Genomic DNA, 113,002 nt, shown 5'->3' with positions numbered 1-113,002 from the left:
AGCGGACATTTGTTTTATACTGATAACATCAAGTGATTGTAATATGTTACGATAATAATCGGGTGTAAATATGTATAATTAGTTATTTTGAATATTGATTCACAGTTGGCATTTTTACTTATCGGTTAATAAAAGGATTTTATAATATGAATTTACAGCTAAATGAGAAGCTGGGTGTTTTATTAAATGAAGTTTGTGATGATGAACCGGGTGTCGTTCTCATGGCCAGATTTGATGACGGCAATGAGTATTATCTGGGGCGCGGTAAGGCTGATGTAGAAAAAGGTATTGATGTTAGTAAAAAAACGGTGTTTAACATCGCCTCACTTTCAAAGCAATTCACTGCTTTTTGTATTCACTTATTAGAAAGCGAAGGTCGAATTTCTTTAAATGATACTATAAAAAAATTCATACCGGAACTTCCTGACTATGCCAGCCTTATAAAAATCGACAATCTAATTCACCATAAAAGTGGATTAAAAGATTATATCGACATAGCGGAAGAAAGAGGTATTTCACTATCTGGAAGCTTGTCTCCAACAGAAAGTTTGAAAGACGTCTGCGATTGCAGTAAGCCAGATTTTATCGCAGGGCATAAATTCGCTTACTCCAATACGAACTATTTTCTCCTTTCGATTATAATTGAAAGAGTTACAGGCAGAAAAATATCACAATTTGCGCGTGATATGATTTTCACACCCCTCAATATGAATGATACGTTTTATAACGAATCGTACCCTATCGAAATAGAAACAGCTAAAGGATATAGCCCTTCTGAGTTGACAGGATGTTATGAACATAATGAAAGTTTATGGACACAAACTGGCGATGGGGCTGTTTACTCTACACCAGAAGATTTGATGAAATGGGGTGGGAATTTCTCAACTGTTAAATCAGGAAATAGCAAGATAATAGACATGATTTCTGATCCTTTCAATGAACTGATAGCTGATGTTAATTGTAGGGTTGCGAGTTATCAGGCTTATGGGTCTGGTTTATTTGTTCAGCATGATTTTAAAGAAAAAAGCCTGTTGCACTCAGGAAGTTGGATAGGCTACGCTTCATTTTTCGTTAGACATGTTAATTCAAAGTTAACAGTAGTTGTGCTTTCAAATAGAGATGATTTTAACGCTGGGAAAGCCGCTTATCATGCATCAGAATTGCTACTCAATATAGACCTGAATGACTATGATTCTCAAAGTGACTTTGGATATTAATTAACTATTTCTGAACACCATCATAACGTCCGCTTCTGGCACAAAACGGACAGTGTGACTCTTGCAAAGGTCCACTATGAGCAAGAAGCGGAAGTACGCAGTTGTTCTGCAACAGATAAAAATTTTGTTAATGTCGCCGCCTGTTCATTAATCGGGAGCAGGTCAAAAAATGTCCACTTGACCTGCTCCAGGAACAAAACGCCGCAGTCAGATGCGATTCTGTGTGGGTTCCTTTTAAGGTATCTCATCCGAAAATCGTGCGTTGATCGCATCACGTTCATAGCCCTGTGGTTGGGTCAGTATCTGGTATAGATCAGGACGTCGCCCGTGGATCCAGCGACGCCCGGTACTCATGGCAAGCAGGCTTAAATCCAGTTCAGCGCTAACCATTAAATCTTCAGCAGCCCAGGTTTCATTAATGACTCTGCCATAAGGATCAAGGATCATGGCATTGCCTGTGCGGACCTCGTCGTCATCTGCGCCGACACCGTTACTAAAGATAAGAAATAACCCGTTGTCGTGCGCACGGGCAGGAAGCCAGCGCATCAGCCATTCCCGACCGCTTGCCCCTTTGAATGCAGCAGTAATCTCTTCCTTTCGGGTTTCCCGCTCCGCCCAGAGTGTTAGCGGAATGGGTTTCATCGCATGAGGGCTGCGGGAATCGGTACCGCCTGTCTGATGTGGCGCGAGAAGAATATCTGCACCCAGCAATGCCGTAGCACGCACGTTTTCCACGAGATTATTGTCCCAGCAAATCAGGATCCCTGCCTTTACTCCCCAGGGAGTATCAAAAACGGTAAACCTGTCACCGCTGCTGATAGCCGGATGCTCAAAGGCATGAAGTTTACGGTGCGTCTGCATTGAACCGTCCGGCATACAGGCAACGTATGCATTATAAAGGCGGCCATCTTCAGCTTGCTCAATTAGCCCGGCACCAATAATCATTTGATGTTTTAGCGCCAGAGTGCGAATTAATTTCAGGGAGGTACTGGTTGCAATCTGTTCTGCAAGCGCATGAACCTCCGCGGTGGTGAGTTTTGGTACATGCCAGTAGCCGGTGATGCACATTTCCGGAAACGCGAGGATCTTCACCTGCTGAACAGCCGCCTGCTCAATAAATTTCTCCATTATCAGAAGATTATATCTTTTGTCATTTGCCTGATGCTGAAACTGTACGGTTGCAACTTTTAAAGACTTAAGCTCGTGCATGATGTTTCTCCAGTTGTTGTTGAAACTGGATTACATAACAGTTTCCAATAACTGTATAATCAAAATATTTCCATTTTCGATAACCTTCTGGAATGAAAAAGTGAATATCCGATTGCTTCAGGCCTTTTCGATACTGGCTGAAAAAGGAAATTATGCCGACGCTGCACGGGAACTTTGTATTTCACAACCCGCTTTGACCAAACAGATCAATCTTCTTGAGTCAATGGTGAAGGTGTCACTTTTTTCACGGGGCCGTCATGGCGCAACACTGACCGCCGGGGGCAAACGTCTGTTGCCAGAGGCTAAAAAAGTGCTCAGGCAAACCCAGTTATTTATGCAGCAGGCAGGGCGGGTATCAGCTGGTATTGAGGGGCATATAGACGTAGGGTTTGGCCTTTCAAGCTTCTATCTGGCACCACGCTGTATTGCTGAATTTCGCAAAGAGTATCCGGGAATTGAGATGTCATTGACGGATCTTCCCTCCTTCCTGCAATACGAACTTCTGCAAAAAGATGAGCTTCAGGTAGGCTTTGTCAGGGTACCGCCACCGATAGCGCTTGATTACCTGCCATTATTTACCGATCGGCTGGTTCTGATTGCACCCGCAACACCGTTGTTATCATCGTCTGCTGCTGACTGGCTAAAAAAATTCCCTTTGTTACGTCTTCATACTGAACGAGGCCAGGGTTTAAATATGCAGATTGATCGTTTCCTGCATGATAACGGCCTTTTTATATCATCCACCCAGCTGGCTGATGATATACAAACTATTGTCGCGTTGGTGATCGCGGGTGCGGGTGTTGCCATTCTCCCTTATAGCGTTGTTCATATCGCCCCACCGGAACGGACTATTATTCCGCTAACAGGTAAGTCAGTAAGCTGGGAAATGGGTGTCGCCTGGAACGGAGATAGGGAGGATGTCACGCGGGATAATTTTATTGCCAGTATAAGAAAGAGTATTGCGGCAGAAAATAAGTGAGCGGTCTGACATTTTCTCTCGGCCTGACGCTGGGCAATGCTAATAATGGGCTGCAGGGAAAGACTGATACGCATTTTATTATGTCCGCTTCTGCCACAAAGCGGACATGCGCGCTAGCACTCTGTCTGCTGTGAGACTGGAATTTAATGGGTCACAAACGCTATTCTTAAAGAAGTTTGGATGTCGCTATGAAACGAAGAACGCAAATTGACTCCCTGTGCCAGGTGGATCGTTTTCCGGTTTAGCTTAACAGGCGCGGGGTCAGATAATACGTAAGCGTTCTTCTGAAGAGCCCACATTGCGTATCAGCATAGATGGCATAGATAGTGGGCTCATCGTTACGAACCGTTTGCAAAAGTGATGCATTCCTGAGTGTAAAAGCACATGCACGATCGGGCGCCGCTTCGCATTGAGGGCGCATGCGGCAAAGCTGCCCGTTCATGGAACCGCATTGCTGGCAGTTGCTAAGCCGGCAGAGGTCCGAACGCGCGGTATGAGTCGACCAGTGCATCGTAAAGCGAGATATCTGAGCGACTTCTGGCAAAAAGCTGGGCACCAACAATAGCTGCGAAAATTGCGCGTGCTCTGGATTCACTCTCATTTGATTCGCACACCTCCGCAGCCAGCAGAAGCTTGTTTAGCCACGCAATATTGACATCAGCAAAGGTCTGGATTTCTTTGGTCAATTCAACAGGTAAATTATCTTTTTCAGCGCCCATGAAACTGCCCAGACAGAGACGATTGTCGGCCTCAAGCGATCTTCGGAAGATTTCAGGAAAGCGATGCAGAGCGTCAAGCGGAGAGGGACTTTCTGATTCGATCATCTCAAGTGCAAGCGCGCCATCCTCCCAATATCGTCTGGCAACGGCAACACCCAGCTCGGCTTTGCTTGGGAAATGGTAGTAAATACTCGCCGCTTTGATACCAACCTCTTGCGCGAGGTCGCGGAAATTCAAACCATTGTAGCCCTGAGATTGGGCAATTTTCCTGGCCGCCAACAAAATGGCTTCCTTTGAGTTCGTGCTCATCCTGGTGCCTCCCGACCTGGTAGGATCTTTTAAAGTGGTAAGCTTATTTTATAGCAAACCCCTAACGGTTGACAGGTAGATTATCAGTTAGCGCAATGAGTTCACTCCTTCCAGAGGGTTCATGCAGATGTCGTTCCATCATAATCGGGCAAGCGGCATCGACAAATGACGCTATCAGGCACAAGGCGGTGACCGGGAAAGTCAGGGAATGGCGATCCCGGCGTACCGGAGTGTTGATTGAGAAGCGCTTACTGGGCTGGCGAATCCAGCTCAGGAATGCCGCTGTTGCGATCAGAGTAGGCCGCCTGGAAAGCGGGACGTTTTGTCCAGCGCTGCCAGTACGCATCTAAGAACTCAAAACGCTCGTCCAGTGGAGTGGCATTGACCGGGAATTTCGAGAAGGCGATCGCGGTTGCCAGCGTTATGTCCGAAAAGGTCGGTTCATTGCCGCCAAGCAGCCATTCGCGGCCGTCTGAAAGGTGGCGATTGACCAGTGCGGCGTGAGCCAAAGCTTCCTTACGGCAGTGTTCGCCCCACGCCTCATTTTTGGTCAGTTCCAGCTTAAAGCCGAGACCGGTGTGCAACACGTGAAACGCAGTAACGATGCGATACAGAATATGCACCCACACCCGGTTATCCCACATGTTATCCAGACCCTGTTCCAGTGCTGTCTCCCCCATGATTCTGCGACCAGGATAAACCTGGTCCAGATAACGGACGATGGCAGCCGTTTCGGAAATGTAACTACCATCTGTCAGTTGAAGGGTGGGCGTTTCGCCCCACGGGTTCATATTCAGGTGACGCCAGCCACGCTGTTCTCCTACAGGAGACATGTCATAGATGGTCTCATTAAATTGGTCAGCGATGCCCTTTTCGTGCAGGAACAGGCGTAGACGCTGAGGGTTCGGAAAAGCTGAAGGCGAGGTGAAAAGGTTAAGTTTAGCAGTCATGGTCAATCCTTTAAGTGAGTGGCTGGGATACCTAACTAACGCTAGGTAAACAAACCTTAGCGGGCAACCTGACGTACGTCAATACCTATCTAACATTTGTTAGGTAAATCGTTTTGTGTGTCTTTCCGGTTGATACGATATCTCACCGCGTGCATCGCTGAAGGCAGGGAATAGGATGAGTCCAGAGGGTAGGGCGAATACCAAGACTGGTAAGGTCTGATACATACAGGTGTAAGGGTGCAATGCAATTTCGCGATTGCTGTCGGCAGTTCAGGGTCCGCTAAGAGCGAAAAGCGGACCTGGGATTGAGGCCGATTACGCATTAGTAACCGGACTCCAGAAGAGTTAACTTTGCTTGTTCTGGTAAAGATCCCAGCTGTTGCCGTAGATGTCTTCAAACACAACGACCATCCCGTACTCCTCCTCTCGCGGCTCCTGGCAGAAATGGACGCCTTTCGCCTTCATAGCGTTATAGTCGCGCCAGAAGTCGTCAGTCTGCAGGAACAGGAATACCCGTCCGCCGCATTGGTTGCCGATAAAGCCTTCCTGCCGTTCGTTTGAAGCACGGGCCAGGAGAAGATTACAGTCGCTTTCCGGATTCGGCGTCACAACGACCCAGCGCTTACCCGGCTGCGGCGTGTCTTCTACCAGCGTAAAGCCCAGCTTGTCGGTGTAGTACTCAATCGCGCGGTCATAGTCGTCGACCACGATGGCCACATAACCCATGCATCTTTTTTGCGTTCTCATTTCTGCTCCATCAGGTTTCAGACACAGCTGTCTTGAAACAACTTTTTAACACAGCCGAACGCTACTAGTTGCATTGATAAGTCCAAAATAATAACGTCCGCTTCTGGCACAGAGCGGACTTCCTGTGCCTTGAAATGATTCGCGGTTAACTTAATGTCGTGTAGAGGCTTCATGAAAAGCACAGGTCTCAGTAACCTGAGACCAACCCGTGGCCCGCCTTACATCAGCTATTTCCCTGTCCGAAAACAGCGAGCAGCAAATGAAAATAAAGAGGTAATGTCTTTCTGACAACAACGGGAGGCAGATATGGGTTTTAAAATTTCAGGGCTTAATGCTGAACCCTTTATTCATCTTTTTAAGCAGGACGAAGACTACTTAAAACGTCACGGCGCTTTAAGAATAAAGGTAGACAGCCATCCCGGTTATCCTGACAGAATTTCACTGCGAGATATTCCTGTCGGTGAAACAGCGATTTTGCTCAATCATACTTATCAGCCAGCCTACACTCCTTACCACGGCTCCCATGCAATTTACCTGTGGGAGGGATGTAATGATCAAGGTATATACATCAATAAAATACCAGAATCGATAGTTGCCAGGCTCCTTTCATTAAGGGCCTTCGGTGAAAACCATCTGATGTTACAGGCAGATATCTGTGAAGGTGCGGATACGGAAATGCTGCTGAAGCTTTTTTTCGACGACCCGTCAGTGAGCTATATCCATATTCATAACGCAAAACAAGGATGTTACGCCTGTCTTGCCGAGCGTTTATAGATAAGCCTGCAATCCGGACTCTTGAGGGAAAAGTAAAATGAAGATTACTGACGTTGTAAAACCTGCCCAGAAGTCCGCTTCTGACACGAGGTGGACGGAATCAGATGAACGTCAGCTAAGAGCGAAAAGCGCACCCTGACCTGCAGGATGGTTATCAGCCAGTGTAGTTTCTGAAGTTTAAACTGCACATAAGATGACGGCAGATAACGATGATTCGATATGTCCCTCTGAAAGGCAGGAGTACTATAAACGAAGTATACCTACTTACCGGTTTTGCTCGCTTCGTTATGGACATTCTGCCCGATTGTGGCTGTTAATTTGGACCCGTCTTAAGCTTCCCATATCCTGACAGCATTACGGTTGCTTCATCCATCCGCTGACGGTCGAGTTTATAGAACACCCAGTTCTTGATACGTTTCGAGGTCACTATTCCGGCCTTGGCCAGGATCTGAAGATGGCCTGTCACGGTAGGCTGACTGAGACCAATCTTTTCGGTGATAAACCCGACACACACCCCATCCTCGACCAGATCGCCATCCTGCTGTTCCGGAAAATATGACCTGGGATCGGAAAGCCACTCCACCACCACGAGCCGGTGCTCATTGCCGAGAGCGCGGAAAAGGTCTGCCATTGATGTTTCAGGATTGTTCATATAGCCAACCTCCTATATAGTTATTTTCCTATATAAACTCTGAGGTCATATTATGACAAACCACACCCAAAGACCAATGGACAGTGTCACGCTGAAGGCGATTTATGCTGCTTCCGCGCGCATCAAAACAACGGTTTGCAGAACCCCGCTGCAGCTTTCGCAGGCGCTGTCTTCTCTTGCAGGAGCAGAGGTCAGGCTCAAGATGGAGAGTCTTCAGCATACGGGTAGCTTTAAACTGAGGGGGGCTGCAAACGTCATTGCCAGTCTTAATGCAGACCAGCGCATTGCCGGCGTCATTGCCCCGACGGCGGGAAATCATGGACTGGGGCTTGCCTGCGCGGGTCACGCAGCAGGTGTACCGGTGTCCATATTTCTGCCCTATTCAGCAGACCCGATTAAGGTCTCAGCAATGAAAAGCTATGGTGCTCAGGTTACGTTCTTTGAAAATATTGAAGAGGCGAGACAGGCCGCGATTGTGGCTGCGCAGGAGTCCGGCGCGACGTTTGTCTCCGCCTACGATAATGAGCAGATGATAGCCGGAGCCGGCACCGTCGGTCTGGAAATAATGGAAGACTGGGCAGACGCTGACGTCATTCTCGTAAATATTGGCGGCGGCGGGCTGGCGTCAGGTATTGCGACGGCCGTCAAAGCTATCAACCCTGCAGCCGAAGTGTGGGCAATTCAAAGTGAAGCCAGCCCGACTTTTGCACACTGGAAAGAGGCTGGCCGAACGATCCCGGTTGAATTATCCCCGTCAATCGCCGAAGGCATCAGTGGCTATATTGAGCCTGAAGCAATAACCTGGCCCCTTGTACGCGACCGCGTTGATCGTGTTCTTATTGTTTCAGAAGCCGGGATCAAAGCAGCGATGCTGTTAATGCTGAATCAGCACAGCCATGTTATTGAACCTTCGGGAGCACCTGCAATTGCGGCAGTCCTTCGTTATGCAAAAGAACTGAGTGGACGTAAGGTCGTCTGCGTGGTTAGCGGCAGAAATATATCGGGTTACCGTTATCTGAAATTAATGAATGAGGCCACACTCTGACGACACGCAGCAAAGGTGCAGGCAGGAAACAGAATAGCACGCAGCCGGTGTGAGAGTGAGAATTGATAAAATATCACGCCCCCTTCTTTACTTAGATCGATATGCGAACTTGCCCTAAAAAGCGAGGTCTGCCCCGATTATGTTACTCTGTGCAGAAGACCGGGCCTCATCTGAACGCAGTCTGTCAAAATAATTACATTGTCCGTACCTTCTCTCCGAAGCTAAATAAAATGAGAATAATATGAATAAAAGCAGTCTTAAAACCTTTCACCTGTTACGTATTCTGATGCTGACGTGCGTACCCATGTTTTTACTGGGTTGTGCCAGTGCATTATGCCCTTTTGGCAGCTTTGAAGGCACGGTTCCGGACTTTAAAAATAGTTACTGGAGATCCACTGAAAAACATCCGGCTAAGTCTGATGAACAAGTCCAGGAAGAATGCACTCATGCTGCCGACGCTGAGGAGCAACGCCTTTCGCAGGTCTATCTGCAGTTGTGTAAAACCGGCCAGTTAACCGCCGAAAATCAACGATTTGCACAGAAATTACTGGTCAATCCACTCTATTCTGGCTTGAAATCAGCAAAAGCCGTACCACAGGATAAGTCCGTTAATACAGTTGAAGCCCAGCTGAGACGGTCGATTTCTGGGAGCGATAACGCTAAGTATTTCAAAGAAAATTGTGGCTATTACATTGAAAAAAACGCAGCCGAACGGACCAGCACCCTGCTGGGTTTACAGGCAGGGGATTACAAAAAGGAGGTTTTTAAACAGTGCATGGCAGAAAATCATATGGCGCTCATTGTTCCACAGACTGAATTCAGCCGGTGCAAGTCGATAGGATGGTAAACAACCCAGGCCTGACCTCTACTTCAGGTGAACAGGTAAAATGATGACATTGGCCATTTACGCTCCTTACCCCAGACAAACAGTGCTATGCAGGCAGATATAAAATTAAATGCGGGCTTTGCTATAGAATGCATGAGCCCGGAACAACATTAAATATGCTGAACAGCGTTCATGCCAGGCGGCGCGTTCGCCGTTTACCTTCGGTCTGCACTATCTGATGTATACGCATCATTCCCAGTAAACCAGGTAAGCAAGTGCAGCAGCTGAACAGAAAGCATAGGGGCTTAAAAGCAAAATATCCGAATAAGACGCCTCACATATCCTGATAACAGGCCATGCCAGTATAAACAGCCACATGAAGAGCACAGAGTACACAATACAAAAGCTCCCCTTCAGGGCGGCATCAGGATAAAATCGCTTCGAAATCATCGCTAATGGCATGCCGATTATCATTGTTCCCATCGTGGTCCCAATAATACTCATCGTAACGATGAAAAAATAAATAAATATGAGGCCCATTACCGGTGCACTGTCTTTCCCCAGGGAAAGATAGATTAAAACCAGTAATGAACCCACGAGACTACTAAATGTTGCTGATATCACAGATATCCTAATCCAGTTATCGTCAATAATGTTCGCCATAACTCTCTCTTTGTCTGAGCAGCTTTATTGATGCACCGTACCCGCTAAAATTTTCGGCACGAGGCTTGACTGCAAAACAGGCTTCAGGCACAGCATCCTCATGACGACCTGCGACGGGCATCCTGACAATAAGGACATAACGCCGCCAGTCAGTTTTTTTGGAGCAGGCCAGCATGATTGTCATCCCTTTTCCTGGTGAGTTTTATTCTACGAGCCTTTTGCATGTGCCATAAAAATTTTTAAGCATAACTATCTAATTCGAGTAAGGCGACAACATCTGCTTATGGCACAAAGCAGACCTACGTACTGCAAGGTCCGCTATGAGCAAAAAACGAAAGATCGCAGGACCTCTCTGATTGATAAAAACTTGCAACGCAGTCCCGTAATTTTCCTCAGGGATTAATAAATATGCATAGCTCTCACGCTGGATAATCAGAAATATTTCAGTCAGGTCAGCCTTAACTATATGTTTTAATGAGTAAACTAACTTCGCACTTATCGTGAAGTACTACAGCAGAGATTTCAGATAGTTTGGTGCTTAATTTTTAAACTCAGCAGGTAACTTCATGATAAGAAGAGTGGATCACGTCGGTTTTTCAGTTAAAAACATTGATGAGTCATTATTCTTCTGGACTCATATTCTCGGAGGGGAGTTATTACGCGAAGGGAAAATGTCTGGGCCCATCATTGATGAAGTTACAGGCGCAAGGGGGGCTGATGTACGAATGGCGTTGCTTGAGCTGGCTGGCATCAAAATTGAATTACTCCAATACGATAACATTAAACAGCCAGCAGAACCCTCAGCACCCTACATCCCCGGCTATGCTCACCTTGCGTTTATAGTTGAGGAGCTGGATACGCTCTTGCGCAAAGTATCGGAGTATGGCTGGAAAACACCAGGTAAACCTCAGACAGTCTTATCAGGTCCCATGCAGGGAACCAGAGTAATTTATTTACAAAGCCCCGATGGACAGACGCTGGAGTTGATGGAGCACGGTCAATGAAGTCCACCTGGCATAGCCCGTTATCGGCTTATTTGAAACATTGATCTTTGCAATGTCCGCTTCTGGCACAATACGGGCTCACATCAGGACCGGCGGGTTGCCCTGGCGCAAACCCTCTTCTTATTAAGTGTGAGTGTTCGCCAGGCCTCTTTCTGTCGGCCTACATTCCCAGACTGGCCAGCAGGTCATCCACATCATCCTGACTGGCAGGCGTTTCTGATGCGGAAGCGGGTTTAGAAGGCGCATTACGTTCGGCGCTGCTATGTGAGCCTGCGTTATCACGGATGACCTGTATCAGTTGCTGCTCCGCCTGGTTCAGCACGGCCATCATCGCCTGCACAATTTGTCCTGTGAGATCCTGGAACCCCTGCGACATCATTATCGCGTGCAGTTGCTGTTGTGTCAGACCCGTGACACGAGGGACGTCATTCAGCAAGGCAACGGTATCTGTAGCTAATGCCTGGGTCTGTTCTTTGTCTGACAGCGTCCCGGAAGTGGCATCCCAGCGTTGTGTGAGTTTCTCCGCTTTTTCTCCCAGCTCAGTTTGCAGCGGCTGCGTGATTTCCACGCTGTTGATTACGCCCTCTGCTGCTTCGCGGGTCATTGTGACGACATAACCCAGCCTTTCACGGGCGTTCGGAATGCTTCCCGCCACATCGGCAATGGTTTTATCAAGCCCCAGCTGTTGCAGACTGTCGCGAAGCTGCCGCAGGATGTGGCCAGCACGCGCCGTAATTTCGCCAATTTCCTGATGCTTACTATAAATGTCGGATGGTGACATGGATGTTGTTTCCTGCGTACAGAGTGTCGATACCTGAGGTTATCGGCAGCTCTCGGCAGATTTTTAAATTTCCCAGGAATTTTTCCTCAGGTAAAAAGTGACATGATGACAATGAGGCGGCATTGGCTGAACGTCATCAGGCTGGTGGAAGCGAGAAATAACCCTGATTAAATCGTCAATGGGTAACATATCGTCCAGTTATAGTTGACCCTCGCCAATTTTAAATCCCCGGTAACATCGCCAAAATTAACGGCCTGGCGTTCAAAAATATACTGACGCAGAGAGGTGGGTAGAAAATCGGCGCCGTAGCGCAGAAGGGTGCTGTGCCAGAAAGGGGCGGGTAATGGGCTGCCACTGTGACGCAGCTGCAATTCATTCTTCCATTGAGAATTCAAAACGCTTTCGCAGAAGGACTGGCGCATAGCGATTGCAGTACTGTCAGGGATTCCCGCCAGCAACAACTGGCTGGGCAACGCAACCAAGCGAAGGTCTCGTATAACGATTCGCTTTGCATCAAATCCAGTCCAGATCTTCGTCAATTCTGCCACTTTTCCTGGCAGTGGCTCGTTTTCGTTCATGAACGGCAGAGTCAGGGGCAGGAAGGTAAAATGGAAACCCTCCGGGGGAAGAACATCAGCAAGTGGGTCATCTTTTGTGAGCTGCTGCAATTCACCAATAAGACGCGAGGCATCCAGAGAAACAGGGGGCTGTATACCCGAGGCAAGAGCCAGCCTGACGGGATCGTAATAGTTTCCCTGTTTAATATCCCCAACTCCTGCATTTTTCGCCCAGATGGCGGTGGTGTTTTCGTTTGTTGAACGATAGAGGTTTTGCAGACTCATCGATGACAGACCTTTTGGAATTAGAATGAATACAGGCTTTACCCTGCTATTTCTGCCCGGTATTTTACGCTATTCAATTAATTATTTAGTGTTCACCTGCCCTTAAACAGACAACGATGGGACAGATCAGGACAACATAAAGCGGACGCATAGAATCCATCCACTCTCTCTGATATTGATGACGCTAAAGCACGTCTGTTGAGGGAGAAAAGATGAATTTTTTTAGCAGTAAAGAATTTACTGGCTCAAGAGCATGGGACTCACTGCATATTGCCAGCATTGATAATGTCAGTGTGAAACTTCACTGGACCGATCAGCCTTACAAGTGGCACATCAACGACGGACAGGAAGTTTTTGCTGTCATGGATGGATGTGTTGAAATGCAATATAAGGAACAGGGCGAAGTTAAAAGCCGTGTTCTCAACGCCGGTGATATCTTTTACGCCAGTGAAGGAACCGAGCATATCGCGCGCCCACAGGGCATCGCACGCGTGCTGGTTATTGAAAAAGAGGGCTCGGTTTAATCAGAGTGTTTCTTTATCGGGTCAGGCCTGATAATCCGTGACGAAACGGGATATCTCCTCTCCCAGACTGAGCAGAAATGATTCGCGTGAAGGATGGGTATCTATTATGTGCGGCGGCAGCGTGTTCATAAAAGTAAAATGGCCCGCATCCTTAACCACGTAAACATCAATTACCGTTTCTGATTCTGATTGCATAAACAGCGCTTGCGACGGCGGTGTCAGAGTGTCCTTTTCGCCTGTCCAGATCTTCACCGGCACATTGAGGGATGCGAGTGCCGAGGGGGCTTTAAAAAAGTCCGCCGCAGGCGCTAACAGGAACAGTTGATTTAAAACCTGACTGCCTGCAAACGTCACCTTCTCTCCGGCTCGGGTCCACGCCTCCGCGCCGACTTGCATCAACAGAATCACGGCGCCGAGGGAGTGCCCGACACCGGCAATCGATTCATAATCATGACCAAAATTATCCAGAGCGAGGGCAAGCCTCTGGCTACGATCCAGCAGGTCAATCTTTGAGGGTGTGGGTGAGGTCAACCGATCAAAATGCGGTGCGACCACCGCAATACCATTCCGGTTAAAGGTCTGCAAGAGCGCCAGATGACGCAATGGACTTCCTCCAGCACCGGCTGCGAAAAGGATGCATTGCCTGGCCTCTTTCGCTCTTAATAGCGTGACCTCAAAATCCTTAACGGCATGCCGGATGACAGCGGTTTCCACCTTCTCGCTATAAATCATAAAGCCGACTCCCTGCTGAAACATGAGTCCCGTGATACTAACCCATCGCGTGTGAAACGATAGTTTTTGCCCACTCCGGAACCCGGCCTTGCAGCTTTGCTGCGCTTACTGCGACGCCTCTGCCAGTAATGCCGCCTGCACAGCAGGGCGCGCGCTGATCCTCGTCCGATAAGCCACCAGCGCTGGCCAGCGCGCCAGTTCAATGTTGAAGAATTTGCACCAGCCCAGCACGGTGTACAGATAGGCATCAGCAACGCAGAACGACGCTCCCATCAGAAAGGCTTTATCGGCCAGCGAAGTCTGCAGATAGTCGAACCGCCGGAACAGCTTCTCGCGAAAAATCGTCAGAACATTGTCGGGCAGGGACGTGTTAAACAGCAGCGCAGACCCCGCATGAATTTCACTGGTAATAAAGTTAAGCCACTCCTGCAGGCGAACCCTCTCCCAGCTTCCTGCTGGCGGTGCCAGCTTGCTTTCTGGTTTCAGGTCAGCGAGATACTGCACAATCGCTGGCCCTTCCGTCAGTATCTGCCCGTCATCCAGTTCCAGCGCAGCGACATAGCCTTTGGGATTGATAGAGCGAAAGTCATGCCCGTCAGCGGTGAGCTTGCTCCTGTTGTCCACTTTAACCAGCTCAAACGCTATTGCCAGTTCGCGCAGCACGATGTGGGGCGAAAGCGAACAGGTATCCGGGGCGTAGTAGAGTTTCATCTTTTCTCCGATAACATTGAAAGCGGGTAGCGTGTGTTGTGTCTGAATACACTGTGCTCAGTCTGACTGTTGCTGTAAAATTAATGTTTAATAAATTAACTATAAGCCTGGCTACTGATGACTGTGATGAATCTTCAACACTGGCGCCTGCTGGTGGCGGTGGCTGATGCCAGTAACATCTCGCGCGGCGCTGAAGCGACGGGCATGACCCAATCTGCTGCCAGTCAGGCGATTGCCCAGTTAGAGTCCTCGCTGGGGTTCCCGTTGTTCGTGCGGGAGCGTCGTCACATCGGTATAACCGCCCTGGGTGAGCAGGTGATTGAACATGCCCGAACGATGGTGGCGCAGCTCAATGCTATTCGCGAACTGGCTGATGCGCACAGGGGTTTAAAAGGCGAACGTATACGGCTTGCCAGCTTCCCCTCGGTCACTTCTACACTTTTGCCTGGCTTGCTGCGGAGCTTTAAGCGTCTGCATCCGGACATGGATGTGGTGGTGCTTGAAGGGACTGATGAGGAAGTGGAGGCGTGGCTGGCAGCAGACACCGTTGAGCTTGGGGTGGTGATGAACCCCGCGCCCGGACGTGCTGACGTGATATTAGGACAGGACGCCTGGGTTGCGGTGATGCCTGCCAGCTCTTCGCAGGCTAGCGCGAACGGCATCACCCTGCAGGAACTGGCAGACCAGCCCTTTGTGCTTGCGACAGGCGGCTGCGTGGTGAATGGGAGAAGCCTGATCGAACAGGCGGGCCATCAGCTTACCGACGTGCGGGTAAAAGTCCGCGACTGGATCAGTGCCTGCCTGCTGGTGCGAGAAGGGATGGGGGTTGCACTGGTGCCGGAATCTGCCCTGCCAGCGGAGCTGCGCGGCCTGACCGTGCTGCCGGTAATCCCTGCGGTACACCGTGAGTTCGGGCTGGTCTGTTCACGCGCAGGAAAAGCTTCTGATGCCACGCAGATACTCCTGAAAGGCGTGCGAAAAGGGCAGGGACACCAGGCGGCATGCTGATCAGGCGGAACAATTGTCATCGCTCAGAATTCGCGTAACGGGTCGAAAAGCGGGTAAAGCCAGGGCTGATTCACAAGTAAAGCGCCTTGGTCGCCCAGCGTCTGCTTGCTTTAAGCGCTATGTGATCCCCCGTACTGTAAGGTGTTTTATCGCGGACCCGACGCATGCGATCTTTGCAGTCTTTCAGGAAGGTTTCAGCACTCTCCTGGAAGATGGAGCAGGTTAATGGCTTGCCCGCTTCGCTGGCCGTTGCCTTTTCTGCCTCATTCAGCAGTGTACTGTAAGCATCAATCGCTTTTGTCATTCCGGCCACGTCGGGATGGGGTGAGGTAAACAGGATAGCCAGGCAGCACAAGGGCAGTCACCGTCATCGCGGGCATGCTGGCACTGCTTGCGCTTTTAAACACGATCGTTCCCTTCTTTATGTGGTCAGAAATACAGACTGGAAATGGATATTCGCATTGGCTCCCTTATCAGCTGCGATGAGGGAGCCGATGACAAACGGCTTATGCGCTTTGCGACGCTTCGGCCGATTCTTCTTTCATTAATGCCCTGACCGTCTGATGGCGATGCCAGTAAAGGCCGAGAGTATTTTTAAAGGCTTCAATCTCTTTCTTCAGACCGGGTAAGGGGATCTCACTGCGCTTTTTACCTTTAGCGTTCGGCTGCTCATGCTGTAGGTAGAGCTTATCCCGGCCGAAATTACGAATGACATTGATGTTTTTTACGTTATCCCACTCCAGCAGTTCGGCGGTTTTCGGTGACACGATGCCCTGCCAGGTGATGACAATCTGCGAGCCATCTTTAAGCGTGTAAGGCACATTGGGGAAATGCTTCAGCACCAGCGCGGTTTCCATCTCACCCTCAGGCTGATAACGCCAGGCCAGGCTTTCCTCATGCACTGAAGAGAAGTCGCGTTCATATTTCTGCCACAACTGCTGTTCGATCTCGTTGGCAACCGGCATCAGATCAACCCAGCTCTCGGCCGGGAAATCGGCGGCGACCGCTGCATAGTCGGCTTCGTCAATGTTGTATCCAACGTTGCGCATCCTTTCTGCCAGCGGCGGGTGTGAGTCAAAGGGGTGCGGCACATTCTGTTCGCGGACAACGCTGATAAAGTCCGGAGACGCGACATGCTCAGGCAGACCGGCAGCGATAGCTTTACTGATCCCCAGTTCATTTTCATGCAGCGTCCGGTTATTAAAGAAGTTTCGCTCAACTTCACTGCGGTAACTGGCATAGGCGGATACTTTGATCAGCGATTCGATAATCGCGGCGGGGGAGACCAGCGTTGAGGCATTGCGATCCGCCACAAACTCACGTTCACGGCTGTTGCGCTGCCATGCCAGTTCAAACAGCATGCGATAGAGGTAGAGCGGATAGTACACGATCAGTGTTGCCAGATTCTGACCCATCAATTGCATGTAGAGGTCAAAGCGATGCAGCTTCGGTCCCAGCAGTGCGCCGGAAGCGGTGTCACCTTCATGCAGGTGTGTCAGCTCATGGACCATCACGCCATCAGCCTGCGCAACGGTGAGCTGACGCAGCAGCGGAATGCTGACATAGAGTTTACGACCGGTAAGCGGGTGTCCGTTTACGCTGAGTGGGGCTTCCGTCACGTAAAAGTTGGTATCGATGCCCGCAACGATATGATCGGGGGGCGTGGTGCCGACTCTGGCGGCCAGCATATCAATCTGTGACCAGAGTGCCGGAGCGGCTTCGCGGGTCACGACTTCACCTTCAATACTCTCTTCCGGCGGGAGTTTTTTGAAGATGCCTTTAATCATGTAATACATGCCGGCCAGCACCAGCAGGCCTACGGCCATCACCAGCTTTGGATAGTAGGTTTGCGTGAAGAAAGCGGTACCCCAGAATGAGAGCCAGACCAGCATGCCGCCCTGAACCATAACTTCCAGTGAACAGGCCAGCATCAGGAATTTGCGGGCCAGCGCCAGACTGATCACCTGTCCCTTGCGGCTTTTAAAAGCCAGCGCACTGAACAATAGCACCATTAGCAGGACAACGCCGCTGCCGATCAGCGTCCAGAAAGCCACTTTATCCATCATGTAGAACTGCCACAACTCGGATTGCGGTGCGCAGACGGCGTTTTTGTAATCCTGCAGATTTTCATCTACCGGGCCGCAGACGCTGGACGGCGGGTTCTGCTGCAAAAATGTCTGCAGTTTGCCGGTATCCTGATGTTGCTCCTGCGCATCGTTCATAAAGAACTGGGTGTACTGCTGATCGAGTTGCGCATTGCCGTATTCAGCAAAAACCAGAGTAATAACAGGTACCAGAAACAGTGTGAACAGCAGCCAGAGAAATACCTTCAGATAACCCTTTTTCAATTCCGTTAATGATTTCAAAATAATAACATCCTATATGTCAGTGAAAGGGAGAAGCTGCTGACATCAGGAAGTTCTCAACAAGAATATCCTGGCCCCGACTATGCCGTGCGGGGCACGTAAGCGCTTCAGAGAGAGTGTAATGAGTGCAATGAGATTATAATCCAGTCTGAACTCATTTTGAAAAGCCCGGAAAATATTTCTGGATGTTTTTCATTGCCCGTTCGCTATTCTTCGGGCGGCTCACGTTGCTCAGGCATAACACCGATAATTTGAGTTAAAGTTTATTATTTATTTTGGTCAGCCTCCGCCATGAAGTTTAAAAAGCTGCCTTCCTGCTGACCCTATACCAGATTTTATATTTTGCCAGTTGCGCTGAAAAAAATTACCAGCGCATCCCTTTAAAGGGGTTCCAGCCGTTATCGCCTTTTCGCGCTTTCAGGTAATAATTGTAATTCGTACTCATGCCGTACAGTGCATTAAAGCCATAGGCCAGGCCGCCCTGAAGATACCGTGGGAACTCCATGCCCGCTATCGCTAAAGCGATGATCAAAATAACATAAACAGCCATCATAATTAAAATCAGCATGATGTTCTTTTTCCACAGGCCGAGTACAAACAGATAAATCGGGCCAAAAATGAAGGCAATTAAATTCATGTTCACTCTGAATTTTTGCCTGAAAGGCAGTTGCTTCAGTGCCTGTCTGAAGCCGGGTGAACTGGGAGCACCATAACGGTCGAAAAAATCAAAGCGGGCCTGCCACCTCGCACTGTATTCTTTAGATCTGTTCTCTTTACCATTATTTTCAGTGAGTTGTTCCATATCAACCTCCATGCTTTACACGAAATCTGACGATCACCATACTGTTTCATCCGGATGACAGCGGCATAAATGTCTCCCACCTAAACAGCCGATGCAAATGTTAAAAACAGCGATATCACAGCCGCGATTCATTCAAACTAAAATAATAGCGCAGTGCAACAAACAGCAGTGCCGCATCCGGCGAGCAATATTAATGGCACACTGGATCCGGGATAAGCAACAACCTCAGGAAATAATCCTGGCGGCATCAGGCGTTTTATAACGAATCGGGCTGATATGCCCTGAACGGGGCAGGGAGAATATTAGCACCAAAGAAAATATCGCTACAATGATAAAAATATGTTAATTTCAAGAAAATAATTTCTCGTTCCTCACCCATCTATAGGATATAAATATGATCGCCTGGAGCGGAGTCGGGTTTTTTGTCGCACTATTAATTTGTGCTGCTTATCTGCTGTGTAAATGGGTGCTGGATTTTTATTACTACGATGGTTTTTTTGTCGCGCATTTATGGGCGACAGGCGCAACGCTCATCGTTGCTGCCCTCTTTTGTGCGCTCTTCGTCTGGGCGCTCCGGCAGGAAAAATGGCTGGACTCCATCGCAACGGCGACCAAAAGTGAGCCGATGATGGCCCCCGAAAAAACCCACAACTTCTTTTTTATCCCCGTTCTTTACTGGCCGATAATTTTGTTATTGCTCGGTTCAGGGATCTGTATTTACGACCTGACCCGATAACGCCTCTGCCTCGCCGACACCCGATTCGGTGTCAGTGAAATGGAAATAGCCACTACACGAAGGAGTTCACGGTGAAATTACGTCAATCATTAAACATTATGGGTGCGCTCTGCCTGACGGCTGCACTTGGCAGCGCCCCGATGATCGCATCAGCAGCCGAAGCGAAAACAGCACAGGCTGCAAACACGCAGAATCAGACGATCTCGTTGCTGGATGGCAAACAGACTTTCAACCTGCAGGGTTATGAAAAGCAGCCTGTTCCGGGCGGTGGACCTGGAACCATGTATGTAAACAAGCAGGAAAAACGCGTCTTGATCATTGGCGAAGAAGAGATCCCGTTGATTGCGCGCGGTGGCAGTGACGCTGATTTTCTTGAAGGCGGGAAGTCTATCAAAGACAAGCAGAAGCAGGCGTCACCTTCTTATACGGTGATCAGTGAGAAAACTGAGAATGACAATGGTCTGCCCGTTTATCACGTTGAAGCCACTGACAAAATGGGGGGTAATGATGTTCAACAGGCGACGCTGCTGGCGGTTGCCAACAAGAAATTCTCCGTTATTCAGGTGGTTTCAAATCACAAAGATAAAGCTGGCCACCTGAAAGCGGTTAATAACATTCTTGGTAAATAAGCCGGGACAGCGGGTCAGTAAGAGAAGGGATTGTGGGTGAGTCATGCGTTTACTCAGCCGGTAATGCCTTCTCTGTCCCCGGTTTTTTCCAGGCCTTAAAACATAAAAGGCCGTTTCCGGCCTCTCGTTATCTCCCCCAGATACTCACTTCAGGCCGCACGCACCTGAGGCATTTCAATATCCGTACTGATGCGTGCGCCCTCGGCATCAAATACCATGCAGTGATGCGGATGGAAAGACGGACGCAGCGTCTGGTAAGGGCGGAAATGCACATCACCCGGCAGCAGCATTTTGAAGCCGTCGTGGCCGTGGCTCTGACCAAACAGATAGGTGTTGTTGCCGAGTCGCTCAACCACCTCACAGTGGAAGTCGATGTTCAGTGGCGCATCGCCGTTGATCTGTAACTGTTCCGGCCGGATACCCAGCGTGATCTCATCACCGGGCTGCAGCTGACGGATTGGTGAGGGGAGTTGCAGCCGGTGTTCGCCGTCATTTATCAGGGCGACCAGCCCGGAGGGGCCACACTGCTCCACGCGCGCGGGCAGGAAATTCATCTTAGGTGATCCGATAAAGCCCGCGACAAAGCGGTTAATCGGGTTGTAGTAGAGTTCCATGGGCGAACCGACCTGTTCCACCTTGCCGTAATTCATCACCACAATCTTATCGGCCAGCGTCATCGCCTCCGTCTGATCATGTGTCACATAGACCATGGTGGTTTTCAGCTCCTGATGCAGCTTAGCAATGTGCAGCCGCATATCGACACGCAGTTCCGCATCCAGGTTCGACAAGGGCTCATCAAACATAAACACCCGAGGATTACGCACAATCGCGCGGCCAATCGCAACACGCTGACGCTGCCCGCCAGAAAGTTGTTTAGGTTTACGATCCAGCAGATGCGCCAGCTGCAGCGTCTTCGCCACCATCTCCACCTGATGCTGAATCTGCGCTTTTGGCAGACCGTTTACTTTCAGACCGTAACCGATATTCTCCGCCACCGTCATATGGGGATAGAGCGCGTAACTCTGAAACACCATCGCCACGCCGCGGTGCGAGGGTGCGACATCATTCATCACCTCATCCCCAATCAAAATCTCGCCTTCACTGATCTCTTCCAGACCGGCAATCAGCCTCAGCAGCGTGGATTTACCGCAGCCTGATGGACCGACAAAGACGGCAAATTCACCGGCCTCAATATCGAGCGCAATATTTTTCAGCGTTTCTGTTTTACCAAAGCGTTTGGTGACGTTTCTCAATCTGATACTGGACATGCTAATCCTCACAACAAGATGTCTGGCGGCTAAAATGTATGACGTATAACAGTTGATCATTTTTCACGTCAGCCCTGATGGTGCCTGTGTTGACTATAACGTTCAGCCAGAGTGCACCCTATCGCTGTTTTTGATTTCTGTAATACCGATCACACATTGGTGCAAACGGGCTGGAGCGCAGCACCTGTTCCGCGTAGCTTATGGCTCAAATGCGATACGTTATTCACTCTTCACATGCCTGATAAATCCTTATTCAGCGTGTGTCTGAAAAAAGAACAACAGCAAATGACAGCTAAAAATGTCATACCTTCACACGAGGCCAGCAATGAAAATTAAAATCAGCGTTACGCTACTCCTGTCAGCATTGATGCTTAATCAATCCGTCTGGGCCGCTCAGCAACTTACCGTCTGGGAAGACATTAAAAAGTCAGACGGCATTAAAACGGCGATCGCCGATTTTCAGAAACAGTTTGGCGTTGAAGTGAAAGTACAGGAGATGCCGTTTGCACAGCAGATCGAAAAGCTGCGCCTGGATGGTCCGGCAGGCATCGGACCCGATGTGCTGGTGATCCCCAACGACCAGCTTGGCAGCGCAGTCGTGCAGGGCCTGCTGGCACCACTGAAAATCGACACGGCAGAACAGAGCGCCTACACCCCGTCAGCGATGGCGGCTTTTACTCAGAACAACGTGGTCTATGGTGTCCCCAAGGCGGTTGAAACGCTGGTGCTGATCTACAACAAAGATCTTTTGCCTGCGCCGCTGAAAACCCTGGATGAGTATCGCGTGTTCTCGCAGAAGCAGCGCGAGGCAAAACAGTATGGCTTGCTCGCGAAGTTTGACCAGATTTACTACAGCTGGGGCGTGATGGCGCCAATGGGGTCTTACATCTTTGGCAAAGACGCTAAAGGCGCGGTTAACACCAAAGATATCGGGCTGAACACGCCAGGCAGCGTGGAGGCGGTGACTTACCTCAAGCGCTTCTTCAGCGAAGGATTGCTGCCAGGCGGCATCATGGGCGACAACGGCCTGAACGCTATCGACTCCCTGTTTACCGAGAAGAAAGCGGCGGCGGTGATTAACGGGCCATGGGCGTTCCAGCCCTATCAGGCTGCCGGTATCAACTATGGCGTGGCACCGCTGCCACTACTGCCCAACGGCAAGCCAATGAGCTCCTTCCTGGGTGTAAAAGGCTATGTGGTGTCCACCTGGAGTAAAGATCAGGCGCTGGCGCAGAAATTCCTCACCTTTATTAACCAGCCGCAGTATGTGAAAGAGCGCTATCAGAAAACGCAGGAGATCCCGCCCGTTACAGCATTGATGAACGATCCGATTATTAAAAATGATGAGAAGGCCAATGCGGTCGCAGTGCAGGCGGCACGTGCGTCAGCCATGCCAGGCGTACCAGAGATGCAGGAAGTGTGGGGGCCGGCCAATGCGGCGCTGGAGCTGAGCGTTTCAGGCAAGCAGGAGCCAAAAGCGGCGCTGGATAACGCGGTGAAGCAGATCACCATGCAGATTGAAGCGATGCAGGCCAGCAACCAGTAATGCGGGTTCGCGGGATAACCGTACAGGATAAGGATCAGAGTGTGGCTATATCTTCCGATGAACATCTGGTGACGGCTAAGCCGCCGCGTCGTCATGCGACCACCGGTGCGCTGCTGGCACTGCTGCCTGGCTTTGGCCAGTTTTACCACCGCCAGTGGGCGAAAGGGTTGTGCTTTCTGATTCTGCTCAGCAGCTTTACCGGCGTCTTCCACGATTTTCTGCGTGAAGGATTCTGGGGGCTGTATACGCTGGGTGAATCAGTTCCGCGCGATAACTCCATTTTCCTGCTGGCTGAGGGGATTATCAGCGTGCTGATTGCCGCTTTCGGCGTCGCGGTATGGGGCGTGTCTGTGCGCGATGCGTGGGTCAATGGCGCCAGGCGCGACAGGGGCCAGCAGCTTAACAGCGTGCGACAGCAGTACCAGTTACTGCTGCGCGACGGCTTCCCGTATCTGATGATTTCGCCGGGCTTTATTCTGCTGGTATTCGTGGTGGTGTTTCCGATTCTGTTTGGTTTCGCCATCGCCTTCACCAACTACAACCTCTATCACACGCCCCCGGCGAAGCTGGTGGACTGGGTGGGGTTCAAAAACTTCATCAACATTTTCACGCTGTCGATCTGGCGCTCCACGTTCTTTGACGTGCTGCAATGGACGGTGGTCTGGACGTTGCTGGCGACGACGCTGCAGTGCACCGTGGGCGTGATGCTGGCGATTCTGGTGAATCAGAAAGACCTGCGCTTTAAGCCGCTGATCCGCACCATCTTTATCCTGCCGTGGGCGGTGCCGGGCTTTGTCACCATTCTGGTGTTTGCCGGGATGTTCAACGACAGCTTTGGGGTGATCAACAACGCGATTCTCGACTTCTTTGGTATCGCGCCTAAAGCCTGGATGACCGATCCGTTCTGGACCAAAACGGCGCTGATCATGATGCAGACCTGGCTGGGCTTCCCGTTTGTGTTTGCGATGACAACCGGCGTCCTGCAGGCGATCCCGGATGACCTTTATGAGGCCGCCATCATGGACGGCGCCAGTGCCTGGACGCGGCTGAAAACTATCACGCTGCCGCTGGTGCTCTACGCCATTGCGCCGATCATCATCACGCAATACACCTTCAACTTTAATAATTTCAACATCATCTATCTGTTTAACAACGGCGGTCCGGCCGTGGCGGGGTCGAATGCCGGCGGAACCGATATCCTGGTGTCATGGATTTACAAGCTCACCATGTCGTCGTCGCAATATGCGATTGCCGCCACTATCACCATTTTGCTGTCGATTTTCGTGGTAGGTCTGGCGCTGTGGCAGTTCCGCGCGACCCGGTCATTCAAACAAGATGAGATGGCGTAAGGAAGCAAGTATGGCGAAGTCCGGCAGTATTAAACGCGAAAGGTGGATACGCCTGTCGCTGACCTGGCTGGTGGTGCTGGCCGTCTCGACCATCATTATTTATCCGCTGGTCTGGACGGTAGGCGCATCACTGAATGCAGGTAACAGCCTGCTCAGCAGTTCAATCATTCCGGAGAATGCGTCGCTGCAGCACTACCGCGACCTGTTCAATGGCACGGTGCCGTATATGACGTGGTACTGGAACTCGATGAAAATCAGTTTTCTGACCATGGTGCTGACGTTGATCAGCGTCAGCTGTACCGCCTACGCCTTTTCCCGTTTTCGGTTTAAGGGGCGGCAGAACGGCCTGATGCTGTTTCTGCTGCTGCAGATGATCCCGCAGTTTTCGGCGCTCATCGCCATTTTCGTCTTGTCGCAGCTGCTGGGATTAATCAACAGCCATCTGGCGCTGGTGTTGATCTATGTCGGCGGGATGATCCCGATGAACACCTATCTGATGAAGGGCTATCTCGACTCGATTCCCAAAGATCTGGATGAGTCGGCGCGCATGGACGGGGCAGGTAATTTCCGCATCTTCGTGGAGATCATCATGCCACTGTCGAAGCCGATTCTGGCGGTGGTGGCGCTGTTCTCTTTCACCGGGCCGCTGGGTGATTTTATTCTCTCCAGCACCATTCTGCGAACGCCGGAGCAGTTCACGCTGCCCATTGGACTCTATAACCTGGTGTCACAAAAAATGGGTGCCAGTTACACCACTTATGCAGCGGGCGCGGTGCTGATCGCCGTGCCGGTCGCGGTGTTCTATCTGGCCCTGCAGAAATACTTCGTTTCCGGCCTCGCCTCAGGCAGTACTAAAGGATAAATCATGACGCCAAAAACATTGATTCTCGCCCTGGCACTGGCCTGGGCGACACCGCTGCTCGCCGCCGATCAGCCTGTCATCGCCTCTGCCGGGCCGTGGCCAGCCGATTTTATCAAGGGAGCAGATATCTCATCGCTGGCTGAGCTGGAGAAGCAGGGCGCGAAATTTTACAACGCGAACAACCAGCAACAGGACGCCATCGCCATTCTGAAAGCCAGTGGTATCAACACCATCCGGTTGCGACTGTGGGTCGATCCCACTGACGGCAGCGGTCATACCTACGGCGGTGGCGGCAACGATCTGGCGACCACGCTGGCGCTGGCGAAGCGGGTCAAAGCAGCGGGACTGAAGCTGCTGCTTGATATTCACTACAGTGATTTCTGGACCGATCCCGGCAAGCAGTTCAAGCCCAAAGCCTGGCAATCGCTGACCTTTCCGCAGCTGGAAACCCAGGTGCATGACTACACGCGCGACACCATCGCCCGCTTTAAAGCGGAAGGTGTAATGCCGGATATCGTGCAGATTGGTAACGAACTTAACGGCGGCATGCTCTGGCCAGAAGGTAAGAGCTGGGGCCAGAACGGCGGCGAGTTTGATCGGCTGGCGGGTTTGCTGAAGGCCGGTATCAGCGGTTTGCGCGAGAACCTCAGCGATCCGCATCAGGTGAAGATCATGCTGCATCTGGCCGAGGGCACGAAGAATGACACTTTCCGCTGGTGGTTCGATGAAATCGTTAAGCGTGATGTCCCGTTCGATGTGATTGGTCTGTCGATGTACACCTACTGGAACGGTCCTGTCAGCGCTCTGAAAGCCAACATGGATGATATCTCACGACGCTATAACAAGGATGTCATGGTGGTGGAGGCCGCTTACGGCTACACGCTGGAAAACTGTGACAATGCTGAAAACAGCTTCCAGGCCAAAGAGGAGAAAGCGGGTGGCTATCCTGGCACGGTCGCGGGTCAGGCGGCATACCTGCATGACCTGATTAAGGCGGTGCTGGCGGTGCCGGACCATCGCGGCAAGGGCGTGGTCTATTGGGAGCCCGCGTGGATCCCCGCACCAGGCAATACCTGGGCGACACCGGCTGGCATGAAATATATCCACGACGAATGGAAACAGGGAAACGCCCGCGAAAACCAGGCGCTGTTTGACTGTCACGGCAAGGCGCTGCCTTCGCTGCAGGTTTTTCATTAACGCTTAGCGCTAACGCTAATGTCTTCCTCTGAGGAACAGGTATGAATAAATTTCCCCCGCTCAGCGCCCGGGTTAACCGGCTGCTGCATGGTGCTGACTACAATCCGGAACAGTGGGCGCATCAGCCGGGTATCATTAATGACGACGTTGAAATGATGAAGCAGGCGAACTGTAACGTCATGTCGGTGGGTATTTTCAGTTGGGCGAAGCTGGAGCCGGAAGAAGGCCGCTATGAATTTGGCTGGCTGGATGAGGTCATCGACACGCTGTGGCTGCAAGGCATTTCGGTATTTCTTGCAACACCCAGCGGGGCACGTCCGGCCTGGATGTCGCAGGCCTATCCTGAGGTGCTGCGCACAGGGCGCGATCGCGTTCCGGCGTTGCATGGCGGCCGCCATAACCATTGCATGACCTCGCCGGTTTATCGTCAGAAAGTGCAGGCGATGAACAGCAGGCTGGCGGCGCGTTATGCGCACCATCCGGCGGTGATCGGCTGGCACATTTCCAATGAATATGGTGGTGAATGTCACTGCGATCGTTGTCAGGAGGCCTTTCGCGGCTGGCTGCAGCGCCGTTATGAGACGCTGGAGGCGCTGAATCTGGCCTGGTGGAGCGACTTCTGGAGTCACACGTATAGCGACTGGTCACAGATTGTGTCACCTGCGCCACAGGGTGAGATGTCTATTCATGGTCTGAATCTGGACTGGCGGCGGTTTATGACCGATCAGGTGACTGACTTCTGCCGTGAGGAGATTAAACCACTGAAGCAGGCCAATCCCGATCTGCCTGCTACCACCAATTTTATGGAATATTTCTACGACTACGATTACTGGAAGCTGGCACCGGCGCTCGATTTTATCTCGTGGGATAGCTACCCGATGTGGCACAACGAGAAGGATGAGACCACGCTCGCCTGTTATACCGCGATGTATCACGATTTGATGCGCACCCTCAAGCAGGGCAAGCCGTTTGTGCTGATGGAGTCGACGCCGGGTGCGACCAACTGGCAGCCGACCAGCAAGTTAAAGAAGCCGGGTATGCATATTCTCTCTTCACTGCAGGCGGTCGCCCACGGTGCGGACGCGGTGCAATATTTCCAGTGGCGCAAGAGCCGGGGTTCGGTCGAGAAGTTTCATGGCGCAGTCATCGATCATGTCGGTCATCTGGATACGCGCACCGGTCGTGAAGTGAGTGAACTGGGCCGGATGCTGGCCGCTATGACGCCCGTAATGGGCAGCCGGGTCGAGGCGCGTGTTGCCATTATTTTCGACTGGGAAAGTCGCTGGGCGATGGACAACGCTCAGGGGCCGCGCAATCTGGGTCTGCATTACGAGCGCACGGTAAACGAGCATTATCGGGCGTTCTGGGAGCAGGGTGTTGCGGTAGATGTGATTAATGGCGACAGCGATTTCAGTGGTTACGATCTGGTGATTGCACCAATGCTCTATATGGTGCGCGACGGTTTCGCGGCGCGTGCAGAGCAGCATGTTGAACGGGGCGGGCATTTCGTGGCCAGTTACTGGAGTGGCATCGTCAATGAGAGTGACCTTTGTTATCCCGGCGGTTTCCCGGGTCCATTGCGGCCGCTGCTCGGTATCTGGTCAGAAGAGATCGACAGCCTGACCGACGAGGAGTTTAACGGCGTGCGCGGTGTGCGCGGCAATGAACTGGGGTTGAGCGGCCCTTATCAGGCCAGAGAGCTTTGTGAACATATTCATCTGGAGGGTGCGACTGCGCTGGCCAGTTACGAGAGTGATTTTTATGCCGGCACCCCGGCGGTGACGATGAATCGCGTCGGTCAGGGCAAAGCCTGGTATATCGCATCGCGTAACGACCTGTCATTCCATCGGGATTTTTATGGCGCATTGATTAAGCAACTGGGTTTACCGCGTGCACTGGCGGGCGAGTTGCCGCCGGGCGTGGTGGTTCAGCGCCAAACTGACGGTGAGCAGGCGTTTCTGTTTGTGCAGAACTTTACCGCTCAGACGCAGCAGCTGTCGTTGCCCGCCGGGCTGAGTGATTTGGTGGATGGCATGAGTGTTGGGGGATCGCTGACGCTGGGGCCGTGGGGGTGCAGAGTTTTGAGCGGACCTATGGCGCAGGGAGCGGTATAACCGGAGGCAGTAAGCGGTCAGGGGCAAATTTAGTGGCGGTGGCAGGCCGTTTGAGCACAGGCGCAGAGGACCAGCGCCCTGGGCAAAGACACAAAAGATGCCGCCCCTGTCCGCTCAACACAGGCTATTACGCACCTCATTCCTGAGGTGCGTCCGTTACCGCTCCAACGCGTTGCGTTGTTCAGAAACGCTCCCGGCGTTATTCTCCATGGCCCGTGATGCTTTGCTACAGGCACTGGCTCCCATCGCTTATGGTTTTGGCCTTGCCTGTACTAAGGTCTGAATTTAACTGTTTATAGGGAGCCGGTTTTTTAGAGGCTGCTAACAGGATAGATGCAGGAAGCGTGTATATTCAGTGAGCGTTCCCAGGCATGTCCCCCGCGTTTTCATTAATCAGTCGTGAGTGGCGGGCCATTGCCCGCCTTTTTTATTATCTGAAGGAGAACAACATGTTGAGTCTGAAATCGTTTAAGCAATATTTCAGTCGGCAGCCGCTGACGGTGGAAGAGCTTGAGGTAGACAGCGCACTACTGGAGCGTCTGGTGAACTGTTTTGGCGGGCGTGAGAATATTCAGCAGGTTGACGCCTGTTTAACCCGGCTACGGGTAAAAGTAACGTCGCTGAAGGCAGTTGATACGGCGGGATTACAGAAAGCGGGGGCGATTGGCGTGGTGATCCTGGGGCATGAGGTACATGCAATCTTTGGTAAGCAGTCTGACCAGTTGCGTCAGTTGCTGGAAGAACGTTTCTTTAAGCCAGAGCGATAAACCGCTGTAAAAATATGATGCAAAAAAATGGATAACCGTCGCCGGTTATCCAAATAAGCCCCTGCATAAGAGCTTAACAATGATCACAATGAGGAGACTGCTCTGTTACCACCAGGCTTCGACCTGTACGCCGAAGTTCCAGGTGTTGTTACTGGTGTTGTCTTTGAAGCTGTGTCCGTCTTCTGAATCATTCAGGTAAGAAGCAAACAGACGCAGTTCCGGACGAGACATAAATTCGGGACCGGCTGCCAGGCCCAGCGCCAGCGTATATTTCTGTCCCGCCGCTTTATAGTCGCTGCCCACTTTATTCTCATCTTTCTGCCAGAAACTGCCGACTTCGCCGATACCACGGACATACTGTGTAAACTGATACTGTCCACGGCCCACCAGCGACAGCAGCGTACTTTTGCTTGTCTGCGCGGTGATATCATCGGCTGAGCCCCAGGTGAAGACCTGATTCAGGGAGAATTTATCGGTTATCGGCAGCAGGCCGGTATTGATCACGCGATAGCCGGTGGCATTGCTGGTATCGTTCCACATGTCATACCAGCCGCCGCCCTGCGAGATCATGTTTTGTGCCAGGCCTTTGTTGGCATACTGGAACACCAGTTTCTGATAGCCACCCCACATATCCTGACTGATCTCACTGGTGAGCATAACGCCGTTATCCGCGTCATACAGGCCACCATATTCTTTCTGTTTGTTCGTGGTGTTCGGCATGGCGTAGTCAACACCAAACTCGGTCCAGGCACCGCTCCAGGGTTTCCAGCCGGCATAGCGAAGGTCGAGGTAGTTAATGTTGACGTCGTTATCGCCATCCACGCGGTAATCCACATCATTGGCGTCGCCACGAATCCACGCAAACGAGATAGCGCCCGGACCCAGGGTGTAGTTTTCGATACCGGCACCTGAACCGGAAATATTCCAGTATTTGGTATCAATGATATGCAGATCGTGACGCTGGTAGTAGCGTTTGCCGCCCCAGATCACGGCATCTTTGTCTCCCGGCACCAGTCCTTTTATCTGCAGGTTCAGCTGACGTAAACCAAACTGCGCATCATCGCCGAAGGTGGTTTCGTTATCGTTTGAGCCGTCGGAGAACATGCTGACCATGGTGTCGACATAGAAACTCACGTCGTCCTTTTTGTAGACCTCGCTGCCCAGCTCAACCTCGCCATAGGTGTCGGCTTCGTTGCCAAGACGGCCGACCTTGTTTTTTTGATACTCTTCAATACCGCCATCCTGCGATACGCCCACGCCACCACGCAGATAGCCATGGAAATCAATGTTGTCGATAGCGGCATAGAGTGTCGGGGAGGTCAGGGCCGCAGCAAGCGCCACAGCAGCAGTACGTAACCTTGTTTCCATGTTATCCTCAATTTTTATTTGTAATACGTTCACATGACAGCGGCAGTAAACGTCTTTTGTCAGATGAGTGACAAATAAAATCGCGATAATGTGTGACGTACTGCAAATAAAGCGGCGCTATTTGTAACGATTAGTGAATTGGATCACCAAATTTTACTATGTGAAGGTATTACTTTTAATTTTTATTTCCGCAATGTGACTGCGGCAGCCTGGCTGTCACTGCGGCTGTGATACCATGCCGACTTCGGTCATCAGGGATGCGAATTATGAAATCAAAAAATGCCACCTTAGAGGATGTCGCCCGTCATGCTGGCGTGTCGTATCAGACGGTTTCACGGGTTTTGAATAAGTCGGCAAATGTCTCGGAATCAACGCGGCGCAAGGTGGAGCACTCAATTGAGACCCTGCGTTACGTGCCTAACAGACTGGCGCAGCAGCTGGTGGGTAAGCAGAGCACCACGCTTGGTCTGGTGACAACATCGCTCGCCCTGCATGCGCCTTCTCAGGTGGCCGCCGCCGTTAAACGTTATGCCAATGCTGCGGACTATCAGGTACTGATTGCGATGATAGATGAGAACGTCAACCAAAGCCTGCAGGACTGTATCAATGAACTGAAGTCTCAGCGGGTGGATAAAGTCATTATCAACGTCCCGCTGGAGAGTGCTGACGCAGAACAGGTCGTGGAGGAGAATCAGGACATACTCTGTCTGTTCCTGGATGTTGATCCCTACAGTTCGGTGTTTAACGTTTCGTTTAACCCGGCTGACGGCACTCGCGCCAGCGTCAAATATTTGTATGAGCAGGGGCATCGCGAATTCGCGCTGCTGGCCGGGCCTGAGCAGTCGGTCTCTGCCAATCTGCGGTTGAAGAGCTGGCTGGATACGCTGGAAAGTTATCGTCTGAAGCCGGTCAGTGTCAGCCACGGCAATTGGGATGCGCAGAGTGGTTATAACGGTGTATTGCAACTGTTGCGGGAAGCGCCGGAATTCAGCGCGCTGCTCGTGGGCAATGACCAGATGGCGCTGGGTGTGCTGAGCGCACTGCATCAGCGCGGCGTGGCGGTGCCGGGGCAAATTTCGGTGATTGGCTACGACGACACCTATGAAAGCGCCTTCTTCCATCCGGCGTTAACCACGGTATCGCTGGATCTGGATTTACAGGGTAAAGAAGCGGTGTCGCGTCTGTTGTTAGCCAGTGAAGAGGATGATCAGCGTTCCTCTTCCATTCTGCCAGCAAAACTGGTGGTGCGCAGTTCAACCGGTAGCGCCGGGCAGCAGCAGCGGGATTTAAAGCAGATTGCCGAACAGTTGCGGCTGATCGCCAGCCGGCTTGAGTAACCCGACAATTCCTGAAGATAAAAAAGCACAAGAACGCACCGCTGCTATGCTCAGATCAGGATAATTATTCTGAATGTCGGACAGATTGCCCGATTATCTGATGCTGTCGTGACGTGCATTCTGATTCGCGCTAAGGCACTCCGATACATTCAGCCCGATTTCATTGGCTTCAGGGAGTGACATTATGCTGTGGCTCGAACAGGGACTTTACCTTCGGATTGAGGAGTTAGCGCATGGCCCCAGGCCGCTGCCGCTTTCGAGTGGTTTTACGCCCCAGACGGCTTATCGGGCGCTGGGCTGTTTTAACCCCTCCGAAACTTCAGATGCTTACTACATTCTTTCAAATGACCGCGATGAAATATGGTTTATCTGTAATCGTCATCTGAGAACCGTTTTTCTTGATGCCAGTAACACCGCATTTCGGGTAAAGATGCAGGAGCCAGCAGAGAGTCTGCCGGTGCCCTCCGCCGCGCCCGAGGGTCATAACATCTCTTTTGAGCGCTCAGTCTGATTTCGCTGTCTGCGAACCATGACGCACCAGAAATATAAAAGCCGCCATTGCTGGCGGCCCTGATGACATCTGTAAAAGCGTGACCTGTAAGTCTAAGGGTCGCGCTTTTTAATTTTCGGTTGCCGTCTTTATCGCCGGTCGCTGTGGCAGTACGACCATACAGGTGATAATGATCAGTGCCAGCGTCAGCGAGGCACCGTATCGACTCAGCGCCAGTCCACCTGCGGCAAGGGGTTTATCCAGAAAGTCGCCGACAACGGCACCTAAAGGTCGGGTCAGAATAAAGGCTGCCCAGAAAAGCGCTGTGCGGGAAAGTGACGTAAAGCGACTGGCAGCCCAGATAATAGCAAGTGCCCCAACAAACAGCAGGATCCCGCCATCGTAACCCAACCCTTCGGTGTCTGCCGTCCAGTCACCCAATGCTGTGCCCAGTGTTTGAGAGAACATAATGGTGACCCAGTAAAAACACTCCGTGACCCCATTGTTGACTGAGCTTACTGCGACTGTGCCGCAGGTGATTTTCCACAGGAACAGAGAGAGAACCAGTAGTGTGCTCAGTAGCAGCGTGCCCCCTGGATAGCCAATGTTCAGCGAGCGATCGGCAAAGTCTGCCATCGTCGTGCCAACTGTGGTTGTGGCGACCACGGTGAACCAGTAAATCCATTTATTGAAGTTGTGACGGTTAATCTGCACCACCACCGCGACCAGGAAGATGATGGCAAATATCAGTGTCCCGGTCAGATAACCCAGATTCATCGACATGGTCACTGCATCACCACCGGTTTCACCCAGGGTTGTCGCTGCAATTTTGATTAACCAGAAAGCCGCGGTGACGGCCGGAACTTTGCTTAGGGAGTGAGAGGCTGTGTTGTTATTTTGCATGAGGTCGTGCTCCGGAAAAGCCCAACATGGGCTAATATCGCAGCGATTCTATGAGATTAATCTTAAGAAAATGTTAAGCTGAAGGAATGAAAAAGATTTCCCTAACAGGATTTTTAACGTGGCGTGAATCGGGAAGGGCGTTTTGAAATGAGACCTGAATTTCAGATGAAGTGCCCACATCACAATGTAATCACATGTTATTTTTTATCCGGACGGAAAGCTGGTTTTCGTGATTGGATGCGGGTAGCCAGACAGGCGCAAATAAAACTCTCTGACAAACATCCATCTATAAGCAATAAAATTAAAGAATCACAGCGCGCCAGCACAGTGTCTCAGATTACCGTCAATCTCCTGTTGTGAATGCCGTAAGGGCCAGCCAGAGTGACTAATCCCTGTTACAGGAGGAAAGGGACGGCGCTGGCGGCGTAAAGGTTTTCAGATAAGCTGTCCCTCCAGCGTTTCACATCCCTGATATATCAGGGATGTGACTAAAGATTCTGTCCCGATGCGCCGATATACTCAGGCTGATACTTCTGACACTGCATACTGTCATGGACGTTTTGCGCAGACTCATAGGGAAAGGGTGACTCAAAAACGGTAGCCGCAGTGGCGCCGGTTTAAGCCAGTGTTTATGGCGGGTATTTTTGCAATGATAAACCTGTGCCCAGGCCTGTTTTAGATGCAGGCGGGGACTTACGGTTATAATCAGGTGTGTAGCGACGAGTATTGCGCACAGTTAATATCGTCAGCAACATCGGAGTCGGCCACCATGAACACAATGATCAAACCCTCTTTTACCGCTGTTTGGTCTACTGACGCCCAGGGTATCTGCATTACCAGTCAGGCAAGCCCGGCGGGTATGATGCCTGAACTGAAAGGCGTGACGCTGAGTTCATGGCTGAGGCTGGCGCAGGCTGACGACGATGCGAAAGTTGCGCAGAAACTGACTGCAGCGCTGGAAGAACTCACGCCTTTTCATATCGAAGTGCCTATTCACTGTCTGGACGGTAAGACGCGCCGTGTCCTTTTGTCTGGCCTGCCGGATTCCCTGCCCGGGCGATCTCATCTGCAATATAACGGCTTCATTCTTGATGTCACCGGACAGCGTAAAGCGCTGGAGGATGCGCTGCGCACGGCGGCAGAATATCGTCTGTTAATTGAAAACAGCACCGATCTTATTGCCCATTGCGATGCGGAAGGCCGCTACGTGTCGATCTCACCCTCTTATAGCGAAATGATTGGCTGGACCGCCGAAGAGGTGGTGGGCAGGTTAGTACTGGATTTCCTGCATCCCGACGATCATGACGCTGCCACTGAAACACTCTCATGCATCTTTAGCGGGGGAGTATGGCCGGATGTGGTGGAAGTGCGCAAACTGCATCGTGACGGTCACTACATCAATCTGGGCACCAAAGCCTGTGGCGTCACCAATCCTAATACGGGAAAAAACATTGGTGCCGTACTGGTGTCGCGCGACATCACGCGAGACAAAGAGCGGATGCGTGATCTTGAGAAGCTGGCGACCCTGGACACGCTGACCGGCCTGCATAACCGCGCCTGGATCATTGAGAAAGTGGGCGGCATGCTGTCTCAGGTGGAGGATCAGGCCTACACCACAGTGATGTTTATTGATCTTAACGGCTTTAAGGCGGTAAATGATCTGATGGGGCACGCGACGGGCGATGCGCTATTGCAACAGGTGAGTCAACGGCTGCAACGCTGCATGCGTCCCGGAGATTCCGTAGCGCGACTGGGCGGCGATGAGTTTGTCGTGGCAGCAAAGTGTCATAATCGCGAAACCGCATCTGCTATTGCTCAGCGTATTATTGACAGTCTTCAGGCGCCATTTGCTATTAATAATATGGATGTGCGCATCGGCGCAGCGATCGGTATCAGTCTTGCCCGCTTCGGCACGGTATCGGCCAAAATGTTATTCGAAAATGCGGATAAGGCGATGTATCAGGCCAAAGCACGGCGTGATGGTTCTTACCAGTTTTTTGAGTCAGCAGCGCCTTAGCCAATCATCAAGCTGGCGGGAAACGCTCTCTGAATACTCTATTTCTCCTGCTCCGGCGAACAATCAGCTTACGGTGTCATCACAGTGGTCATAACGCCGTCAAGCCTGGCTGATTAATCCCATTCCTGTCAGACACTATGCCCGTCCTGTTATCCGGGAGAAGGCCAGAACGATATCATGCCCGTCGTGTGCTATCGAATCTGCCTGCCGGATTCGCGTCACGGGTATGCTGCCGTGAACGGCTTTCATTGAAGCTATACACTCCTCCCTATCCAGCCACTCTTCTCAACAGTGTAATAATCAAGCTTTTAGCCGTGAATGTTTCCAGGTTATTTCATTTTCCTGTCATTTTCATTCTTCACGCTGTGCGTTTCCCTTCATGGATTTTAGAAATATGAAAATAAAAGCGATATCTCTGGTTACCAGTTGTGTGCTCTCTTTATCCACATTCGCGGCGCAGCCGCAGGTGGAACGCTACATCGTCAGTTTTCCGGAAGGAACGCGTGTCAGTTACAACGGCGCGTTCGCCAGTGCATTTCCTCAGGGGTTGCCAGTGGGCATTGGCTCCGGTTTGTTATTTACAGGCAAGGAAGGGGATGCGCTGACATTTGAAACGGTCACCGATCGCGGACCGAATGCTGATTCGCCTGATGTGGGTAAGAAAGAGTCAAAAATCTTTGTCACGCCAGACTTCGCGCCACTGCTGATGAGAATTCGGGTTCAGAACGGCAAAGCTCAGGCCACGGATGCCCGACCGTTGCATGACAATAAAGGGAGTATTAATGGATTGCCGTTACAGAATGACGTCATCGGGTCAACTAATGAAATCGCGCTAAGCGATACGTTGAAAGTGCTGCATGGCGATAATCGCGGTCTGGATACAGAAGGCATTACGCCCGATGGAAAGGGCGGGTATTGGCTCTGTGATGAATATGGCCCGTTCCTGATTAACGTTGATGAGCGTGGCACTATTCTGGCCATTCACGGACCGCAGGCCGCAGAGGGAGAGAAAGCTCTGGCGGGCGGTCTGCCGAATATTCTCAAATGGCGTCAGCCAAATCGCGGCTTTGAAGGGATCACCCGCATGCCGGATGGGCGCATCATCGCCGCAGTACAAAGCACGCTGGATATTGACGGTAAAAGTAAAAAGCAGGCGCGATTTACGCGTCTGGTGAGCTTTGATCCGGCGACCGGGAAAACCGCGATGTATGGCTACCCCATCGACAGTGGGGTTTACAGTAAAAACAATGACGCAAAAATTGGCGATATTGTGGCGATAGACAATCAGCATATCCTGTTGATTGAGCAAGGCAGCGACAAAAACGACACAATGCGCAACCTTATCTACAAGGTCGATCTCAGCCCGGCTACCGATCTTACAGCCTTTGATAAGCCGGGCGACTATCCGGAATTTAATGACGAGAAAGCGCTGGCGCAGCGCGGTATTAAGCTGGCCGATAAAACCCTGGTGGCCGATTTACGTCAACTCGGCTGGCAGCAGGAGAAGGCTGAAGGACTGGCGCTTATCGACAGGAAAACGCTCGCGATCGCCAATGACAATGACTTCGGCGTGAAAGCGGTCATGCAAAATCCGGTTAAAGGTAAGAAGCGTAAAGATTATCAGGTGACCGGGCAGGGGACGCTCACGATTGATGATAAGCCCGTGGCAACGACCATTGGCCTGAAACCCTTAGAGAAACCTGAATCGGACAGCGAGTTGTGGATTATTACGCTGGCAGAGCCGCTGCAATAAACGCTTTGCTCACTCAGGGCTGCATGCCTTTAATGCAGCCCCTTAAAGGGCAGCAATAATGGCGGCTTCCATTTTCCCGGGCGTGGTGGTTGGGGCAAATCGTTTGATCGGTTTGCCGTCGCGCCCGATAAGGAACTTAGTAAAGTTCCATTTAATACGCCCACCCAGCACGCCGGGCAATTCCTCTTTCAGGTACCGAAAAATCGGATGGGCTGCGGCGCCATTAACCTCTACCTTGCCGAACATCGGGAAACTCGCACCATAGTTGATGTGGCATGTCTGCGCGATCTCGTCGGCTCCGCCGGGCTCCTGTTTACCGAACTGATTGCAGGGGAATCCCAACACCACCAGTCCCTGAGCAGCATACTTTTTATAGAGGTCTGCAAGACCTGCGTATTGGGGCGTGAATCCACAATGGCTGGCGGTATTCACCACCAGAACCACTTTGCCTGCGAAGTCGTTCATTGAGATAAGCTCACCATTGAGGCTGGCGGCCTTAAATTGATAAAAGGGAGACATGTCACCCTCCTCTGAGCAAAACCCGGTATGGGTCAACAGTAGCACAGCACGAACAGCGGAGGGAGATGGTGCCCGGCAGAGAGTGCGCTCACAGACCCGTAATCCTGATGCCAATCTCTGCCGCCAGCGTACAGAATGATCTTTCGCTCCCGATGAGAGTCGGGGGCTATTCCTGCTGAACCTTAACCACAACTTTACCTTTTGCACGCCCTTGTTGAAGCCAGTCAAGCGCCTCCTGAGTTTTAGTGAAAGGGAAAACTCTGTCGATCACCGGCTTAATGTGTTCCGCTTCAATCAGGCTGGCTATATGGCTGAGCTGATTGCCATCGGGACGCACAAAATGAAAGGAATAATGCAGGCCACGTTTTTTTGTAAGCCGCACAATCTTTCGGCTCATCAGGCCCAATATTAGCCGCAGAACGATGTTCAGGTGTCTGGCTCGCGCGAAATCAGCGTCTAAAGGTCCAATCAGAGAGACTATTTTTCCACCGGGTTTTAGGATCTGCGTGGATTTCTCAATGGCATCCCCACGGAGCGTGCCGAGAACAACATCATAATCCTTCAGCACCTGTTCGAATTCCTGTTTTTTATAGTCAACCACTTCATCTGCACCCAGCCGACTGACCCATTCCACATTAGCCGTACTGGTCGTCGTTCCTGTCTTTGCGCCAAGATGTTTCGCCAGTTGAATCGCAAAGCTGCCGATGCCTCCTGAACCTGCCGGAATAAAGACCTTCTGTCCTGGCTGCAGAGAGGTTCTCTCTGTGAATGCCTGCCATGACGTCAGACTCACCATCGGAAGCGAAGCCGCCTGAACGAAATCCAGATTCTTTGGCTTTATTGCGGCGTGACTTTCATGAACCCGCGCATACTCAGCCAGAGAACCCGTACCGGTGTCGAAAATGCTGGCGTAAACCTCATCACCCGGCTTAAAGCGCGTCACGCGACTCCCCGTTGCGACAACCACACCCGCCAGATCGCTGCCGAGCGTAGCGGGCAGCTTAAAATGCAAAACCGGCTTGAACGTTCCCGCAGGGATCATGTTATCGATGGGATTCAGACCTACGGCATACACCTTCACCAGAATGTCTTCAGCGCCGTGAGAAGGATAATCGCTCTCTTCAAACCCCATTTCAGGTGATTTTCCGTAGCGTTTAAACGTAAAAGCTTTCATCGTTCGGGTTTTCATCATTCATTTCTCGCATCAAGCTGAAGGCTGTTTCGCACAACTTTGTCGAGCAATGAAGCGGGCGCAAAACGGCGGATAAAATTGAGTTTTGCAGCCAGCGTTCCTGCTGTATAGCGTACTTTTGGCCGTGCGCTCTGCGCCGCGTTAACCACGACCTCTGCCACCACCTCAGCGCTTTCTGCTGTAGCCATTGCCTTACTGACCACCTTCGTTAACTTAGCCCGAATGAGTTCGTACGCTTCAAGCTTTGCGTCTGGTTCTATATTGTGAGCTTCAAACTGCGTTTTTATGTATGCCGGTTCGATGACGGAGACCCTGATACCCTGTGTGCGCAGTTCATGATCGAGTGCCCCCGAGTATCCCTCTACGGCATGTTTACTGGCGGCATACAGGGCGACATAGGGCAATGGCACGATGCCGAGAATCGAACCGATGTTAATAATGCGCCCACTGCCCTGATGGCGCATGTGGGGCAGCACGACCCGTGTCACTCTTACAATACCCATAAAATTGGTGTCGAAGATCTGCCGCGCCTGCTCAATAGAACTCTCTTCTGCGGCTGCCGGAGAAACCCCGAAGCCCGCGTTGTTCACGAGAAGGTCGATTCGGCCCTCCCGCTGGATTAACGCCTCAATGGCAGCCTTAACCGACGCGTCATCCGTCACATCCAGTGGCAGTAAGGGAAAAGCGTGTTCACCTGCCGCCGGACCACGCCGGCTTGTGCCATAGACCCGATAACCCGCCGCAAGAAGTTTATTAGCAGAGGCTTCGCCAATTCCTGAAGATGCGCCAGTCACAAGTGCTACACGTATTGGTGTCATGATGAGTATGACCTTAAGTTTGCGTTTGGATTTTTCTGCAGGAAAAGAGACGCAGCCGCAGATTAATCATTGGCTTCACTCTCAGCAGAACCCCGATGGAGGGTTCCGCTGAAATGACTTTTATTACAACGTTTTGTAGCGATCTGCTGCTTCATCCTGTCTGATGTCTGACAGCAGCCCCTGACGGGCGGTATCCAGCACATCCCAGCGCTCAGCATGGTGCAAAGGCGGAATCGTCACGAGCTCGCGGCGGTCAAAGCCTGCCAGAGCGGCGTCAACCAGTTCGCTGACTTCCATCATTTTCGGCGCGTTAGTGATGTCGATACCGGCGCGATTCCATATTTCGGTGTAAGTCCCCGCCGGAAGTACCGCCTGGATATAAATCCCTTTTGATGACAGCTCTACGTTCATTCCCTGAGACAGGAACAGAACAAAGGCTTTGGTTGCGCCGTAGACCGTCATAGCAAATTCCGGGGCGAGTCCAACGATTGAACTGATATTGACGATTGAACCTTCTCCGGCGTCGGCAAAACGGGTAGCCGCAACACTGGCAAGTCGCGTCAGGGCGGTTACGTTTAAGGCGATAAGCTTTTCCATGGAATCCGGTGTTTGCTCGGTAAAACTGCCGGACTGAGCGATACCTGCGTTATTGATAAGAATACCTATCCCCGCATCTTCACGCAGGCGCGCTTCTACTGTGGTTAAATCACCCGCTTGAGTCAGATCGGCAGGCAGAACATCCACGGAAATGGTGTGTTCCTCTCGCAGTCGTTTCGCAAGGGCTTCCAGTTTTGTTTTATCGCGAGCAACCAGAACAAGGTCATGTCCACGGCGGGCAAACCGTTCTGCATAGACCGCACCAATACCTGCGGATGCCCCGGTGATAAGAACTGAAGGTTTTTTCATCATTTTATCTTCTTTGTTAGTGGGTAAGAATCGCCGTCGGCGAAGTATGTTAAGCACACCCAGGAATTTATTCGCTGGTATCGTTTAGTGACGGATAATCGGTATAGCCTTGTGCTCCACCGCCATACAGTGTTTCAGGATTGAGAGGGGCCAGAGGCGCGCCCGTTTTTAGTCTTTCGACTAAATCAGGGTTAGAAATGAAGGGGCGGCCGAACGCGAATAAATCGGCTTTATCCTGTGCAAGATGCTCAGATGCCAGTGCCAGGTCATAGCCATTATTAGCGATATAGGTGTTTCTGAAGCGGCGACGCAGCGACGTGTAATCGAACGGCGTTGCATCACGGGGACCGCCCGTTACGCCTTCAACGACGTGCAGATAGGCGATACCTGAAGCATTAAGCTGGTCTGCCACATAGTCATATTGTGGCTGTGGATCGCTGCATGAAATCGCATTGGCGGGAGAGACAGGTGAGATGCGAACGCCCGTACGCTCTGCGCCGATCTCATCTTTGACGGCCTGCACGACTTCCAGCAGCAGGCGCGCACGATTCTCTACAGAACCGCCATATTCATCGGTCCGCTGGTTGGCACCATCCTTCAGGAACTGTTCCAGCAGGTAGCCATTTGCGCCATGTATTTCTACGCCATCAAAACCGGCGGCAATGGCATTAGCCGACGCCTGTCTGAAGTCAGCGACAATCTCGTTTATTTCATGCAGTTCAAGGGCGCGGGGTTCAGAGACGTCAGCGAATCCGTTGTTCACAAAGGTTTTAGTTTCAGCGCGGATGGCCGAGGGTGCGACTGGTGCAGCGCCGCCGGGCTGTAAATCGACGTGTGAAATCCGACCCACGTGCCATAGCTGTACAAATATGCGCCCACCTTTCGCATGCACTGCGTCAGTCACTTTCCGCCAGCCGTCAATCTGCGCCTGGGTGTAGATGCCAGGCGTATCCTGATAGCCCTGCGCCTGCTCAGAAATCTGCGTGGCTTCGGTTATCAGTAATCCTGCCGTGGCACGTTGCGCGTAGTAAGTCGCTGCCAATTCGCCCGGCACCAGTCCTGCTTCGGCCCGGTTACGGGTCAGCGGAGCCATCACTATGCGATTTGCCAGCGTGATGGACCCCAGTTCATAAGTTTGAAATAGCGCGTCATTGGTCATGATCATTCCTCGGTGAAGTAAGGGCAAAAGTAATTTTTTAATGATGATGATCGTAATCATTAATGTCAACTGGTTTGATTATGATCATAATCAATGTATAATCAGGCTCTGTGTCAGGAGGTAAAATATGAAAGTGTCCAAAGAGCAGGTTCGTGAAAACCGGTTGCGGGTCGTTGAAACCGCGTCAGCGCTTTTTCGCGAGCGTGGTTATGATGGAGTAGGCGTTGCAGAACTGATGTCAGCCGCAGGATTAACACATGGCGGGTTTTATAAGCATTTCGGGTCTAAAGCTGATCTGTTAGCCGAAGCGATGCGCTGCGGTTTTGCGCAATCCGCAGAAAAAACCCAGGGTGTGAGTCGCGAAACGTTTATCGAATACTATCTTTCCAGACAGCATCGCGATGATAGAGGAAAGGGATGTGTCATGTCGGCTCTGGGGACTGATGCAGCCCGTCAGTCTGAATCCATTCAGGAGACATTTGCGGCCGGGCTTGAACGGCAACTGTCTATACTGGAATCAGAAAAAGCAACGCGCGCAGAACTGATCAATACCCTTGCGCATCTTGTGGGTGCGATAATGCTTTCGCGGGCCTGTCCGGACAACTCCGGGCTCGCTGATGAAATTCTGGACGTATGCCGGACGCGTTTGCTTACGCCGGATGAAGATGAACATTGAGTCCCTATTTTTCCGCTCCACTGGTATGAAGCCACGGCGCAGTGACGGGAGTGTTCAGCTTGCTGGCGTGTAATTTATAGCAGCGGGCGTGCGAAATCCGGACCTCCTGTTCCGGATTTCGTACTGGCTGATGGATATAAACCCGCCGTCCATCTCCTGCACCAGCGACTCACGGTCACCCGTTGTCGCGAAATCCAGGGTACAGGCTCATACCGCCATCGATAAATAGCGTTGTCCCATGAACGTAGTCAGATAAATCGCTGGCAAGCCATACGACGGCGTTCGCCACGTCTTCAGCTGCACCGATGCGCCCGTAAGGAATGAGTTTCAATAACTCTTTGCCTGCCTCGCCCTGCGTCGCTTCCTCGTTGATGGCCGTGGCAATAGCGCCGGGGGCCACGGAGTTAACGCGTATGCGATCTTCACCCACTTCCTGTGCCAGGCTTTTCATCAGCAAATCAACCCCGCCTTTTGACGCGGCATAGTTGACGTGTCCGGCCCAGGGAATAAGCTGATGAACCGAACTCATATGAATAATTTTTCCCACCGCGCGGCTGAGGTGAGGGCGGTGCTCCTGGCTGCGGAACTGTCGCAACGCAGCGCGCGCGCACAGGAACTGGCCGGTGAGGTTGACGTTAATAACGGTGTTCCAGTCCTCAAGCGTCATCTCAATGGAAGGCGCATCCTTCTGAAGCCCTGAGTTTGCGACCAGGATATCCAGTCTGCCAAATTCAGCAATCGTCTGGTCGAAAAGGTTCTGCACGTCCGCTTCTTTCGATACATCTCCTTTAACTGCGATGGCACGTCCACCGTCTGCACGGATGTTTTCAACCAGTTTCTCTGCCGGTTCCGCCTGACTGTGGTAGTTAACCACCACACAGGCACCTTCTCTGGCGAGAGCTTCAGCACAGGCATAGCCGAGACCTGAGCTGGCGCCGGTGACCAGCGCAACCTGATTTTTGAGAGAAAAGATCATGAGGCTTCCTTAATTCAGTCAGTAATGGGCATCGTTAACCTGGCAGGCATCGTGCAGGATGGAATGGCGTTTGTTCGCTGACACGTTGACGTTCAGGCACTCAAACGCGGCTTAGCGGGTCAGCCGGATGCGATGCCTGGGCCTGAGTCACTGAATTATAGATGCGAAATTTAGGATTAGCAGCGATGACGGGCTTGACTGACGGGATCTTCGTTGCACAGGCTTTGCAGGAGCAGTGCCTGCGGGCAGGAAATGTGGATTCACCCTGGCAGGTTTTCTGGCGGGCAGGTCAATTGACTGCCCGATGCTCAGCTGAGTAACCGGGAGGCAATGCCCTGATGCCGCAGACAGCGGACGCCCGCTTAACCGGCGATGGCCGACCGGCAAAAGGGCCCGGCCTGAAACCGCCATCCTCAGCGAGGCCAGTGTCATCATCTATTCAGGCATTTTCTTAATAGGATAAGTCACGAGTGGTTTGATCTCCTTCAGCACAAACATGCTCTGCATCTCTTTGATGCCGGGTAACCGGCGTACCACGGACATGGCAAAATCGGCGTAGGAGTCGAGATCTGACGCCACCACCTGCAGGAGGAAGTCAGCATCGCCACCGATACTGTAGCAGGCCACCACATCCTCCAGCGCAGTCACTTCCTCTTCAAATTTTCGGGCCTCGGCTTCGCTGTGACTGTCAATGACGACCCGGATGAAAACCATCACGCCCAGACCAATTTTTTTGCGGTCAAGTACAGCACGGTAGCCCTGAATGACTTCATCTTCTTCCAGCTTGCGGACTTTGCGCCAGCACGGCGAGGCTGAAAGGCTTATTTTCTCTGCCAGCACCTGGTTCGTCACGCGCGCATCATCCTGCAGGATTTCAAGTATTTTCATATCTGTCGGGCTAAGGGCCATGCGGGAAAACTCCTTTCTACAGAGAGGCTTTAGAGGGTTATTTTTACCTAATTATCCGCATCGGGTAAATGATATAGGTAACAATTTTCTGCCCCGCTACGGCATAATACATTCATCTTTCTAATGAATATTATCAACGGAACAAGGAATGAACGGATCCTATGTTAATGCACATCGTCATGTTTACGCTGAAAAGTCCGTGGAGTTGGTCATCCCTGGAGACTATTGATGCAGAGAGAGCCACGCGTGCTCACCCGGATCATATTAATGAAATAAAAGGTTGGAGCTGTGGCAGGAATATCACCCGACGCGACATCGCAGCGGATTTTGTCGTAATTGGCCTGTTTGAGAACCGCGAAGATTTGAACGCCTATATTATCCACCCTGACCATCAGAAAGGCGTCGCCAAATGGAAATATATTGCGGACTGGAAGGTGGTTGATATTGAATTTCCCGGCGACTTTACATTAAACCGTGGTTTGCTCTCTGTACTGAATACGCTTTCGCACGCACATTAAGATCCATTCCAGAGAAGTGAGGAATTACGATGAAGTTCGACGCCAGTCAGCATCGCTGTACGATTATTATTGATAAAGATCTCCCGGCCGGTCTTGCCATGAACGCAGCAAGCGTTATCGGAATCAGTTTTGGACGCACGGTCGATAATCTCGTTGGACCTGATATGCAAAGCCTCGATGAAGTCAATTACCCCGGTGTTATTTACGCGCCTCTCCCGGTACTGCTGGCTTCAGGTGATTATCTGCATGAATTACAGGCCAGTGCTGAAAGTGATGATGAGATGTATGTCATGCCATTCAGCGCACTGGCACAGTCGTGTAAAACCTATGAAGAGTATGGCGAAAGAATTTCGTCTGTGAAAAGCGAGAATATTGAGCTGGTCGCCATTGGCATTATCGGGCCTAAAAAGAAGCTGACCCGAATGACAGGGAATCTGCCGCTCTACAAATAAATCATCTTAAAGCGCGTTAAGCAGCCGATCGCATAGCGATCTCACCCTGCATGCCTGCCTGTTTTTATTTTAATTTATCCTGACTAAGGAAGAGAAGATGTACGCTATTTTTAAAGAACGAGTCATCGCGCAGGCGAAGGAGGTTTATTATCTGCATAGCGCCTTCCATGCGGGTAATATCAGCCTGAATGAGCTTGGTCTTCATCAGAATAATAAACTGCGAGAAGTGGTGAAATATGTTGCAGAGCATTCACCCTTTTATCGCGAGCATTTTAAAGGTTTAACGTCTTCCGATATTGAATCATTAACTACCGCTGGTCTCACGTCTCTTCCGTTCACGACTAAAGATGATCTGAGAATGCAAGGCGCAGCGCTGGCATCTGCCCCCCTTCATCAGAGCTGGATTTATTACGAAACGACAGGCACAACGGGGAAGCCGACGCCGTGCCCGCGTAATGAAACCGATTCGGTGCATAATAATACGCCTCTGATTATTCATTACCGTAATATCTTTGAGCAAATTGCGCCCCATCATGTAGTGGGCGTCATGGGGCCAACAGAACTTCATTCGACCGGGGATACCTTCGAGGATGTATTCCGCAGTCTGGGTTACAGCGTCGTCAAAATGTGGCCGCGTTCGCCCGTCGTGGGAATGAAGCGGGTAATGGCATTAATTAATGAACTGCAGATAACCGCACTGGTCTGTACGCCCGCCGTGGCGATTGCTGTAGCGCGTTTCATTAAAGATTCGGGCGGGGACCCATCGGCAACCAGCGTGAAGCTGATTCTTACCGTGGGTGAATTGACCACGCCACCTCTGTTAAGAAACATAGGTGAGATCTGGGGGGCAAAAGTCTATAGCTGTATGTATGCCTCACAGGAGTCTTCTATTCTTGCCGTGTGCGCACAGGATAGTCACCTCTACACCGTCCCGCTGAACAACTACTACGAGATTATCAACCCTTTCAGTGGCGCAGCCTGTGACATCACCACGGGACAGGGGGTAGGTGAGTTAGTCATCACGCATCTCTATAAGGGCCAGAAACCGCTAATCCGTTACCGTACCGGTGACATGGTACGGTCAACCTTGATGCCGGATGGCAGCCAGAAAATTGTGCCGATTGGTCGTGTTCGCGATGTCCTGACGCTCAACGGGCAGGCTTACTGTGCCTGGGACCTTGAAGCCGCGCTTCTTGAAAAACTGGAAGGCTGTCTGGATTACGCTATCCAGATTGACAACCGCGAAGGGAGAGATGTGCTCAACATCACGGTGGAGATGTTTAACCGGCAAGCCGATGTTTCTTCGTTACTCAGCAACGTCAAACGGCATATTGAACAGAACATTGCCGGTGTCAGCATTCACCTGATTGATGGCGAAACCAGTCGCGTAACCGGCACCTCTGCAATGGTGAGCTGGAAAGCGGCACGTATTCATGACCTGCGTCCGGCGGCAGATAACAGCGATCGTGACGCGGCACTTGCGCTGATTAATCGGGGATTTGAATGATGACAATCAGTGACGCTGATAAACGTGATGAAACCCGGTCGCCTCACCATCTATGGAGCTACCTCAACGGCGAGTTTATTACCGCCGATAGCGCGCTGTTACCGGTTACCACCCAGGCCTTAAATTATGGCACCGCTGTGTTCGAAGGTATTCGTGGTTACGCGCATCATGCTGATAACACCGTTAATGTGTTCCGTCTGGACGATCATATTAACCGGCTGATTCAGTCAGCCTTATTACTGCTGATTGATGATCTACCCGAACCTCAGGCGTTAAAGGCGTTAACGCTGGCGCTTCTGAAAAAAAATGATGTCGAAGACGACTGCTATATCCGACCGATAGCATATAAACGTCATCTTTTACCTGGCACCGGATTTGGCGTAAAGCTCTCCGGCGTCAGTAGCGGGCTTTCGGTTAATAGTCTGAATATGCGCGCCTATATAAAGCAGGGGGGGGTGAAGTGCACGGTTTCAGGCTGGCGTCGCATTGCCGATAATTCTATTCCCGCGCGGGCTAAAATTACCGGCAGCTACGTCAATTCGGCTCTGGCAATGGAGGCGGCTCATCGTGGCGGATATGATGACGCCATAATGCTTAACCACCACGGTTACGTTGCCGAAGCGACCACATCCAACGTGTTTATTGTGAAAAACAGGACGCTCATTACTCCGCCGGTTACCGCTCATATTCTGGAGGGTATTACCCGCAGCACCGTCATTGAACTGGCTACAACCTGCCTTGATCTGCGTGTCGAGCAACGGGATATATTGCCTTCAGAACTCCTGACGGCGGACGAATGTTTTTTAACAGGCACGGGCGTCGAAATATCGCCTGTCATTCAGATCGACCATCGCAAGCTGAATAGCATGGATGAGAAAAGTATTTCCCTGTCTGTTAAAGGTCTGTATGAAAAGTTAGTCCGCGGTCAGTTAACTGCCTTTAATCACTGGCTGACCCCTGTCTGTTAATTCATTAATTTAGGTGAAAAGATGCGCCATCATTTTATGGATATGGGCTTAACGCATGTTGTGAATTATCCCATTCATACTTTAGGCCCTTCAGGAACAAGCAGCGAATATGCCTCACAATTTTTCCATCGCTGGATGGGTGATCATTATTCTGACAGCTCTCATACGATTCATCTTGATGACTCCTATGAACTGGCAAGAAAAAATATTGATGAAGAGAACGGGTTATTAATTGTCGCCAATGCGTACCCTAAAATTAACGATTTTTATATGGACACCCGTCTGAAACTCTTAGCAACATTCCTTTATGACACGCCTCTTTATGGGCTGGTTGCTAACAGGGTTTTACCGGACAGGCCTTTGACGGTTGCCTCTCATCCGGCGCCTGTTCCATTGATTGCCGAATTACTCCCGGCCGGATTACGTATTGCAAAGATTGTTGAGATGTCTTCTACCAGCGCGGCAGCACAGGCGGTGGCCTGCGGTGAAGTGGATATTGCGTTAACAACAGAAATTGCCGCCAGACTGCATAACCTTAATTTTATTTCGCGCACCCGCCCGATACATATGCTCTGGTCTGTTTTCGCCTCAACGATTCGTAAAGGATAAAAAATGACAATGTTTAAAATGCACACACTTGAAAGTGCACCCGCTGCCAGCCGCCCTTTGCTGCAAAGCTCCATTGACGGTTTCGGCTGGATTCCCTGGCAAAGTGCGTTCATGGCAGAGTCGCCCGCACTGCTCGCTTCTTACCAGTTCGCCCATGACGCCTTCTCTCAGTGCTCGCTGACAGAAGAGGAGCGGGCCGTTGTCTGGATCACCACAGGGCTGCTCAATCAGTGCGCCTATACGGTTCAGGCGCATAGCTGGATTGCGCAGCATAAAGGTGTATCGGCCGACATCCTGAGCAGGCTGACTGAGCAACCTGAAGCCCTGCCGGCGAAGCTGGCTGCGTTATACCACTTTACCCGCGACGTTGCTCTGGCTCAGGGTCAGATATCGCACAACGCGGTTAAGGCGCTTCTGGCTGCAGGGTACAGCCAGCAAAATGCGCTGGATGTGGTGCTTGGGGTCGCCCAGAAAACCATGTCAACACTGCTTAACAGCATGGCAGATACCCAAATCGAACCGCATTTTCAGACCTTTTCGTCGCGATAACCACGGACATTCACCATGCAATTTATCCATCGTGAGCAGGTTGAGCAGATTTTATCGTCTGCGACATGCCTGCAGTTGAGCCGGGAGGCGTTTACCCTGATGAGCAGGGGCAAAGTTAAACAGACTTTGCGGAGTGTTATCGCTTCTGAGCAGGGTTCCCTGATGGGCACCATGCCCGCTTACATTGAGGATGGCCCCTATGCGGGATTCGGGCTCAAAACAGTCAGAGTCGATTTCAATCATCACAATCAGTCTACGTCCCATGAGGGGTGTATCCTGCTTTACGATGCCACTGATGAGGGCGATATCGTGCTGGTTGATGCCGCGTCTGTGACAGAATTACGCACAGCCGCCGCATCTGCACTGGCTACGGACCTGCTTGCTCACCAGAACGCAAGCCATCTGGCAATCCTGGGAACAGGGGTTCAGGCGCGAAAACATGTTCAGATGATCATGGCCGTTCGTGCAATCACGTATATCTCAGTCTGGGGAAGAAGCCGGGCTGGCGCGGCGCAGTTTGCAGCGTGGTGTCAGCACTATTCCGGGCTGCCCGTTACGGTTGCGGAAACGCCTGCTCAGGCCATCGCTCAGGCGGATATCATTTGTACGGTGACAGCGGCAAAAGCACCGTTTCTTCGCGCCAGCGATCTGCCTGCGCGCTGTCATATCAATGCCGTGGGGGCGTCTGCCCCCGGCTTTCAGGAAGTGGCGCCAGATATCTACACGGCGGTCAATCTGTATTTGGATTCCAGAGAGGCCGTCTGGAACGCCTCCTCCTGCCTACTTAAGGCAAAACAGCAAGGATTATTACTTCAGGACGCTTCAGGCACGGAAATAGGCACCCTGCTGACCTCAGGCGATCGTCCTGACCTCCCTGTGTCACAGAGAACGCTGTTTAAGTCCGTGGGGCTTGCCGTGCAGGATCTGGTTTTTGCCCGGGCTATCGTCGCCGGAAGCCGGTCCGCTATGAACAATACGCTGAAATAACTTTTCGCCCTCTCTTTCGACAGGAATCACTATGTCAGGAACTGCTCAGATACTCTCTTACATGGCTGCATTGGGACTCGCGGCCGCCATTCCGGGGCCGGGGATGACCGCATTAGTCGCCCGTAGCGTCAGTGGCGGTCTGATGACCGGCTTTACGATGCTGGCTGGCCTCATTCTTGGGGATTTGATCTATTTATCGATTGCCGTCTTTGGTCTGGCGGTAATCGCGCACAACTACACCTCCATTTTTACGCTGATTAATTGGGCTGCTTCACTCTATTTATGCGTGCTGGCATGGCAGTTCTGGTGCCACCAGCCGCAGGCGATAAACATCAATCAGAAAGCGACAAAACGGGAACTGGCATCGGCGTGGTTTTCCGGGCTGACGATTACGCTGGGCAATCCGAAGACCATCGCTTTCTATATGGCGATATTACCTCTGGTGATCTCGCTGGATAATGTCTCGTTGCAGATGTGGGGGGGAATGCTGGTGCCACTAACCGTATTTGTCCTGCTCTGTATTGGCGCAGTTTTCATTCTGGCGGCGCTCAGAATACGCCACCTCCTCACCAGCGAAAAAGCGCAACGACGCCTTTTCCGATCGGCCGGTTTCATTATGATGCTGGCCGCGGCAGGCATGGTCATTAAGACGCTGTAAAATCCGGTGGCTCCGCCTGCCGGCAGGGGCGGACTGGCACGTCTGTCCGGGATTGGCGGCAGTTGCGAACCCGACGGTCAGCGGCAGGGGCGGTAAGACGTGCGGCTGACCTGTCGCCTTGATATCAGCTTGATCGCTTAACGCCACGCCGGTGGCCGTCAGGCTGCAGGGGGGCTAGGCTGCACAGCCTGAATGCTGCGGGAAACGGACAGCAGCTTGCGGCTGCGGGATAACACATAGTTAACGCTGCACGGTTTCTCTGGCCGCTGCCAGCGCAGCAGCTGGAGGGTGATAAGCCCCGCAGCAGTTCACCGACTCACCCTCATGGAAGTTAACCGTCCTCCGCAGGCCTGCGTTACTTAACCTCTGCTTCCCTTTCGCGACGATCAGCGTCCCTCCTGACGATTACCGTTAATCAGCGCCAGAGATTCCCCGCTGCCTGCTCATTTACGGCATGCCCGTCACATAAACTAAAACTGCCTCATACTTTTCTGTGACAAATAACACAACCTGATTACATCTTCCGGCGGAGATGATTTTTTATCGTGATAATAGTTTTACTGAGTACATTGATGTTGTACTGAGTACAACAAGGCACTTTGCGCTTAGCGCGTTAAGTGATGAAAAAATTGTGAGGATCATCATGTCTGAAAAACAGCACATCACGACTTTCTCTGCCGATATTGAGCAGCAGACCGTTAAGAAGGTGGTCTGGCGCATTTTGCCCTTCCTGATTATTTGTTATCTGATTGCCATTATCGATCGCGGCAACATTGGTATGGCTTCGTTACAGATGAACGAAGATTTAGGACTGTCGAAAGCGGTATTTGGTTTTGCGAGCAGTCTGTTTTTCGTCGGTTACTTCCTGTTCGAGGTTCCCAGCAACCTCGCCATGCAGAAAATAGGCGCAAAAATCTGGATCTCCCGCATCATGGTGTCGTGGGGCATCATCTCGGTTTGTACCGCCTTTGTAGAGAGCGCCAATACCCTCTATGTACTGCGCTTTCTACTGGGGGCCGCGGAGGCAGGATTTTTCCCGGGCGTGATTCTGTATCTGACATACTGGATCCCCGGTAAGTACCGTGCCCGCGTGATTGCGACTTTCATGGTGGCTATTCCTGCAGCGAATTTTGTTGGATCGCCAATTTCTGGTCTGATTCTGTCACTGGATGGCTGGCTGGGCATGCGTGGCTGGCACTGGCTATTCATCCTGGAAGGCATTCCTGCGGTGATTCTGGGGATTGCGGCCTTCTTCGTATTAAGCAATCGTCCCACCAGTGCCAGCTGGTTAAATGAGGAACAAAAAGCGTGGCTGAACAGCACCCTTGAAGCTGAAAATGCGAAGAAGAAAGCCATTGGTCACATCTCTCTCTGGCAATTGCTGCGTCACAAACATATCTGGGTAATGGCGCTGATCTATGCAGGTGCGTCTGCGGCGGGCTCAACGCTAAGCGTCTGGTCTCCGCAACTGCTTAAATCGTTTGGTCTGGATAACCTGACCACCGGTTTGGTCAATGCAATTCCATATGGTCTGGCATCGGTTCTTATGATTGTCTGGGGCAGAAGTTCTGACCGCAGCGGCGAGCGTCGCTGGCACACCGCGTTAACGCTGTTTCTGATTGCGGGTGGTTTGCTGTCCGCCTTCATCACCAATAGTCTGACCGGCAGCGTTGTCATCCTGTCGCTGGTTCTGATCGGGGCGTATTCGATGAAAGGGCCTTTCTGGGCACTGGCATCGGGGTGGATGTCATCCACTACCGCTGCTGCGGGCCTTGCTGCAATCGGCGCGGTGGCCAATCTGATTGGGGGAGGACTGATGGTTAACGTTTACGGCATTATTAATCAGGCGACCGGCAGTCATACTATTGCCATGGTGCCACTGGCTATCCTCTGCGGTGCTGGAGGTATCGCTGTGCTGGTCATGGGCCGTAAAAAAGAGTCGGCGATTAACGTTGAGAATAACGCTTCGCCAGTCGGCAAATAATCTCACCAGGCCAGCAGACATTAATCAAAATGTCTGCTGGTCACACCGCCCGGCTTTTTATCCCCGTAACTAACGCGCCGCTTGGTGCAGGCACCTCAACCAGTGAGAACTGCCTGATAGCCTCAACGCTAAAGTGCATGATGAAACCAGCAACACAATACTGCTGCACATCCTTCTGGCGGGTTTTAAAAAGTCTGAGAGAAGTGCACATGAACCTGCGCTGAAACGACTACAAAACGATCTGACACTCATCCTCGTCCAGAAAGAGATCAGTAACAATCTGACAAGAAAATTCCTTTCCTCATCACTACTGACTTAAACAATCTCAGGCTAGTTTATCCAATTAAAATGGATATACGGAGCCGCTAAACGTGTTTACATCCTCTCTGAATCATTCAGCATGCGAGCTTATAGTTATATTGACGTTAGGGCTGGCAGTTTCCATACCCAATGCGAACGCGGTTAACGCTGAAGAAAACCAGCAGATTAACGGTCTTGTCAGAGAGCCACTCATGCTACCTGTGACTTTACCAGAGGGTAAGCCAGCACTCCTGGAAGCTTTCGTGACGCGACCCGCCGGAGATAAACGCTGGCCTGTTGCCCTTATCACCCACGGCACGGCGGAGACGGCTGAGTTCGATCGGCTGGAAATGAACCCGAACTGGATGTCAGGAATGGCACTGGCATTCGCCCGGCACGGCTATGCGGCGGTGGTCGTTATGCGTGAAGGTTACGGGTATTCAAGCGGCGGTGCTGAATATACCGGCAGTACCTGTGTTGAGCCGCGGCATGATCTTGCCGGAAAACGGGATGCTGAAGACCTGCTGGGAGCGCTCAACGCTATCAGGCATGAGCCCTGGGCATCCCATCATTCAGCCATTCTCGCCGGGATGTCAGCGGGGGGTTTTGGCGTCCTGGCCACGGGGGCCCGCCAGCCAAAAGGGGTTCAGGCAATCATCAACTTTGACGGCGGGCGGGGTGCCGGAAAGGGTGGGTCGTTGTGTGACAGAGCCGGGTTACTTAAAAGCTTTGCTTCCATGGGCGCCACTTCGCGCATTCCTTCGCTTTGGCTCTATTCGCAAAACGACACATTATTCCCGCCTTTCACCGGCATCTCTTTTTTCCATTCTTATACTTCAGCAGGTGGTCTCGCCAGCTTTATCGTGATGCCACCTTATGATACTAACGGTCATACTTTTATAGAATCCGCACCTGAAGATTTCTGGTGGCATCCTGTCGCTGAATTTCTTCAGAAACAGCGGTTGGCATACAAGGCGATAGTGGCGACACGCATTGAAAGACTGCCTCTGCCGCAGACTCTCAATAGCGCCTCAGGAACCTTAGCATTCAGAAAATATGAATCTGCACAGCTTTATGAAAAAGCATTTGCTACCGATGTCAGAGGTGTTTGGGGAGTGTCTTACCGGGCGCGCACAACGAAAGATGCTGCTGCGAGGGCGCTTAGCAACTGTCAGATGTATGAGCATACCGCGAATGTGAAGTGCAGGATTTATGCTGTCAATAACACCCTCATGCCGTGATAAAATTAAATGGGTCAGTAACGTGATTCCTCGGGTGGAATGAACGTCTCTGCATATTGCGGATGTATTCTCATTAATCAGGTTTACGGGAAGGGTGTACGGCTTAATAAGGACACGGTCCCATGACCGGGATGTTTAATTGTTAAAAAGGAATAGGTGTGGAAGTAACTGCAGAACTGTGTCCTCCAGAGGAATGGGAATCAATGGTGAACATTTTTACTGAAATGGAAGAATATTATTACGGTAAAGGAATTATTCATGAGTCACTGTTGAAAAACTATCTTCATACTCAACTGTTCAGCACACTCTCTGGCACACAGGTTATCAGGGCGCGCTGTGGTACCCACATCGTTGGGCTGGCCTGTTGCACTATTCTTTATCCTTCTCCACGGTATAGCGGTGAGTTTCACATCAAAGAACTTTTCGTCTCTCAACATGAGAGAGGCAAAGGGATTGGTAAATCACTCATGCAGTTTATGGCGCAACTTGCCCTTAAGCAGGCGTGTCTCAGCCTGAGCTGGAACGCGGAAAAATCCAACCATCGGGCAAACCGTTTTTACCAGTCACTCGGCGGAAAGATCAACGACAGTATCGTGAGTTATTCTCTGCAGGGTGACTCCCTGAGAACACTGGCTACTGAAGATTAATCAGATCCTCACAACGCTGACCTGAAGAGAAGATAATCGATAGCACGCTTTCATGAGTTGTCAGCCGTTTTCAGGGAGGTCAGCACGATCGCCACGGGTTGATGGATGCGAAATCACAAGAAATTCCACCGGGAACCCGGTGTCATTTCTGGCCTGATGCTTTGCTCCCGGCGGGATTTCGAGTCCTTGCTGAGCCTTGATGTCATGTTTCTCACCCTCTGACTCCATGGTAAGAACACCACTGAGTACAAAGAAAAATTGTCTTGAGACGGCGTGCCAGTGGCGTTTTTCAGACGTGCCTGGCGGCATCTTTTCATGAATCACCAGCATGTCCTGGCGATTTAACAGATACCAGCCGTCGCATTCTTCACCCCATACATAGTGCTCTGCGTTTTCCTTAGAAATCATCCTTATCGTCCTTTTAGCTGAATCTAATGAGTGCCTTCAGGATGAGATACAGCACTGAGTGAGTCATGTCTAATCTTTAACACTCAGAATTACGCTGCTGGACTTCCTTCCTTAAGCGTTACCGCCAGAACATCCAGAACGTTACGTGCTGCAACAGTGCCCATCTTCACGTAAGAGTTATCACTGACGCCGCCGATGTGCGGCGACAGAATTACGTTCTCAACATTCTGCCAGATATGTGGGGCCGTGAGGGGTTCTGAGTGGAAACTGTCCAGTGCGGCCCAGGCCACGGTGCCATTCTTCAGCGCCGCGCTCAGCGCGTCATCATCAATGAGTCCACCGCGTGCGGTGTTCACCAGAATGGCGCCTTTTTTAAACAACGCCAGTTTCTCTGCGTTAATCATCTGGCGCGTCTGTTCGGTGAGCGGGCAGTGCAGCGAAATGACATCAGACTGTTGCAGCAGATCGTCAAGTGAGGAGGACTCGCACTCATCAGGGAAGGTTTTGGCAAAGGGATCATAGGCGAGCACCTTCATGCCAAAAGCCCGGCCAATGCGGGCAACGCGACCACCAATTGCGCCCAGCCCCACCAGTCCCAGTGTTCTGCCTTCCAGCTCAATGGACTTATGGGTGGATTTATCCCAGTATCCCTGACGCATACGCTGATCCAGCGTTATCACCGATTTGGCGCAGGCCAGAATCAGCGCCCAGGTATGCTCGGCCACGGCCGCTGCGTTGGCACCCGGCGCGGACTGGACACTGATATGGCGTTCTGCCGCTGCTTTTTGATCAATAACGTCAATACCGCTGCCATGTTTGGAAACCACCCGCAGGGCAGGTGCGGCGTCCATGATGCGGGCGTTGATTTTACCGTAGCGGACGATAATCCCCACCGGGTTGTGCTGCTGGCAGAGCTGGAATAGCGTGTCTTCGTCAGGTTGCTTGCCAGCATAAACGATGCGGAATTCAGTCAGCAGATTCAGCGCCTGCGGTGCCAGATCGTTGCCGGTCACCAGAATGACGGAAGATGATGTTGTCATCACAGTGTCTCCCCCTCGTGCAGCATGCCTGCGATTTGAAGCGATTTCTCTAACCAGGGTGCGCGCAGGTCGCCATCACGAATGGCTGCAATGCGGCCGGTCTCAAAATCCAGTTTTTTCTGTGCCAGTTCGAGCAGCACCGGAACGGCTTCACGCGGCAGAACCACCACGCCATCAATATCACCAATGACAAGATCGCCTGGCTGAATGGCTGCGCCCGCCACAGAAACAGGGAAGTTAACGCGTCCCGCAACAGATTTAGTCGGGCCGCAGGGATTCAAGCCTGCAGAGAAAACCGGGAATCCGTTTGCGCTCAGTGAATCGGCATCACGCACCGCACCATCAATAATGATTCCGGCGATACCAGACGCTTCAGCCTGAGTGGACATAATTTCCCCGATTAAGGCACAGCTGATATCGCCTTTGCCATCGACAACAATCACATCACCTGGCTGAGCAATTGCCAGTGCGGCGTGAATGGCGAGGTTATCGCCTGGCCTGACTTCAACGGTAATTGCCGGTCCGGCGACTTTCATCGTCGGGGAGACAGGTTTAACGCGACCATGCAGCGTTCCACGTCGTCCGGCAACATCAGCGAGTATCGCTGCCTGATACTGCGCAGCCTGTTTTACGAGCTCTGGCGCGACACGGATGATGTCGCGATTGATAAAGGTATTCTCTGCATTAGGCATAAATCATTCCTCGTTTGTTTTACCAGGTACAATCATGTTGTACAATATAAAACAACTATATCTATGTTAATTCCGATCGCACCAGTGTTAAGCGTTCATTTGTGATGTAAATACGATGTGAATCACAAATTGCGCGGTAAACTGCCTGCCGTCGCACACAGGAGGACGTACCGATGGGGAATGAAGGCGTAATTGCCGTAGAAAAAGCGCTGGCGCTGCTGGATTGTTTCAAACCTGGCGAGGAGTCGCTGACGCTTACCGCCCTGGCGCAGCTGTCGGGCTACCATAAAACGACGGTTTATCGCCTGATGAACTCACTTGAGCGCATGAACTATGTGATTCGCCGCGACAATGGCGTTTACACTCTGGGGCCCAGACTGCTTTATCTGGGCAAGCTCTATGAGCAGTCCTTCCATCTGGCGAGTATTGTTCAGCCTGAACTGCATGCACTGGCGACCGCGACGGGCGAAAGTGCCTCATGGTATGTGATGGAAAATGAGCAACGACTCTGCCTTTTCAGAGCCGAGTCGTCGGAAGGATTACGCGAAACGCGTCTGCCGGGCACCTTTCTGCCGCTGGATAATTCTGCTATCGGACAGGTGCTTCGCTACTGGGGTCTGAATGAACCTCTGTTTGACACTGCGCCTATGCTTCCCCTGTTCACGTCAGGTATACGCGATCCGCATATCGCGGCGTTCTCAGTACCGGTGTTTGGCGAAGGTGACAAACTGATTGCGGCGCTGGCACTGACCGGGCCCGCATCACGCCTGACGCAGACAACGTGTGACGGAGGATTGGGTAAACTGATGAAAGAGGTGGCCAGCAGGCTTTCGATTAAATCAGGCGCGCACAAAGTGATGTGCGATAACTTTTATAAAATTTAGCGGTCAGCTTAACCCGCCTGCAGCGAGGCTTTTATACACGGATTTAACCCGCCGGCGTTAAAAGCCTCGCTCTTCTCATGAAAAAATCCCCACTTCCCCACCTCAACATGAATTTCCTTCATGTTCGTTGAAATTTAATCACTTTTTTTCAACCCGGCGTTGAGGCATAAAGTAAGAATTGTTAATAACTTTGAGTCATATGAATGCTTGTAAAGGGATAGCAACGCTGGATAAACCCTTAAAACAACCATTCATCTCAGCGACCAGGATACCCGATAGCGATGAACAATTTAGCCTTTACCCTCAAGCGCATTCGTTTCGACGAAAACTATAATCCTTCGAAAAATACGCGGGCGACGACTAACTTCGCTAATTTAGCGCGCGGCGAAAAACGTCAGGAAAATCTGCACAACGCCCTGGCGATGATCGACAATCGTTTTAACGCGCTGGCGCACTGGGACAATCCTAAAAGCGATCGCTATTCTGTTGAACTTGAGATTATTTCTGCTGAGCTGAATCTTCGCCCGGAAAGTTCCGACGAGCTGTTCCCGGCGATTGAAATTCTTAAAACGCACATCGTGGATCATCAAACCGGTCAGCGCATTGAAGGGATTGTCGGCAATAACTTCTCATCCTATGTGCGTGATTATGATTTCAGTGTCGTGCTTGCAGAGCACAATAAAGGCCAGTCAGAATTCAGTCTGCCGGATGATTTTGGTCAGCTGCACGGCAATATTTTTAAAAGCTTTGTCAACTCAGCGGCCTATAAAGAGAGCTTCAGTAAATCGCCGGTTATCTGCCTGAGCGTGTCGAGCAAAAACACCTACGTGCGCAACGGTAACCATCATCCGGTACTGGGCATCGAATATCAGCAGGATGCGCCTTCCCTGACTGACGTTTACTTCGGAAAAATGGGTCTGAAAGTGCGCTTCTTCATGCCGCAGGGCAGTGTTGCGCCGCTGGCCTTCTACTTCCATGGTGACCTGCTTAGCGATTACACCAATCTTGAGCTGATCAGCACCATCAGTACGATGGAAACGTTCCAGAAAATCTATCGCCCGGAAATTTATAACGCCAATTCTGCAGCCGGACAGTGCTATCAGCCCACGCTGCAGCATCAGGATTATTCATTAACCCGCATTGTTTACGATCGCGAAGAGCGCAGCCGACTGGCCGTCGAGCAGGGCAGGTTTACTGAGGCGCATTTCATCAAGCCTAATCAGACACTTCTTGCACAATGGTCTGCTGAATTCGTTCTTTGATTAATTAAAACCAGAAGGTCACCTGCTATGAAAACCTTATTACCGACATCCACCGCGGGCAGCCTGCCTAAACCTTCATGGATTGCGCAGCCAGAGGTGCTCTGGTCACCCTGGAAATTGCAGGATGATGAGTTAGTTGACGGCAAAAGAGATGCGCTGCGTCTGTGTCTGGACGATCAGGTTCGTGCCGGTATTGATATCGTCAGTGATGGCGAGCAAACCCGTCAGCACTTCGTGACGACGTTTATTGAGCACCTCAGCGGTGTGGATTTTGAAAAGCGCGAAGTGGTCCGCATCCGTAATCGTTACGACGCGAGCGTCCCGACCGTGGTGGGTGAAGTCTCACGTCAGAAGCCTGTGTTTGTTGAAGATGCGAAAATCCTGCGCAAACTGACCGATCGTCCTATTAAGTGGGCGTTGCCGGGGCCGATGACGATGATCGATACCCTGTATGACAATCACTACAAAAGTCGTGAAAAGCTGGCCTGGGAATTCGCAAAAATCCTGAATCAGGAAGCCAAAGAGTTAGAAGCAGCAGGCGTGGATATCATTCAGTTTGATGAGCCTGCGTTTAACGTCTTCTTCGATGAGGTGAATGACTGGGGTATTGCTGCGTTAGAGCGTGCCATCGAAGGTCTGAAATGCGAAACCGCCGTTCATATCTGTTATGGCTACGGCATTAAGGCGAATACCGACTGGAAGAAAACGCTGGGTACAGAGTGGCGTCAGTATGAAGAGGTATTCCCAAAACTTCAGCGTTCGGCTATCGATATCGTTTCACTGGAGTGTCAGAACTCGCGCGTTCCGATGGACCTGATCGAGCTGATTCGCGGTAAAAAAGTCATGGTCGGTGCTATCGACGTGGCAACCCATGAAATTGAGACACCTGAAGCAGTGGCAAACACGCTGCGCAAGGCGCTGCAGTTTGTGGATGCTGAAAATCTCTATCCTTCTACCAACTGCGGCATGATCCCGCTGCCGCGTCAGGTGGCCAATGGCAAACTGCATGCGTTGAGTGCCGGCGCAGAGATTGTCCGCAGAGAGATTCTGGGAAAATAAACTTTTCCTGAGCAGGCTCAGTCCGGCTGGCGATTCGCTAGTGAGAAACCAAAAGCCGGACTGAGTAGTATTCCCTGTGCTGGGAGTGGGTTTGCACAGGGATACGTGTCAGCATTAAAATTACGCTACTACCTATCTTCTGCACCTTCTCTTTTCCCGCCAGCCTCATCGTTAAAATATCTTCTGCCCTGATCCCTTACTCATATCGTCATGTTATATCTGTTGTTAAAGCTGATATTGTCAGTCAATCATCAGGTAAAAGGATCGAAGATGAATACAATATTTGAGTGGCGCCATAACCATTATCTGATCAGTACCGACAAGAAAAAAATCAGACCAAAAGGCTAACCGGGAGAACTATATCTGGACGATGACGCGGCCTGATATCTATGCCGGGAATAATCGTTAAATAACCACGGCTAAACAGCGATAATCCGTTCAGATACAGCGCGGTGTAAATCCATCATCAAGCATGGATGTCTGCCAATAAACGGATCAGACTGGCCGCAGGACGATCACAGCGTATCGACACGCCTTGCTGGTGCTATTTCTGAAGACACAATCAGCTGGATCGCCCAGTTCCAGACAGTCGCCAGACGCCATTTCATACGTGCTGGAGCCGGCTTCGAAGGTCAATGACCCTTCCAGTACCCATATAAGCTGACGTCTCGAAATATACGAGATAGCGGGCATCGGCACAGCGGTATTGGCCGGCAGTTCGACACTGACCAGATCGACCGGCATCTCACCCGGTGAAACGTGCCGACGCAAGTAGCCGGTTTCAGGATCCTGCCATATCGGCTGATTTTCGTGCCTGACCAGCGTTCCTGTCTGAACTTCGGTCTGGGCCAGAAGCTGCGAGATGCTCATGTCAAAAGAGCCCGAAAGCCGCGCTAACAGCACTGCCGTCGGGCTGCTCTCTCCACGCTCAATTTTGTGGATCATCGCCCGCGATACACCGGAGTGACCTGCCAGTTCAGTCAGTGACCAGCCGCGTTTTTCTCTTTCCTCTTTAACCTTTAATCCGATCCGGATATTCAGGCTATCTTCTTTGATGGACATTTCATCTAACATAATGGATAACTATCATTGTGTACAATTCATCTACTTTAGTGAATGAGTAAAGGGGTGTCTACCATGATTATTCGTGCGGCTATTGAAAGTGATGCTGATGTGATTGCTGAGATTTATAACGATGCGGTGCTTAACACCACGGCCATCTGGAATGAAAGCAGGGTAGATGTCGCGAACCGCATCGCATGGATACACAGTCGTCAGCAGGCGGGTTTTCCTGTGATAGTGGCAGCGGATAACGATGAAAGCGTGCTGGGATATGCCTCATTCGGTGACTGGCGGCCCTGGGATGGATATCGCCACACCGTTGAACACTCTGTTTATGTTCATAATCACGCGCGGGGACAAGGCATAGGTGATGCCCTGATGCGGACGTTAATTCAGCTTGCCTGTAAGAGCAAAAAGCACGTGATGGTGGCGGGCATTGAATCGGAAAATGTAGCGTCAATCACGCTGCATAAAAAGCTGGGCTTCACGGAGGCGGGCACCATGAAAGAAGTCGGCAATAAATTCGGGCGCTGGCTGGATCTGACATTTATGCAGTTGCGTCTGGATGACCGCAAACATCCATGACTATCACTGCCTGAACGTTAACGCGCGCATGCGGTGGCGGACATCCTTTGGAGGCTGGTCGACATCGTGTGAATGAATTGTAAATTCACACACCAGCCGATATAACAGACGGATAACCACGCATCACCGAGGCAATGATGGCGCTTTTACACGAGTTAGTCCTGATCTTCACCACCTATCTTGTCGCCACGGCCAGTCCCGGGCCGAGCAATATGGCCATAATGGGCACGGCAATGAAAAAGGGCAGAGGTGCCGCACTGGCGCTGGCGGCGGGTGTCGTGAGTGGTTCAATGATCTGGGCGCTGCTTGCCGCCTGCGGTGTGCTGACCGTGCTGGCAACCTTCGCCCAGTTACTGATTGTGTTAAAAATCGGCGGTGGCTTGTATCTGCTCTGGCTGGCCTTTAAAGCGGGCAAATCAGCATTACGTCGTACGGAAGCCAGTGACTTTACCGCCAGCGATGATCGTGTAGCTTATGGCAGGCTTTTCCGGCAGGGGATCCTGATGCATATCGGTAATCCTAAAGCGATTCTCACCTGGGTAGCCATTATGTCATTTGCACTGAAGCCAGAGGGGATGGCGTCAACGCTACCTATTGTTATCTGCGGCTGTGCGGCCATTTGTATGCTTGTCTTCGGTGGATATGCTCTGCTGTTCTCAACTGCCGTCATGAGCGCCTTTTACCGTCGGATTCGTCGGGAACTCGATGCGCTGTTAGCCTGCTGCTTTGGTCTGGCAGGGTTAAAACTGATATTCAGCCGCAACTCGTGACCTTTAATGATGAGTGATAGAATTTTGCTTCTGGCTTAAAACCTGAAATGATCGGGCAATTTCAGAATCCCCACTTACAAGGCAAAAAAATGCAAGGCGCATGTCTCTGCGGAACCGTGACTTTTGAACTATCCGTTACACCCAGCCACTTTTATCGGTGCCACTGTTCACTCTGCAGAAAGCAAAGCGGAACCGGATACAATCTTGCAACGCTGGTGAATGAGACAGACTTTAGCTGGCTATCCGGTGAAAGCCAGCTCGCTTCCTGGCGTAAACCGACCGGTTATCGCAACGATTTTTGTTCCAGCTGTGGTTCGACCGTACCTAACGCGCTGGGTGACAGGCCCTATATCTGGATCCCGGTTGGTTTACTCAATGAACCTGCCGATATGCAGTGCATCGGAGACTACTGTACCGAGGACGCGATGCCCTGGGATTCTACCCGTTCAGAGACAAATCATGCCGGGCCTGTTGAGTCGCTGAATGCACTATTGGCGAGCTTAACGTTACTGGATTAATAACAGCAGCCATGGTCAGTTATTCGTAAACGTTAAGCCCCAGTATTTCAGACAGGCATTCACATCAGTTGAAGAATGCAGCAGAAGCTTAGGCAGTCTGACATGGTCATAAAGTTTCTTATGGCGCTTTCTGTTCTTTGGGGCAGTAAGGATAATATATTTCAGCATATCCAGGGTTACATGCTCTTTGCGTATTCCGAGACCGCCAACTCGCGGCGTGAATGAGTAGCATCTGCGAATATACCGAAACAGCGCCACTGGCACTTTTACATCCAGAAGAATGAATCCGGTGGCGCGCGCGAGACGTTCTTCAATACATTTTGTGTAATTCCCATCCATAACCCATTTTTCCTGACTCACCGCGGCAGCGTGCACGCGGAGAAATTCAGCCGGTGCTCTTGGAATCCATTGGCTTCCCGGAAGATGGTGAAGTTGATCCAGATGAATGGCAGGTAATGCTGTTTTGTGGGAGATAGCGTCCGCTAAAGTCGATTTTCCGCTGTTCGACGGGCCCATAATACAAATGCGCGGTCCGAGCGCGTCTAAAGAAAGTAATGTGGTCACAATATTTTCCGGGATTATGCTGTCAGGAAAAAGATAAATGAGTACAGCTCTGATAGCCATCCGCATACCGCAATGATGAGATTCAACGGGTAAAAAGCGTGTAAAAACGCCACCAACGGTAAAGGTCCGGGAACAAAAAGCACAGATTACACATTTACAAATTTAAATGTGTAAATATAATGGCGCCTCTTCACACATCAGAGGACTTTTTGTTATGCCGTCACTTTTTACCCCCCTGAACCTGGGCGATCTCAAACTCCGTAACCGCATTGTCCTGCCGCCGCTGACGCGTTGCCGCAGTGAACAGCCGGGCAATATTCCCGGCGATATGATGGTGGAATACTACCGTCAGCGTGCCGGTGCGGGACTGATGGTCACTGAAGGCACCCAGATTGAGCCTCGCGGGCAGGGCTATGCATGGACGCCGGGGATCCATAGCGACGCGCAAATCGCGGGCTGGAAAAAGGTTACAGAGGCGGTACATCAGGAAGGTGCCACCATTTTCTGCCAGCTCTGGCATGTTGGCCGCGTGTCACACAATGAACTTCAGCCAGGTAAACAGCCACCGGTAGCGCCTTCAGCCATCGCAGCCGATAACGTCCGGGTATTTATTGAAACCGGGCCAGGCGCGGGGATACTGACCGCACCCAGCGAGCCACGGGCACTGACCACAGAGGAAGTTAAAGAGATCGTTGCGCTTTACCGACAGGCAGCGGAGAACGCCAAAGCAGCCGGTTTCGACGGCGTGGAACTGCATTCCGCTAACGGCTATCTGATTAACCAGTTTATTTCAGAGCATACTAATCTGCGTACGGATGAATATGGTGGCTCAGCGGAGAATCGTCTGCGCTTCCTGCGTGAAGTCGTTGAGGCCGTCAGCTCGGTCTTTGGCAGCCATCGCGTGGGCGTTCGGTTTGCCCCTCTGTTTTCGAGTACTGACGAAGAGCGCGTTTATCTCGGTCTGGTTGAAAGCGATCCCCATGCCACCTACATCCGTGCCGCTAAACTGTTGAATGAACTTGAAGTCGGTTATCTCTCCATTGCCGAAGCGGACTGGGATAATAGCCCGGACATGCCTGAAAGTTTCCGCGTTGCGCTGCGGGAAACATTCCGCTCTCCGATCATCTATTCCGGTCGTTACACGGCTGAAAAAGCGCAGCATGTACTGGAAAAAGGCTGGGGCGATCTGTTTGGTTTTGGTCGTTCATTTATCGCTAATCCTGATTTGCCTGCACGCATTAAATCAGGTCATCCGCTGAATGAGGTCGACCACGCTTCTCTGTATGGCGGCACGGAGAAGGGTTATACTGACTATCCTGTTTTTCAATCCTGATACTCTGTGAGGCGGCATGTCCCCCGAAAATGCCCTGAAGTTACTGTCCAATCCAACCCGAGTGGCAGTGCTGAAGTGGCTTAAGCATCCTGAAGAAGCGTTTGCGGGCTATACCCAGCTCTATCCCTTCGATCAGTATGGCGTCTGTGCCAGCCTCATACAGGACAAGGCGGGCTTATCACAGCCCGCCACGTCGTTATGCCTGAAAGCACTTCACAGTGCCGGGCTGGTCGAAGCCAGCAAAGTGGGCAAATGGACCTATTATCGTCGTGCTGAACCGCGTATTCGTGAAATCACCGACGTGCTGACACAATCACTGCAGGCGCTGTAAGGCGACTGCAGTTTAAACACCCTCTCATTGCCTACTGCTAACGCATTGCATTTGACTCTGGCGCAAAACCTTGCCTGTCCCCTAAAATTCTTAGCAGCCATCCTGTGCGCGCTTGACGAAGCTGCCCGCTTCACTTACAACTAAACCCGTCAGGGGAGTCTCGCCAGAGAGACTGAGAGGCTAATAGCGCATCGCGCGGCTTAGCGACCCTTAGAACCTGACCCAGTTGATACTGGCGTAGGAAGACGGGTATCGCATCAGATACTTGCCGCAGGGGCGCATGCACGACGCCTCTGCCTTTTCCCTCCGTATCACGGGTCTTCGTTAACGTATAACGAGGCCAAAGTGAAATATCTCATCCAGAATCTCTCTCTTCCTCGCCGGTGGACATCATGAGCCGCTGGTCGGTGCTTGGCAGTGGCGTGGCCGGGCTGTGCGTCGCCACACTGCTGATGGAGCGGGGCGAAACCGTCGAAATCATTACGCAGCCTGACTGTCGTGCCGCCTCACACTGGGCGGGTGGCATGCTCGCGCCCTGGTGCGAAGCGGAAAGCGCGCCTCAGCAGGTGATCGATTGGGGCCAGCACGCTGCAGGCTGGTGGTCGCAACGTGTTGATGGCGTGGAACAGCAGGGTACGCTGGTGGTTGCGCCGCCGCGTGATAGCCGCGAACTGACGCGCTTCGCCAGCATGACGGAAAAACATGAGTGGGTCGTACCGGGTGATATCGAACCGGCGCTGGAAAATCGCTTTGCCCGTGGTCTGTATTTTGCGGCGGAGGCGCATCTCGATCCCCGCCTGGCGTTGCAGCAACTGCGTGACAAATTACAACAGGCTGGCGTGCCCTTACACAGTGGTGAACCCACCGGCACCATCATTGACTGCCGTGGCATTCACGCCGCGGATCAGCAGCCCGCGCTGCGCGCCGTACGGGGTGAAATGCTGATCCTCCAGACGCATGACGTTCAGCTCTCCCGTCCTGTCCGGCTGCTGCATCCTCGCTTTCCCTGCTATCTGGTGCCCCGAGCAGAAGGGCACTTCATGCTGGGTGCCACCATGGTCGAAAGTCACGACAGCAGTCCGATTAGCGCCAGAGCCATGATGGAGTTGCTAAGCGCCGCTTACAGTCTGCATCCGGCGCTGGCTGAAGCGCGGATTGTGGAGAGCGGCACCGGCCTGCGCCCTGCCTATCAACAGAACCTGCCGGAGGTTCGTTTTGAGAATGGCCGTTTTTCGCTCAATGGGCTGTATCGCCATGGCTTTTTGCTGGCTCCGATCATGGCTGAAAACCTCATGCTGCAACTGACTCAGGAGATGACTCATGCGAGTTCAACTTAATGGACGCACGATTGAAACCGATGCAGGCACGCTGGCGGAACTGCTGCAGGAGCAGCAGATCGACCCGCGCTCCGTCGCCGCCGCGCTGAACGGTGAGTTTGTGCCGCGAAGCCGGTATGCCAGCCAGCAACTTGAGGCGGGTAATCAGCTGGAAATCCTGTCACCGATGCAGGGAGGTTAATAATGTTCTATCAATTTGCGCCGCAATCCCGCTTTCTTCTGGGTACTGCTGGCTATCCGTCTCCCGACATTCTGCAGCAGGCGATCGACGCCTCAGGTGCAGAAATCATTACTGTCAGCCTTCGACGGGAGGGCAGCGAAGGGGGTGCCTTCCGCACGCTACTGCAACAGCTCAACAAGCGCATTCTGCCGAATACAGCCGGTTGCCACACGGTAAAAGAAGCCGTGACAACGGCGCAAATGGCGCGTGAACTGTTCGACACGCCATGGATCAAACTGGAAGTGATCGGCCATGCTGACACGCTGCAACCCGATCCTTTTGCACTGGTTGAAGCCGCGCGCATCCTCTGTGCTGACGGTTTCCAGGTTTTTCCCTATACCACCGAAGATCTGATTGTCGGTGAAAAATTGCTGGAAGCGGGTTGCGAAGTGCTGATGCCCTGGGGCGCGCCAATTGGCTCCGGTCAGGGGCTGCGCAATATCGAAGGGCTGCGCACGATGCGTGCGTGGTTTAAAGATGTGCCGCTGATTATCGACGCAGGTATCGGCTCACCCGGTCAGGCGGCGCAGGCTATGGAGATGGGTTTCGACGGTGTGCTGCTCAACACAGCGGTGGCAAAAGCAGGCGATCCGGTGCGGATGGCCGGTGCGTTTGCTGCTGCGATTTATGGCGGACATCAGGGATTCCAGGCGGGCCTGATGGAGCAGCGTGATATGGCCTCTGCCTCTACGCCCATTTTTGGTCTGGCAGAGTTCTGAGGAGAGACAATGGCGCGTTATCAGCGACAGACCATGTTGCCTGAAATTGGCGAAGCGGGGCAGCAGCGGCTGGCCAGGGCAAGCGTGCTGGTGGTGGGCGCGGGCGGCCTCAGCGCCACCCTGCTGCCGTTACTGGCAGGCGCGGGCGTGGGATTTATTCGTCTTTACGATGGCGATCGTGTTGAACTGCACAATCTTCACCGGCAGACGTTGTTTGGTGTCGGTGATGTGGGCGAGCCCAAAGCACGCTGTGCGCAGCGTGCGCTGGCGCAGCGAAATCCTGACTGCCTTGTCGAGGCGCATTCACACCTGCTGAGCGCCAGTCAGCTACCGCAGGCGCTGGAGGGAATCGATCTGGTGGTGGATGCGGCGGATAACTTCGCCATTACTTATCAGCTTTCTGACGCCTGCTATCCGCGCGACCTGCCGCTGATCTGCGCCTCGGTGCTGGGGCGTAAAGGGTATGTCGGCGGATTCTGCGGCGGTGCGCCCGGCTATCGCGCAGTGTTCCCGCAGTTGCCCACAGCCTCGGGTAACTGCAATACCGCTGGGGTAATGGGACCTGCGGTGGCGACGCTGGGTGCAATGCAGGCACAGATGGCACTGAGTGTATTACTCAGGCTGATGCCGTCGCCGCTTGGCTGCATGATCCAGTGTGACTTTGTGGACTGGCACATCAGGCAGTTTCGCTTCGACGATGCACCTGAGCCTGACGCGCCGGGCATGCCTTTTATCGATCGTCTGATGCTCAGGGATGATGACTGCATTGTCGAGTTGCGCAGTCTGGAGGAGGCGCCTGAGAGTGTGGCTGATGGGGTGTTACGGATTCTGCCGCAGCAGATAGCAGCCTGGCAGCCGCCATCCGATCAGCGCGTGGTGCTGGTGTGCGCCAGTGGCATGCGCGCCGCCCAGGCGGCGGAGAACCTTGCCGCGCGGGGCGTTACGCGGCTGGCGCTGATGGCAGCAAACACGCTGTAAGAGGCGGGTTTAAATCACCTCGACCAGCTGGAACGTCTCGAAGATCAGCTCCATTTCGCTGTGGAAATAGCCTTCACGTTCGAAGTAGCGCTGATGTTCATGTCGCCAGTAGTCGAGGCTAAGATCGCCTTCACCCTCCAGCATCGCCATCTCTGGCGTCACGCGGTCAAAGCGCGTCAGGAACAGTCCGGTCGTGCGGATAACACACACCGGCTGCTTTTCGCCGTTCAGAACAATGCTGTAACCGCCCGGCTGAGGCAAGGCATCCTGCTCCTGCCAGCTCCGCAATGAACCGCAGGTAGCCACCTTCTTTCCGGCAATAATCAGCGTTGCAAGCTCGCTGGCTAATTCCGGAGAATCACCAAATGCATCTGTAAATGCACCCGGATATTTGTCCTGTATCTGTTCAAGCGTCATTGTCATCTGCAAATCCTTAGTGAAATAAGCGCCTGACCAGCATAACTGCAGGCCAGCGGCGCCGTTTAGAGGATGTAGCAACGGCTCAAACGCTGCTAATAGCCGTACAGCTTACCCGGCCTGCTTACGGGAAAACAGGCATAATTATCAGGACATTGAAAGAGATGGCGTACTGGCTCTCTTAGCGGTGGTTTAAAGCCTGGCGCGGCAACGGCGGCCGCGCACGTAAAACTAACGCATCAGAAAGCTCGACCAATGTTCGATGTCGTCACCACTGCTGATTTCAGGTTGTACCAGACCATTGACCATAAAGGTCGGGGAAACGTGGATACCATTCTGACGAGCATACTTGCAGTGCCATTTAATCGCGTTCTGCAGGTCAGGCTGATCAAACGCGGCGCTGGCATCTACGCCACTGTACGCTTTAAGACGGTCCAGAATCTGGTTTGGCGTGGCATCGCGATTCGGGCCGGTGCAGTGGTCGGTGAATTCGAACTCTTCACGATGATCGGCCACCGCCTGCATCACCTTCTTCGCCGCCTCTTTACTTTCGCAGGCGGCGGCAAGGATATAGCGGACAATCAGCCCGGAATAAAGATGCCATGGCTGAGATTGCAGCCGGATCTTCACGGTGATTTTACCTTCACCCGCGTGCGCCAGTAATGCGTCTAATTTATTGAATGCACGCACCGAAAAAGGACAGGTAGGTTCCAGGAAAACTTCAAATACTTCGGGGCCATGGCCCCACACCAGGACATCAGCATGCTGATACATCGGTAACTCCTAAAAGATAAACAGGAAGGTAAGACATTTACTCTGGCAAATCCTCTTTATTTCAGCCAGTTGAGAATCAGCCGCTATTGTTACAAAAATCAGCAATCAATCACTGACCGGCGCGTAACAGGAGACAGGCAGGTCCATTGCTCGCTAGAATTAAAGGCATTAGCATTCTCATTATCTGACTCTTTATCGTCAGCTGAACTGAAGAGCGCTATAGTTACCCGCAGAGTTTGCTATCTGCATGATGAAGCCATCTCTGCGACTTTCCTGCTGATCGCCTGCCCCGAGCCGATAAGCGTTAAAAGAGGTTAATTTTGCATACCGATCTCACCTGGAAAACTCTGCATCGCGTCATTAACCAGACGATCTCAGACATGCTGGACGAGCAGCAGAGTATCAATGTGTTGTCACTCCGCGCCCGATTGCATGAACTGGCAGAAAAAGAGGAGGATGAGGTCATGGTCTTATGTTACTGGCAGGCGAGTAAAATTTTAATGCGATTGCCCGCCACGGTAACCGCCAGTCAGTTAATGGTTGCTGCACGTCACGCGTTTCGCACACCAATGGATCACGATTTAACCTGAAAGATATTTCACGCACGAAGGTGCCCGCCCCGTTCCCGTTATCCTCTGTTTATCTCCTGAACGCGGTTTTCCCCAACTTCTGTTAAAATTGAACCTCTGCGCCACTTTGCAGGATGCATGCTCGGGAGAAACTATGTTGTGGATTTGGAATGCCCTGATTGTTCTGGTCACCGTTATCGGTATGGAGATAACGGCTGCACTGGCGCACAAATATATTATGCACGGCTGGGGTTGGGGCTGGCATTTGTCACATCATGAACCCCATAAAGGCTGGTTTGAGGTTAACGACCTTTATGCAGTGGTATTCGCCTGCCTGTCGATTTTGCTCATTTATCTGGGCAGCACAGGTGTCTGGCCGTTGCAGTGGATTGGCGCGGGGATGACGCTTTACGGTTTGCTCTATTTTATCGTGCATGATGGCCTGGTTCATCAACGCTGGCCGTTCCGCTATGTTCCGCGCCGGGGTTATCTGCGCAGACTTTATATGGCGCACCGCATGCATCATGCTGTACGTGGCAAAGAGGACTGCGTCTCGTTTGGTTTCCTTTATGCGCCGCCGTTGTCAAAACTGCAGGCGACGCTGCGGGAACGTCACGGTGTTAAACGGGGCGCTGCCAGAGGTAAGCGGGACGTGGAGCAGGATGCGCCATCCGGGAAGTAACCGCCTGACCTGATGCCGCCACCAGCATAGCCAGTTTCTCGGGTGTGCTGGTGGACTGGCGTTGATCCCACGCCTGTGAACCCGCCTGAACAACTTTCATCCCGATTTTACGATACACCTGTTTAGCAGTAGCAATCGCCCACGCTGAGCGCAGCGGCAAACCGGGCAGTCCGGCTAACGACGACTGGTAATAGGGCTCGGCCGTCTCTACCAGCCGACGGGCCACGCGACTCAGTGCCTGGCGATTATGCGGGTCAGCCAGCGTCTCTCGTGTCAGACCCGCTTCAGTCAGCCACTCGGCGGGCAAATAGCAGCGTCCCGCTTCAGCATCTTCAACGATATCGCGCGCAATATTGGTCAGCTGAAATGCTAGCCCGAGATCACAGGCACGATCCAGCGTGGCATTGTCTCGCACGCCCATAATCTGCGCCATCATCAGACCCACCACGCCCGCGACGTGATAACAGTAGCGCAGCGTATCATCCAGCGTCTGATAGCGTGTCTCGCGAACATCCATCGCAAAACCTGCAAGATGATCAAAGGCATAAGCAGGCAGAATGTCATGCGCCATCGCCACCTCCTGAAAGGCCGCAAAGGCAGGTTCATGCATCTGTGATCCGGCATAGGCCTGACGCGTTTTCATCTCCAGCTGCGCCAGGCGCTGTTCCGCAGATTGCAGCGACGGCGTATTGTTACTGAAGCCCAGCACCTGATCGTCAATCACGTCGTCACAGTGCCGACACCAGGCGTAGAGCATCAGCACACTGCGTCGTGTTTTGGCATCAAAAAGCTTCGATGCCGTGGCGAAGCTTTTTGAACCCACTTCCATGGTTTCTACGGCATGGTCGAGCAGTGACGGACTGTTCAAGCCAAATCCTCCAGCATTAATCCTGCAGTGGCTTTGGCCGAACCAATGACGCCCGGAATACCCGCGCCCGGATGGGTGCCTGCACCGACCAGATAGAGATTTTTGATCGTCTTATCGCGGTTGTGCGGCCGGAACCAGGCGCTCTGCGTCAGGATCGGCTCCACCGAGAACGCCGAGCCCTGATAGGCATTCAACTCATCGCGAAAATCAAACGGCGTGAAGATGCGGTGCGTCACGAGCTGACTGCGCAGGCCCGGCATATAGTGCTGCTCCAGATAGTCGAAGATGCGGTCGCGCAGGCGCGGACCTTCAACACTCCAGTCGATATCGGCGGTGCCGAGATGCGGCACGGGCGCCAGCACGTAATAGCTGCCGCAGCCTTCAGGTGCCAGTGACGGATCGGTCACGCAGGGCGCATGCAGATAGAGTGAGAAGTCCTCTGCCAGCGCGTCTTTGTTGAAGATCTCATCAATTAATTCGCGGTAGCGCGGACCAAAGCAAACCGTATGGTGCGCCAGCTGATCATGATGATGATTCAGGCCAAAATAGATCACAAACAGCGAGTTACTCATGCGCTTATTTTGCAGGGTTTTCCCCTGCGCCACAGATGCCGGATGCTGGCTCAATAATTCACTATACGTGTGAACCACATCCGCGTTAGAGGCGACCGCACGGGTCGGGAATACCCGCCCGTCATCCAGATGCACGGCGGTAATTTTGTTTTCCAGCGTCTCCAGACGGGCAACGCTGGCATTCAGCTCTACTTCCCCACCCAGATCCTCAAACAGTTTCACCATGCCCTGAACCAGCGCGCCAGTGCCGCCGCGTGGGAACCAGACGCCCCATTCACGTTCCAGTGCATGAATCAGGGTGTAAATTGACGACGTGGCAAAGGGATTTCCGCCCACCAGTAGCGAGTGAAAAGAGAATGCCTGACGAAGATGTTCATCTTCAATGTAGCTTGCCACTTTGCTGTAAACACTGCGCCACGCCTGTAACTTTGCCAGCTGAGGTGCAGCACGCAACATGTCGCGGAAAGAGAGAAACGGCACAGTGCCGAGTTTCAGATAGCCTTCCGCAAACACCGCACGGGAATAGTCAAGAAAGCGCCGATAGCCTTCAACGTCACGCGGGTTAAACGCAGCAATCTGTGCTTCCAGCGCTGGCTGATCGTTGTCATAACTGAATACCTTGCCAGACTCCCAGCAGAGGCGATAAAACGGCTTGACTGGCATCAGCTCGACATAGTCAGAGAGCCTTTTGCCCGCCAGCGTGAACAGCTCTTCAATGGCGCTCGGATCGGTGATTACCGTTGGACCGGCATCAAAGGTGTAGCCCTGATCCTCATAGACATAAGCCCGGCCGCCAGGCTTGTCACGCTGTTCCAGCAGTCGGGTGGGAATACCGGACGCCTGAAGGCGAATGGCCAGAGCCAGACCACCAAAGCCTGCGCCAATTACTGTCGTTCTATTCATTGCATCGCCTGTTGACGGTGAGGAGTCATAATAGCCTGTAATGCCGCCAGTACGGGAACCGGTGGCTTGCCGCTTAGGATACGCAGCCGATCAGACAAAGTGAGTTTTCCCGCATAAAAACGGGCGATCAGATTTTCGGGAAGTCCGTAAAAACGTTGCATAACCTGCCAGCGCTGGTCAGCCGGACCCGCGAGAAACAGCATCCGGTTTAGCATGCGGAAGAAGCGCTGCTGCTGCCAGGCCTGACTGGCGAAATGCGCAATGGTGGCGTGCAGGGTTTCAGAGGTAAACGTCTGCATCTGAGCCAGCCGGTCAGCCAGCGAGACCGCCAGTGGCAGAGAGTAGCCAGTGGTAGGATGAAATAACCCGGCACGCAGACCACTGCAGGGTAAATCGCGTTTATGCCAGAAGGCAGCCACGTCGCCGGTCAGTGTAATCGGTAACGCGCCTTGCTCTTCTCGCAGTAGCTGATTCAGTTTCCAGCCCTGCTGCGCGGCATAGTCACGGATATTCTGACGGGCGCGATCGCCTTCCAGCGTGGCGTGATCAATATAGTGGGTATCTTCAATCAGCAGTGTATCGGCAGAAAACGGCAGGCTGTAGACAAAACGATAGCCTGCCTGCTGATCCACCGTTGCATCCATGATGATCGGTTCAGTCAGTCCGTGTGGTTCACTGAGCTGCCACTCCTGCCCCACGAACGACTGGAAGCCCATACGCAACGCGGTATCGGACTGATAGCCACGACCATCGATCACCGCGTCAGTGTCCAGTACGCGGCCATCCTCCAGCGTGACCGAGCGTGAAGCGATGTTCGCCACTCTGGTGTTCAGCAGCAGTTCCGACGCAAATCTGTCACGAATGACCTGCGCAAAACGCTCTGCGGTCACGCAAAAATAGCCACTGTTCAGGGAACGATGTCGTTGAGGAAAGCGCACTTCATACCCGGACCAGTGATGAACGACCAGTGGCGCAATCCAGTGATGCTGTGTTTCAGTCAGATCTTCCGCATGAAATGACCAGGTGTGATGCGCGCCTGGCTCACTTTCGGCATCAATTAAGAGAATGCGCAGGGACGGCCGCTGCTGACGCAGGCGCAAAGCAATCAGGCCGTTTGCCAGTCCCGCACCCACCAGAATAAGATCATACCGCGGCATAATCTCTCCTGTTCAGCACCGGTTTACGGGTCAGCATCGCCTGTTCGACAATGTCCGCTGCCAGTGTTGTCCCGCCCGCCTGACGAAGGGCGGTGCGCAGCGTTTTCATCTGCTCAACGTAACTCTCATCTGCCAGCAAGGTCTGGAGCTGGCGGGCCATTGAGTGGCTGGTGGTAAAGCGTGATGCGCGACGTCCGATACCGTGCCAGACCACTCTGGCCGCAACGCCTGGCTGATCAAAGGCCAGCGGGATCGCCAGAAGCGGCGTCAGGTGGTTAACTGCATCCAGCACCGTGTTCATCCCGCCGTGGGTGATGGCCAGATCGGCCTGCGCCAGAGCCGCTGCCTGATCGGCAAAATCGACCACCTGAACATGGCTGGCCTGCGCGAGTTTCTCCGCCTGAAACGGTGACAGGCGACCGCAATGCGCCAGCAATAACTGCGCGTCAATCTCCTGACAGGCACGGACGATGGTTTTAAACAGGCCGTAGCGATGACCCTGCAGGGTGCCGAGTGAAGCAAAAACCTTCGGTTTGTCGTCCTGCGTGAAATAGCGTGTCTTCGACGCAGCCGATGACGATTCCGCAGCGCGCAGAGGTCCAACCGCGTGGAAATGGTCGGGCAGGGTCTGGCGGGGAAAATCGAGTGCCGGGATAAGCTGGCTGATCTGTGCCAGCGGTGAAAAACAGTGATGCAGTTTTTCGCGCGGTGCTAATCCCATTGCATGAGCATTGCGGGCGATCACCCGATCGTGACGCCGCATCAGCCAGTCGTAGATTTTTTCACTGGTGCGATAGCGTTCGCGCGCCTGATCTGTCCCTGCATAGTCAAATGGCATCACGGCCAGCGGAAAATCTGCCTCACGGTTTAGCGGCAGCGCACAGGCAACCGAAACGAAAGGCAGATTCAGAAACTCTGCTGCCAATGCACCGGCAGGTTCCATCTGATCGACGATGACGCCATCGATCGCCAGCGTGTTCAGCACCACCGGCAATTCGCGACAGAGCATATCGGTGCTGCGCGCCATCTCATTGATCAGTTTCAGCATCGACGGGCCAAGAGGATGCGCCGCCAGCTGCAGGGTATGGGCCAGACTTCCCGCGGGATGCGAGGCTAAGCCCAGCGGGAAAAAGCCAATCCGCCGGTCAGTGAGTAGTGCGCTGACGTCCGTCTGCTGGATAAAGGTAATCTGGTGTCCGCGCGCGATTAAAGCCTGGCTAAGATGCTGAAGCGCCTGCACATGGCTATAAAAGGGCGGTGCGATGACCGCGTAGTGGCTCATGCAGCATCCTTAACTGACGGCAGCGAGTTTTTTCTCAAACCAGGCCTGAACAAAATGATGTGTGGAATAACCGTCCTGACAGGCCGAGAGCAGATGCTCGCTGGCGCAACGCAGATGGTCTCGCAGTCGTGTTTCCACTGCCTGAGGCCCAAGCAGATTCACCAGCGTCGATTTACCCTCATCCTGATGGGTATCTTTGCCGGTATCGGCCATGCCGTCGGTAAGATCGTCCAGCAGCTGGAAAGCCTGGCCGAGATTCAGTGAAAAACGGTGCAGCTCTTCGCGGGTCTCTGCAGATGCTTCTGCCACAATGGAGGCCATCTGCATTGAGGCGCAGAACAGCGTGCTGGTTTTATAGTGATTGGTCATCAGAATGGCATCAGCACTGCGTGGTTTGTCACCCTCTGAGAGATCTTTGAATTGACCCTGCACCAGTCCCTGCATACCAACCGCATGGGATAACTCCGCGACGGCGTCTGCTCGGGCGGCCGCTGTTAAGCCTTCTGCCATGGCGACCACGCCAAATGCCTTACTCAGCAGTGCAACCGCGGCCAGAATCGCCACATGTTCGCCATACTGACAGTGAATGGTCGGCCGTCCACGACGCAACTGCGCATCATCCATGCAGGGCATGTCATCCAGAATCAGGGAGGCGGCATGGACCATCTCCACTGCACAGGCGAGATCAAGCAAACCGGCGGGCGTGACGTCGCAACCGAGATCGCGCGCGGCCAGCAGCAGCAGCAGCGGACGAATACGCTTTCCCGGTGCCAGCGCACCGTCGCGCATTGCAGCGCCGACCAGGTCACGTTCACTTTCAACCGGTAAAAGCTGGTCGAGCCGTTGCTCAATCTCGTTCAACAGGCTCGCAGCCTCACTGCGGTTGAAATTGACGTGTTGTTCTGCACAGACCGTCATCATGGCTGTCCTTATCTACAGAGGAAGTCACAGCAGGTCGAAATTCTTCGATGCCATCTTCAATAATCGTCCCCGACTGCCCTTGCATAGTGGGCAGGTTTTCAAAGAACGGCGGGTAATTCCATTACAACTAAGCGTAGTTCACAGAGATAAAAATGTCGGTAAATTCAGCAGCATTCCGTGTTTAACGTCGATAATTAACGGGGCATTCTGCCTGAATCAACCCAGTAATGCGCGCAGCGTTTTTATCACGCTGGCGACATCCTCGTCAGATAATGCGCCATCTTTGGCGAAACGCACAATTCCCTTCGGATCAATGACGACCACTGACGCGTTTTCCGGCAGAAGATGCCAGCTGTGAGCGGTAACGCCACTGCTGTCGATAATGAATTGCTGCCATGGGTCAGCCTTTTTACTGGACGCAATGCTGCGCACTACAAAAATGGCACTGCCGGGCAGAGCATCGTCAGTATTGACGATGGTGGTGGTCTGGAAACGGTCTCGCGGCAGTCGGGCCTGCTGAATGGCATTGATTAAAGGCTCGCTCTGATCTTTCGCAGAGAGACGACCCGCCACATGAATCACCAGACGCACTTTTCCGGTCAGAGTCTGACTATTCCAGCGCTGATAATGAATGTCGCCCTGTTTCAGCACCATTTCGCCTTTGTCGGCGACATAGACGGTGGGGACAGGAAAACCCGTTTTCAGGGTGTGGGCAGTGGCGAAACCCGAAAAAAGAAGGGCTATCATCAATCCATAATGGCGCACAGGGTCCTCACTTCTTTTTGGTTTACGTAGGCCAGCTATCTCATCAGCAGGCAGAAGATTAGTATCACATCTATGTTTCAGATCAATAAAGGCATTTAATAACTGGAGTCAAAATAGCGGGGAAGATCTGATTACTGGAGGTGTGAAATGAGTACAACACTGATGACGCTACCTGAATTTGCCCGTTATATTGGCATCGCAACCCCAACGCTGGCGCGCGCCTTTTGCTGTCGGGGATCGCTGGGAGGCGTGCCGCTGCCACAGGCGCTGGATGATGCCCCGCTGACGCAGCGTCACTGGCTGCGCGACGATGTCTGTCAGTTTGATCATGCCTATAAACGGGTTCAGGCGAGGCAGCAACGTAAAACGCTTTAATCAGCGCGGGGATAGTCCCGCGCTTTCTTATGCAAAATTATCGGGCTTCACCAGGAAACAGACCAGATTAGCCTCACGGTCGCCCACGATTTCAATGGTGTCATCCAGCCCGCTGACTGCGTCTCCACGACCCAGACGGTGATCGCCCACGCGGATAATGCCTTCAAGCACGGTGAGATAAGCGACAAATCCCGGCATTGAAGGCACATTGAGCGTATGGTTGCGCGCCAGCAGCGTGTCGTAGATATAGACCTCCTGGCGCAGTTCCAGTGGCGCGTCAGACGTTTCTGGCCCGGCCAGTTCGGTCCAGCCGTTGGTCATAATGCCCTGGCCGCGTTCCAGCACCTGAGTCATCGCTTCCCCGCCCGGCTGTGAAGGCCGAATCACGGCCTGCAACAGCTCCGCTTCATACAGCGGCACCGACTCTTCGTACTGAACACCTTCACCCGCATTGACCACCATCACTTTCTTTGCAGAGAGCTGTGTGCGCTCGCCGTTGCTGTCCTGATGTTGCATCGAACCGCGCCAAAGGTAAGTGAACACTTCTTCATTCTGATGCTGCTGCATCGGAATCCGGGCATCCAGTTTTAACGACATCAGGTCAACACTGATCAGCGGGCTCAGGGCAGCGCCGGGCCGCTGGCGACGAACGGTGAAAGGACCGTACTCAAAAAGTTGCTCAGGATTTGCTCGCACAATGTTCATGATTAGCTCTTAAATAAAGTGACCAATAACAACGATCATAGACCTCAGACGTAAAATGAGAAGCCGGGGGATTTGCCCGGCTTCGTCAGTTATTTTGAATAATAGACAATTTGCCGTGCTGGCAGCCTACTTGCCCTGTTCGTCACTTTCACCCAGAAAGAAATACCAGAGTGGAATCGACAACAGCCCGGTAAAGACGGTGGAGTAGAGCAGGATCATCATCGCCTGAGTGATATACATAGTCAGTGACCAGTGGCTGAAAGGGATCTGATACTGATCAATCACGCCACCAATCATCGCATTTGCCATTACCGAGATGACAATCAGCGCCAGCACCGTGACGCTGCGCAGAAAATAACGCATCTCTTTACGTTTACCGGCGAAGCGCGACTGAACGATAGCCAGCGGCGACTGCTTATCCGGGGCGATTTCCACCTGAACGATAGCGGCTCGCTGCGCACTGCGCCAGCGCTGAATATCCAGCAGAATCAGCACTATCAGGCTGACACCCATAACGGGCAGGGCATAGCCCAGGGCCAGCATGACAATCAGACTGGTACCCTGTGCGTAGCGCGGCAGTGACAGCCAGGCGGACAACAGCGTCTGCGATGGGCTGAGCTGAGGAACAGCCGGGCGACGTATCCACCACATGCGGTAGCCCAGCACAATCATTGTGCAGAGACCAAAGCCAAACAGCGCCAGAATCAGCTGGTTGGGCAGGCCAAACAGCACGCCCATATGGGCATCCACGCCCCAGCGGGTCAGTTTCGCCACCAGCGGGAAGCTGGCGAACTCAACGCGATCGACCACGCTGAAATTAACCGGATTGATGGAAACTGCATCGACCTGGCTCGGCCAGCTGCGATCAATCTCTGACACTGTCCATGCCTGTTCAGCGTTCTTAGGCTGGCGCAGTTCCAGTTTCGTGGCGTGAAGTCCGGCCTGACGTGCAGCCGCCAGGGCCTGATCCCAGCTGGCATTCGGTTGGTTCAGGATCACCGGCGGCGCGGTTTTCGCTGGCATGGTCATCCCGGACATCGTCATCCCTTCCATCGCACCGCGATGGTCAGCATGGGGATTGGCGGCTTCGGCAGGAACGTTACCATTCAGCGCGGTGTTAACCTGCGGCGTTGTCCAGCCGAAGTCGCTGCGCATCTTATCAATGTTGTTGCCCGCCCACTGTGACCAGGTCAGCCCCGTGACTGAAAAGAACACCAGGCCGATGGCCAGAATCAGACCCAGCGTGACGTGCCAGTGACGCGTTGCTGCAAAGCCACTCTGCACTTTTTTACGGTGTCGTGGTGGCCGCGTGCCGGCCCATAAAACGAGTCCACCCAGCGCGGCGACCCACAGCCACGAAGCCGCCAGTTCACTGTAATTGCGACCAAAATCTCCCAGCAACAGGCCGCGATGCAGCTGATCCAGCCACATTCGCAGCGGCAACACACCGCTGGTGCCATAGACCGTCATATCGCCTTTCACCTGCAGGGTGTAGGGATCGATAAACAGCGAGCGCGACTCAGATGGACCCAACTGAGGCTCAGCAAACTGCACCCGGGTTGTATCCAGCGGGCCTGGTGCGGGACGCACGGCGTAAATGCGCGCGGACTCACCGGCACGGGCACGGGCAGCGGCAATCTGAGCTGACAGCGGTTGTGCGACACCCTGCGTGTCAGTGGTCAGGGCATCGTGGTAAATCGCCTGTTCCAGCTGCGGCGTAAGAACGTAGAGCGTACCGGTGAGAGCGGCGACGAAAATAAACGGCGCAATAAACAGGCCAATATAAAAATGCAGGCGGCGAAACAGGTTAAAAACAGTGCCACGTGGTGCAGGGGACATTTCCCGATTAGAGGACATAGCATTCCACACTTTTCAAAAGACAAAGGCGATCTGGTGACGTTGTCACGCAATCGAATCAGTTAGCAGTCGGTGTGACGCAAAACAGGGTGGCGCACGCGGTCGGTGAAGGCGCAGTAATCGTCGCCATTGCGGCGGATTAATGGCAGAAGGAGGCGGGGCGCGGCTTATCAGGCACATCCACCAGATGAACGGGATAAAGACCCAGAGCATCAGCGGCACATGAACCAGCAAATCGCAGTAACCACAGGCAAAGCCCGAACCCATCATCATCCCGTGATCCGCCATCGCCATCTCGCTGTGATGATCCATCATGGGCATCTCTGCGCTCATGGCAGAGGCATCCTGCATCATGGCGCGATGTTCAGCCAGATTTTTAGAGATCATCGGGGCAACAAACAACAGCAGCACGGCCAGTATCGCAATACCGGCTGTGAGTCGCTGTCGGATGTCAGATCTCTGCATGATTTTAACAGGCATTTGGGGTCAGAATTCAGGGCGGCAGTGTAACGCGAAGGGGATAAAAGGGTTAAATAAAGTGGCTTCTGTAGCGAGAAAATTCGCACTCTTTGAACATATTCACTTTAATTTCAGCATCATTTAACGTAGTTGTTACCACCAGAACACATACAAATAACATTAATGTTTCGGCTGCAGTTAAACCGAACCCATAAAGGATTAAGAATGAAAATTGTCATGCTGGATGGCGACACGCTGCCTGTTTCACTGCCGACCGGAAAGCAGAATGCTGACTGGGAAATTCGTGCACAGACTTCGGTCAGTGAAATCGTGTCGGCGCTTACGGGCGCCACAGTCGCGATCACCAATAAAGTGCCGTTGCGTGCCGACACCTTAAAACTCTTACCCGATCTGCGCTTTATTTGTGTCGCGGCGACCGGATATGACTGTATTGATCTCGATGCCTGTCGTACACGCGGCATTGTGGTCAGTAATGTTCCTGGTTACTCCACCCAGAGCGTTTCAGAGGCGGTTATCGCCGCGATTTTTGCCCTGCGCCGTCAGATGATGGCTTACGCCAGCAATACCCGCATCGACTGGCCGCAGGCTCAGCACTTCTGTCTGCATCGTCAGCCGATAGGGGATATTGGCGGCGCAATGCTGGGTATCGTGGGCAAGGGCGACATTGGCCAGGCAGTCGGCAGGCTGGCTAAGGCGCTGGGTATGCAGGTGCAGTACGCCGAGCGTAAAGGCAGTGACAGGGTGCGTGAGGGTTATGTCAGCTTCGAACAGATGCTCGCGACAAGCGATATTATTTCGCTTCACTGCCCGTTGAGTGACAGCACTCGTCAGATGATCGATCGTCAGGCGCTGGAGAAAATGAAACCGCATACGCTGCTAATCAATACCGCGCGCGGCGGACTGATCAACGAAGCCGACCTCGCTAAGGCGTTAAAACAGGGTGTCATTGGGGGCGCGGCGCTGGATGTGCTGAGCAGCGAGCCGCCCGCGCCCGACAATCCGCTGCTGGCGGATCTGCCAACTCTGCTGCTGACGCCGCACATTGCCTGGGCGAGTCGCAGCGGTGTGGAGAATCTGGTGACGGGCGTGATGGCCAATATCGGGGCCTTTATGCAGGGCGAGCCGGTTAATGTGGTGAGTCGGGCCTTGCGGAAATAGTTTTAATCTCTGACATGCGTTGATATTCAGAGCAACCTCGTAGAATTCAGGTGACACGTTTTACAGTGGTTATTAATCAGGCTATTAGTTTCGTTATCTCCATCAGTGACTAAACGTTGGTGCGTGACAGGAATTAGCGCCTTTTACTGGCTGACTCAGCCGTTGTAAGCGCTTCAGGAAAAGAAAGGATTCTGGCCAGTGAAAAATAAGAACAGCACGCCCACACCTCATGATGCGACATTCCGGCAATTTCTGACTCAGCCGGATATTGCCCGGGATTTTATGGCGCTGCACCTGCCGCCGGAGCTGCGCGTACGCTGTGATCTCAGCACCCTGAAGCTGGAGTCGGGGTCGTTTGTGGAGGATGACCTTCGGCAGTACTTCAGCGACGTGCTTTACAGTCTTAAAACAACCGCTGGCGATGGATATATCCATGTACTTATTGAGCATCAGTCAGCACCTGACAAACACATGGCATTTCGGCTGATGCGCTATGCAGTGGCAGCTATGCAGCGCCATCTGGAAGCCGGGCATAAGACATTGCCGCTGGTGATACCCATCCTGTTTTACACCGGCAGACGCACGCCCTATCCCTATTCGACCCGGTGGCTGGATGAGTTTGATGACCCGGTGCTGGCGGACAGGCTTTACAGCCACAGTTTTCCGCTGATCGATGTCACGGTGATTCCTGACGATGAGATCATGCAACACCGCAACATGGCGGCTCTGACCCTGTTGCAAAAGCACATCCGGCAGCGAGATCTGACAGAGCTGATGGACAGGCTGGTATCCATTTTGATGGCAGGCGATCACTCTTCATCACAGGTGATATCGCTGGTACACTACATGGTACAGGCGGGCGAAACATCAGACGCCAAAGCCTTTGTACGGGAGCTGGCACGGCGTGTGCCCCAACACGAGAACGCACTTATGACTATTGCACAACAGCTTGAGCAGATAGGTCTTGAGAAAGGCATCGAACAGGGCATCGAACAGGGACGAAAAGAAGGTGTTCGTGGCGCGAGCCTGAGAATTGCGCGTAACCTGCTGATGAATGGTATGGATCGCAACACGGTTATGCAGATGACCGGTCTGAATGAAGACGATCTGACACAAATTTCACACTAAGATATTTTTTGCACTCTGATAATTACTGGTGCCTCATGCCTCACATCGCCAGCGCGCGGCACACGGCACCCTTCAAATCAGACGGCTTTCCCGACATCCGGCAATCCCGCCGTGTTTTATGACAGCGAGCTAAATATTCACGCTCAGCATCAAAATATCGAACGTCCCAGCTTATCAGTCAGCAATTCCAGCACAGCGGTTCCCGCGAGTGAATTACCCGCGCTGTCCAGCCCAGGTGACCAGACGGCGATGCTCATCTCGCCGGGAATGATAGCAATAATTCCACCCCCCACACCTGACTTAGCTGGCATTCCGACGCGCCATGCGAACTCGCCTGCGCCATCGTACATTCCGCTGGTGATCATCAGTGCGTTTATCTGTCGGGCCTGACGTGGCGTGATCATCTGACTGCCATCCAGCGTTTTTCCCTGATTCGCCAGGTAGATAAAGGTGCGGGCCAGCTCAATGCAGTTCATTGAAAGTGAGCAATAGTGGAAATAGGTCTGCATCACGCTGGTGACATCATTATCAAAATTACCAAACGACTTCATTAACCAGGCGATGGCTGCATTACGGGCCGAGTGTTCAAATTCAGAACGGGCAACATGGCGATCATAATTAATATCGGGCTGCTGACTGAGCTGACGCACAATTTCCAGCATTCGCTGCCGTGGTGCGGTCAGACGGGTTTCCAGCAGATCGCAAATCACCAGTGCACCGGCATTGATGAAAGGGTTACGCGGCTTACCCTGTTCCAGCTCAAGCTGCACCAGCGAATTAAAAGGCTGACCTGAGGGCTCTTTGCCGACCCGCTGCCAGATTTCGCTGTCGTCATAGCGCGTCAGTGCCACAGTGAGTGAGAGCGCCTTTGAGATCGACTGAATCGAAAAGCGCGTCTCAGCATCACCCGCCTGAAAGAGGGTGCCGTCACGCAGGCAAACCGCAATCGCCAGATTATCGGCAGCCACATCGGCCAGCGCAGGAATATAGTCAGCCACTTTTCCCTGATGCACCAGTGGACGAACCTGCTTCAGGATCGCCTGCAGCAGAGCATTATTCAGTTCAGACACGCACTTTTCTCCCGTCCATTCTTGCTGATCGACGAAGCAATCCAGCCGCGACCGGCAAATTTTTATTTGTTAGCGGCTCGCCGCAATCTCAGCTAATAGGTTTTGACTGCGCTGCCAGCGGAGCCAGCAGCATCTGCAACAGGCTCAGCAGGGCCAGTACACCGAAAGGCAGCGTCCAGTTACCGCTCTGCTCATGGAGCACGCCGAAAAACAAAGGGCCAAATGCCGCCAGCGCATAACCCACACATTGTGCCATGCCTGACAATTGCGAAGCCTGGCGATGATGCGTGGCTCGCAGATTAAACAGCGAAAGGCAGAGCACCAGTGATGCGCCTGCGCCAAGGCCCGCCAGTGTCAGCCAGATCATCGCCCACTGTGGATTGAGCAATAAACCCAGCATGCCGAGGAAAATGCCTGATGAGGCAATGAATGCAGTGAGCCGGGCGTCTTTAACCCGCTTCAGAATCACCATACAGCCCAGATTGGCAATGATCGCAATCGCCTGATACCAGAACAGCAGCCAGCCCGCACGGGTCTGACTGAAGCCATTGTCCTGAGCAAAGACAGCAAACCAGTCGATCAGGGTATAAAATGCCAGCGACTGCAGCGCCATAAACAGCGCGATCTGCCAGCCCCCGGCTGATTTCCAGGGATGACGATACGCGACGGGCGCATCGGTTGCCGCGAGTGTTGACTGCCGCTGACGCAACAGCGGCAGCCAGACAACCAGCGCCACCAGCCCGGGCAGTGCCCAGACGACCAATGAGAGTCGCCAGCCGGCCGATGAAAGCTGGCTCAGCGGCACGGCAATGCCTGAAGCTAGGCTGGCAGTGATCGACATCGTTGCAGCATAGAGACCAATATATTTAGCGGTGTGGGCGGTGAAATCGCGTTTAATCAGTGGCGGCAACAACACGTTGGCGGCGGCAATGCCTGCGCTAAGCAGCAGCGTTCCCCCCCACAGTGCTGCTTCGGCGGGGTGCCAGCGCAACAGTGAACCGGCCGTGATCAGACACAGCGCACCCCACAAACTCCGCTCCAGCCCAAGCTGATTTCCCAGCCAGGCGGCGGGTGGGGCGAGCAGTGAAAAGAGAATAAGTGGAATAAAATTAAACAGGCCCGCTTCACCGGCAGTGAGTCCAAACGTCTGACGAATATCCTGCAATACCGGGCCAGCGACAGTAATAGGTGCGCGAAGGTTCGCGGCAGTAAGCAGCAGGACGAACAAAAAAAACGTAGCGCTTGAAAACGCAGTAAGAGATTTAGCGGCGTGTTGTACAGGCATCATGGCAGGGATCATCACAGGCAGCAGTGCTGCGGGGGCGTTGCTTGACGTTAACGCTTACGCATCAGAATTGATGTCTGGACGCTACTCTACTGACCGGGTAGCGGCGTGTAAAGCCTTGTTATGCGATGGAATAGCGTAAATGCGATCTCGCCACACTGTCTGCTGTTTAGTCATCAATGGAATTCAGGTTCAGGGAAGTGACCGCAGTCATTCTGGCTGGGATCGGTGCCGGGCTGACAGGTCTGCTGACGGGTTTCGGCTGCGGGAACTGGTTTTTCAGCGTGCCATGGGGCGCTGGCGCTACATGCACTAAGAAGTGAAACCAGAATCATCACACTGACAACGCGCATAGCCGCTCCTTATTAACCGTCACGAACAAATTTACGTCGGTGATCGCCGGTTTGCAGGTCAGGGACGTCTTACCTGAGTGTGGTCGCTAAGGAGATTCTGTCAATTAAAACAGCGCAAACATCAGGGCGACAGGAAAACTCATCGGCCAGGTCGCACCGACTAAAAAGGCGCTCAGCAGTTTGATACTCAGCTTATCTTTTGCGATGAAGAACGTGATCAGCGTAGCGACCAGTGCAACAACAGCATAGAAAATGAGCATTCCCTGGTACAGTGTCATCGTAATCTCCGCAGCGTCATTAAGGTTTTCGCTGCGCATGATGCGGATTTTTGTGATCCAGATCAAGAGGTGCGCGGTTTAGGATCTAAAGAAATCATGGATTAAGCGCGCAATTCGGACGCTGAACTGCACTATCACATCAGGCGATTTCAGGCTGAAACCCGGCCGAAAAATGCCGCTAAAACCTTTGCTGCCGCCGCAAATGCATTCCTACAACCGCTGGCGAATACTTCTCTGTTATTCGTTTGCAGGATGTAAAAAGCCCGCCAGCGAGTGCGGGCAATATATTACAGCGCCAAGGGGTGTGACTTAACTCTGGTGATATAACGCCATCACTTCCTCCAGGTCCGGAGTCCGTGGGTTGCCGCCAGTGCAGACATCATCCAGCGCCGCCTGTGCCAGTGCTGGGATATCCACTTCTTTTAAGCCCACTTCACGCAGCGAGCGGGGAATACCCACATCGCGACAGAGCTGACGAACCGCGGCGACCGCCGCTTCCCGCGCCTGATCCAGCGATAATGACTCGACCTGTTTTACACCCATTGCGCGGGCAACATCGCGATATTTTTCGCCTGTGCAGGAGGCATTCCACGCCATCACCTGCGGCAGCAGAATAGCGTTCGCTACACCGTGCGGGACGTTATAAAACGCGCCAAGCGGGTGTGCCATGCCATGCACCAGACCAAGGCCGACATTGGAGAAACCCATACCGGCCACATATTGTCCCAGCGCCATCTGCTCAACCGCCTCAATATTTCCTGCCACCGATTTGCGCAGTGACTGGCTGATAATCTCAATGGCTTTGAGGTGCAGCATATCGGTCAGGGGCCAGGCGCCGCGTGTGATGTAGCCTTCAATGGCATGGGTTAAGGCATCAATACCCGTCGCAGCCTTCAGCGAAGCTGGCATGCTCGCCATCATCTCCGCATCAATGATCGCCACTTTCGGAATGTCATGAGGATCGACACAGACAAACTTACGGCGCTTCTCTTCATCAGTAATGACGTAATTAATCGTCACTTCTGCGGCTGTGCCTGCCGTGGTCGGGATGGCGATGATTGGCACACACGGATGGCGGGTGGGGCTGGCGCCTTCCAGACTGCGGACATCTTCAAACTCAGGGTTATTAATAATAATGCCGATCGCCTTGCTGGTATCCTGTGGTGAGCCGCCACCGATGGCTATCAGGTAGTCGGCATCTGACTCTCTGAACACCGCAACACCCTTCTGCACAACCCGAATGGTAGGATTCGGCACCACCTCATCATACACCGCCCAGTCAAGCTGATGGTGCGCCAGCAGATCAGTCACCCGTTTCAGCGCACCCGCCGCGACCAGCGCTTTGTCAGTAACGATCAGTGCTTTTCGCATCCCGCGACGTTGTACCTCTTCCGGCAAATGGCGCAAAGCACCAGCACCAAACCAGGCGGTTTCATTGAGAATCATACGTTGGGTCATTAAAACATCCTCTGTTAACAAATGGATTTTTAACATCCGTGATCTCCGGTGGATGTTCTGCGCAGACCCTCTCACTTTCAGGTAAAGACATTTGATAAAAATCAATCAATTAGTAAAAATCGCTGCGCCTGTGCCCGCTGGTTTTCGTGCGGTATGTCTGAAATCAGGCTATAGACCTGTTGATGGATTTCTCACAGTCGTCAGTGGTATGTAACACTGCTTCATCAGCAAACCCGCATGCCTATGAGGAAAGAATACATGACCCGATTCGTAATGAATAAAAAGGATGATCTCGTCGACAGCGCGTTAGATGGCATGATTTACGCCAGCCCGTGGCGCAATCTGGTCCGGTTGCAGGTCGATCCGCGCATTCGCATCGTGATGCGTAATGACTGGCAAAAACAGCAGGTCGCGCTGATTTCCGGTGGCGGTTCAGGCCATGAACCGGCGCATGTCGGTTTTATCGGCAAAGGGATGCTGACGGCGGCCGTCTGTGGCGATGTGTTTGCTTCTCCCAGCGTGGACGCGGTTTACAACGCCATCATCAATATTACCGGTGAGGCAGGATGTCTGCTGATTGTGAAAAACTACACCGGGGATCGACTCAACTTCGGTCTGGCAGCAGAAAAAGCGCGTAAAGCGGGATTCAGCGTCACTATGGTGATTGTCGGTGATGATGTTGCGTTGCCCGATAACCCTCAGCCACGCGGCGTAGCGGGCACGTTGCTGGTGCATAAAGTGGCGGGCTTCGTCGCAGAAAGGGGGGATGACCTGGCGGCGGTGACCGAGGCAGCAGAGGCAGCCAGTCGTGCTATCGCCACTATGGGCGTTGCGCTCTCAAGCTGCCATCTGCCGGATGAGCAGACCGGCCAGCGGGTGCCAGACGGCAGCGTTGAAATGGGGCTGGGGATTCACGGCGAACCGGGTGTTGACGTAATGCAGACGCAAAACAGTCAGCAGATTGTGCAGCATCTGCTGGAGAAAGTGGTGCCGGACAACGATCAGCCACGCGCGCTGTTAGTCAATAATCTTGGTGGCATGTCCGCGCTGGAGATGAGTCTGGTAACGCGGGACCTGATTGAGTCGCCGCTCAGCCGGGGCAGTGATTATCTGATTGGCCCGGCTCCGCTGATGACCGCGCTGGACATGAAAGGCTTTTCCGTCACCTCCATGACGTTGACACCGCTGTTCGAGGAGGCAATCTGCGCGCCGGTAGAGGTCAGCGGCTGGGTTCCGGCTGTTAAAATTGCGCCTCTGCAGCCTGTTATTGCCCCCAGAGAGGCAACAGCACAGACGGCCCAACCCTCTGATAACCCGACGGTGGCGGCTTTCGTTGACAGCATCTGTTCAACCCTGATCGCCAGCGAAAGCGAGCTGAATAAACTGGATGCCCAGGTGGGCGATGGCGATACCGGCTCGACCTTTGCTGCAGGTGCGCGTCAGATCCAGCGTGAATGTGCGGATAACAAGCTGCCGTTAAATGCCTTACCGGATCTGCTCGCGGTGACGGGTGAACGACTGGCGACGGTGATGGGCGGCTCCAGCGGCGTGCTGATGGCGATCTTTTTCACCGCTGCCGCGCAGCAGCTGGCGGAAGGTGGTGCACTGCCCGCAGCCTTGCTGCAGGGTCTGGACAAGATGAAACAGTATGGCGGGGCACGACCCGGGGATCGCACGCTGATTGATGCGCTGCAACCGGCTATCGAGGCACTGGTGGCGGGTAAATCGCTGGCAGAGGCGGCTGATGCGGCACAGCAGGGCAGTGATGCAACCGCCAGCATGGGGAAAGCAAAAGCGGGCCGATCATCTTATCTTAACAGTGCTAACCTCAACGGCGTGTCTGATCCGGGTGCCGTCGCGGTGGCCAGAGTGTTTGCAGCGTTAAAACAGCTTTAAACTTTCCGGCACACCTATGGCGCCAAACGCGCCTGTAAAAACGCCAGTAACTGACGGTTTACTTCGCTGCGCTGACGGTGCTGCGGGTAAACCGCATTCAGTGACAGGGGTGGCGGCTGGCAGCCGTCCAGTACCGTCACCAGCTCACCACGTTGCAGCGCAGTCTCAAGGATAAAGGCGGGTAGCAGCACCAGTCCTAAACCCGCCAGTGCCGCATCCCGCAGCACTTCGCCATTGTTACTCACCATCGGACCCTGAACGGCCAGCCATTTCGCTTTGCCATTGACCTGCAACTCCCAGCCATTCTGACCTTCTCGTCCATAACGCAGACAGGCGTGTTGCAGTAACTCATCGGGATGCTGCGGCGTGCCAGCCCGTTTCAGATAACCGGGACTGCAGCAGATCACCCGTTTCAGCTCGCCCAGCGGCCGAGCAATCAGCGTTGAGTCCGCCAGGGTGCCGATGCGTATCGCCATGTCCACGCCTTCGCCAATGACATCCGCATAGCGATCCGCCAGCTCAATCTGAAACTGCAATGCCGGGTGGTGGCTGAGGAACTCGGCGATCAGCGGCGACAGGTGGCTCATACCAAAGGACATCGGCATATTAATGCGGAAGGTGCCACGCAGCGCCTGTTGCTGCTCAGACACTGCCAGCTCTGCTTCCTGAATCTCATCCAGAATGCGCTGAGCATGTTGCGCGAACAATAAACCTGCATCGGTTACAGACAGCTTACGGGTATTGCGTATCAGCAGTCGTACTCCCAATGACGCCTCCAGCGCGGCCATGCGGCGGCTGACATACTGTTTCGATAACATCAGATGCTCAGCCGCTGCAGTAAAGTTGCCAGCATGCATCACGGCAACGTAAATCCGAAGGTCTTCAATCTGCATAGTGTCCACTTATCGGTGACAGTGACGATGATTCAGGCGAAACTTCAGCCAGAGAAGTTAACTTATATCGGGTAATACGCCATAGGGCAACGCGTCAGCACTATCAGCCAGCGCGACGGAGATCATAGATTTGCCGTTTTCTTACTCCTGAACGGGCGGTCAGTCGGGTCAATCGTATTAAAGCCGTTATAGTAAACAGGCAGTGACGCAATCCATCCGGGACATAATCTCTTGATTAATCTGATAAGGAGTGGCTGGTGAAAAAATTACTCTGCGCAACGGTGCTTGCCGTGTTGCCCATGACCACGCTGGCGGCGTCGGTGTTTACGCTGCAATCTGAGGACTTCAGCGATAATGCGCTACTGGATAAAAAGTTTGCCGGTGCCAATAAAAGTAATCCTTCCTGTACCGGTGAGAATATTTCTCCTCAACTCAACTGGTCTGCTGCGCCTGCGGGAACCCGCAGTTTTGCGCTGCTGATGACCGATCCGGTCGGGGCCAAAGGGCTGGGGGTCACGCACATGGTGGCCTATAACATTCCTGCCAGCCGCACGTCTTTTGCGCAGGGGGCGCTGACAAAGGGCAAGGATTATACCGGTGGAAAAAATACGCCAGGCACGCTGCATTATTACGGGCCTTGCCCGCCAGCAGGCAGTGGTCTGCATCACTATAACTTTGTGCTGATCGCCACCGATTTACCGGTGGGGCAGCTGAAAGCGGGGTTAACCCAGGCAGAGTTGGTCACGCAACTGAAAGGCCATGCGCTGGGGGCGGCCAGCACAGTGGGCCGCTTCAGTAATGAATAATCTGCACCCGGAATAAAGAAACGCTTGTGGCACGCGTAAGGGCGGTTAAATAAGGTGGGCGGAGCGTCCGGTCGCAGATAAAAAAACACCCTGCAGAGCAGGGTGTCAGAACACTTATTTACACGCTGTCGCGGCAGGCTTAGGCCGTTTACGCAGCTTATCAATCAGGCGATGCGCTTCTGCCTTAGTTGCTACCGCAGGGGATGAACCGGTCAGCGGTTGACGGGCCGTTTCACGTACCGTCAGGATAGTCAGCAGGCCAATCACGCCCGCGCCCATCATGTAGTAGGCCGGCATCATCGTGTTTTTAGTGGTATCCACCAGCCATGCGGTAATCAGCGGTGTGGTACCACCAAACAGGGAAACTGACAGGTTAAAGCCAATGGCCAGCGCACTGTAACGGATATCGGTGGTGAACAGGGCTGGCAGCGTCGAAGGCATGGTGCCGCTGAAGCAGGTATGCAACACACCCAGAATCATGAGTCCGCCAAATACCGCCCACATATTCCCGGACCCGATCAGCATAAAGCTCGGGATAGCGAGGAGAATCAGGCCCACCGCACCAAAGGCAATTACCGGACGACGACCAATACGGTCAGTCCAGCGACCCCAAAGCAGCGTCAGCGGCATCATCACAAACATCGCCACCATCACCAGAAGCAGGCCACTTAACTCTGGCAGACCCAGTATCCCGGTCAGGTAGCTCGGCATGTACGACGTCAGCATATAGTTAGAAACGTTAAACAGCAGCACCAGACCAATACACTTCATCATCGGCGCACGGTATTTGCTCAGCATCTGCATCAGTGTCAGACGCGGTTTGCTCTGCTCCAGCGCTTCCTGTTTTTCCATATGCTGCTGGAATGCTGGAGTCTCTTCCAGCTTCAGTCGCACATAGAGACCAAACAGGCCCAGCGGCGCGGCGATAAAGAACGGCACGCGCCAGCCCCAGGACATCATGGCCTCATTGGACATCACGGTCGTCATGACCGTCACCAGGCTGGCACCCATCAGATAGCCGCCAATGGTCCCGAACTCAAGGAAGCTGCCCATAAAGCCACGGCGTTTATCGGTGGAGTACTCGGCGATAAAGGTCGCGGCACCGCCATATTCACCCCCGGTCGAGAAGCCCTGAATCAGGCGCGCCACCAGAAGCAGAATGGGTGCCATGATGCCGATTGAAGAGTATGCCGGGATCAGACCGATACAGAATGTCCCGATCGACATCATGATCATTGTCATCGCCAGCACTTTCTGTCGGCCGATACGGTCACCCAGCGGCCCGAATACCAGGCCACCAATCGGACGCACCAGGAAGGCCGCTGCGAACGTACCAAAGGTGGCAATCAGCTGAACCGCGTTGTTGGCATCAGGGAAAAAGACTTTGCCGATGATCACGGCGAGATAGCTGTATACCCCGAAGTCGAACCATTCCATCGCATTACCTAATGCCGCTGCGCCAACCGCACGCTTCAGCATGTCGTTATCGATCACGGTAATGTCGTCGACAGTCAGCTCTTTAGGCTTCCTGTTCCAGAAATGTTTCTTTGGGTGTTCAGACGATGAGTTTCTGGTGTCCATATTCTCCTCAGGTGCATCAATGAAGGAGTCTTATAGCTTTCGCAGCCGCAAACAATGTTCAGAAGAAACCGTGGAAATGAAAGCTATAAGAAGCCGAAAAATTTTAAGTGAAGCGGCAAAAGCCGCAGCCGGTTAACCATAGACCACGATTGTAAGGTTTTGCAAGTTTTCAGCCGAAAAAGCTAACTTTGATGGAAAATTCAGCACGGCGCTCTGACTCCTGAGTGCTTACGGCCATAAACATTTTTAAATATTGCCTGGTAATAGCTCTTTTCATGTGTGGATCTGTTTATGGCTGTTTTCGCCACAATGACTGCCGAAAAAGAGGCTCACGCATGCAGAGTAATCTGCGGCAGGGATGGCTAAGGGGTGGTGGTATATTTCCATCCACCGCATATCCATAGCAGGATTAGTTGGTAGTTAACGCATAAAGGGAATGGCAGTGTAAGGCTATTCCATGCCAACAGAGTCTCTCTCATGAGCGCGTTAACAACAGCAGAATTGCCGGTTATCGATTTCGCATTATTGTCAGGTAATCAACAGCAGCAGCAACAGGTGCTGGAAAAGTTAAGCCAGGCCGCGCGTGATGTCGGTTTCTTCTATTTAATCAATCACGGCATCGACCGTGAATTATCAGATGAGGTTCAGGACGTCGCGCGGAAATTTTTTGCCCTGCCACAGGCGGAAAAATCCGCGGTAGCGATGGCTAACTCGCCTCATTTTCGTGGTTATAACCTGGCGGGCGTGGAAATAACCCGCAGCCAGCCCGACTATCGTGAGCAGTTCGATATTGGTGCGGAACGGGAAGCGCTGCCCGTTACTGCCGATTCCCCCACCTGGCAACGGATGCAGGGGCCGAATCAGTGGCCTGAAGCCTTACCAGAACTGCAAACCGTGGTCACCCGCTGGCAGCAGCAGATGACAGAGGTAGCGCTGGCGTTACTGCGCGCCTTTGCCCAGGCACTTAATCTGCCGCGCAACGCTTTCGACAACCTCTACGGCGACTATCCCAACGAACATATCAAACTGATTCGCTATCCGGGACGCACCCAGGGCGAATCACGCCAGGGTGTTGGCGCGCATAAAGATTCCGGCTTCCTGACCATGCTGTTGCAGGATGACCAGCCGGGCCTGCAGGTTGAAGTGACACCGGACAACTGGATCGATGCGTCGCCGCTGCCGGGTGCCTTTGTGGTGAACATTGGCGAACTGCTGGAGCTGGCGACCAACGGCTACCTGCGCGCGACGGTGCATCGCGTGGTCTCACCACCTCAAAGCAGCGAGCGCTTATCCATTGCCTTCTTCCTGGGTGCCCAGCTGGATGCGGTGGTGCCAGTCTATCAACTGCCTCCCCAGCTGGCTCGGCTGGCACAGGGACCGGGCAGCGATCCGCTCAACCCACTGCTGCGCGAAGTGGGCTGGAACTACCTCAAGGGCCGGCTGCGTTCGCATCCGGACGTCGCCCGGCGTTTCTATCCCGAACATAACACTCACTGATAACGATAAGAGATAAATGATGATGATTAAAAAGCGCTTTCTGGTCGTGGCCGGTCTTTCACTGCTGATTGCTCAAAGCTTACAGGCTGCACCGCTGCGCGTGGCGGCTGATCCCCTGCCGCACGCGGAAATCCTGGAGTATGTCAAAACTCTGGATCCAAAACTGGATATCAAAATTGTCGAGCTGAGCGGCGGCGTGAATGCCAATGAACTGCTGGCCGCCGGAGATGTCGATGCCAACTACTTCCAGCATCTGCCTTATCTGAAAGATCAGGAGAAAGCGCTGGGTAAAACCTTTGCCGTCGTTGCCAGCGTGCATATTGAGCCGCTGGGGATTTACTCGCGCAAGGTGAAATCACTGGCGGCGCTGCCAGAGGGTGCCAGCATTGCTGTGCCGAATAACACCACCAACCTGAGCCGTGCACTGTGGCTGTTGCAGGACAAAGGGGTGATCAAACTAAGCGCGAAGGGAGAGGCGGGTTCGACGCTGGTGACGCCGAAAGATATCAGTGAAAACCCGAAGAATATTAAAATCGTTGAGATTGAGTCGCCACAGCTGCCGCGCTCGCTGGATGATGTGGATGCCGCCGTGATTAATGGCAACTACGCGCTGGAAGCCGGGCTGACGCCTGCGAAAGATGCGCTGGGTCTGGAGTCCGCGGCCCATAACCCTTACGCCAACCTGCTGGTGACCACGCCTGAACGGGCTAAAGATCCGCGCGTGTTACAGCTGGCAAAAGATCTGCGCTCGCCGCAGGTGGCGGCGTTTATCCGTAAAAATTATCAGGGCTCTGTGATTCCGGTTGCGGACGAGCAGCATGATTAAAATCAGCCATCTCAGTAAACATTACGCTGGCGCACCTGCGCCAGCTCTGGACGACATCTCACTCACCATCGAAGAGGGCACCATCTTTGGCATCCTCGGACGAAGCGGGGCGGGTAAAAGCACGCTGCTACGCTGCCTGAACCGGCTGGAAAGCCCTTCCAGCGGGCGGATTGAGATTGACGGCCAGGATCTCGCCGCGATGAGCCTGGCGCAACTGCGTCAGCAGCGTCAGCAGATGGGGATGATCTTCCAGCACTTCAATCTGCTGCATTCGCGCAATGTACAGGACAACGTCGATCTGGCGCTGGAGATTGCCGGTGTGCGAGCGGCGGAGCGCCGCCAGCGTGTGGCCTCATTGCTGAAGCTGGTGGGGCTGGAATCGTCTGGCAAAGCCTGGCCGTCGCAACTCTCAGGTGGGCAGAAACAGCGTGTCGGCATCGCCCGTGCGCTGGCCGCCCGACCCCGTTATCTGCTGTGTGATGAGGCCACCAGCGCGCTGGACCCCGAAACCACCACCTCGATTCTCGATTTGCTTGCCGACATTCAGCAGCAGCTCAACATCACCATTGTGTTGATTACCCATGAAATGGCGGTGGTGAAGCGGATTTGTGACGGAGCGGCACTGCTGGAGAATGGCCAGCTGGTTGAAAGCGGCAGCCTGAGCCAGATCATGGGACGTGAAGAGGGACGCCTGCGCAAAATGCTGCTGAGGGATGGCGAAGCAGACCGGGCGTTTATCAAAAAATATCAGCATGAGGCATTAACCCGATGCGTAGCATGAGTAGTGAGCGGTTTCAGGAACTGCTGCTGAATGCCACTGGCGAAACACTGTACATGGTGCTGCTGGCGGCACTTTTCACGGTCGCGATAGGGCTGCCGGTGGGTGTGATGCTGTTTCTGACCCGGCCAAAAGGCATTCTGCCCAATCGTGGGATTTCACTGCTGCTGAATACGCTGGTCAATACCGGACGCGCGTTGCCGTTTGTGGTGCTGCTGATTGCGCTGATCCCCTTTACCCGTCTGCTGGTCGGCACCACGCTGGGCAGCACTGCCGCCATTGTGCCGATTACGCTGGGCGCGTTTCCTTTCTTTGCCCGCATTGTGGAGAACGCGCTGGATGAGGTCGATCGCGGCCGCATTGAAGCGGTGGTATCAATGGGCGGCACGCTGTGGCATATCGTCAGCCGTGTGCTGCTGCCGGAAGCGCTACCCGCACTGGTGGCGGGCGTTACCCTGACGATTGTGATGCTGATTGGCTTCTCGGCGATGGCGGGCGTGGTCGGTGGCGGCGGACTGGGTGATCTGGCGATTCGTTACGGTTATCAGCGCTTCGACAACCAGATCATGACGGCCACCATTGTGGTGCTGCTGGCACTGGTGATGCTGATTCAGAAACTCGGCGACCGGCTGGTGCGCTCACTGGCTTATCGTCGGTAGGTTTTATATCTGACGCTGGCACAGAGCTCTGCAAAATGTTTTTAACGGTGAACAGGAAGGCAGCATTTTATTCCGCCTGTGTTCAGACCATGTTGTGCGGACCCTTCCGGCATCAGGTGCGTTTAACCTGAGATGCGGTCTGCAAAAAGAGTTAACAGCGACGCTTGATAACCTACCAATAGTAACTTACCTTTAGTAGCTTAATAGCTGAACAGGTAAGGTGACGACGATGCATGCATTAATAGTGACTTCTCATCCCAATCAGGATGCGCATACCCACCGCGTGGCGGACCAGTTGGCGCAGGGCATTATCTCGACCGGCCAGCACACGGCTGAAAAAGCCGATCTGGCAGCTGAAAGATTTGATCCGCGTTTCACGCTCACCGACCACCGGCATTTCAACGGCCAGGCGGAGGCATCGCCGGATGTGCTGGCTGAACAGCAGCGGTTAAATCGCGCTGATGCGCTGGTGCTGGTCTATCCAGTTTACTGGTGGTCATTTCCTGCCCAGCTCAAAGGCTGGATAGATCGGGTTTTCATTGCCGGATGGGCCTTTGATGAACAGGAGGGTCGGATAGTGAAGCGTCTCAATCATCTTCCTGTGCATCTGATTGCAATCGGGGGCGCGGATACGCGAACTTTTCTGCGGCGCGGCTATTTCGGCAGCATGCGAAATCAGATTGATCACGGCATTTTTGACTACTGTGGCGCGCCGGTGGTGACCAGTGAACTGTTGCTAAGCGGCGATGAGGGTTATCCTGAGTCACACTATCAGCTGGCGCAGGCGTTGGGCCAGCGTCTGTTCCCCCATCAGGAAAAACATGACCGTTGAGAAAGTACCGCGGAAACGACTGTCACGTGAGGCCCGACGCAGGCAGTTGTCGGATGTCGCGTGGCAGATTTTGCAAACCGAAGGCAGCGAAGCGCTGACGCTGGCACGGGTCGGCGAAGCGGCGGGCGTCAGTAAACCGGTGGTTTACGATCATTTCACCACCCGTCATGGATTGCTGGCAGCGTTGTATGACGATTTTGATCGTCGCCAGACCGAGCGAATGGACGCGGCGATGAATGCTGCGCCGATGGTGATGCAGAAAAAAGCGGAAGTGCTGGCCGCCTGTTATGTGGATTGTGTGATGACAGAAGGACGTGAGATTCCGGAATTGCTGTCAGCACTCAGTACCTCACCGGAACTGGCCGCCGTCAAACGTCATTATCAGCTCGATTTTATCGCCCGCTGTCAGCATTGGTTTGCTCCTTTTACGGGCAGCAGCGGGATACCAGAAGCAGGCATGTGGGGCTTGCTGGGGGGCGCGGATGCTATCGCCGCCGCCGTGACACGTGGCGATGTCGCTAAGCCGGAAGGCGAGCAGGCAATAACGGCCATGGTCGTCGCGCTGGTAACTGGCAGCCGTGCATCGGAGTCAGCGTAGGATAAAAAAGGCGGCCCGCAGGCCGCCGAATCATTCAACCACAACAGGCGTTGTGTAAGCAGTGGCAACGTACAATGATGATCGTTTAGCCTTTCACCCCGCCTGCGGTTAAACCGCTTACCAGCCAGCGTTGCGCCAGCAGGAACACCAGGGTGATTGGAATCGCGGAGAGCACCGCCGCGGCGGCAAAGTCTCCCCACAAATAGTTCTGCGGATTGAGATACTGCTGCATCCCGACCGCAAGGGTGTAGCTGTTGACGTCGCGCAGCAGCAGCGAAGCAACCGGCACTTCAGTGACCGCTGCGATAAACGCCAGAATAAACACCACCGCCAGAATCGGCACTGACAGCGGCAGCAGCACCAGCCGGAACGCCTGCCATGGTGTTGCGCCATCCAGCGCGGCGGCCTCTTCCAGTGATCCGTCGATGGTTTCGAAATACCCTTTAATCGTCCAGACATGCAGCGCGATGCCGCCCATATAGGCGAAGATTACGCCACCATGGGTATTCAGCCCGATAAACGGCAGATACTGACCGAGCCGATCAAAAAGCGCATAGAGCGCCACCAGTGACAGAACCGCCGGGAACATCTGGAATATCAGCATCCCTTTCAGCAGGCTGGCACGACCGGCAAAGCGCATACGCGCAAACGCATAGGCGCAGGTGGTCGAAAGTGCCACGATGCCTAGCGCGCTGATTGCAGCAATCTTGATCGAGTTCCATAACCATAACAGCACCGGAAAGGGCGGCGGTGTCACGCTTCCATCCGCATGTTCAACGCTGAAACCCAGCGCCAGCCGCCAGTGCTCCCAGGAGATCTGTTCCGGGATTAGGCTGCCGGTGGCGAAGTTACCGGATCGCAGTGAAATTGCGATAACCATGAGCAGCGGGAAGAGTATCGCCGCAATAAATACCAGCAGCAGCAGATGCGTGGTGAACAGACGCAGCCGTTGTGATTTGGGTTGTACCATAGCCATAACAACTCCTTAGTCGAACTTCATCCGCGAGGCTTTCAGGTTAATCACTGCCAGCGCACCCACCAGCAGGAAGATCAGCGTGGCGATGGCAGCCGCCAGACCAAAGTCCTGCCCGCCGCCGCCCTCAAAGGCGATGCGCCAGGTGTAGTTCACCAGCAAATCGGTATAACCGGCTGGCGTGGTCGTGCCAAGACGATCCGGTCCGCCGTTGGTCAGTAACTGTACCAGCACAAAGTTATTAAAATTGAAGGCAAAGCTGGCAATCATCAGCGGCATCAACGGCTTCAGCAACAGCGGCAGCGTAATCAGGAAGAAGTTCTGCAGCGGTCCTGCTCCGTCCATCGCCGAGGCTTCATAGAGATCATCGGGAATCGCTTTCAGCAGTCCCATGCAGAGGATCATCATGTAGGGATAGCCCAGCCAGGTGTTGACGATAATCAGCATGGTGCGTGCCAGCGTGGGATCGCTGAACCACGCAGGCTTCACGCCAAATAGCGCGCTGAGCATCACGTTGATCTCCCCAAAGCTCTGGTTAAACAGTCCTTTGAAAATCAAAATCGAGATAAACGCCGGTACCGCATAGGGCAGGATCAGCATCACCCGATAGATCGCTTTGCCGCGTAACGCTTCCCACTGCACCAGACAGGCCAGCACCATCCCGACGGCTACGGTCAGCACCACCGTGATGAGCGAGAAAAGCAGCGTCCAGCCAAATATCGCCAGGAACGGCTTCTGAATCCCTTCATCAGTAAACACCCGCACGAAGTTCTTCCAGCCGGTATTCACGGTAAATCCGGGGCTTAAGGTTTCGTTGCCCCACTTATTGTCCGCGTTCACGGCCTGATAGAAGCCGGTCTGCGGATTGGCGCGGTAATGCGTGCCGCTCTGCTGGTTGATCAGTTCATCTTTTGCGCCAACCCGATAGAGCGGCTGGGTGCCGGAGAACTGGCGGAGCGAACTCATGCGCAACTGACGCCCATCCGGCAACTCAGCGCGGATCTGGCTCAGTGCCTGGCGGTTAGTCGTGATAACCCTGAACGTCGCCCGTTCGCCAGCGGGTGGCGTGGCAGGCATCATTTTCAGAGTCTGTTCAGCGCCAAACTGAAAAGGCGGAGAGACGAAGTCTGCTTTGCCATCGTTCAGTACCAGTTGCCAGCGATCGCCTGCCGGGAACAGAGAAAAACTGACTGCCTCGCCCGACTGGAAAGTACGGCCAAGGAGTACCTGTTGCGCCCGCTCAAAGGTGAGCTGGTTGGTGCTACTGTAGTTGGTAAAGGCGATAGCGATGGTGCAGGTGAGGGGGAACAACACAAACAGCGACATTCCTGCCACGCCGGGATAGACATAACGCCACGCATAGGCGCGACGATTAGCAAAAATCCACAGCCCGGTTGCACTGAGGATCAGCGTCAGCAACGCAAACAGATATTCACCCTGCGCGTACATCAGTATCAGCAGATAGCCGACCAGCAGACAGCCGATTCCGATGAGAACGCCTTTCAGCAACAGACTGTGCGTTTTCGGTTTTCCTGACATGATGCGGTTTTCCTTAACGGTCACTCAAGCCGGGGATAACCCCGGCATGGGATTATTACTTCTTCAGGCGGGCCTGGGCATCTTTAAGCGCGGCGTCAACACTCTGACGACCGCCCAGCGCATTCAGCGTGGCGGTGCGCATCGCGTACCAGAAGGCCGCCATCTGCGGGATGTTTGGCATGATGTCGCCCTGTTTAGCGTTGCTCATGGTGGCGGCGATACGCGGATCTTTTTCCAGCGTCTGCTGGTAAGATTTCAACGCCACGGCACCCAGCGGCTTGTCTTTGTTAACCGTTTCCAGTCCGGAATCGGTCAGCAGATAGTTCTCCAGGAACTCTTTCGCCAGCTCTTTGTTAGGACTGGCGGCGTTGATCCCGGCGCTCAGCACGCCGACAAAGGCTTTCGATGGTTTGCCGTTCAGCGTGGGCAGTTCAGTGACGCCGTAGTCGATGCCGCTCTTGTCGAGGTTGCCCCACGCCCACGGACCATTAATGGTCATGGCGGTTTCGCCTTTGTTAAAGGCAGCCTCAGCAATGGAGTAATCGGTGTCGGCATTCAGGGTTTTGGCTTTAACCTGATCGACCAGGAACTGCATGCCCGCTTTCGCCCCGGCGTTATCGACGCCAACATCCTTCACGTCATAATGTCCATCGGTGAGCTTAAAGGCGTAAGCCCCGCCTGCGGCCAGCAGTGGCCAGGTGAAGTAGGGTTCCTGCAGGTTAAACATGATGGCGCTTTTGCCTTTGGCGCGCAGTTGCTTGTCGAGTCCGGCAATCTCTTCCCAGGTTTTCGGCGGGTTCGGCAGCAGTTTTTTGTTGTAAATCAGTGACAGCGACTCAACCGAAATCGGATAGCCAATCAGCTTACCGTCGAAGCGTACCGCGTCCCACGTGAACGGGAAGATTTTCTCGCGGAAGCTGGCGTCCGGCGTCACCTCCGCCAGCAGGCCCGACTGTGCGTAGCCGCCAAAGCGGTCATGTGCCCAGAAGATAATGTCCGGGCCATCGCCGGTCGCCGCGACCTGCGGATACTTCTCTTCCATTTTGTCAGGATGTTCGACCGTGACTTTAATGCCGGTCTCCTTCTCAAATTTCTTACCCACGTCGGCAAGGCCGTTGTAGCCCTTGTCACCGTTGATCCAGATGACCAGTTTACCTTCCTCAATTTTTGCCATCGCGCTTGCTGAAAAGAGCACAGCAGAGAGGGCAGAAAGGGCCAGAATGCGTGCTCCGGTTTTCGTCGTCATAAATCCATCCTGTTAGCGGAAGTGGTGAATGCTCTGTCGGCATCATTGTGCGTATCCACACCGGCATCTCATCCTCCTCCGCTCTACGCCCCTCAGCCTGCCTCTGTGATCCCACTGGCAAAAAGCGCCTTAAGCGGGTGCTTAAGCGGCAAAACAATCTTCGGGTCTGCGTTAGCGATCACAAAAAAGCGTTGCAAGGCGCGGGCTGACGCGTCAGCCCGTGTTTCTCCTCCTCCCGACTCCTCCCCCAGCAGTTTGCGTTACGGCGGAGGATGTTACCGATTGTTTCCTCTCGCATAGTGAGCCCCGGAACCCGTCTGCCGCTGAGCAGACACGATTATGCAGCTAAGAGGGAAGGGATCATGGCGAGCGTTGTGTTACGCAATGTCACGAAAGCCTGGGGCGAAACAGTGGTGTCGAAAGATATCGATCTCACTATTCGTGAAGGGGAATTTGTTGTATTCGTCGGCCCATCAGGCTGTGGAAAATCGACACTGCTGCGCATGATTGCCGGTCTGGAAACCATCACCAGCGGCGAACTGTTAATCGGCGACCAGCGAATGAATGAAGTGCCACCTGCTGAACGCGGCATTGGCATGGTGTTTCAATCCTATGCGCTCTATCCACACCTCTCCGTGGCGGAAAATATGTCTTTTGGCCTGAAGCTGGCCGGAGTGAAAAAAGCGGAGATCCATCAGCGCGTCAATCAGGTGGCAGAGATCCTTCAGCTGGCGCATCTGCTTGATCGCCGGCCTAAGGCCCTTTCCGGTGGGCAGCGTCAGCGCGTGGCAATTGGCCGTACGCTGGTGGCCGAACCCCGCGTCTTCCTGCTGGATGAACCGCTGTCAAACCTGGACGCCGCGCTGCGCGTCCAGATGCGCATTGAGATCTCCCGTCTGCATAAGCGCCTGAAACGCACCATGATTTATGTGACCCACGATCAGATCGAAGCGATGACGCTGGCTGACAAGATCGTGGTGCTCGATGCCGGGCGCATTGCGCAGGTCGGCAAACCGCTTGAGCTTTACCACTATCCCGCTAACCGCTTTGTCGCCGGATTTATCGGCTCACCCAAAATGAACTTCCTGCCGGTCAAAGTGACCGCCACCGCCATCGATCAGGTTCAGGTACGACTGCCGAATCAGCAACTGGTCTGGCTGCCGGTTGACAGCGCCGGCGTGCAGGTTGGCAGCAATATGTCACTGGGTATTCGCCCGGAACATCTGCTCTCCAGCGATATCGCCGACGTTACCCTGGAAGGGGAAGTGCAGGTGGTGGAACAGCTGGGGCATGAAACACAGATCCACATCGAGATTCCCGCTATCCGTCAAAACCTGGTCTACCGCCAGGAGGACGTCGTGCTGGTGAAAGAGGGCGCCATCCTCGGTATTGGCCTGCCGCCCGAGCGTTGTCACCTGTTCCGTGAGGACGGGAGCGCGTGCCGCAGGCTTTATCAGGAGCCGGGTGTATAGCCCTGCCAAAAACAATAAAAGCAATGACCTCAGGAGATAGAAAATGTTAACTCTGCGCAAACTTCCCATCGCCGTTGCCGTAGCGGTGGGCACCCTCTCCGCCCCGACGATGGCGGTTGATTTTACCGGTTACGCCCGTTCCGGCATTGGCTGGACAGGTAGCGGTGGCGAACAGCAATGTTTCCAGGCCACTGGTGCCCAAAGTAAGTACCGTCTGGGCAATGAATGTGAAACCTACGCCGAACTGAAATTAGGCCAGGAAGTGTGGAAAGAGGGCGACAAGAGCTTCTATTTCGACACCAACGTGGCTTACTCCGTGGCACAGCAAAATGACTGGGAAGCGACCTCACCCGCTTTCCGTGAGGCTAACGTCAAAGGTAAAAACCTGATTGATTCGCTGCCAGGATCGACCATCTGGGCCGGTAAGCGTTTCTATCAGCGTCATGACGTCCACATGATCGACTTCTACTACTGGGATATCTCGGGTCCGGGCGCCGGTCTGGAAGATGTGGATCTCGGCTTCGGTAAACTCTCTTTCGCCGCAACCCGTTCGTCTGAAGCGGGCGGCTCGTACACGTTCTCCAGCGACCGTATCCGTGACTTCGCCACCAGCACCGCCAACGACGTGTTTGATGTGCGTCTGGCCGGACTGGAAACCAACCCGAACGGCGTGCTGGAACTGGGTGTCGATTATGGTCGTGCTAATGCCCGTGACGGCTACCGCATTGAAGATGGCGCATCGAAAGATGGCTGGATGTTCACGGCTGAACATACCCAGAGCATGCTGAAAGGCTACAACAAGTTTGTGCTGCAATACGCAACTGATGCGATGACTTCGCAGGGCAAAGGCGTGCCGCAGGGTACCAATCTCAATAACAACGGCAAGATGTACCGCGTGCTTGACCACGGTGCCATTTCGCTGGCGGAACGCTGGGACCTGATGTATGTCGCCATGTACCAGAACATCGATCTGGACAACAACCGGGGTACCGACTGGTACACCGTGGGTGTGCGCCCGATGTACAAATGGACGCCGATCATGAGCACATTGCTGGAACTGGGCTACGACAACGTAAAATCGCAGCAGGCTAATGAGCGCAACGGTCAGTACAAAGTAACACTGGCACAGCAGTGGCAGGCCGGTGACAGCATCTGGTCACGTCCGGCGCTGCGTCTGTTCGCAACCTACGCCAAATGGGATGAGAAGTGGGGCTACAACAAAGATGCCTCGGGCGATCTCACCTCCTTCGCCTCTGCGGACTCTACCGGCAACGGCATCCTGACCAACAGCCGTGGTAAAGATGACGAAGTGACCTTCGGCGCGCAGATGGAAATCTGGTGGTAAACCAACCCCTGTTCTGACGGGCGCACCCCTGCGCCTGATGGATCACTTTGGTCGCGGTGTGCCATTGCCTGGTTCACGCCGCGACCTGCAATAAGGTACGCATAATGAAAATGAAAAAGCTGGCTGCACTCTGCCTGAGTGCGGCGTTACTGACAGGACACGCGTTTCCCGCCCTGGCGGAGGTCAATCTGGTGCCGCAGGATCTCTCTTCTGCACCGGTCGTCGCACCTGAATCCCTGCAACGCCTGATCTGGCAGCCGCTGGCGGCCTCTCAGACGCAGACTACAAAACTCGCCAACAGTGGACAGACGCTGAATGCACCTCACATTGCCGGGCCGGTCGCGGCTTACAGTCTGCCGGCAAATATCGGCGAACTGACGCTGACGCTAAGCAGTGAAGTGGCGAACGGTCGGGTTTTCGCGCCGAACGTGCTGGTGCTGGACGAAAACCTGCGCCCAGCGGCCTGGTTCCCCAGCCGCTACTTTACCTATCAGAAGCCGGGCGTAATGGCGGCAGATCGGCTGGAAGGGGTGATGAAATTGACCCCGGCGCTGGGTCAGCAAAAAATCTACCTGCTGGTGTTTACCACCGACAGCGATCTGACCCAGACCACCACGCTGCTCGATCCTGCCAAGGCCTACGCCCAGGGCACCGGCCATGCGGTACCGGATATTCCCGATCCGGTCGCCAGCCACAGCCGCGAAGGCACGATCAAGCTGAAGATGCAGACCAGTTCCGGCTCCTCGATTCTTGTCGGACCGCTGTTTGGTTCATCCGGCGCGAGTGCCGTCACCGTCGGCAATACTGCACCTGCGTCAGCGTACAGCGCAGCACCGGCGCCTGCACCCGCTGCAGCGCCCGCGCCAAAAGCCCGTGCGGAACCGATCATGAGCGACACCGAGAGTTACTTTAACCAGAAGATCACCCAGGCGGTGAACAGCGGCAATATCGACAAGGCGCTGAAACTGCTGGATGAAGCCGAGCGGCTGGGTTCCACCTCTGCACGGCAGACCTTTATCAGTAGTGTTAAAGGCAAGGGGTGAAGCTGCCCCGACGCTATTGATGTTGTCCCATCTAGTGCGCTGCGGCGCACTTTTTTTTGTTGTGGAGATCCTGATTGCAGTTTTTTTTGTGTGGCTTTACGCATTGCGTAAGTCAGGCTGTGGGCAATAGCGTTCGATGAATATAGGCTTCCTGAGCTGTTTCAGGGATGAATTTTCTGGCCATTTCAGGCGAAGTTACATGGCAACTCAGACCCGAAATATCTTTCTGAAATCATGGGTATCGTGATGGCGGGTGAACCTGGGGTTATCACCCGTCGGAGTATTTCTGCTCCTGTGCATATCAGCCGCGAAGAGTGTGATATCTGGCAGGAAGTAAAACAGGGTGTCACTTTTCAGGCGATACGGAAAAGAGTAATCAGAAACTTTTAATGGTGACTGAGTAACAAAACAGTCGTGGTTGTCGCGATCAATGCATTTGCATTGCCAATGCACTTGCATTACTGTTGCGTTATCTTGTTTTTCCTGATGAGAATCTGAAATGGGAACGCTGACTCATACCAACATCTCTCTGCGCGCTACATCAAAACTGACAGCCCGCAGCCAGACCACTATCCCTGCCGCAGTTCGTGATGCGATGAATCTGCAACCTGGTGAGAATATCGAATACGCTGTTCTGCCTGGCGGCAAAGTCCTTATTACCCGTCAGGAAACGGTGACTGATGATGATCCGGTGATGGCGAGCTTTCTGAGTTTTCTTGCTGCTGATATGTGCAACACGCCTTCAAATATCAAAACGCTGGATCGAGGATTATTAACTCGCATTACTTCGTTGACCGAAGGTATGGACGTTGATTTGGATGCTCCACTCATGGACGATGAGTAATCAGGTATGGAAGATGGCACGGTTATGAATGGATGGCACGTTTATGTTCATCCCTGTTTTGAATCACAGCTGATTGCGCTGACCAATGAAGTGGAGTCACTCAGGGCTAAATATCCTGAAAGTTACCAGCGAAAAGCGACGACTAAGCTTTTAGCCGCGGTGTTTAAAGTTATCAATAGTGAGATTTGCGCCGATCCACATCATGCAAAGTTTCGCCAGGGCGATACGCTGGGAGAACAAAATAAGCATTGGTTCAGTGCGAAGTTTTTAATGCAGTATCGTTTGTTCTTTAGATTCAGCGAACAACATAAAACCATTATCCTTGCATGGATGAATGACGCCGAGACCAAACGTGCCTATGGCAGTAAACGTGACGCTTATAAGGTATTTTCAGGAATGTTGCATAACGGCTACCCACCAGACGACTGGGCATTGCTGTTAAAGCAATCTCAGGATTGGGATAATACAAACTCGTAAGTGTCATAAATCCTGACCACGATCCTGTTTGTGTTTTCAGACGCCTTGCTCATGGGTAATTCATCTCTGATTAAAGGCGCTGAGTAAAATAGCAGCGTGCGAGCCGTTGGCGGCCCGCACGCTGTAATAACTGAAAATTATGTAAATCAGGCGGCGTCAGACACGCGTCTGAGTCACGCGTTAATCTTCAACCACGCACTGACCGCTTCCGTCGCGCCGTCAAATCGTGCAACAACCCTTGGGTCTCCGAATTACTGAACAGCGTTTCCAGCGGCACGCTCAGCTTGCGTCGCCAGTTCGGATATTCGTCGCTGGTACCGGGAATGTTCACCGGCGCGGCCATATCCAGCCAGTCCTCCGGTTGCAGTCCCAGCAGAGCGCTGTGACTGTCGGCCAGATAACGCTGCATCGCCTGATTCAATGCCTTGCTCATACCGGTACGGCGTGCATCACGTCCGGCACGTTTCGGCAGCGCGCCCACGCGATGCAGACTATTCAGCAGCGCCTGTTTCGCCCTCGTTCGTTCCTGATACAGTCCGGCCAGCACCACTTTGTCCGGATAGAGACCGAGTTGCGCGCCGGTAGTCAGATCGTCACTTTGCCACCAGCCGCGCAGTGTCGGGAGATCGTGTGTGGTGGCAACGGCCATCGCCTGCCGTGGCCAGCTGGCGGGCGGTCTAAAAACGGCTTCTGAGGTCTGTTCAAACCAGAGCACCTTGTAGGAGTAAACGCCCCCATCCCTCAGCTTATCGACAATCGCTTCCGGAACGGTGCCGAGATCTTCGCCAATCACCATGCAGCGATGACGCTGGCTTTCCAGCGCCAGAATCGCCAGCAGATCGTCAATCGGGTAGTGCACATACGCCCCGTGCCTCGCGCCTTCGCCAGCGGGAATCCACCACAGCCGCATTAGCGCCATCACATGATCAATACGCAGTGCGCCGCAGTGGCGCATGTTGGCGCGCAGCAGGGCAATCCACGGCTCCCAGGCACGCTGACGCATCACCTGCGGATCCATGGGCGGCAACCCCCAATCCTGACCGCGTGGGCCGAGAATATCAGGCGGTGCACCGATGCTGGCCTCCATGCAGTAAAGATCCCGCTCACTCCAGGTCTCTGCGCCACCCTGCGCGACGCCCACCGCCAGATCGCGGTACAGTCCGATGGGCATCTGCTGCTGCTGGCAGCTGTTCCAGCAGTTTTCAAACTGCTGCGCGGCCAGCCACTGCAGCCAGAGCCAGAAGCGCACCTGATCCTGATGCTGTTTTAAAAAGGTCTGCACCGCCGGGCTGCCAGGATGCTGCAGCGCCTCCGGCCAGACTGGCCAGCCCCAGCGCCCGCTATCCTGCGCCATCTGGTTGGCATGCAGCGCATCAAAAAGCGCCTGATGCTGCAGGCTTTCGCCACCCTCCTGGATAAACGCATTAAACGCCTGCACCTCAGGATCAGCGGCATCACGCTGGGTAAACTGCGGCCACGCCAGGCTCAGCGCCTGAATTTTCAGCCGGGTTACCGCGGAATAATCGACCCATTCAGTTGCGCGAGCCTGCGCCAGCGTCTGCTGCGTTTCGGGCAGTTGCCACCAGGTTTGCGCGACCGCGCTCAACTGAAAGTCAGTGACCGCGGCCACATCGATGTAAAGCACATTGAGCCAGCGCCGGGACGAGGGGCTGTAAGGGCTGGCGTTTTCCGGGCTGGAGGGAAACAGCGCATGGATAGGGTTAAGGCCGATAAACGCGCCGCCGCGTGCGGCGATTTCCGCTAGCATCCGGCGCAGGTCGCCAAAGTCGCCAATGCCCCAGTTCTGCGCAGAACGCAGGGTGTAGAGCTGCACGCAGGCGCCCCACAGGGATTCACCCTTCAACAGTGCCGGCGGTTCATAGCAGCGCGCCGGGGCAATAATCACCCGGCACGACCACTGCTGCGCGCCCTGTTGCAGTGTCAGCTGATGATAGCCCTCAGGCAGCGGTGGCAGATGCAGTGGCTGGGCAGGCTGGCAGCGACCTGAGCTCATCTCACCCGACTCGTGGGTGAGATGCCAGTGGGCATCGTCACTCAGCTGAGGCGACAGGCTCAGCAGATCGCCGCTGCGGAAAATCACCGCCGGTGGCAACGGCGTGCTCAGCGGATGGGGAGTCTGCATCACCGCCAGCAAACGCTGGCGGGTCAGGGTCGGGATCGCCTGAGGCTTGCCGTGCGCATTGATATACTCAGCAGCGATGCCTGCCAGAGAAAAATCATCCATAACCGGTTCTGTTTTCATGGCTTTCCTTAGCGTTTCGCTTGCCAGATGCGCTGCTGGTAATCGCGGATCGCCCGATCGGAACTGAACATGCCACAGCGTGCGGTATTGAGGATAGTGGCACGCGTCCAGGCCTCCTGATCGCTCCACAGCCGTTCAACCTGCGCCTGCGCATCCAGGTAGGGCTGGAAGTCAGCCAGCACCAGATACGGATCGCCGCCTTCCGGGCCGAGACTGTGCAGCATCGCGTCAAAAGCGTGGAGGTCGCCCTGACTGAAGGTGCCATCTTCAAGCGCTTGTAACACCTGATTGAGCTGTGGATCTTTTTTGCGCCACTGATCCGGGGCATAGCCGCCCGTTTTTAACGCCACCACCTGTTCCACGGTATGCCCAAAGATAAAGATATTTTCGCTGCCGACCTGTTCGGCGATCTCGACGTTTGCCCCATCCAGTGTGCCGATGGTCAGCGCACCGTTAAGCGCCAGCTTCATGTTGCCGGTGCCGGAGGCCTCTTTACCGGCAGTAGAAATTTGTTCAGAAAGGTCGGCGGACGGAATCAGGCGCTCGGCGACGGAGACGTTGTAATCGGGAATAAACACCACCTTCAGGCGGTCGCCGATCCGCGGATCCTGATTGATCACTTCGGCCACTTTGTTGATGGCGTAGATGATGTTTTTCGCCAGCGCATAGCCCGGCGCGGCTTTGGCACCAAACAGCACCACGCGCGGTGCACGGTTCGCCTGGGGATCGGTGACCAGCGTCTGCCACAGCGCAATAATGTGCAGCAGGCTCAGATGCTGACGTTTGTACTCATGCAGGCGCTTAATCTGTACATCAAACAGCGCGGTGGGGTTGATCTCAATACCCGTCCGGTTTTTGATCCACCCGACCAGTGCCTGCTTATTCTGCTGTTTGATGGCGCGATATTCCGCGCGGAACGTGGCGTCATCCGCAAAAGCTTCCAGTCCCTGCAGGGCATCAAGATCGTTCAACCAGGGCTTTTGCAGCGTTCGGCTAATCAACGCACTCAGCGCCGGGTTGCACTGATTAATCCAGCGGCGCGGTGTAATGCCATTGGTCACGTTATGGAATTTTTCCGGCCACATCTGGTGATATTCCGGGAAGAGATCCTGCACTACCAGTTTTGAGTGCAGTGCCGCCACACCATTGACCGCGAAGCCGCTGGTGACGCAAAGGTTGGCCATGCGGAGCTGGTTATTGTGCACCAGTGCCAGTTTTGCCCATTTTGCGTCATCATCCGGCCAGCGTGCGGTGACTGCCGTTTTCAGCTGCGCGTTCAGGGTATTAATGATCATCATATGGCGCGGTAGCAGGCTGCGCACCAGTCGCACATCCCAGCATTCCAGCGCTTCCGGCATCAGCGTATGGTTGGTGTAGGCAAAGGTGTGTTGGGTGATCTGCCAGGCGCGATCCCAGCTAAGCTGATGCTCATCCAGCAGCAGACGCATCAGCTCCGGGATCGCCAGCGTCGGATGGGTGTCGTTAAGCTGGATCACTTCATGGTCAGCCAGGGTTTCGATGTTGCGTCCGGCCAGATGGTGACGACGCAGAATGTCAGCCAGCGCACAGGCGCACTGGAAATATTGCTGCATCAGACGCAGTTTTTTACCGTTCTGATGATTGTCATTGGGATAGAGCACTTTGGTGAGTTTCTCTGCATCAATGCCCTGTTGCTCAGCGCGCAAAAAATCGCCGTCGTTAAAGCGGCTGAGGTTGAACGGCTGCGCATGTTTCGCCTGCCATAAACGCAGTGGCTGGCTGATGCCATTCTCATAACCTACTACCGGTAGATCCCAGGCTTCCCCGACCAGTTCAACTGCCGGTTGCCACTGCGGCTCACCTTCGACAGTGATCACTTTACCGCCCAGACCGACGCGCACGTTAAGCGCGGCGTTATGGTTAAACCACGGATAGCGATCGCGCTGCCAGTCATCCGGCCCTTCAATCTGCGCGCCCTGTTCGAAACGCTGGCGGAAAAGACCATATTGATAGTTCAGACCATAGCCCGTCGCAGGCTGACCCACATTTGCCATGGAATCCAGAAAACAGGCCGCCAGGCGACCCAGACCGCCATTGCCCAGCGCCGGATCGGTTTCGTTTTCCAGCACGTTGGTGAGTGAGACATTCCAGGCGGCCAGCACATCATTCACCGCGTCATACCAGTCCAGATTCAGCAGATTGTTGCCGGTCAGGCGACCCATCAAAAACTCCATCGACAGATAGTTAACATGGCGCAGTTCAGTTGTAGCCGGGCGACCTGGCTGCGCCGCCAGCATATCGGCCAGTGCACCGCTGAGGGCCTGCCACCACTGCGACGGGTTCATCTCCTGCGCGTCGTGCAGGCCAAAACGCTGCCACTGACGGGTCAGGGCAGCAGTAAACTGAGTCGGGTTAAAATCGGGCTGTGTCATGATTGATGTCCTGAAAAAAAGAAAGTGGGTCAATGTGGTCACAGTGTGCCCGGGCGGAAATCATCACTCATCCTCCCGAAAAGGATTAGGGCAGGAGGATAGGGAGGGTGGAGAGAATGAGGCTATTCCTAAATCGACGCAGGAGTGTGATTGCGCACGCTTTTGTAAAGTTTAGTTAATGGGTTTGCTTGCATTCATCAGACGAAATGCTGAACCTGTGTAAGGAATAATTACGAAGCGTAAAATAATGATGCGCTCGACGAATGGAGAAACGCGCGCCCATGTTAATACCCGCCAAACTCAGCCGCCCGGTCCGTCTTGAAGGCACCGTCATCCGTGAAAGATTGCTGCAAAAGCTCACCGCTGCCGGTAACTATCGGCTGGTACTGGTCACCAGTCCGGCAGGTTACGGCAAAACCACACTGGTATCGCAGTGGGCGGCGGGAAAGCGCGATCTGGGCTGGGTATCTCTGGACGAGGGCGACAATCAGGCGGAACGCTTTGTCGATTACCTGATAGCTGCACTGCAACAGGCCACACATGGCGGCTGTCCCCGCACTGAGCTGCTGGCGCAGAAGCGGCAATATGTGAATCTCAATGCACTGTTTTCTCAGCTTTTTATCGAACTGGTGGAGTGGCAGCAGCCGTTGTGGCTGATCGTTGATGACTACCATCTCATCACCAATCCGGTCATTCATGACGCGATGCGCTTTTTCCTGCGTCATCAGCCGGAGAATCTGACGCTGATTCTGATGTCGCGTAACCTGCCGCAGCTGGGTATCGCTAACCTGCGGGTGCGTGAGCAACTGATTGAACTGGGCAGCCAGCAGCTCGCATTTACACATCAGGAAGCGCGCCAGTTCTTTGACTGCCGTCTGACGGCGCCGCTGGAAAGCGACGAGAGCAGCCGCCTTTGTGATGATGTCGCAGGCTGGGCGACGGCACTGCAACTGATCGTGCTGTCGGCACGACAGGGTGCCAGCTCTGCGCAGCATTCAGCCCGGCGGCTTTCAGGTATTAATGCCAGCCATCTCTCTGACTATCTGGTGGAAGAGGTGCTGGATAATGTCGATCTCTCCACCCGCCATTTCTTACTCAAAACTGCGCTGCTGCGTTCAATGAACGATGAGCTGATAGCCTGCGTAACCCACGAAGATAACGGCCAGATGCGGCTGGAGGAGATTGAACGTCAGGGGTTATTTCTGCAGCGCATGGACGATTCCGGCTGCTGGTTCAGCTACCATCCGCTGTTTGGGAACTTTCTGCGTCAGCGCTGTCAGTGGGAGCTGGCCGCAGAGCTGCCTGCGCTGCATCGGGCTGCGGCTGAAAGCTGGATGGCGCAGGGGTTCCCTGGCGAGGCGATTCACCACGCGCTCGCCTCCGGTGACGCGAGCATGCTGCGGGATGTGCTGCTGAAGCACGCCTGGACGCTG

General features: G+C 53.3%; 115 protein-coding genes and 1 riboswitch (1 of these 116 running past the window's edge). Of the genes, 63 read left to right on the top strand and 52 right to left on the bottom strand.

All coding sequences use genetic code 11. The annotated features are described in order from the left end of the window. Window positions 1-146 precede the first annotated feature (146 nt). A complete protein-coding gene (locus AC6I77_RS21365; protein ID WP_497817325.1) occupies window positions 147-1,217 on the top strand; it encodes a serine hydrolase domain-containing protein in 1,071 nt (356 codons plus the stop codon). A gap of 234 nt (window positions 1,218-1,451) precedes the next feature. Here the strand turns inward: AC6I77_RS21365 and AC6I77_RS21360 are convergent, their stop codons facing one another. Beyond that, window positions 1,452-2,426, bottom strand: coding sequence for a nitrilase family protein (locus tag AC6I77_RS21360; RefSeq protein ID WP_497817324.1), 975 nt, complete (start codon window positions 2,424-2,426; stop codon window positions 1,452-1,454). A gap of 100 nt (window positions 2,427-2,526) precedes the next feature. Here AC6I77_RS21360 and AC6I77_RS21355 point away from each other — a divergent pair, with 100 nt between their 5' ends. Then, on the top strand, window positions 2,527-3,405 hold the full coding sequence (locus tag AC6I77_RS21355; protein WP_039661801.1) for a LysR family transcriptional regulator: 879 nt from the start codon (window positions 2,527-2,529) through the stop codon (window positions 3,403-3,405). Window positions 3,406-3,869: 464 nt separating this feature from the next. Here AC6I77_RS21355 and AC6I77_RS21350 read toward each other — a convergent pair whose 3' ends face one another. The 3 genes from AC6I77_RS21350 to AC6I77_RS21340 all read right to left on the bottom strand — a co-directional run bounded on the left by AC6I77_RS21350 (window position 3,870) and on the right by AC6I77_RS21340 (window position 6,130). Then, the gene (locus AC6I77_RS21350; RefSeq protein ID WP_497817323.1) at window positions 3,870-4,433 is read right to left on the bottom strand and encodes a TetR/AcrR family transcriptional regulator; all 564 of its coding nucleotides are present in this window, start codon (window positions 4,431-4,433) and stop codon (window positions 3,870-3,872) included. 248 nt (window positions 4,434-4,681) lie between these two features. After that, window positions 4,682-5,383 (bottom strand): glutathione S-transferase family protein, encoded by a 702-nt coding sequence (locus tag AC6I77_RS21345; RefSeq protein ID WP_497817322.1) that lies wholly within the window; start codon window positions 5,381-5,383, stop codon window positions 4,682-4,684. A gap of 345 nt (window positions 5,384-5,728) precedes the next feature. Continuing rightward, window positions 5,729-6,130, bottom strand: a complete 402-nt coding sequence (locus AC6I77_RS21340) for a VOC family protein (RefSeq protein ID WP_039661348.1) — start codon at window positions 6,128-6,130, stop codon at window positions 5,729-5,731. Between the two features lie 306 nt (window positions 6,131-6,436). Between AC6I77_RS21340 and AC6I77_RS21335 the strand changes: the two genes are divergently transcribed. Beyond that, complete coding sequence (locus AC6I77_RS21335) at window positions 6,437-6,904, top strand: DUF1203 domain-containing protein (protein WP_008924794.1); 468 nt, start codon at window positions 6,437-6,439, stop codon at window positions 6,902-6,904. 313 nt (window positions 6,905-7,217) lie between these two features. Here AC6I77_RS21335 and AC6I77_RS21330 read toward each other — a convergent pair whose 3' ends face one another. Next, entirely contained in the window at window positions 7,218-7,556 is a 339-nt protein-coding gene (locus tag AC6I77_RS21330; protein WP_003851702.1) for an ArsR/SmtB family transcription factor, read from the bottom strand. A gap of 52 nt (window positions 7,557-7,608) precedes the next feature. Here AC6I77_RS21330 and AC6I77_RS21325 point away from each other — a divergent pair, with 52 nt between their 5' ends. Both AC6I77_RS21325 and AC6I77_RS21320 read left to right on the top strand, forming a co-directional pair. Further along, entirely contained in the window at window positions 7,609-8,601 is a 993-nt protein-coding gene (locus AC6I77_RS21325; protein ID WP_008924793.1) for a threonine ammonia-lyase, read from the top strand. Between the two features lie 241 nt (window positions 8,602-8,842). Continuing rightward, window positions 8,843-9,448, top strand: a complete 606-nt coding sequence (locus AC6I77_RS21320) for a hypothetical protein (RefSeq protein ID WP_003851698.1) — start codon at window positions 8,843-8,845, stop codon at window positions 9,446-9,448. Window positions 9,449-9,676: 228 nt separating this feature from the next. Here the strand turns inward: AC6I77_RS21320 and AC6I77_RS21315 are convergent, their stop codons facing one another. Together AC6I77_RS21315 and AC6I77_RS21310 are read right to left on the bottom strand one after the other, a co-directional pair. Beyond that, entirely contained in the window at window positions 9,677-10,090 is a 414-nt protein-coding gene (locus AC6I77_RS21315; RefSeq protein ID WP_008924792.1) for a hypothetical protein, read from the bottom strand. Further along, window positions 10,074-10,274: a hypothetical protein gene (locus AC6I77_RS21310; protein WP_008924791.1), complete on the bottom strand. Its 201-nt coding sequence runs from the start codon at window positions 10,272-10,274 to the stop codon at window positions 10,074-10,076. Before AC6I77_RS21310 ends, AC6I77_RS21315 begins: the two co-directional genes overlap by 17 nt. A gap of 382 nt (window positions 10,275-10,656) precedes the next feature. On the opposite strand from AC6I77_RS21310, the gene AC6I77_RS21305 reads away from it, so the two are divergent. Next, window positions 10,657-11,094: a VOC family protein gene (locus tag AC6I77_RS21305; RefSeq protein WP_497817321.1), complete on the top strand. Its 438-nt coding sequence runs from the start codon at window positions 10,657-10,659 to the stop codon at window positions 11,092-11,094. A 160-nt stretch (window positions 11,095-11,254) separates the two neighbouring features. Here the strand turns inward: AC6I77_RS21305 and AC6I77_RS21300 are convergent, their stop codons facing one another. Together AC6I77_RS21300 and AC6I77_RS21295 are read right to left on the bottom strand one after the other, a co-directional pair. Beyond that, window positions 11,255-11,875 (bottom strand): protein phosphatase CheZ, encoded by a 621-nt coding sequence (locus AC6I77_RS21300; RefSeq protein WP_052250676.1) that lies wholly within the window; start codon window positions 11,873-11,875, stop codon window positions 11,255-11,257. 167 nt (window positions 11,876-12,042) lie between these two features. Continuing rightward, on the bottom strand, window positions 12,043-12,717 hold the full coding sequence (locus tag AC6I77_RS21295; protein ID WP_110411852.1) for a hypothetical protein: 675 nt from the start codon (window positions 12,715-12,717) through the stop codon (window positions 12,043-12,045). Between the two features lie 212 nt (window positions 12,718-12,929). On the opposite strand from AC6I77_RS21295, the gene AC6I77_RS21290 reads away from it, so the two are divergent. Then, window positions 12,930-13,241: a cupin domain-containing protein gene (locus AC6I77_RS21290; RefSeq protein WP_497817320.1), complete on the top strand. Its 312-nt coding sequence runs from the start codon at window positions 12,930-12,932 to the stop codon at window positions 13,239-13,241. Window positions 13,242-13,262: 21 nt separating this feature from the next. Here the strand turns inward: AC6I77_RS21290 and AC6I77_RS21285 are convergent, their stop codons facing one another. Together AC6I77_RS21285 and gstA are read right to left on the bottom strand one after the other, a co-directional pair. Then, on the bottom strand, window positions 13,263-13,973 hold the full coding sequence (locus AC6I77_RS21285; RefSeq protein WP_110411851.1) for an alpha/beta hydrolase: 711 nt from the start codon (window positions 13,971-13,973) through the stop codon (window positions 13,263-13,265). A gap of 105 nt (window positions 13,974-14,078) precedes the next feature. Continuing rightward, on the bottom strand, window positions 14,079-14,684 hold the full coding sequence (gene gstA, locus AC6I77_RS21280) for a glutathione transferase GstA (RefSeq protein WP_497817319.1): 606 nt from the start codon (window positions 14,682-14,684) through the stop codon (window positions 14,079-14,081). Window positions 14,685-14,810: 126 nt separating this feature from the next. Here gstA and AC6I77_RS21275 point away from each other — a divergent pair, with 126 nt between their 5' ends. Beyond that, entirely contained in the window at window positions 14,811-15,692 is an 882-nt protein-coding gene (locus AC6I77_RS21275) for a LysR family transcriptional regulator (RefSeq protein ID WP_033762537.1), read from the top strand. Window positions 15,693-15,762: 70 nt separating this feature from the next. On the opposite strand, the gene AC6I77_RS21270 is transcribed toward AC6I77_RS21275, so the two are convergent. The 3 genes from AC6I77_RS21270 to AC6I77_RS21260 form a co-directional block, all read right to left on the bottom strand. After that, window positions 15,763-16,005, bottom strand: a complete 243-nt coding sequence (locus tag AC6I77_RS21270) for a DUF3829 domain-containing protein (protein ID WP_497817353.1) — start codon at window positions 16,003-16,005, stop codon at window positions 15,763-15,765. A gap of 193 nt (window positions 16,006-16,198) precedes the next feature. Next, on the bottom strand, window positions 16,199-18,058 hold the full coding sequence (locus tag AC6I77_RS21265) for a M48 family metallopeptidase (RefSeq protein WP_497817318.1): 1,860 nt from the start codon (window positions 18,056-18,058) through the stop codon (window positions 16,199-16,201). Between the two features lie 364 nt (window positions 18,059-18,422). Next, window positions 18,423-18,860, bottom strand: a complete 438-nt coding sequence (locus AC6I77_RS21260; protein ID WP_497817317.1) for a DUF2628 domain-containing protein — start codon at window positions 18,858-18,860, stop codon at window positions 18,423-18,425. Window positions 18,861-19,254: 394 nt separating this feature from the next. Here AC6I77_RS21260 and AC6I77_RS21255 point away from each other — a divergent pair, with 394 nt between their 5' ends. Together AC6I77_RS21255 and AC6I77_RS21250 are read left to right on the top strand one after the other, a co-directional pair. After that, window positions 19,255-19,596, top strand: a complete 342-nt coding sequence (locus tag AC6I77_RS21255; protein WP_003851674.1) for a hypothetical protein — start codon at window positions 19,255-19,257, stop codon at window positions 19,594-19,596. Between the two features lie 71 nt (window positions 19,597-19,667). Next, entirely contained in the window at window positions 19,668-20,225 is a 558-nt protein-coding gene (locus AC6I77_RS21250) for a hypothetical protein (RefSeq protein ID WP_003851672.1), read from the top strand. 149 nt (window positions 20,226-20,374) lie between these two features. Here AC6I77_RS21250 and AC6I77_RS21245 read toward each other — a convergent pair whose 3' ends face one another. After that, entirely contained in the window at window positions 20,375-21,493 is a 1,119-nt protein-coding gene (locus AC6I77_RS21245; RefSeq protein WP_192378003.1) for an ABC transporter ATP-binding protein, read from the bottom strand. A 325-nt stretch (window positions 21,494-21,818) separates the two neighbouring features. Here AC6I77_RS21245 and AC6I77_RS21240 point away from each other — a divergent pair, with 325 nt between their 5' ends. From AC6I77_RS21240 to AC6I77_RS21215, 6 genes are all read left to right on the top strand, one after another. Beyond that, on the top strand, window positions 21,819-23,039 hold the full coding sequence (locus AC6I77_RS21240) for an extracellular solute-binding protein (RefSeq protein ID WP_105099660.1): 1,221 nt from the start codon (window positions 21,819-21,821) through the stop codon (window positions 23,037-23,039). Beyond that, a complete protein-coding gene (locus AC6I77_RS21235; protein WP_373681462.1) occupies window positions 23,039-24,388 on the top strand; it encodes a carbohydrate ABC transporter permease in 1,350 nt (449 codons plus the stop codon). The genes AC6I77_RS21240 and AC6I77_RS21235 overlap by 1 nt, the downstream gene beginning before the upstream one ends. Before the next feature lie 10 nt (window positions 24,389-24,398). Beyond that, complete coding sequence (locus AC6I77_RS21230) at window positions 24,399-25,250, top strand: sugar ABC transporter permease (RefSeq protein WP_003851665.1); 852 nt, start codon at window positions 24,399-24,401, stop codon at window positions 25,248-25,250. A gap of 3 nt (window positions 25,251-25,253) precedes the next feature. Next, window positions 25,254-26,447: a glycoside hydrolase family 53 protein gene (locus AC6I77_RS21225; RefSeq protein WP_033762504.1), complete on the top strand. Its 1,194-nt coding sequence runs from the start codon at window positions 25,254-25,256 to the stop codon at window positions 26,445-26,447. A gap of 41 nt (window positions 26,448-26,488) precedes the next feature. Continuing rightward, window positions 26,489-28,561 carry a beta-galactosidase gene (locus AC6I77_RS21220; RefSeq protein ID WP_497817316.1) on the top strand — a complete coding sequence of 691 codons (2,073 nt, stop codon included), beginning with the start codon at window positions 26,489-26,491 and terminating at the stop codon, window positions 28,559-28,561. A 449-nt stretch (window positions 28,562-29,010) separates the two neighbouring features. Continuing rightward, window positions 29,011-29,328 (top strand): PTS sugar transporter subunit IIB, encoded by a 318-nt coding sequence (locus AC6I77_RS21215; RefSeq protein ID WP_312545842.1) that lies wholly within the window; start codon window positions 29,011-29,013, stop codon window positions 29,326-29,328. Between the two features lie 105 nt (window positions 29,329-29,433). Here AC6I77_RS21215 and AC6I77_RS21210 read toward each other — a convergent pair whose 3' ends face one another. Further along, window positions 29,434-30,696, bottom strand: a complete 1,263-nt coding sequence (locus AC6I77_RS21210; RefSeq protein WP_003851661.1) for a maltoporin — start codon at window positions 30,694-30,696, stop codon at window positions 29,434-29,436. Window positions 30,697-30,962: 266 nt separating this feature from the next. On the opposite strand from AC6I77_RS21210, the gene AC6I77_RS21205 reads away from it, so the two are divergent. Further along, window positions 30,963-32,033, top strand: a complete 1,071-nt coding sequence (locus AC6I77_RS21205) for a LacI family DNA-binding transcriptional regulator (RefSeq protein WP_003851659.1) — start codon at window positions 30,963-30,965, stop codon at window positions 32,031-32,033. A gap of 184 nt (window positions 32,034-32,217) precedes the next feature. After that, window positions 32,218-32,544: a hypothetical protein gene (locus AC6I77_RS21200; protein WP_003851658.1), complete on the top strand. Its 327-nt coding sequence runs from the start codon at window positions 32,218-32,220 to the stop codon at window positions 32,542-32,544. Between the two features lie 108 nt (window positions 32,545-32,652). On the opposite strand, the gene AC6I77_RS21195 is transcribed toward AC6I77_RS21200, so the two are convergent. Next, window positions 32,653-33,426 (bottom strand): COG4705 family protein, encoded by a 774-nt coding sequence (locus AC6I77_RS21195; protein ID WP_003851656.1) that lies wholly within the window; start codon window positions 33,424-33,426, stop codon window positions 32,653-32,655. A 769-nt stretch (window positions 33,427-34,195) separates the two neighbouring features. Here AC6I77_RS21195 and AC6I77_RS21190 point away from each other — a divergent pair. Then, on the top strand, window positions 34,196-35,443 hold the full coding sequence (locus tag AC6I77_RS21190; protein ID WP_033762496.1) for a sensor domain-containing diguanylate cyclase: 1,248 nt from the start codon (window positions 34,196-34,198) through the stop codon (window positions 35,441-35,443). 394 nt (window positions 35,444-35,837) lie between these two features. After that, the gene (locus tag AC6I77_RS21185; RefSeq protein ID WP_497817315.1) at window positions 35,838-37,196 is read left to right on the top strand and encodes an esterase-like activity of phytase family protein; all 1,359 of its coding nucleotides are present in this window, start codon (window positions 35,838-35,840) and stop codon (window positions 37,194-37,196) included. A 42-nt stretch (window positions 37,197-37,238) separates the two neighbouring features. On the opposite strand, the gene AC6I77_RS21180 is transcribed toward AC6I77_RS21185, so the two are convergent. The 5 genes from AC6I77_RS21180 to AC6I77_RS21160 all read right to left on the bottom strand — a co-directional run bounded on the left by AC6I77_RS21180 (window position 37,239) and on the right by AC6I77_RS21160 (window position 41,790). Continuing rightward, window positions 37,239-37,715 carry a glutathione peroxidase gene (locus AC6I77_RS21180; protein ID WP_497817314.1) on the bottom strand — a complete coding sequence of 159 codons (477 nt, stop codon included), beginning with the start codon at window positions 37,713-37,715 and terminating at the stop codon, window positions 37,239-37,241. A 166-nt stretch (window positions 37,716-37,881) separates the two neighbouring features. Continuing rightward, the gene (locus AC6I77_RS21175) at window positions 37,882-38,904 is read right to left on the bottom strand and encodes an NADP-dependent oxidoreductase (RefSeq protein WP_497817352.1); all 1,023 of its coding nucleotides are present in this window, start codon (window positions 38,902-38,904) and stop codon (window positions 37,882-37,884) included. Next, window positions 38,904-39,725 carry an oxidoreductase gene (locus AC6I77_RS21170; RefSeq protein WP_497817313.1) on the bottom strand — a complete coding sequence of 274 codons (822 nt, stop codon included), beginning with the start codon at window positions 39,723-39,725 and terminating at the stop codon, window positions 38,904-38,906. The genes AC6I77_RS21175 and AC6I77_RS21170 overlap by 1 nt, the downstream gene beginning before the upstream one ends. Window positions 39,726-39,848: 123 nt before the next feature. After that, window positions 39,849-40,631 (bottom strand): SDR family NAD(P)-dependent oxidoreductase, encoded by a 783-nt coding sequence (locus AC6I77_RS21165; protein ID WP_497817351.1) that lies wholly within the window; start codon window positions 40,629-40,631, stop codon window positions 39,849-39,851. A 67-nt stretch (window positions 40,632-40,698) separates the two neighbouring features. Further along, window positions 40,699-41,790 carry an alkene reductase gene (locus AC6I77_RS21160; RefSeq protein ID WP_497817312.1) on the bottom strand — a complete coding sequence of 364 codons (1,092 nt, stop codon included), beginning with the start codon at window positions 41,788-41,790 and terminating at the stop codon, window positions 40,699-40,701. Window positions 41,791-41,917: 127 nt separating this feature from the next. Here AC6I77_RS21160 and AC6I77_RS21155 point away from each other — a divergent pair, with 127 nt between their 5' ends. Continuing rightward, the gene (locus AC6I77_RS21155; RefSeq protein WP_105099668.1) at window positions 41,918-42,466 is read left to right on the top strand and encodes a TetR/AcrR family transcriptional regulator; all 549 of its coding nucleotides are present in this window, start codon (window positions 41,918-41,920) and stop codon (window positions 42,464-42,466) included. Window positions 42,467-42,641: 175 nt separating this feature from the next. On the opposite strand, the gene AC6I77_RS21150 is transcribed toward AC6I77_RS21155, so the two are convergent. Both AC6I77_RS21150 and AC6I77_RS21145 read right to left on the bottom strand, forming a co-directional pair. Then, on the bottom strand, window positions 42,642-43,442 hold the full coding sequence (locus AC6I77_RS21150) for an SDR family oxidoreductase (protein ID WP_003851631.1): 801 nt from the start codon (window positions 43,440-43,442) through the stop codon (window positions 42,642-42,644). A 435-nt stretch (window positions 43,443-43,877) separates the two neighbouring features. Next, window positions 43,878-44,351, bottom strand: coding sequence for an Lrp/AsnC family transcriptional regulator (locus AC6I77_RS21145; RefSeq protein WP_003851630.1), 474 nt, complete (start codon window positions 44,349-44,351; stop codon window positions 43,878-43,880). A gap of 161 nt (window positions 44,352-44,512) precedes the next feature. On the opposite strand from AC6I77_RS21145, the gene AC6I77_RS21140 reads away from it, so the two are divergent. From AC6I77_RS21140 to AC6I77_RS21090, 11 genes are all read left to right on the top strand, one after another. Continuing rightward, window positions 44,513-44,869, top strand: a complete 357-nt coding sequence (locus tag AC6I77_RS21140) for a Dabb family protein (RefSeq protein ID WP_003851627.1) — start codon at window positions 44,513-44,515, stop codon at window positions 44,867-44,869. A gap of 29 nt (window positions 44,870-44,898) precedes the next feature. Beyond that, window positions 44,899-45,321 (top strand): DUF2000 domain-containing protein, encoded by a 423-nt coding sequence (locus tag AC6I77_RS21135; protein WP_003851626.1) that lies wholly within the window; start codon window positions 44,899-44,901, stop codon window positions 45,319-45,321. Between the two features lie 97 nt (window positions 45,322-45,418). Continuing rightward, window positions 45,419-46,828 carry a phenylacetate--CoA ligase family protein gene (locus AC6I77_RS21130; protein WP_003851624.1) on the top strand — a complete coding sequence of 470 codons (1,410 nt, stop codon included), beginning with the start codon at window positions 45,419-45,421 and terminating at the stop codon, window positions 46,826-46,828. Next, window positions 46,825-47,796, top strand: a complete 972-nt coding sequence (locus AC6I77_RS21125; RefSeq protein ID WP_497817311.1) for a branched-chain amino acid transaminase — start codon at window positions 46,825-46,827, stop codon at window positions 47,794-47,796. The genes AC6I77_RS21130 and AC6I77_RS21125 overlap by 4 nt, the downstream gene beginning before the upstream one ends. A 21-nt stretch (window positions 47,797-47,817) precedes the next feature. Beyond that, window positions 47,818-48,405, top strand: a complete 588-nt coding sequence (locus tag AC6I77_RS21120; RefSeq protein ID WP_003851620.1) for a type 2 periplasmic-binding domain-containing protein — start codon at window positions 47,818-47,820, stop codon at window positions 48,403-48,405. Between the two features lie 3 nt (window positions 48,406-48,408). After that, the gene (locus AC6I77_RS21115; RefSeq protein WP_003851618.1) at window positions 48,409-48,954 is read left to right on the top strand and encodes a carboxymuconolactone decarboxylase family protein; all 546 of its coding nucleotides are present in this window, start codon (window positions 48,409-48,411) and stop codon (window positions 48,952-48,954) included. Between the two features lie 15 nt (window positions 48,955-48,969). Then, complete coding sequence (locus AC6I77_RS21110) at window positions 48,970-49,941, top strand: ornithine cyclodeaminase family protein (protein WP_003851617.1); 972 nt, start codon at window positions 48,970-48,972, stop codon at window positions 49,939-49,941. 31 nt (window positions 49,942-49,972) lie between these two features. Further along, window positions 49,973-50,599, top strand: coding sequence for a LysE family translocator (locus tag AC6I77_RS21105; protein ID WP_003851614.1), 627 nt, complete (start codon window positions 49,973-49,975; stop codon window positions 50,597-50,599). Window positions 50,600-51,242: 643 nt separating this feature from the next. After that, on the top strand, window positions 51,243-52,583 hold the full coding sequence (locus tag AC6I77_RS21100; protein ID WP_497817310.1) for an MFS transporter: 1,341 nt from the start codon (window positions 51,243-51,245) through the stop codon (window positions 52,581-52,583). A gap of 371 nt (window positions 52,584-52,954) precedes the next feature. Next, on the top strand, window positions 52,955-54,124 hold the full coding sequence (locus AC6I77_RS21095; protein ID WP_497817309.1) for an alpha/beta hydrolase family protein: 1,170 nt from the start codon (window positions 52,955-52,957) through the stop codon (window positions 54,122-54,124). Window positions 54,125-54,327: 203 nt separating this feature from the next. Beyond that, complete coding sequence (locus AC6I77_RS21090; protein WP_105099671.1) at window positions 54,328-54,771, top strand: GNAT family N-acetyltransferase; 444 nt, start codon at window positions 54,328-54,330, stop codon at window positions 54,769-54,771. A gap of 60 nt (window positions 54,772-54,831) precedes the next feature. Here the strand turns inward: AC6I77_RS21090 and AC6I77_RS21085 are convergent, their stop codons facing one another. The 3 genes from AC6I77_RS21085 to AC6I77_RS21075 all read right to left on the bottom strand — a co-directional run bounded on the left by AC6I77_RS21085 (window position 54,832) and on the right by AC6I77_RS21075 (window position 56,911). Next, complete coding sequence (locus AC6I77_RS21085) at window positions 54,832-55,179, bottom strand: cupin domain-containing protein (RefSeq protein WP_110411836.1); 348 nt, start codon at window positions 55,177-55,179, stop codon at window positions 54,832-54,834. An 89-nt stretch (window positions 55,180-55,268) separates the two neighbouring features. Next, a complete protein-coding gene (locus AC6I77_RS21080; protein WP_497817308.1) occupies window positions 55,269-56,219 on the bottom strand; it encodes a hydroxyacid dehydrogenase in 951 nt (316 codons plus the stop codon). Further along, the gene (locus AC6I77_RS21075; protein WP_008924762.1) at window positions 56,219-56,911 is read right to left on the bottom strand and encodes an RraA family protein; all 693 of its coding nucleotides are present in this window, start codon (window positions 56,909-56,911) and stop codon (window positions 56,219-56,221) included. Before AC6I77_RS21075 ends, AC6I77_RS21080 begins: the two co-directional genes overlap by 1 nt. A gap of 173 nt (window positions 56,912-57,084) precedes the next feature. Between AC6I77_RS21075 and AC6I77_RS21070 the strand changes: the two genes are divergently transcribed. The 3 genes from AC6I77_RS21070 (at window position 57,085) to AC6I77_RS21060 (ending at window position 60,116) form a co-directional block, all read left to right on the top strand. Then, window positions 57,085-57,795 carry an IclR family transcriptional regulator gene (locus tag AC6I77_RS21070; protein ID WP_497817307.1) on the top strand — a complete coding sequence of 237 codons (711 nt, stop codon included), beginning with the start codon at window positions 57,085-57,087 and terminating at the stop codon, window positions 57,793-57,795. A gap of 281 nt (window positions 57,796-58,076) precedes the next feature. Next, window positions 58,077-59,057 carry a DUF1852 domain-containing protein gene (locus tag AC6I77_RS21065; RefSeq protein ID WP_140033832.1) on the top strand — a complete coding sequence of 327 codons (981 nt, stop codon included), beginning with the start codon at window positions 58,077-58,079 and terminating at the stop codon, window positions 59,055-59,057. Window positions 59,058-59,084: 27 nt separating this feature from the next. Beyond that, window positions 59,085-60,116, top strand: a complete 1,032-nt coding sequence (locus tag AC6I77_RS21060) for a methionine synthase (protein WP_003851594.1) — start codon at window positions 59,085-59,087, stop codon at window positions 60,114-60,116. Between the two features lie 495 nt (window positions 60,117-60,611). Here the strand turns inward: AC6I77_RS21060 and AC6I77_RS21055 are convergent, their stop codons facing one another. Then, window positions 60,612-61,190, bottom strand: coding sequence for an XRE family transcriptional regulator (locus AC6I77_RS21055; RefSeq protein ID WP_140033833.1), 579 nt, complete (start codon window positions 61,188-61,190; stop codon window positions 60,612-60,614). 63 nt (window positions 61,191-61,253) lie between these two features. Between AC6I77_RS21055 and AC6I77_RS21050 the strand changes: the two genes are divergently transcribed. The 3 genes from AC6I77_RS21050 to AC6I77_RS21040 all read left to right on the top strand — a co-directional run bounded on the left by AC6I77_RS21050 (window position 61,254) and on the right by AC6I77_RS21040 (window position 63,051). Further along, the gene (locus AC6I77_RS21050; protein WP_497817350.1) at window positions 61,254-61,763 is read left to right on the top strand and encodes a GNAT family N-acetyltransferase; all 510 of its coding nucleotides are present in this window, start codon (window positions 61,254-61,256) and stop codon (window positions 61,761-61,763) included. A gap of 137 nt (window positions 61,764-61,900) precedes the next feature. Next, window positions 61,901-62,533, top strand: coding sequence for a LysE family translocator (locus tag AC6I77_RS21045; protein WP_140034040.1), 633 nt, complete (start codon window positions 61,901-61,903; stop codon window positions 62,531-62,533). An 89-nt stretch (window positions 62,534-62,622) separates the two neighbouring features. Further along, a complete protein-coding gene (locus AC6I77_RS21040; RefSeq protein WP_497817306.1) occupies window positions 62,623-63,051 on the top strand; it encodes a GFA family protein in 429 nt (142 codons plus the stop codon). 15 nt (window positions 63,052-63,066) lie between these two features. On the opposite strand, the gene AC6I77_RS21035 is transcribed toward AC6I77_RS21040, so the two are convergent. Further along, on the bottom strand, window positions 63,067-63,615 hold the full coding sequence (locus tag AC6I77_RS21035) for a P-loop NTPase family protein (protein WP_497817349.1): 549 nt from the start codon (window positions 63,613-63,615) through the stop codon (window positions 63,067-63,069). Between the two features lie 214 nt (window positions 63,616-63,829). Here AC6I77_RS21035 and AC6I77_RS21030 point away from each other — a divergent pair, with 214 nt between their 5' ends. From AC6I77_RS21030 to AC6I77_RS21005, 6 genes are all read left to right on the top strand, one after another. Continuing rightward, window positions 63,830-64,948, top strand: a complete 1,119-nt coding sequence (locus AC6I77_RS21030; protein ID WP_003851584.1) for an alkene reductase — start codon at window positions 63,830-63,832, stop codon at window positions 64,946-64,948. 16 nt (window positions 64,949-64,964) lie between these two features. Further along, window positions 64,965-65,279, top strand: coding sequence for an ArsR/SmtB family transcription factor (locus AC6I77_RS21025; protein WP_008924754.1), 315 nt, complete (start codon window positions 64,965-64,967; stop codon window positions 65,277-65,279). A 141-nt stretch (window positions 65,280-65,420) separates the two neighbouring features. Further along, a riboswitch (TPP riboswitch) is annotated at window positions 65,421-65,540 on the top strand. Window positions 65,541-65,671: 131 nt separating this feature from the next. Then, on the top strand, window positions 65,672-66,616 hold the full coding sequence (locus AC6I77_RS21020) for an FAD-dependent oxidoreductase (RefSeq protein ID WP_008924753.1): 945 nt from the start codon (window positions 65,672-65,674) through the stop codon (window positions 66,614-66,616). Continuing rightward, window positions 66,600-66,797 carry a sulfur carrier protein ThiS gene (thiS, locus tag AC6I77_RS21015; protein WP_003851578.1) on the top strand — a complete coding sequence of 66 codons (198 nt, stop codon included), beginning with the start codon at window positions 66,600-66,602 and terminating at the stop codon, window positions 66,795-66,797. The genes AC6I77_RS21020 and thiS overlap by 17 nt, the downstream gene beginning before the upstream one ends. A 2-nt stretch (window positions 66,798-66,799) precedes the next feature. Next, window positions 66,800-67,555: a thiazole synthase gene (locus AC6I77_RS21010; protein ID WP_003851577.1), complete on the top strand. Its 756-nt coding sequence runs from the start codon at window positions 66,800-66,802 to the stop codon at window positions 67,553-67,555. A gap of 9 nt (window positions 67,556-67,564) precedes the next feature. After that, complete coding sequence (locus tag AC6I77_RS21005) at window positions 67,565-68,533, top strand: HesA/MoeB/ThiF family protein (protein ID WP_003851575.1); 969 nt, start codon at window positions 67,565-67,567, stop codon at window positions 68,531-68,533. Window positions 68,534-68,542: 9 nt separating this feature from the next. Here AC6I77_RS21005 and AC6I77_RS21000 read toward each other — a convergent pair whose 3' ends face one another. Then, entirely contained in the window at window positions 68,543-68,956 is a 414-nt protein-coding gene (locus AC6I77_RS21000) for an ASCH domain-containing protein (RefSeq protein ID WP_497817305.1), read from the bottom strand. Window positions 68,957-69,181: 225 nt separating this feature from the next. Next, entirely contained in the window at window positions 69,182-69,724 is a 543-nt protein-coding gene (locus tag AC6I77_RS20995) for a DsbA family protein (RefSeq protein WP_003851571.1), read from the bottom strand. Window positions 69,725-70,044: 320 nt separating this feature from the next. On the opposite strand from AC6I77_RS20995, the gene AC6I77_RS20990 reads away from it, so the two are divergent. After that, window positions 70,045-70,314 carry a hypothetical protein gene (locus tag AC6I77_RS20990; protein WP_003851569.1) on the top strand — a complete coding sequence of 90 codons (270 nt, stop codon included), beginning with the start codon at window positions 70,045-70,047 and terminating at the stop codon, window positions 70,312-70,314. A 133-nt stretch (window positions 70,315-70,447) separates the two neighbouring features. Next, complete coding sequence (locus tag AC6I77_RS20985) at window positions 70,448-70,975, top strand: sterol desaturase family protein (RefSeq protein ID WP_033762477.1); 528 nt, start codon at window positions 70,448-70,450, stop codon at window positions 70,973-70,975. Here the strand turns inward: AC6I77_RS20985 and crtB are convergent. From crtB to AC6I77_RS20955, 6 genes are all read right to left on the bottom strand, one after another. Continuing rightward, entirely contained in the window at window positions 70,914-71,843 is a 930-nt protein-coding gene (crtB, locus tag AC6I77_RS20980; protein WP_039661374.1) for a 15-cis-phytoene synthase CrtB, read from the bottom strand. The two genes, AC6I77_RS20985 and crtB, sit on opposite strands and share 62 nt — an antisense overlap. After that, window positions 71,840-73,318 carry a phytoene desaturase gene (locus tag AC6I77_RS20975; protein WP_140033836.1) on the bottom strand — a complete coding sequence of 493 codons (1,479 nt, stop codon included), beginning with the start codon at window positions 73,316-73,318 and terminating at the stop codon, window positions 71,840-71,842. The genes crtB and AC6I77_RS20975 overlap by 4 nt, the downstream gene beginning before the upstream one ends. Beyond that, window positions 73,315-74,475 carry a lycopene beta-cyclase CrtY gene (gene crtY, locus AC6I77_RS20970; protein ID WP_497817304.1) on the bottom strand — a complete coding sequence of 387 codons (1,161 nt, stop codon included), beginning with the start codon at window positions 74,473-74,475 and terminating at the stop codon, window positions 73,315-73,317. Before crtY ends, AC6I77_RS20975 begins: the two co-directional genes overlap by 4 nt. Next, window positions 74,462-75,757, bottom strand: a complete 1,296-nt coding sequence (locus AC6I77_RS20965) for a glycosyltransferase (RefSeq protein ID WP_497817303.1) — start codon at window positions 75,755-75,757, stop codon at window positions 74,462-74,464. The genes crtY and AC6I77_RS20965 overlap by 14 nt, the downstream gene beginning before the upstream one ends. A gap of 9 nt (window positions 75,758-75,766) precedes the next feature. Next, window positions 75,767-76,675 carry a polyprenyl synthetase family protein gene (locus AC6I77_RS20960; RefSeq protein ID WP_033762527.1) on the bottom strand — a complete coding sequence of 303 codons (909 nt, stop codon included), beginning with the start codon at window positions 76,673-76,675 and terminating at the stop codon, window positions 75,767-75,769. 219 nt (window positions 76,676-76,894) lie between these two features. Then, window positions 76,895-77,425, bottom strand: a complete 531-nt coding sequence (locus tag AC6I77_RS20955; protein WP_033742868.1) for a YtfJ family protein — start codon at window positions 77,423-77,425, stop codon at window positions 76,895-76,897. A gap of 165 nt (window positions 77,426-77,590) precedes the next feature. Here AC6I77_RS20955 and AC6I77_RS20950 point away from each other — a divergent pair, with 165 nt between their 5' ends. Next, on the top strand, window positions 77,591-77,818 hold the full coding sequence (locus AC6I77_RS20950) for a hypothetical protein (RefSeq protein WP_003851555.1): 228 nt from the start codon (window positions 77,591-77,593) through the stop codon (window positions 77,816-77,818). Between the two features lie 27 nt (window positions 77,819-77,845). Here AC6I77_RS20950 and AC6I77_RS20945 read toward each other — a convergent pair whose 3' ends face one another. The 3 genes from AC6I77_RS20945 to AC6I77_RS20935 all read right to left on the bottom strand — a co-directional run bounded on the left by AC6I77_RS20945 (window position 77,846) and on the right by AC6I77_RS20935 (window position 80,845). Continuing rightward, complete coding sequence (locus tag AC6I77_RS20945; protein WP_497817302.1) at window positions 77,846-78,523, bottom strand: pirin family protein; 678 nt, start codon at window positions 78,521-78,523, stop codon at window positions 77,846-77,848. A 126-nt stretch (window positions 78,524-78,649) separates the two neighbouring features. Further along, window positions 78,650-80,380 carry a DUF2534 family protein gene (locus tag AC6I77_RS20940; protein ID WP_497817301.1) on the bottom strand — a complete coding sequence of 577 codons (1,731 nt, stop codon included), beginning with the start codon at window positions 80,378-80,380 and terminating at the stop codon, window positions 78,650-78,652. 45 nt (window positions 80,381-80,425) lie between these two features. Then, window positions 80,426-80,845, bottom strand: a complete 420-nt coding sequence (locus AC6I77_RS20935; RefSeq protein WP_008924742.1) for a DUF2946 domain-containing protein — start codon at window positions 80,843-80,845, stop codon at window positions 80,426-80,428. A 219-nt stretch (window positions 80,846-81,064) separates the two neighbouring features. Here AC6I77_RS20935 and AC6I77_RS20930 point away from each other — a divergent pair, with 219 nt between their 5' ends. Then, window positions 81,065-82,018 carry a D-2-hydroxyacid dehydrogenase gene (locus AC6I77_RS20930; RefSeq protein WP_375150449.1) on the top strand — a complete coding sequence of 318 codons (954 nt, stop codon included), beginning with the start codon at window positions 81,065-81,067 and terminating at the stop codon, window positions 82,016-82,018. A gap of 198 nt (window positions 82,019-82,216) precedes the next feature. Then, entirely contained in the window at window positions 82,217-83,146 is a 930-nt protein-coding gene (locus AC6I77_RS20925; RefSeq protein ID WP_110411821.1) for an Rpn family recombination-promoting nuclease/putative transposase, read from the top strand. Window positions 83,147-83,295: 149 nt separating this feature from the next. On the opposite strand, the gene glsB is transcribed toward AC6I77_RS20925, so the two are convergent. From glsB to fucO, 5 genes are all read right to left on the bottom strand, one after another. Next, window positions 83,296-84,216: a glutaminase B gene (glsB, locus tag AC6I77_RS20920; RefSeq protein WP_110411820.1), complete on the bottom strand. Its 921-nt coding sequence runs from the start codon at window positions 84,214-84,216 to the stop codon at window positions 83,296-83,298. 88 nt (window positions 84,217-84,304) lie between these two features. Beyond that, window positions 84,305-85,504 (bottom strand): CynX/NimT family MFS transporter, encoded by a 1,200-nt coding sequence (locus AC6I77_RS20915; protein ID WP_187513052.1) that lies wholly within the window; start codon window positions 85,502-85,504, stop codon window positions 84,305-84,307. 173 nt (window positions 85,505-85,677) lie between these two features. After that, complete coding sequence (locus AC6I77_RS20910; protein WP_187513053.1) at window positions 85,678-85,854, bottom strand: hypothetical protein; 177 nt, start codon at window positions 85,852-85,854, stop codon at window positions 85,678-85,680. 104 nt (window positions 85,855-85,958) lie between these two features. Then, a complete protein-coding gene (locus AC6I77_RS20905; RefSeq protein ID WP_008924737.1) occupies window positions 85,959-86,132 on the bottom strand; it encodes a GhoT/OrtT family toxin in 174 nt (57 codons plus the stop codon). Between the two features lie 309 nt (window positions 86,133-86,441). Beyond that, window positions 86,442-87,590, bottom strand: coding sequence for a lactaldehyde reductase (gene fucO / locus AC6I77_RS20900; RefSeq protein WP_033762474.1), 1,149 nt, complete (start codon window positions 87,588-87,590; stop codon window positions 86,442-86,444). 258 nt (window positions 87,591-87,848) lie between these two features. Between fucO and AC6I77_RS20895 the strand changes: the two genes are divergently transcribed. Beyond that, the gene (locus AC6I77_RS20895) at window positions 87,849-89,486 is read left to right on the top strand and encodes a dihydroxyacetone kinase subunit DhaK (protein WP_187513054.1); all 1,638 of its coding nucleotides are present in this window, start codon (window positions 87,849-87,851) and stop codon (window positions 89,484-89,486) included. A gap of 14 nt (window positions 89,487-89,500) precedes the next feature. Here the strand turns inward: AC6I77_RS20895 and AC6I77_RS20890 are convergent, their stop codons facing one another. Beyond that, window positions 89,501-90,379 (bottom strand): LysR family transcriptional regulator, encoded by an 879-nt coding sequence (locus AC6I77_RS20890; protein ID WP_187513055.1) that lies wholly within the window; start codon window positions 90,377-90,379, stop codon window positions 89,501-89,503. A 257-nt stretch (window positions 90,380-90,636) separates the two neighbouring features. Here AC6I77_RS20890 and AC6I77_RS20885 point away from each other — a divergent pair, with 257 nt between their 5' ends. After that, window positions 90,637-91,185 carry a YbhB/YbcL family Raf kinase inhibitor-like protein gene (locus AC6I77_RS20885; protein WP_140915937.1) on the top strand — a complete coding sequence of 183 codons (549 nt, stop codon included), beginning with the start codon at window positions 90,637-90,639 and terminating at the stop codon, window positions 91,183-91,185. Between the two features lie 114 nt (window positions 91,186-91,299). On the opposite strand, the gene proP is transcribed toward AC6I77_RS20885, so the two are convergent. Continuing rightward, entirely contained in the window at window positions 91,300-92,766 is a 1,467-nt protein-coding gene (proP, locus tag AC6I77_RS20880; RefSeq protein ID WP_497817300.1) for a glycine betaine/L-proline transporter ProP, read from the bottom strand. 477 nt (window positions 92,767-93,243) lie between these two features. On the opposite strand from proP, the gene AC6I77_RS20875 reads away from it, so the two are divergent. The 6 genes from AC6I77_RS20875 (at window position 93,244) to AC6I77_RS20850 (ending at window position 97,956) form a co-directional block, all read left to right on the top strand. After that, window positions 93,244-94,263, top strand: coding sequence for an isopenicillin N synthase family dioxygenase (locus tag AC6I77_RS20875; RefSeq protein ID WP_140033846.1), 1,020 nt, complete (start codon window positions 93,244-93,246; stop codon window positions 94,261-94,263). 22 nt (window positions 94,264-94,285) lie between these two features. Continuing rightward, window positions 94,286-95,089 (top strand): MetQ/NlpA family ABC transporter substrate-binding protein, encoded by an 804-nt coding sequence (locus tag AC6I77_RS20870; protein WP_140034042.1) that lies wholly within the window; start codon window positions 94,286-94,288, stop codon window positions 95,087-95,089. Further along, a complete protein-coding gene (locus AC6I77_RS20865) occupies window positions 95,082-95,870 on the top strand; it encodes a methionine ABC transporter ATP-binding protein (protein WP_052250677.1) in 789 nt (262 codons plus the stop codon). The genes AC6I77_RS20870 and AC6I77_RS20865 overlap by 8 nt, the downstream gene beginning before the upstream one ends. Continuing rightward, the gene (locus AC6I77_RS20860; RefSeq protein WP_140033847.1) at window positions 95,858-96,526 is read left to right on the top strand and encodes a methionine ABC transporter permease; all 669 of its coding nucleotides are present in this window, start codon (window positions 95,858-95,860) and stop codon (window positions 96,524-96,526) included. The genes AC6I77_RS20865 and AC6I77_RS20860 overlap by 13 nt, the downstream gene beginning before the upstream one ends. 229 nt (window positions 96,527-96,755) lie before the next feature. Next, window positions 96,756-97,358 carry an NAD(P)H-dependent oxidoreductase gene (locus AC6I77_RS20855; RefSeq protein WP_003851520.1) on the top strand — a complete coding sequence of 201 codons (603 nt, stop codon included), beginning with the start codon at window positions 96,756-96,758 and terminating at the stop codon, window positions 97,356-97,358. Beyond that, window positions 97,348-97,956, top strand: a complete 609-nt coding sequence (locus AC6I77_RS20850; RefSeq protein ID WP_140033848.1) for a TetR/AcrR family transcriptional regulator — start codon at window positions 97,348-97,350, stop codon at window positions 97,954-97,956. The genes AC6I77_RS20855 and AC6I77_RS20850 overlap by 11 nt, the downstream gene beginning before the upstream one ends. 85 nt (window positions 97,957-98,041) lie before the next feature. Here AC6I77_RS20850 and malG read toward each other — a convergent pair whose 3' ends face one another. From malG to malE, 3 genes are read right to left on the bottom strand one after another with little or no spacing between them, the layout of a single operon-like run. Continuing rightward, entirely contained in the window at window positions 98,042-98,932 is an 891-nt protein-coding gene (gene malG / locus AC6I77_RS20845) for a maltose ABC transporter permease MalG (protein WP_003851518.1), read from the bottom strand. A 9-nt stretch (window positions 98,933-98,941) separates the two neighbouring features. Beyond that, window positions 98,942-100,468: a maltose ABC transporter permease MalF gene (gene malF, locus AC6I77_RS20840; RefSeq protein ID WP_497817299.1), complete on the bottom strand. Its 1,527-nt coding sequence runs from the start codon at window positions 100,466-100,468 to the stop codon at window positions 98,942-98,944. Window positions 100,469-100,523: 55 nt separating this feature from the next. After that, window positions 100,524-101,714, bottom strand: coding sequence for a maltose/maltodextrin ABC transporter substrate-binding protein MalE (gene malE, locus AC6I77_RS20835; RefSeq protein ID WP_337028548.1), 1,191 nt, complete (start codon window positions 101,712-101,714; stop codon window positions 100,524-100,526). A gap of 362 nt (window positions 101,715-102,076) precedes the next feature. On the opposite strand from malE, the gene malK reads away from it, so the two are divergent. The 5 genes from malK (at window position 102,077) to AC6I77_RS20810 (ending at window position 106,895) form a co-directional block, all read left to right on the top strand. Then, a complete protein-coding gene (malK, locus tag AC6I77_RS20830) occupies window positions 102,077-103,186 on the top strand; it encodes a maltose/maltodextrin ABC transporter ATP-binding protein MalK (protein ID WP_003851511.1) in 1,110 nt (369 codons plus the stop codon). 43 nt (window positions 103,187-103,229) lie between these two features. Then, window positions 103,230-104,531 (top strand): maltoporin, encoded by a 1,302-nt coding sequence (locus tag AC6I77_RS20825; protein ID WP_105099698.1) that lies wholly within the window; start codon window positions 103,230-103,232, stop codon window positions 104,529-104,531. Window positions 104,532-104,635: 104 nt separating this feature from the next. Continuing rightward, window positions 104,636-105,574: a maltose operon protein MalM gene (gene malM, locus AC6I77_RS20820; RefSeq protein ID WP_140033850.1), complete on the top strand. Its 939-nt coding sequence runs from the start codon at window positions 104,636-104,638 to the stop codon at window positions 105,572-105,574. 499 nt (window positions 105,575-106,073) lie between these two features. Further along, on the top strand, window positions 106,074-106,418 hold the full coding sequence (locus tag AC6I77_RS20815) for a type II toxin-antitoxin system PrlF family antitoxin (RefSeq protein ID WP_003851503.1): 345 nt from the start codon (window positions 106,074-106,076) through the stop codon (window positions 106,416-106,418). 6 nt (window positions 106,419-106,424) lie between these two features. Then, a complete protein-coding gene (locus AC6I77_RS20810) occupies window positions 106,425-106,895 on the top strand; it encodes a type II toxin-antitoxin system YhaV family toxin (protein ID WP_039661390.1) in 471 nt (156 codons plus the stop codon). 187 nt (window positions 106,896-107,082) lie between these two features. On the opposite strand, the gene malQ is transcribed toward AC6I77_RS20810, so the two are convergent. Continuing rightward, window positions 107,083-109,158, bottom strand: a complete 2,076-nt coding sequence (gene malQ / locus AC6I77_RS20805) for a 4-alpha-glucanotransferase (RefSeq protein WP_497817298.1) — start codon at window positions 109,156-109,158, stop codon at window positions 107,083-107,085. A gap of 8 nt (window positions 109,159-109,166) precedes the next feature. After that, window positions 109,167-111,569 (bottom strand): maltodextrin phosphorylase, encoded by a 2,403-nt coding sequence (malP, locus tag AC6I77_RS20800; protein WP_497817297.1) that lies wholly within the window; start codon window positions 111,567-111,569, stop codon window positions 109,167-109,169. 281 nt (window positions 111,570-111,850) lie between these two features. On the opposite strand from malP, the gene malT reads away from it, so the two are divergent. Next, window positions 111,851-113,002, top strand: the 5' portion of a protein-coding gene (malT, locus tag AC6I77_RS20795; protein ID WP_497817296.1) for an HTH-type transcriptional regulator MalT. 1,551 nt of this gene lie beyond the right edge of the window; only the first 1,152 of its 2,703 coding nucleotides appear in the window; its start codon is at window positions 111,851-111,853; its stop codon lies off the right edge, out of view.

The organism is Pantoea sp. X-Soil-ISGK-259, from assembly GCF_059730705.1.
This window is presented reverse-complemented; position numbering and strand designations above follow the sequence as displayed.

Bases quoted from the DNA above. Each gene is read 5' to 3' on its own strand.
- AC6I77_RS21260 (WP_497817317.1), bottom strand. From the start codon at position 18,860: ATGGAACAACTCACTGAAAATAATGGTAAAGAGAACAGATCTAAAGAA.
- AC6I77_RS21320 (WP_003851698.1), top strand. From the start codon at position 8,843: ATGAATAAAAGCAGTCTTAAAACCTTTCACCTGTTACGTATTCTGATG.
- thiS (WP_003851578.1), top strand. From the start codon at position 66,600: ATGCGAGTTCAACTTAATGGACGCACGATTGAAACCGATGCAGGCACG.
- AC6I77_RS20915 (WP_187513052.1), bottom strand. From the start codon at position 85,504: ATGATGCCTGTACAACACGCCGCTAAATCTCTTACTGCGTTTTCAAGC.
- AC6I77_RS20875 (WP_140033846.1), top strand. From the start codon at position 93,244: ATGAGCGCGTTAACAACAGCAGAATTGCCGGTTATCGATTTCGCATTA.
- AC6I77_RS21145 (WP_003851630.1), bottom strand. From the start codon at position 44,351: ATGGCCCTTAGCCCGACAGATATGAAAATACTTGAAATCCTGCAGGAT.
- AC6I77_RS20935 (WP_008924742.1), bottom strand. From the start codon at position 80,845: ATGCAGAGATCTGACATCCGACAGCGACTCACAGCCGGTATTGCGATA.
- AC6I77_RS21245 (WP_192378003.1), bottom strand. From the start codon at position 21,493: ATGTCCAGTATCAGATTGAGAAACGTCACCAAACGCTTTGGTAAAACA.
- crtY (WP_497817304.1), bottom strand. From the start codon at position 74,475: ATGCCGCGGTATGATCTTATTCTGGTGGGTGCGGGACTGGCAAACGGC.
- AC6I77_RS21140 (WP_003851627.1), top strand. From the start codon at position 44,513: ATGTTAATGCACATCGTCATGTTTACGCTGAAAAGTCCGTGGAGTTGG.
- AC6I77_RS21200 (WP_003851658.1), top strand. From the start codon at position 32,218: ATGCTGTGGCTCGAACAGGGACTTTACCTTCGGATTGAGGAGTTAGCG.
- AC6I77_RS21125 (WP_497817311.1), top strand. From the start codon at position 46,825: ATGATGACAATCAGTGACGCTGATAAACGTGATGAAACCCGGTCGCCT.
- AC6I77_RS21225 (WP_033762504.1), top strand. From the start codon at position 25,254: ATGACGCCAAAAACATTGATTCTCGCCCTGGCACTGGCCTGGGCGACA.
- AC6I77_RS21070 (WP_497817307.1), top strand. From the start codon at position 57,085: ATGGGGAATGAAGGCGTAATTGCCGTAGAAAAAGCGCTGGCGCTGCTG.
- AC6I77_RS21325 (WP_008924793.1), top strand. From the start codon at position 7,609: ATGACAAACCACACCCAAAGACCAATGGACAGTGTCACGCTGAAGGCG.
- AC6I77_RS21105 (WP_003851614.1), top strand. From the start codon at position 49,973: ATGTCAGGAACTGCTCAGATACTCTCTTACATGGCTGCATTGGGACTC.
- AC6I77_RS20825 (WP_105099698.1), top strand. From the start codon at position 103,230: ATGTTAACTCTGCGCAAACTTCCCATCGCCGTTGCCGTAGCGGTGGGC.
- malP (WP_497817297.1), bottom strand. From the start codon at position 111,569: ATGACACAGCCCGATTTTAACCCGACTCAGTTTACTGCTGCCCTGACC.
- AC6I77_RS21010 (WP_003851577.1), top strand. From the start codon at position 66,800: ATGTTCTATCAATTTGCGCCGCAATCCCGCTTTCTTCTGGGTACTGCT.
- AC6I77_RS21110 (WP_003851617.1), top strand. From the start codon at position 48,970: ATGCAATTTATCCATCGTGAGCAGGTTGAGCAGATTTTATCGTCTGCG.
- AC6I77_RS21345 (WP_497817322.1), bottom strand. From the start codon at position 5,383: ATGACTGCTAAACTTAACCTTTTCACCTCGCCTTCAGCTTTTCCGAAC.
- AC6I77_RS21170 (WP_497817313.1), bottom strand. From the start codon at position 39,725: ATGACACCAATACGTGTAGCACTTGTGACTGGCGCATCTTCAGGAATT.
- AC6I77_RS20965 (WP_497817303.1), bottom strand. From the start codon at position 75,757: ATGAGCCACTACGCGGTCATCGCACCGCCCTTTTATAGCCATGTGCAG.
- AC6I77_RS20815 (WP_003851503.1), top strand. From the start codon at position 106,074: ATGGGAACGCTGACTCATACCAACATCTCTCTGCGCGCTACATCAAAA.
- gstA (WP_497817319.1), bottom strand. From the start codon at position 14,684: ATGAAACTCTACTACGCCCCGGATACCTGTTCGCTTTCGCCCCACATC.
- AC6I77_RS21075 (WP_008924762.1), bottom strand. From the start codon at position 56,911: ATGCCTAATGCAGAGAATACCTTTATCAATCGCGACATCATCCGTGTC.
- AC6I77_RS20975 (WP_140033836.1), bottom strand. From the start codon at position 73,318: ATGAATAGAACGACAGTAATTGGCGCAGGCTTTGGTGGTCTGGCTCTG.
- AC6I77_RS21330 (WP_003851702.1), bottom strand. From the start codon at position 7,556: ATGAACAATCCTGAAACATCAATGGCAGACCTTTTCCGCGCTCTCGGC.
- AC6I77_RS20895 (WP_187513054.1), top strand. From the start codon at position 87,849: ATGACCCGATTCGTAATGAATAAAAAGGATGATCTCGTCGACAGCGCG.
- AC6I77_RS21290 (WP_497817320.1), top strand. From the start codon at position 12,930: ATGAATTTTTTTAGCAGTAAAGAATTTACTGGCTCAAGAGCATGGGAC.
- AC6I77_RS21310 (WP_008924791.1), bottom strand. From the start codon at position 10,274: ATGACAATCATGCTGGCCTGCTCCAAAAAAACTGACTGGCGGCGTTAT.
- AC6I77_RS21155 (WP_105099668.1), top strand. From the start codon at position 41,918: ATGAAAGTGTCCAAAGAGCAGGTTCGTGAAAACCGGTTGCGGGTCGTT.
- AC6I77_RS21195 (WP_003851656.1), bottom strand. From the start codon at position 33,426: ATGCAAAATAACAACACAGCCTCTCACTCCCTAAGCAAAGTTCCGGCC.
- AC6I77_RS20850 (WP_140033848.1), top strand. From the start codon at position 97,348: ATGACCGTTGAGAAAGTACCGCGGAAACGACTGTCACGTGAGGCCCGA.
- AC6I77_RS20950 (WP_003851555.1), top strand. From the start codon at position 77,591: ATGAGTACAACACTGATGACGCTACCTGAATTTGCCCGTTATATTGGC.
- AC6I77_RS21360 (WP_497817324.1), bottom strand. From the start codon at position 2,426: ATGCACGAGCTTAAGTCTTTAAAAGTTGCAACCGTACAGTTTCAGCAT.
- AC6I77_RS21090 (WP_105099671.1), top strand. From the start codon at position 54,328: ATGGTGAACATTTTTACTGAAATGGAAGAATATTATTACGGTAAAGGA.
- AC6I77_RS21215 (WP_312545842.1), top strand. From the start codon at position 29,011: ATGTTGAGTCTGAAATCGTTTAAGCAATATTTCAGTCGGCAGCCGCTG.
- AC6I77_RS20890 (WP_187513055.1), bottom strand. From the start codon at position 90,379: ATGCAGATTGAAGACCTTCGGATTTACGTTGCCGTGATGCATGCTGGC.
- AC6I77_RS21300 (WP_052250676.1), bottom strand. From the start codon at position 11,875: ATGTCACCATCCGACATTTATAGTAAGCATCAGGAAATTGGCGAAATT.
- AC6I77_RS21085 (WP_110411836.1), bottom strand. From the start codon at position 55,179: ATGATTTCTAAGGAAAACGCAGAGCACTATGTATGGGGTGAAGAATGC.
- AC6I77_RS21175 (WP_497817352.1), bottom strand. From the start codon at position 38,904: ATGAAAACCCGAACGATGAAAGCTTTTACGTTTAAACGCTACGGAAAA.
- malF (WP_497817299.1), bottom strand. From the start codon at position 100,468: ATGTCAGGAAAACCGAAAACGCACAGTCTGTTGCTGAAAGGCGTTCTC.
- AC6I77_RS21025 (WP_008924754.1), top strand. From the start codon at position 64,965: ATGTCCCCCGAAAATGCCCTGAAGTTACTGTCCAATCCAACCCGAGTG.
- malG (WP_003851518.1), bottom strand. From the start codon at position 98,932: ATGGCTATGGTACAACCCAAATCACAACGGCTGCGTCTGTTCACCACG.
- AC6I77_RS21050 (WP_497817350.1), top strand. From the start codon at position 61,254: ATGATTATTCGTGCGGCTATTGAAAGTGATGCTGATGTGATTGCTGAG.
- AC6I77_RS21055 (WP_140033833.1), bottom strand. From the start codon at position 61,190: ATGTTAGATGAAATGTCCATCAAAGAAGATAGCCTGAATATCCGGATC.
- AC6I77_RS20940 (WP_497817301.1), bottom strand. From the start codon at position 80,380: ATGTCCTCTAATCGGGAAATGTCCCCTGCACCACGTGGCACTGTTTTT.
- AC6I77_RS20985 (WP_033762477.1), top strand. From the start codon at position 70,448: ATGTTGTGGATTTGGAATGCCCTGATTGTTCTGGTCACCGTTATCGGT.
- AC6I77_RS20910 (WP_187513053.1), bottom strand. From the start codon at position 85,854: ATGCGCGTTGTCAGTGTGATGATTCTGGTTTCACTTCTTAGTGCATGT.
- AC6I77_RS21020 (WP_008924753.1), top strand. From the start codon at position 65,672: ATGAGCCGCTGGTCGGTGCTTGGCAGTGGCGTGGCCGGGCTGTGCGTC.
- AC6I77_RS20995 (WP_003851571.1), bottom strand. From the start codon at position 69,724: ATGTATCAGCATGCTGATGTCCTGGTGTGGGGCCATGGCCCCGAAGTA.
- AC6I77_RS21000 (WP_497817305.1), bottom strand. From the start codon at position 68,956: ATGACAATGACGCTTGAACAGATACAGGACAAATATCCGGGTGCATTT.
- AC6I77_RS21080 (WP_497817308.1), bottom strand. From the start codon at position 56,219: ATGACAACATCATCTTCCGTCATTCTGGTGACCGGCAACGATCTGGCA.
- AC6I77_RS20860 (WP_140033847.1), top strand. From the start codon at position 95,858: ATGCGTAGCATGAGTAGTGAGCGGTTTCAGGAACTGCTGCTGAATGCC.
- AC6I77_RS21100 (WP_497817310.1), top strand. From the start codon at position 51,243: ATGTCTGAAAAACAGCACATCACGACTTTCTCTGCCGATATTGAGCAG.
- malM (WP_140033850.1), top strand. From the start codon at position 104,636: ATGAAAATGAAAAAGCTGGCTGCACTCTGCCTGAGTGCGGCGTTACTG.
- AC6I77_RS21135 (WP_003851626.1), top strand. From the start codon at position 44,899: ATGAAGTTCGACGCCAGTCAGCATCGCTGTACGATTATTATTGATAAA.
- AC6I77_RS21120 (WP_003851620.1), top strand. From the start codon at position 47,818: ATGCGCCATCATTTTATGGATATGGGCTTAACGCATGTTGTGAATTAT.
- AC6I77_RS21180 (WP_497817314.1), bottom strand. From the start codon at position 37,715: ATGTCTCCCTTTTATCAATTTAAGGCCGCCAGCCTCAATGGTGAGCTT.
- malE (WP_337028548.1), bottom strand. From the start codon at position 101,714: ATGACGACGAAAACCGGAGCACGCATTCTGGCCCTTTCTGCCCTCTCT.
- AC6I77_RS21305 (WP_497817321.1), top strand. From the start codon at position 10,657: ATGATAAGAAGAGTGGATCACGTCGGTTTTTCAGTTAAAAACATTGAT.
- AC6I77_RS21365 (WP_497817325.1), top strand. From the start codon at position 147: ATGAATTTACAGCTAAATGAGAAGCTGGGTGTTTTATTAAATGAAGTT.
- AC6I77_RS21240 (WP_105099660.1), top strand. From the start codon at position 21,819: ATGAAAATTAAAATCAGCGTTACGCTACTCCTGTCAGCATTGATGCTT.
- AC6I77_RS21350 (WP_497817323.1), bottom strand. From the start codon at position 4,433: ATGAGCACGAACTCAAAGGAAGCCATTTTGTTGGCGGCCAGGAAAATT.
- AC6I77_RS21285 (WP_110411851.1), bottom strand. From the start codon at position 13,973: ATGATTTATAGCGAGAAGGTGGAAACCGCTGTCATCCGGCATGCCGTT.
- AC6I77_RS21205 (WP_003851659.1), top strand. From the start codon at position 30,963: ATGAAATCAAAAAATGCCACCTTAGAGGATGTCGCCCGTCATGCTGGC.
- AC6I77_RS21045 (WP_140034040.1), top strand. From the start codon at position 61,901: ATGGCGCTTTTACACGAGTTAGTCCTGATCTTCACCACCTATCTTGTC.
- AC6I77_RS20930 (WP_375150449.1), top strand. From the start codon at position 81,065: ATGAAAATTGTCATGCTGGATGGCGACACGCTGCCTGTTTCACTGCCG.
- proP (WP_497817300.1), bottom strand. From the start codon at position 92,766: ATGGACACCAGAAACTCATCGTCTGAACACCCAAAGAAACATTTCTGG.
- malK (WP_003851511.1), top strand. From the start codon at position 102,077: ATGGCGAGCGTTGTGTTACGCAATGTCACGAAAGCCTGGGGCGAAACA.
- AC6I77_RS20810 (WP_039661390.1), top strand. From the start codon at position 106,425: ATGGAAGATGGCACGGTTATGAATGGATGGCACGTTTATGTTCATCCC.
- AC6I77_RS21275 (WP_033762537.1), top strand. From the start codon at position 14,811: ATGAATCTTCAACACTGGCGCCTGCTGGTGGCGGTGGCTGATGCCAGT.
- AC6I77_RS21315 (WP_008924792.1), bottom strand. From the start codon at position 10,090: ATGGCGAACATTATTGACGATAACTGGATTAGGATATCTGTGATATCA.
- AC6I77_RS21185 (WP_497817315.1), top strand. From the start codon at position 35,838: ATGAAAATAAAAGCGATATCTCTGGTTACCAGTTGTGTGCTCTCTTTA.
- AC6I77_RS20960 (WP_033762527.1), bottom strand. From the start codon at position 76,675: ATGACGGTCTGTGCAGAACAACACGTCAATTTCAACCGCAGTGAGGCT.
- AC6I77_RS20865 (WP_052250677.1), top strand. From the start codon at position 95,082: ATGATTAAAATCAGCCATCTCAGTAAACATTACGCTGGCGCACCTGCG.
- AC6I77_RS21150 (WP_003851631.1), bottom strand. From the start codon at position 43,442: ATGATCTTTTCTCTCAAAAATCAGGTTGCGCTGGTCACCGGCGCCAGC.
- AC6I77_RS21115 (WP_003851618.1), top strand. From the start codon at position 48,409: ATGACAATGTTTAAAATGCACACACTTGAAAGTGCACCCGCTGCCAGC.
- AC6I77_RS20945 (WP_497817302.1), bottom strand. From the start codon at position 78,523: ATGAACATTGTGCGAGCAAATCCTGAGCAACTTTTTGAGTACGGTCCT.
- AC6I77_RS21235 (WP_373681462.1), top strand. From the start codon at position 23,039: ATGCGGGTTCGCGGGATAACCGTACAGGATAAGGATCAGAGTGTGGCT.
- AC6I77_RS21060 (WP_003851594.1), top strand. From the start codon at position 59,085: ATGAAAACCTTATTACCGACATCCACCGCGGGCAGCCTGCCTAAACCT.
- AC6I77_RS21230 (WP_003851665.1), top strand. From the start codon at position 24,399: ATGGCGAAGTCCGGCAGTATTAAACGCGAAAGGTGGATACGCCTGTCG.
- AC6I77_RS21255 (WP_003851674.1), top strand. From the start codon at position 19,255: ATGATCGCCTGGAGCGGAGTCGGGTTTTTTGTCGCACTATTAATTTGT.
- AC6I77_RS21335 (WP_008924794.1), top strand. From the start codon at position 6,437: ATGGGTTTTAAAATTTCAGGGCTTAATGCTGAACCCTTTATTCATCTT.
- AC6I77_RS21165 (WP_497817351.1), bottom strand. From the start codon at position 40,631: ATGAAAAAACCTTCAGTTCTTATCACCGGGGCATCCGCAGGTATTGGT.
- AC6I77_RS21030 (WP_003851584.1), top strand. From the start codon at position 63,830: ATGCCGTCACTTTTTACCCCCCTGAACCTGGGCGATCTCAAACTCCGT.
- AC6I77_RS21065 (WP_140033832.1), top strand. From the start codon at position 58,077: ATGAACAATTTAGCCTTTACCCTCAAGCGCATTCGTTTCGACGAAAAC.
- AC6I77_RS20955 (WP_033742868.1), bottom strand. From the start codon at position 77,425: ATGATAGCCCTTCTTTTTTCGGGTTTCGCCACTGCCCACACCCTGAAA.
- AC6I77_RS21210 (WP_003851661.1), bottom strand. From the start codon at position 30,696: ATGGAAACAAGGTTACGTACTGCTGCTGTGGCGCTTGCTGCGGCCCTG.
- AC6I77_RS20905 (WP_008924737.1), bottom strand. From the start codon at position 86,132: ATGACACTGTACCAGGGAATGCTCATTTTCTATGCTGTTGTTGCACTG.
- AC6I77_RS20870 (WP_140034042.1), top strand. From the start codon at position 94,286: ATGATTAAAAAGCGCTTTCTGGTCGTGGCCGGTCTTTCACTGCTGATT.
- AC6I77_RS21130 (WP_003851624.1), top strand. From the start codon at position 45,419: ATGTACGCTATTTTTAAAGAACGAGTCATCGCGCAGGCGAAGGAGGTT.
- AC6I77_RS21295 (WP_110411852.1), bottom strand. From the start codon at position 12,717: ATGAGTCTGCAAAACCTCTATCGTTCAACAAACGAAAACACCACCGCC.
- AC6I77_RS21040 (WP_497817306.1), top strand. From the start codon at position 62,623: ATGCAAGGCGCATGTCTCTGCGGAACCGTGACTTTTGAACTATCCGTT.
- AC6I77_RS20855 (WP_003851520.1), top strand. From the start codon at position 96,756: ATGCATGCATTAATAGTGACTTCTCATCCCAATCAGGATGCGCATACC.
- AC6I77_RS21005 (WP_003851575.1), top strand. From the start codon at position 67,565: ATGGCGCGTTATCAGCGACAGACCATGTTGCCTGAAATTGGCGAAGCG.
- AC6I77_RS21160 (WP_497817312.1), bottom strand. From the start codon at position 41,790: ATGACCAATGACGCGCTATTTCAAACTTATGAACTGGGGTCCATCACG.
- fucO (WP_033762474.1), bottom strand. From the start codon at position 87,590: ATGACCCAACGTATGATTCTCAATGAAACCGCCTGGTTTGGTGCTGGT.
- malQ (WP_497817298.1), bottom strand. From the start codon at position 109,158: ATGAAAACAGAACCGGTTATGGATGATTTTTCTCTGGCAGGCATCGCT.
- AC6I77_RS21220 (WP_497817316.1), top strand. From the start codon at position 26,489: ATGAATAAATTTCCCCCGCTCAGCGCCCGGGTTAACCGGCTGCTGCAT.
- AC6I77_RS21190 (WP_033762496.1), top strand. From the start codon at position 34,196: ATGAACACAATGATCAAACCCTCTTTTACCGCTGTTTGGTCTACTGAC.
- AC6I77_RS21340 (WP_039661348.1), bottom strand. From the start codon at position 6,130: ATGAGAACGCAAAAAAGATGCATGGGTTATGTGGCCATCGTGGTCGAC.